Annotated in this window: 104 protein-coding genes, 2 tRNA genes, 1 pseudogene and 1 riboswitch (2 of these 108 cut by a window edge); of the genes and pseudogenes, 40 read left to right on the top strand and 67 right to left on the bottom strand. The window is 64.6% G+C overall.

Annotated elements, in window-relative coordinates; translation table 11 throughout:
- The 7 genes from EWU68_RS04440 to EWU68_RS04410 form a co-directional block, all read right to left on the bottom strand.
- Positions 1-352, bottom strand: partial view of a TlpA family protein disulfide reductase gene (locus EWU68_RS04440; protein ID WP_193554031.1) — the 5' portion only. Its footprint begins 284 nt before the window's first position; only the first 352 of its 636 coding nucleotides appear in the window; it begins with the start codon at positions 350-352; its stop codon lies off the left edge, out of view.
- Positions 353-476: 124 nt separating this feature from the next.
- Positions 477-1154 (bottom strand): histidine phosphatase family protein, encoded by a 678-nt coding sequence (locus EWU68_RS04435; protein ID WP_129314719.1) that lies wholly within the window; start codon positions 1152-1154, stop codon positions 477-479.
- Between the two features lie 67 nt (positions 1155-1221).
- Positions 1222-1515, bottom strand: coding sequence for a glutaredoxin family protein (locus tag EWU68_RS04430; protein WP_129314716.1), 294 nt, complete (start codon positions 1513-1515; stop codon positions 1222-1224).
- Positions 1516-1615: 100 nt separating this feature from the next.
- Positions 1616-1714: a 30S ribosomal protein bS22 gene (locus EWU68_RS04425; RefSeq protein ID WP_003792170.1), complete on the bottom strand. Its 99-nt coding sequence runs from the start codon at positions 1712-1714 to the stop codon at positions 1616-1618.
- 236 nt (positions 1715-1950) lie between these two features.
- Positions 1951-2862, bottom strand: a complete 912-nt coding sequence (locus EWU68_RS04420) for a FadR/GntR family transcriptional regulator (RefSeq protein WP_129314714.1) — start codon at positions 2860-2862, stop codon at positions 1951-1953.
- 62 nt (positions 2863-2924) lie between these two features.
- Complete coding sequence (locus EWU68_RS04415; protein WP_129314712.1) at positions 2925-3719, bottom strand: ArsR/SmtB family transcription factor; 795 nt, start codon at positions 3717-3719, stop codon at positions 2925-2927.
- Between the two features lie 91 nt (positions 3720-3810).
- A complete protein-coding gene (locus EWU68_RS04410; protein ID WP_129314835.1) occupies positions 3811-4962 on the bottom strand; it encodes an acetoin utilization protein AcuC in 1152 nt (383 codons plus the stop codon).
- 181 nt (positions 4963-5143) lie between these two features.
- On the opposite strand from EWU68_RS04410, the gene EWU68_RS04405 reads away from it, so the two are divergent.
- Together EWU68_RS04405 and EWU68_RS04400 are read left to right on the top strand one after the other, a co-directional pair.
- Positions 5144-6553 (top strand): TrkH family potassium uptake protein, encoded by a 1410-nt coding sequence (locus EWU68_RS04405; protein ID WP_420852872.1) that lies wholly within the window; start codon positions 5144-5146, stop codon positions 6551-6553.
- Positions 6546-7214 (top strand): potassium channel family protein, encoded by a 669-nt coding sequence (locus tag EWU68_RS04400; protein WP_129314710.1) that lies wholly within the window; start codon positions 6546-6548, stop codon positions 7212-7214. Before EWU68_RS04405 ends, EWU68_RS04400 begins: the two co-directional genes overlap by 8 nt.
- Before the next feature lie 68 nt (positions 7215-7282).
- On the opposite strand, the gene proC is transcribed toward EWU68_RS04400, so the two are convergent.
- The 5 genes from proC to EWU68_RS04375 form a co-directional block, all read right to left on the bottom strand.
- A complete protein-coding gene (gene proC / locus EWU68_RS04395) occupies positions 7283-8134 on the bottom strand; it encodes a pyrroline-5-carboxylate reductase (protein WP_129314708.1) in 852 nt (283 codons plus the stop codon).
- A gap of 41 nt (positions 8135-8175) precedes the next feature.
- Complete coding sequence (locus tag EWU68_RS04390; RefSeq protein ID WP_129314830.1) at positions 8176-8910, bottom strand: sugar phosphate isomerase/epimerase family protein; 735 nt, start codon at positions 8908-8910, stop codon at positions 8176-8178.
- A gap of 95 nt (positions 8911-9005) precedes the next feature.
- Complete coding sequence (locus EWU68_RS04385; protein WP_129314706.1) at positions 9006-9989, bottom strand: Ppx/GppA family phosphatase; 984 nt, start codon at positions 9987-9989, stop codon at positions 9006-9008.
- 1 nt (position 9990) lies between these two features.
- Positions 9991-12945, bottom strand: a complete 2955-nt coding sequence (gene topA, locus EWU68_RS04380) for a type I DNA topoisomerase (protein ID WP_129314704.1) — start codon at positions 12943-12945, stop codon at positions 9991-9993.
- 181 nt (positions 12946-13126) lie between these two features.
- Positions 13127-14767, bottom strand: coding sequence for a methyltransferase (locus tag EWU68_RS04375; RefSeq protein ID WP_129314702.1), 1641 nt, complete (start codon positions 14765-14767; stop codon positions 13127-13129).
- 63 nt (positions 14768-14830) lie between these two features.
- On the opposite strand from EWU68_RS04375, the gene EWU68_RS04370 reads away from it, so the two are divergent.
- The gene (locus EWU68_RS04370; RefSeq protein ID WP_129314700.1) at positions 14831-15922 is read left to right on the top strand and encodes a glutathione S-transferase C-terminal domain-containing protein; all 1092 of its coding nucleotides are present in this window, start codon (positions 14831-14833) and stop codon (positions 15920-15922) included.
- Here the strand turns inward: EWU68_RS04370 and trhO are convergent.
- On the bottom strand, positions 15919-16842 hold the full coding sequence (gene trhO, locus EWU68_RS04365; protein WP_129314699.1) for an oxygen-dependent tRNA uridine(34) hydroxylase TrhO: 924 nt from the start codon (positions 16840-16842) through the stop codon (positions 15919-15921). The two genes, EWU68_RS04370 and trhO, sit on opposite strands and share 4 nt — an antisense overlap.
- Positions 16843-16969: 127 nt before the next feature.
- Complete coding sequence (locus EWU68_RS04360) at positions 16970-17413, bottom strand: pyridoxamine 5'-phosphate oxidase family protein (RefSeq protein ID WP_238692314.1); 444 nt, start codon at positions 17411-17413, stop codon at positions 16970-16972.
- 98 nt (positions 17414-17511) lie between these two features.
- Between EWU68_RS04360 and EWU68_RS04355 the strand changes: the two genes are divergently transcribed.
- Positions 17512-20031, top strand: coding sequence for a DEAD/DEAH box helicase (locus EWU68_RS04355; RefSeq protein ID WP_238692321.1), 2520 nt, complete (start codon positions 17512-17514; stop codon positions 20029-20031).
- A 3-nt stretch (positions 20032-20034) separates the two neighbouring features.
- On the opposite strand, the gene EWU68_RS04350 is transcribed toward EWU68_RS04355, so the two are convergent.
- The 8 genes from EWU68_RS04350 to EWU68_RS04320 form a co-directional block, all read right to left on the bottom strand.
- Positions 20035-20445 (bottom strand): Rv3654c family TadE-like protein, encoded by a 411-nt coding sequence (locus tag EWU68_RS04350; protein WP_238692313.1) that lies wholly within the window; start codon positions 20443-20445, stop codon positions 20035-20037.
- Complete coding sequence (locus EWU68_RS04345; RefSeq protein ID WP_129314695.1) at positions 20442-20771, bottom strand: TadE family type IV pilus minor pilin; 330 nt, start codon at positions 20769-20771, stop codon at positions 20442-20444. The genes EWU68_RS04350 and EWU68_RS04345 overlap by 4 nt, the downstream gene beginning before the upstream one ends.
- A 245-nt stretch (positions 20772-21016) precedes the next feature.
- The gene (locus tag EWU68_RS04340; protein WP_178979460.1) at positions 21017-21274 is read right to left on the bottom strand and encodes a DUF4244 domain-containing protein; all 258 of its coding nucleotides are present in this window, start codon (positions 21272-21274) and stop codon (positions 21017-21019) included.
- 57 nt (positions 21275-21331) lie between these two features.
- The gene (locus EWU68_RS12990; protein ID WP_162421307.1) at positions 21332-21883 is read right to left on the bottom strand and encodes a type II secretion system F family protein; all 552 of its coding nucleotides are present in this window, start codon (positions 21881-21883) and stop codon (positions 21332-21334) included.
- A complete protein-coding gene (locus EWU68_RS12985) occupies positions 21880-22725 on the bottom strand; it encodes a type II secretion system F family protein (protein ID WP_162421305.1) in 846 nt (281 codons plus the stop codon). The genes EWU68_RS12990 and EWU68_RS12985 overlap by 4 nt, the downstream gene beginning before the upstream one ends.
- Positions 22722-23840, bottom strand: a complete 1119-nt coding sequence (locus EWU68_RS04330; protein ID WP_129314690.1) for a TadA family conjugal transfer-associated ATPase — start codon at positions 23838-23840, stop codon at positions 22722-22724. Before EWU68_RS04330 ends, EWU68_RS12985 begins: the two co-directional genes overlap by 4 nt.
- Positions 23837-25207: a CpaE-like family protein gene (locus EWU68_RS04325; RefSeq protein WP_129314688.1), complete on the bottom strand. Its 1371-nt coding sequence runs from the start codon at positions 25205-25207 to the stop codon at positions 23837-23839. The genes EWU68_RS04330 and EWU68_RS04325 overlap by 4 nt, the downstream gene beginning before the upstream one ends.
- Before the next feature lie 132 nt (positions 25208-25339).
- On the bottom strand, positions 25340-25681 hold the full coding sequence (locus EWU68_RS04320) for a CHY zinc finger protein (protein ID WP_129314686.1): 342 nt from the start codon (positions 25679-25681) through the stop codon (positions 25340-25342).
- Positions 25682-25735: 54 nt separating this feature from the next.
- Between EWU68_RS04320 and EWU68_RS04315 the strand changes: the two genes are divergently transcribed.
- Positions 25736-27505 carry a bifunctional 3'-5' exonuclease/DNA polymerase gene (locus tag EWU68_RS04315; protein ID WP_129314684.1) on the top strand — a complete coding sequence of 590 codons (1770 nt, stop codon included), beginning with the start codon at positions 25736-25738 and terminating at the stop codon, positions 27503-27505.
- 57 nt (positions 27506-27562) lie between these two features.
- Here EWU68_RS04315 and EWU68_RS04310 read toward each other — a convergent pair whose 3' ends face one another.
- Positions 27563-28303 (bottom strand): NUDIX hydrolase, encoded by a 741-nt coding sequence (locus EWU68_RS04310; protein WP_420852871.1) that lies wholly within the window; start codon positions 28301-28303, stop codon positions 27563-27565.
- On the bottom strand, positions 28293-29171 hold the full coding sequence (nth, locus tag EWU68_RS04305) for an endonuclease III (protein WP_129314681.1): 879 nt from the start codon (positions 29169-29171) through the stop codon (positions 28293-28295). Before nth ends, EWU68_RS04310 begins: the two co-directional genes overlap by 11 nt.
- Before the next feature lie 142 nt (positions 29172-29313).
- Between nth and acs the strand changes: the two genes are divergently transcribed.
- Positions 29314-31296 carry an acetate--CoA ligase gene (gene acs / locus EWU68_RS04300; protein WP_129314679.1) on the top strand — a complete coding sequence of 661 codons (1983 nt, stop codon included), beginning with the start codon at positions 29314-29316 and terminating at the stop codon, positions 31294-31296.
- A gap of 89 nt (positions 31297-31385) precedes the next feature.
- On the top strand, positions 31386-31817 hold the full coding sequence (aroQ, locus tag EWU68_RS04295; protein ID WP_129314677.1) for a type II 3-dehydroquinate dehydratase: 432 nt from the start codon (positions 31386-31388) through the stop codon (positions 31815-31817).
- Between the two features lie 24 nt (positions 31818-31841).
- On the opposite strand, the gene EWU68_RS04290 is transcribed toward aroQ, so the two are convergent.
- Positions 31842-33020, bottom strand: a complete 1179-nt coding sequence (locus EWU68_RS04290; protein WP_129314675.1) for a MarP family serine protease — start codon at positions 33018-33020, stop codon at positions 31842-31844.
- 286 nt (positions 33021-33306) lie between these two features.
- On the opposite strand from EWU68_RS04290, the gene EWU68_RS04285 reads away from it, so the two are divergent.
- Complete coding sequence (locus EWU68_RS04285; protein ID WP_129314673.1) at positions 33307-33984, top strand: Crp/Fnr family transcriptional regulator; 678 nt, start codon at positions 33307-33309, stop codon at positions 33982-33984.
- A 97-nt stretch (positions 33985-34081) separates the two neighbouring features.
- On the opposite strand, the gene EWU68_RS04280 is transcribed toward EWU68_RS04285, so the two are convergent.
- From EWU68_RS04280 to EWU68_RS04270, 3 genes are read right to left on the bottom strand one after another with little or no spacing between them, the layout of a single operon-like run.
- A complete protein-coding gene (locus tag EWU68_RS04280) occupies positions 34082-35062 on the bottom strand; it encodes an NUDIX hydrolase (RefSeq protein WP_238692311.1) in 981 nt (326 codons plus the stop codon).
- A complete protein-coding gene (locus tag EWU68_RS04275) occupies positions 35055-35537 on the bottom strand; it encodes a RidA family protein (RefSeq protein WP_129314671.1) in 483 nt (160 codons plus the stop codon). The genes EWU68_RS04280 and EWU68_RS04275 overlap by 8 nt, the downstream gene beginning before the upstream one ends.
- Before the next feature lie 4 nt (positions 35538-35541).
- Positions 35542-35742 (bottom strand): DUF4177 domain-containing protein, encoded by a 201-nt coding sequence (locus EWU68_RS04270; protein ID WP_129314669.1) that lies wholly within the window; start codon positions 35740-35742, stop codon positions 35542-35544.
- 202 nt (positions 35743-35944) lie between these two features.
- On the opposite strand from EWU68_RS04270, the gene EWU68_RS04265 reads away from it, so the two are divergent.
- The 4 genes from EWU68_RS04265 (at position 35945) to EWU68_RS04250 (ending at position 42402) form a co-directional block, all read left to right on the top strand.
- Entirely contained in the window at positions 35945-38098 is a 2154-nt protein-coding gene (locus tag EWU68_RS04265) for a transglycosylase domain-containing protein (protein ID WP_129314668.1), read from the top strand.
- 69 nt (positions 38099-38167) lie between these two features.
- Positions 38168-39103 carry a metallophosphoesterase gene (locus EWU68_RS04260; RefSeq protein WP_129314817.1) on the top strand — a complete coding sequence of 312 codons (936 nt, stop codon included), beginning with the start codon at positions 38168-38170 and terminating at the stop codon, positions 39101-39103.
- 178 nt (positions 39104-39281) lie between these two features.
- Positions 39282-42209, top strand: a complete 2928-nt coding sequence (locus EWU68_RS04255) for an FAD-binding and (Fe-S)-binding domain-containing protein (RefSeq protein ID WP_202976685.1) — start codon at positions 39282-39284, stop codon at positions 42207-42209.
- Between the two features lie 119 nt (positions 42210-42328).
- A tRNA-Pro gene (locus EWU68_RS04250) sits at positions 42329-42402 on the top strand.
- A 226-nt stretch (positions 42403-42628) separates the two neighbouring features.
- Here the strand turns inward: EWU68_RS04250 and EWU68_RS04245 are convergent.
- Entirely contained in the window at positions 42629-44113 is a 1485-nt protein-coding gene (locus tag EWU68_RS04245; RefSeq protein ID WP_129314666.1) for an MFS transporter, read from the bottom strand.
- A 175-nt stretch (positions 44114-44288) separates the two neighbouring features.
- On the opposite strand from EWU68_RS04245, the gene EWU68_RS04240 reads away from it, so the two are divergent.
- Entirely contained in the window at positions 44289-45356 is a 1068-nt protein-coding gene (locus EWU68_RS04240) for an NAD(P)-dependent alcohol dehydrogenase (protein WP_129314664.1), read from the top strand.
- Between the two features lie 140 nt (positions 45357-45496).
- Positions 45497-46117, top strand: a complete 621-nt coding sequence (gene udk, locus EWU68_RS04235; RefSeq protein WP_129314661.1) for a uridine kinase — start codon at positions 45497-45499, stop codon at positions 46115-46117.
- Positions 46118-46201: 84 nt separating this feature from the next.
- Here the strand turns inward: udk and EWU68_RS13395 are convergent.
- The 4 genes and pseudogenes from EWU68_RS13395 to EWU68_RS04215 all read right to left on the bottom strand — a co-directional run.
- Positions 46202-46888: pseudogene (locus EWU68_RS13395) on the bottom strand (HNH endonuclease family protein); the annotation flags it as partial.
- Between the two features lie 200 nt (positions 46889-47088).
- Positions 47089-47736: a LutC/YkgG family protein gene (locus EWU68_RS04225; RefSeq protein WP_129314659.1), complete on the bottom strand. Its 648-nt coding sequence runs from the start codon at positions 47734-47736 to the stop codon at positions 47089-47091.
- A 2-nt stretch (positions 47737-47738) separates the two neighbouring features.
- Entirely contained in the window at positions 47739-49499 is a 1761-nt protein-coding gene (locus tag EWU68_RS04220; protein ID WP_129314657.1) for a lactate utilization protein B, read from the bottom strand.
- Positions 49500-49501: 2 nt separating this feature from the next.
- Complete coding sequence (locus EWU68_RS04215; RefSeq protein ID WP_129314655.1) at positions 49502-50305, bottom strand: (Fe-S)-binding protein; 804 nt, start codon at positions 50303-50305, stop codon at positions 49502-49504.
- 416 nt (positions 50306-50721) lie between these two features.
- On the opposite strand from EWU68_RS04215, the gene EWU68_RS04210 reads away from it, so the two are divergent.
- Entirely contained in the window at positions 50722-52386 is a 1665-nt protein-coding gene (locus EWU68_RS04210) for an L-lactate permease (protein ID WP_129314653.1), read from the top strand.
- 34 nt (positions 52387-52420) lie between these two features.
- The gene (locus EWU68_RS04205; protein ID WP_129314652.1) at positions 52421-53152 is read left to right on the top strand and encodes a FadR/GntR family transcriptional regulator; all 732 of its coding nucleotides are present in this window, start codon (positions 52421-52423) and stop codon (positions 53150-53152) included.
- Here EWU68_RS04205 and EWU68_RS04200 read toward each other — a convergent pair.
- The 4 genes from EWU68_RS04200 to EWU68_RS04185 all read right to left on the bottom strand — a co-directional run bounded on the left by EWU68_RS04200 (position 53116) and on the right by EWU68_RS04185 (position 57908).
- Positions 53116-54039, bottom strand: coding sequence for a phosphoribosylaminoimidazolesuccinocarboxamide synthase (locus EWU68_RS04200; protein WP_129314650.1), 924 nt, complete (start codon positions 54037-54039; stop codon positions 53116-53118). The genes EWU68_RS04205 and EWU68_RS04200 overlap by 37 nt on opposite strands.
- Positions 54040-54108: 69 nt before the next feature.
- Complete coding sequence (gene purD, locus EWU68_RS04195; protein ID WP_129314648.1) at positions 54109-55401, bottom strand: phosphoribosylamine--glycine ligase; 1293 nt, start codon at positions 55399-55401, stop codon at positions 54109-54111.
- An 88-nt stretch (positions 55402-55489) separates the two neighbouring features.
- Positions 55490-56584 (bottom strand): LLM class flavin-dependent oxidoreductase, encoded by a 1095-nt coding sequence (locus EWU68_RS04190; RefSeq protein ID WP_129314646.1) that lies wholly within the window; start codon positions 56582-56584, stop codon positions 55490-55492.
- A gap of 313 nt (positions 56585-56897) precedes the next feature.
- The gene (locus tag EWU68_RS04185) at positions 56898-57908 is read right to left on the bottom strand and encodes a LacI family DNA-binding transcriptional regulator (protein ID WP_162421303.1); all 1011 of its coding nucleotides are present in this window, start codon (positions 57906-57908) and stop codon (positions 56898-56900) included.
- A 115-nt stretch (positions 57909-58023) separates the two neighbouring features.
- Here EWU68_RS04185 and EWU68_RS04180 point away from each other — a divergent pair, with 115 nt between their 5' ends.
- The 8 genes from EWU68_RS04180 (at position 58024) to purM (ending at position 67320) form a co-directional block, all read left to right on the top strand.
- The gene (locus EWU68_RS04180) at positions 58024-59382 is read left to right on the top strand and encodes an MFS transporter (protein WP_238692310.1); all 1359 of its coding nucleotides are present in this window, start codon (positions 58024-58026) and stop codon (positions 59380-59382) included.
- Between the two features lie 6 nt (positions 59383-59388).
- A complete protein-coding gene (locus EWU68_RS04175) occupies positions 59389-60879 on the top strand; it encodes a glycoside hydrolase family 32 protein (protein WP_129314642.1) in 1491 nt (496 codons plus the stop codon).
- Between the two features lie 143 nt (positions 60880-61022).
- Positions 61023-62537 carry an MDR family MFS transporter gene (locus EWU68_RS04170; RefSeq protein ID WP_129314639.1) on the top strand — a complete coding sequence of 505 codons (1515 nt, stop codon included), beginning with the start codon at positions 61023-61025 and terminating at the stop codon, positions 62535-62537.
- Between the two features lie 37 nt (positions 62538-62574).
- On the top strand, positions 62575-63570 hold the full coding sequence (locus EWU68_RS04165; RefSeq protein ID WP_129314638.1) for an asparaginase: 996 nt from the start codon (positions 62575-62577) through the stop codon (positions 63568-63570).
- 1 nt (position 63571) lies between these two features.
- Complete coding sequence (locus EWU68_RS04160) at positions 63572-63970, top strand: sterol carrier family protein (protein WP_129314636.1); 399 nt, start codon at positions 63572-63574, stop codon at positions 63968-63970.
- Positions 63971-63979: 9 nt separating this feature from the next.
- Positions 63980-64381 (top strand): DUF1097 domain-containing protein, encoded by a 402-nt coding sequence (locus EWU68_RS04155; protein ID WP_129314634.1) that lies wholly within the window; start codon positions 63980-63982, stop codon positions 64379-64381.
- Between the two features lie 110 nt (positions 64382-64491).
- Positions 64492-66138, top strand: a complete 1647-nt coding sequence (purF, locus tag EWU68_RS04150; RefSeq protein WP_129314632.1) for an amidophosphoribosyltransferase — start codon at positions 64492-64494, stop codon at positions 66136-66138.
- A 30-nt stretch (positions 66139-66168) separates the two neighbouring features.
- Positions 66169-67320 (top strand): phosphoribosylformylglycinamidine cyclo-ligase, encoded by a 1152-nt coding sequence (gene purM / locus EWU68_RS04145; protein ID WP_129314630.1) that lies wholly within the window; start codon positions 66169-66171, stop codon positions 67318-67320.
- Positions 67321-68028: 708 nt separating this feature from the next.
- Here purM and EWU68_RS04140 read toward each other — a convergent pair.
- From EWU68_RS04140 to EWU68_RS04125, 4 genes are all read right to left on the bottom strand, one after another.
- The gene (locus EWU68_RS04140; protein ID WP_129314628.1) at positions 68029-68232 is read right to left on the bottom strand and encodes a DUF3073 domain-containing protein; all 204 of its coding nucleotides are present in this window, start codon (positions 68230-68232) and stop codon (positions 68029-68031) included.
- Positions 68233-68406: 174 nt separating this feature from the next.
- On the bottom strand, positions 68407-69399 hold the full coding sequence (locus EWU68_RS04135) for a Sir2 family NAD-dependent protein deacetylase (protein ID WP_129314626.1): 993 nt from the start codon (positions 69397-69399) through the stop codon (positions 68407-68409).
- An 8-nt stretch (positions 69400-69407) separates the two neighbouring features.
- Positions 69408-72005: an ATP-dependent chaperone ClpB gene (gene clpB / locus EWU68_RS04130; protein ID WP_129314624.1), complete on the bottom strand. Its 2598-nt coding sequence runs from the start codon at positions 72003-72005 to the stop codon at positions 69408-69410.
- Positions 72006-72168: 163 nt separating this feature from the next.
- Positions 72169-72753: a hypothetical protein gene (locus tag EWU68_RS04125; protein ID WP_129314623.1), complete on the bottom strand. Its 585-nt coding sequence runs from the start codon at positions 72751-72753 to the stop codon at positions 72169-72171.
- 99 nt (positions 72754-72852) lie between these two features.
- On the opposite strand from EWU68_RS04125, the gene EWU68_RS04120 reads away from it, so the two are divergent.
- From EWU68_RS04120 to trmB, 4 genes are all read left to right on the top strand, one after another.
- Entirely contained in the window at positions 72853-73518 is a 666-nt protein-coding gene (locus EWU68_RS04120) for an HAD family hydrolase (RefSeq protein WP_129314621.1), read from the top strand.
- Positions 73519-73651: 133 nt separating this feature from the next.
- Positions 73652-74080: a hypothetical protein gene (locus EWU68_RS04115; protein WP_129314619.1), complete on the top strand. Its 429-nt coding sequence runs from the start codon at positions 73652-73654 to the stop codon at positions 74078-74080.
- Between the two features lie 215 nt (positions 74081-74295).
- Positions 74296-75834 carry an alanine/glycine:cation symporter family protein gene (locus EWU68_RS04110; protein ID WP_129314617.1) on the top strand — a complete coding sequence of 513 codons (1539 nt, stop codon included), beginning with the start codon at positions 74296-74298 and terminating at the stop codon, positions 75832-75834.
- A gap of 124 nt (positions 75835-75958) precedes the next feature.
- On the top strand, positions 75959-76708 hold the full coding sequence (gene trmB, locus EWU68_RS04105; RefSeq protein WP_238692309.1) for a tRNA (guanosine(46)-N7)-methyltransferase TrmB: 750 nt from the start codon (positions 75959-75961) through the stop codon (positions 76706-76708).
- On the opposite strand, the gene EWU68_RS04100 is transcribed toward trmB, so the two are convergent.
- The 5 genes from EWU68_RS04100 to EWU68_RS04080 form a co-directional block, all read right to left on the bottom strand.
- On the bottom strand, positions 76709-77188 hold the full coding sequence (locus tag EWU68_RS04100) for a heat shock protein transcriptional repressor HspR (protein ID WP_129314615.1): 480 nt from the start codon (positions 77186-77188) through the stop codon (positions 76709-76711).
- A gap of 3 nt (positions 77189-77191) precedes the next feature.
- Positions 77192-78205, bottom strand: coding sequence for a DnaJ C-terminal domain-containing protein (locus EWU68_RS04095; RefSeq protein ID WP_129314614.1), 1014 nt, complete (start codon positions 78203-78205; stop codon positions 77192-77194).
- Between the two features lie 183 nt (positions 78206-78388).
- Entirely contained in the window at positions 78389-79012 is a 624-nt protein-coding gene (locus tag EWU68_RS04090) for a nucleotide exchange factor GrpE (protein WP_129314613.1), read from the bottom strand.
- A complete protein-coding gene (gene dnaK, locus EWU68_RS04085) occupies positions 79012-80871 on the bottom strand; it encodes a molecular chaperone DnaK (RefSeq protein WP_129314612.1) in 1860 nt (619 codons plus the stop codon). The genes EWU68_RS04090 and dnaK overlap by 1 nt, the downstream gene beginning before the upstream one ends.
- A 217-nt stretch (positions 80872-81088) precedes the next feature.
- On the bottom strand, positions 81089-81685 hold the full coding sequence (locus EWU68_RS04080; protein ID WP_129314611.1) for a hypothetical protein: 597 nt from the start codon (positions 81683-81685) through the stop codon (positions 81089-81091).
- Between the two features lie 131 nt (positions 81686-81816).
- On the opposite strand from EWU68_RS04080, the gene EWU68_RS04075 reads away from it, so the two are divergent.
- From EWU68_RS04075 to EWU68_RS04040, 8 genes are all read left to right on the top strand, one after another.
- Positions 81817-82323, top strand: a complete 507-nt coding sequence (locus EWU68_RS04075; RefSeq protein WP_129314610.1) for a low molecular weight protein-tyrosine-phosphatase — start codon at positions 81817-81819, stop codon at positions 82321-82323.
- Positions 82324-82370: 47 nt separating this feature from the next.
- Positions 82371-82922, top strand: coding sequence for a nucleoside/nucleotide kinase family protein (locus tag EWU68_RS04070; protein WP_129314609.1), 552 nt, complete (start codon positions 82371-82373; stop codon positions 82920-82922).
- 73 nt (positions 82923-82995) lie between these two features.
- Entirely contained in the window at positions 82996-84234 is a 1239-nt protein-coding gene (locus tag EWU68_RS04065; RefSeq protein ID WP_162421438.1) for a multidrug effflux MFS transporter, read from the top strand.
- A gap of 8 nt (positions 84235-84242) precedes the next feature.
- The gene (locus EWU68_RS04060) at positions 84243-85124 is read left to right on the top strand and encodes an aminotransferase class IV (protein ID WP_129314607.1); all 882 of its coding nucleotides are present in this window, start codon (positions 84243-84245) and stop codon (positions 85122-85124) included.
- Between the two features lie 116 nt (positions 85125-85240).
- Positions 85241-85528 carry an FmdB family zinc ribbon protein gene (locus tag EWU68_RS04055; RefSeq protein ID WP_129314606.1) on the top strand — a complete coding sequence of 96 codons (288 nt, stop codon included), beginning with the start codon at positions 85241-85243 and terminating at the stop codon, positions 85526-85528.
- 75 nt (positions 85529-85603) lie between these two features.
- Positions 85604-86860 (top strand): formamidase, encoded by a 1257-nt coding sequence (fmdA, locus tag EWU68_RS04050; RefSeq protein WP_129314605.1) that lies wholly within the window; start codon positions 85604-85606, stop codon positions 86858-86860.
- 138 nt (positions 86861-86998) lie between these two features.
- On the top strand, positions 86999-87790 hold the full coding sequence (locus EWU68_RS04045; protein WP_129314604.1) for an ABC transporter ATP-binding protein: 792 nt from the start codon (positions 86999-87001) through the stop codon (positions 87788-87790).
- A gap of 1 nt (position 87791) precedes the next feature.
- Positions 87792-89210: an FtsX-like permease family protein gene (locus tag EWU68_RS04040; protein ID WP_129314603.1), complete on the top strand. Its 1419-nt coding sequence runs from the start codon at positions 87792-87794 to the stop codon at positions 89208-89210.
- Positions 89211-89277: 67 nt separating this feature from the next.
- Here the strand turns inward: EWU68_RS04040 and EWU68_RS04035 are convergent, their stop codons facing one another.
- From EWU68_RS04035 to EWU68_RS04025, 3 genes are read right to left on the bottom strand one after another with little or no spacing between them, the layout of a single operon-like run.
- Complete coding sequence (locus EWU68_RS04035) at positions 89278-90069, bottom strand: energy-coupling factor transporter transmembrane component T family protein (RefSeq protein WP_129314602.1); 792 nt, start codon at positions 90067-90069, stop codon at positions 89278-89280.
- On the bottom strand, positions 90057-91739 hold the full coding sequence (locus tag EWU68_RS04030; RefSeq protein WP_129314601.1) for an ABC transporter ATP-binding protein: 1683 nt from the start codon (positions 91737-91739) through the stop codon (positions 90057-90059). The genes EWU68_RS04035 and EWU68_RS04030 overlap by 13 nt, the downstream gene beginning before the upstream one ends.
- Positions 91736-92395: an ECF transporter S component gene (locus EWU68_RS04025; protein WP_129314600.1), complete on the bottom strand. Its 660-nt coding sequence runs from the start codon at positions 92393-92395 to the stop codon at positions 91736-91738. Before EWU68_RS04025 ends, EWU68_RS04030 begins: the two co-directional genes overlap by 4 nt.
- Before the next feature lie 57 nt (positions 92396-92452).
- Positions 92453-92552: riboswitch (TPP riboswitch) on the bottom strand.
- 140 nt (positions 92553-92692) lie between these two features.
- Here EWU68_RS04025 and EWU68_RS04020 point away from each other — a divergent pair.
- Complete coding sequence (locus tag EWU68_RS04020) at positions 92693-92965, top strand: DUF4235 domain-containing protein (protein WP_129314599.1); 273 nt, start codon at positions 92693-92695, stop codon at positions 92963-92965.
- A gap of 163 nt (positions 92966-93128) precedes the next feature.
- Here EWU68_RS04020 and EWU68_RS04015 read toward each other — a convergent pair whose 3' ends face one another.
- Genes EWU68_RS04015 through EWU68_RS03990 form a run of 6 tightly spaced genes read right to left on the bottom strand, consistent with a single transcriptional unit; the run spans position 93129 to position 99933 of the window.
- Positions 93129-93602 carry a cation:proton antiporter gene (locus tag EWU68_RS04015; RefSeq protein ID WP_129314598.1) on the bottom strand — a complete coding sequence of 158 codons (474 nt, stop codon included), beginning with the start codon at positions 93600-93602 and terminating at the stop codon, positions 93129-93131.
- Positions 93603-93995, bottom strand: a complete 393-nt coding sequence (locus EWU68_RS13465; RefSeq protein ID WP_321201184.1) for an MrpF/PhaF family protein — start codon at positions 93993-93995, stop codon at positions 93603-93605.
- Positions 93992-94576 (bottom strand): Na+/H+ antiporter subunit E, encoded by a 585-nt coding sequence (locus EWU68_RS04005; RefSeq protein ID WP_129314597.1) that lies wholly within the window; start codon positions 94574-94576, stop codon positions 93992-93994. Before EWU68_RS04005 ends, EWU68_RS13465 begins: the two co-directional genes overlap by 4 nt.
- A gap of 1 nt (position 94577) precedes the next feature.
- A complete protein-coding gene (locus EWU68_RS04000; protein WP_129314596.1) occupies positions 94578-96203 on the bottom strand; it encodes a Na+/H+ antiporter subunit D in 1626 nt (541 codons plus the stop codon).
- Positions 96200-96775 carry a Na(+)/H(+) antiporter subunit C gene (locus EWU68_RS03995; protein ID WP_129314595.1) on the bottom strand — a complete coding sequence of 192 codons (576 nt, stop codon included), beginning with the start codon at positions 96773-96775 and terminating at the stop codon, positions 96200-96202. The genes EWU68_RS04000 and EWU68_RS03995 overlap by 4 nt, the downstream gene beginning before the upstream one ends.
- Positions 96772-99933, bottom strand: a complete 3162-nt coding sequence (locus EWU68_RS03990; RefSeq protein ID WP_129314594.1) for a Na+/H+ antiporter subunit A — start codon at positions 99931-99933, stop codon at positions 96772-96774. The genes EWU68_RS03995 and EWU68_RS03990 overlap by 4 nt, the downstream gene beginning before the upstream one ends.
- Before the next feature lie 196 nt (positions 99934-100129).
- On the opposite strand from EWU68_RS03990, the gene EWU68_RS03985 reads away from it, so the two are divergent.
- Entirely contained in the window at positions 100130-101446 is a 1317-nt protein-coding gene (locus tag EWU68_RS03985) for an MFS transporter (protein WP_129314593.1), read from the top strand.
- On the opposite strand, the gene EWU68_RS03980 is transcribed toward EWU68_RS03985, so the two are convergent.
- The 3 genes from EWU68_RS03980 to dcd are packed head-to-tail and all read right to left on the bottom strand — an operon-like array spanning position 101388 to position 104362.
- Entirely contained in the window at positions 101388-102488 is a 1101-nt protein-coding gene (locus tag EWU68_RS03980) for a MauE/DoxX family redox-associated membrane protein (RefSeq protein WP_129314592.1), read from the bottom strand. The two genes, EWU68_RS03985 and EWU68_RS03980, sit on opposite strands and share 59 nt — an antisense overlap.
- Entirely contained in the window at positions 102485-103768 is a 1284-nt protein-coding gene (locus EWU68_RS03975) for a hypothetical protein (protein ID WP_129314591.1), read from the bottom strand. The genes EWU68_RS03980 and EWU68_RS03975 overlap by 4 nt, the downstream gene beginning before the upstream one ends.
- Positions 103769-103777: 9 nt before the next feature.
- The gene (dcd, locus tag EWU68_RS03970) at positions 103778-104362 is read right to left on the bottom strand and encodes a dCTP deaminase (protein WP_129314590.1); all 585 of its coding nucleotides are present in this window, start codon (positions 104360-104362) and stop codon (positions 103778-103780) included.
- 95 nt (positions 104363-104457) lie between these two features.
- On the opposite strand from dcd, the gene EWU68_RS03965 reads away from it, so the two are divergent.
- Positions 104458-104528: transfer RNA gene (locus EWU68_RS03965), tRNA-Gly, on the top strand.
- A gap of 203 nt (positions 104529-104731) precedes the next feature.
- Here the strand turns inward: EWU68_RS03965 and EWU68_RS03960 are convergent.
- Positions 104732-105385 (bottom strand): class I SAM-dependent methyltransferase, encoded by a 654-nt coding sequence (locus EWU68_RS03960; RefSeq protein ID WP_129314589.1) that lies wholly within the window; start codon positions 105383-105385, stop codon positions 104732-104734.
- 9 nt (positions 105386-105394) lie between these two features.
- Positions 105395-106102 carry a hypothetical protein gene (locus EWU68_RS03955; RefSeq protein ID WP_129314588.1) on the bottom strand — a complete coding sequence of 236 codons (708 nt, stop codon included), beginning with the start codon at positions 106100-106102 and terminating at the stop codon, positions 105395-105397.
- Between the two features lie 58 nt (positions 106103-106160).
- On the opposite strand from EWU68_RS03955, the gene EWU68_RS03950 reads away from it, so the two are divergent.
- Positions 106161-107153: a hypothetical protein gene (locus EWU68_RS03950; RefSeq protein ID WP_129314587.1), complete on the top strand. Its 993-nt coding sequence runs from the start codon at positions 106161-106163 to the stop codon at positions 107151-107153.
- A gap of 12 nt (positions 107154-107165) precedes the next feature.
- On the opposite strand, the gene EWU68_RS03945 is transcribed toward EWU68_RS03950, so the two are convergent.
- From EWU68_RS03945 to EWU68_RS03915, 7 genes are all read right to left on the bottom strand, one after another.
- Complete coding sequence (locus EWU68_RS03945; RefSeq protein ID WP_129314586.1) at positions 107166-109100, bottom strand: NHL domain-containing thioredoxin family protein; 1935 nt, start codon at positions 109098-109100, stop codon at positions 107166-107168.
- Between the two features lie 167 nt (positions 109101-109267).
- Positions 109268-111538, bottom strand: coding sequence for a bifunctional copper resistance protein CopD/cytochrome c oxidase assembly protein (locus EWU68_RS03940; protein WP_129314585.1), 2271 nt, complete (start codon positions 111536-111538; stop codon positions 109268-109270).
- A 73-nt stretch (positions 111539-111611) separates the two neighbouring features.
- Positions 111612-112928 (bottom strand): Dyp-type peroxidase, encoded by a 1317-nt coding sequence (locus EWU68_RS03935; RefSeq protein WP_129314584.1) that lies wholly within the window; start codon positions 112926-112928, stop codon positions 111612-111614.
- Positions 112929-112940: 12 nt separating this feature from the next.
- Positions 112941-113621: a copper chaperone PCu(A)C gene (locus EWU68_RS03930; RefSeq protein WP_129314583.1), complete on the bottom strand. Its 681-nt coding sequence runs from the start codon at positions 113619-113621 to the stop codon at positions 112941-112943.
- A 5-nt stretch (positions 113622-113626) separates the two neighbouring features.
- Entirely contained in the window at positions 113627-114277 is a 651-nt protein-coding gene (locus EWU68_RS03925; protein ID WP_129314582.1) for a copper resistance CopC family protein, read from the bottom strand.
- Positions 114278-114354: 77 nt separating this feature from the next.
- Positions 114355-114912: a hypothetical protein gene (locus EWU68_RS03920; protein ID WP_165162094.1), complete on the bottom strand. Its 558-nt coding sequence runs from the start codon at positions 114910-114912 to the stop codon at positions 114355-114357.
- A gap of 311 nt (positions 114913-115223) precedes the next feature.
- On the bottom strand, positions 115224-115343 hold the final stretch of the coding sequence (locus EWU68_RS03915; protein ID WP_129314580.1) for an HU family DNA-binding protein. 165 nt of this gene lie beyond the right edge of the window; 120 of the gene's 285 nt are visible here — the last part of the coding sequence; its start codon lies off the right edge, out of view; the stop codon is at positions 115224-115226.

The raw sequence follows: 115343 nt of genomic DNA, 5'->3' as shown, positions 1-115343 counted from the left end.
CGCCGAACTCCCCGAAGAGCTTCTGCAAGTGCGGGGCTTCGGCACGGCACGGGGCACACCCTGCGTACCAGAAATTCAGCAGACTCGGTTTGCCGGGAAGATCCGAGCCCTTCACCGGGGTTCCGTCGAACAGCGTCCCCTCGAAGTCCACGGGTTCGCCGCGGTCCTTCTCCTTGAATTCAGTCACGGATCCGTCCCCCGAGACGTACCCTTTGCCGTCCGCTGAGTTCGCCTGGTCTGCCAGCTCCGAGTTGTCCTTGTCGGAGCAGGCGGTCAAGGCGGCCAGTCCGAGCACCGAGGCCGCCGACAGCAGGCCTCGGCGCGTCATCGGCTTGGAATAAGAACTGGGCATGGGTGACTCTCTGGAAGATTTCACGATGTTGGTTCGGGGTCCGACGGCGCGTTCCTCGGAAAGGTCGCCGGGAAGTCAATGTCCACAGGCGGGGCTGGGATCGACCACGGACCCATGTATCGAATTATGATCCCGGAAGCTGAATGACCCCTGAGTAGAGCTCGGCCGCCGGTTCACAATACTCGATCCGAGGCCGCGTTCCGGCGCTGATGTCGTCGAAGTGCAACGAGGTCAGTGACGCGAGATTGCATTGGCGCGACCGCGGATCATGAGGGAGGGGCCGGCCCTCGATGCTCGACCGGGCCATCCAGATGGGCAACTGGTGTGAGACGATCACGGCCTCGGCGCCGTCTCCTCCCCTGTCCACCGCCTCGGCCGCGGCGGACTTGATCGCCTCGGACATGCGATCGACCTGCTCGCGGTACGGCTCGCCCCAGGACGGCCGCAAAGGATTGACCAGTTTGGGCCAGTGGCGCGGGTTGCGCAGGAGTTCCGACCTGTTCACGTGCAGACCCTCGAAGTGGTTTCCCGCTTCGATGACACGCCCGTCCGAAGCAATGGGAAGACCGAGCTTCTCGGAGATCGGGGCCGCAGTCTCCTGGGTGCGCGTCAGCGGCGAGGCCGCCAGATAGGTGATGTTTGCGCCGTCGGCGGCCCTGCGTTCAAGCTCACGGGCCGCCAGTTCGGCCATCGCCTGGCCGGTCTCGGACAGATGGAAATTGGGGAGGCAACCATAGACGATGCGATCCGGGTTGTGGACCTCACCATGCCTCAGGAGGTGAACAGTTGCACGTGGACTCATGTTTTCAGTCTCCCAGATCGGCCGACCGGCGGCCATTCGAGGAGGGCCCTGCGCAACGAGCGATGTCTCATAGTTCTTCCGGGTCGCGGCCTGCCATCATCCCCTGGAGAATCCGCCGGAGGCGAGGCTTGTCGACCCGCCAGAAGTCACGCGGAACCCCGTTGACCCGGACGACCGGAATGTCTTCGGCATGTTGCTTGAGCAGATCCAGGTGGTCCTCGACATTGATCTCAGTCCATTCCAGGCCCAGGGGACCCGTTACCTCGTCGAGGTCTCTTTTGGCGTCCGCGCAGAGATGGCATCCGGGGCTGGTCAGCAGTTCCACGGAAATGCTCTGCTCGATATCGGTCTCTCGCGTCATGTCGGGCCCTCCGCCCCGGTCAATGGTGGTGCCCGATACGCATTCGGCCGCCCCTCGCTCGATGGAGGTGGCGGCCGAAGATGCTGGGCACAAAAAGTGTCTACTTCTTGTTGCGGCGCTGGTGACGGGTCTTGCGAAGCAGCTTGCGGTGCTTCTTCTTCGCCATGCGCTTGCGGCGCTTCTTAATAACTGAACCCATAGGATCCCTACCTTGATAGTCGGACATCGATGGACGGCGCGCTCTCGCACGGCCGCACCACCGGATGGCGTCCCTGCCGTCCCGTACCGAGGACAGCGGAGGCTTGCGGTCAAAACGTTCGCTCACGAAGTCTCTGGCGGGGAAAGACAAGCCCCACAGTGAGAACGTTCCTCCCATACCCTACAAGGTCGGGTCAACGATCCTCGAATCGAAGGGCAGGGGTTCCACGGCGCCGGTCATTGGGCCCGCGACGAGCCGCCATGTGCGCCGGATTCATCCGCCGGTTCCATCGAGTTCAGAGTCTCCGCAACCTCCGGGGCGGAGTCAGGCATGTCGGCGTCGCGCTCCTTCGTGTCCGCCACGCTGTGCGCGAGGGTCGAGGACGGCTCCAGGGGGTGGACCTCGCCATCGGCATCGGCTTCGGGCTGAACGAAGACCGATCCCGAGGACCGCTGTTTGCGGTCGGGGTCCACGCCCGCTTCGAGGTAATGGCCCTCGATGTGTTCGGCCACCATCCGTGCCGCGAGTTCGTTGTCTCCCGCCTCGAGCGCGGCGTAGATGGCCCGGTGCTCCGCGCACAGTCGCGTCGCGGTCGTCGACCACAACGGGACGTAGCCCACCAGCGAGAGAGTGTACTCGTAGATCGAGTCACGCAACCCGGTCATCAGCCCGGTCACGAGGGAATTCCCCGCCAGTCTGGTCAGGGCCACGTGGAAGGAGACCTCGAGATGGTGGAAGTCCTTCAGGGAAAGATCATCACGGGCCATCTCGTCCATGATCTTCGTGAGCTCGCGCATCGCCGGGTGTTCCCGGTCGGCGCGACGCAACGCCCACGTCTCGAGGAGCACACGGGTGTGCACGATGTCCCTCAGGGGGTACTCGGCCGTTGCCATGTGGAGCTTGAGGGCCGGGCCGGCACTCGCCGCGGGTTCGCGCACGAGCTGCGCAATCATCTGGTGCCTCTTGCCCTCGTACAGCCTGAGGATTCCCATCGACTCAAGGGTCTTCAACGCCTCGTGGGTTGCGCTGCGGGAGGCCCCGACGGCCTCGGAGATTCTGCGTTCGCTCGGAAGCTCTTGTCCGAGGACGAGGTTTCCGTCGAACAGCTCGTTCTCCAGCCATTGGAGGATCTTGCGGTCGGTAGCCATACGGTGGTGTGTCTTTCACTCTCGTCAACGATGAAGGTCCAGGCCGGAGGGGACACCCCCTCCTATCGCCCGCGCTTCCTGGAAAACAGGTTAGCCAAAAATCCCGCTTGTTTGGTCTCTCCCGCCACGTGCTGGGCTCCCGCATACTCCCTGGTGCGGCGCACCTCCGGGTCGAGAGGCTCCCACTCCGTGGACCGCGTCCGTTCTTCGTTTTCGGGCATGGGGGCGACGTCGTCCCGTCCGGATGCCTCGCCCGAGGCCTGCTCGCCGGGCACGACCGCCGGCGCCAGGTCCGAGGTGAGCTCCTCGATCTCTTCGGTTTCCGTCTGCTCACGAGCGCTCAGGGGAGCCAGCGGGGCGAACACCACTCCATGGCGGGTGCGCCGGTGTGAGGGTCCGGACTCCTGCGACGCCGGGGTCCCGGATGCCGGTTCGGGGCCCGAGGACGACGCCGGCACGTCGTCGCTCCGAACGACGTCGGTGCCTTCGTCCTCCGAGGGCTGGGACGCGGCGACCTCGGGGGAACCCGTCTCCAGGTCGCCCGTCTCGGCCGTTTCGGCCTCGGTCTTTGCCGGTTCTGTCTCTTCCGCGTCCGCGGTGTCCGCGACCAATTGGTCGGCCCATTCTCGGACCGATTCCAACGGTACGGGGTTCAGCGAGTAGAGCCGCCTCTGGCCCTGCGCCTTCATGGTCACCAAGCCCGCTTCTCGCAGCACCTTGAGATGCTTGGACACGGTCGGCTGGCTCACTCCCAGCTCGGTCACGACGTCGTTGACCGGACGGGGCCCGTCCTTCACGACGGTCAGGATCCGACGACGGGTGGGGTCTGCCACCACAGCAAACACGTCATTGCTCATGCTTCCACCATAACGGTGTATTCCGTACCGAGTATGCGCACACGCCCGCCCGTTCCCTACATGAATGTTCCGAACTCGCCGGACGGGATCCTCAGTCGAACCAGGGGTCGAGGCCCCACAGGGGGAAAACTTCCTTGCGGGTTGCCATGACCGTCCTGTCCAACACATTTCCTGGGTCGAAGCCGATCTCCCAGGAGCGCCACCAGATGTCCGCCTCGTCCCCCATCAACCGTGGTGCACGGACCCCGTATTTTTCGGTGATGTAGCGGCGCCACGACTCCGGCGTCGGCGTCGTGACCTCGACGGGCCGATTGGCCACGATGCCGATCAGGTGCGTCCACGCACGGGGCACCGCGTCCAGGCAGTTGTACCCGCCGCCACCGGTCGCGATCCACCGGTCCTCACAGAGTTCGTTCGCCAGGTCGGCGATCGACAGGGCCGCTTCACGCTGCGCGTCCACGCTCAAGCGCATGTGGGTCATGTCGTCTTTGAAATGCGAGTCGCACCCGTGCTGCGAGACGATGATCTCCGGTTCGAAGGCCCTAGCCAGCTGCGGCACGATCGCGTGGAAGGCCCTGAGCCAATCGGCATCCGCGACCGTCGTCGGCAGGGCCACGTTCACGGCGGTTCCGGCCGCAGCCCCCTCCGGTCCGGTCTCCGCAGCGAACCCGGTCCCGGGGAAGAGAGACATGCCCGTCTCGTGGAGGGAAATCGTCAGCACCCGAGGGTCGTCCCAGAAGATGCTTTGTGTGCCGTCGCCGTGATGGGCGTCGATGTCGATGTACAGAACCTTCTCGACCCCGTGGTCCAGCAAGTACTGGATTCCGACGGCACAATCGTTGTACACGCAGAATCCGCTCGCGTGATCCCTGTGGGCGTGGTGCATGCCGCCGCCGAAATTGACCGCGCGAGCGACCTCCTGGTCCTTGACCGCGGTTGCCGCGCGCAAAGTCCCGCCGGCGAGTTTGGACGCCGCCTCATGGACCCCTGCGAAACCGGGGGTCTCCTCGCCGTCCAAGCCACTGCCCGGCACCTTCAGGTCAGGGTTCTCACTGACGGCCTTGACGATGTCCACGTACTGTTGCGAATGCGCGGTCAGCAGAGCAGCCTCGTCGGCGGTCTCGGGCTTCTCCACCGTGACGTGGGGAAGACCGAAGAGCCCCAAGTCCTGCGCGAGATGCGCCGTCGCATCGAGTCGCCCTGGGTGCATGGGGTGGTAGTCGCCGAAGAAATATGCGGTCATCGCCGGATCCCACGTCACCAGCGAGGTCGGATCCGCACCCTGCCCACTTCCGCGAAAGTTTGTAAGTGACGTCACAGGCCTATTGTGGCACGCGTTCCGGCCCCATGCGTATTCGGGCCAGTCGGAGAGCGGGTCAGCCGCTACGCTAGGGAAGGTCAGACTGTCGTCGTCAGGAGTGCGCGTGTTGAGCAAGGACACCACCCTGGCCGCGGAGCCCCGCCGCCCCGTGGATCAGGTCAGGGACCTGGTCAATCGGATCTTCGGGACCACTCCCTCACGCATCTCCATCACGTTGTTCTTCCTCGTGATCGTGCTGTGCTCGCTCATGCTCATGCTTCCTGTTGCCAGCCGATCCGGGCATCCACCGGCCCTGGAGCAGGCCACGTTCACGGCGACGTCGGCCGTGACCGTCACCGGCCTCACCACGCTGACGACGTCGACCCAGTGGTCCCTGTTCGGGCAGTTCGTGATTCTTCTGGGCGTCCAGATCGGCGGTCTGGGGACCCTGACCATGACGTCGTTGCTGTCCATGGCGCTGGGACGGAAACTGGGGTTGCGCACCAAGCTCTTCGCGCAGGAAGGCCTCAACATCACGAGCCGACAGGGCAAACTCGGCGAGGTCGGCTCCCTGTTGCGCACCGTCGTGCTGACCTCCGCGAGCATCGAGGGCATCATTGCGGCCATTCTGGCTCTGCGACTCATGACGCTCGGCGAAGATCTCCCCCAGGCCCTGTGGCACGGAGTGTTCTACGGGATCTCTTCCTTCAACAACGCGGGATTCACTCCGCACACGGACGGGCTGGTTCCTTACGGCAACGACTGGTGGATTCTCTTGCCCTTGTGCGCCGGCGTCTGGGTCGGTTCCCTCGGATTTCCCGTGATCCTGGTGGTCAGGATGTTCGGGCTCCGACTCCGGCATTGGAACCTGAATGCCCGCATCACCGTCTTCGGGTCGCTGTTGCTGGTGGTCCTGGGATCTTTCCTCTGGGGTGCGGCCGAATGGAACAACCGGGACACGATCGGCAACGAGGGCATCGTGGAACGATTGCTGCATTCGGTCTTCGCTTCGGTCATGACACGGTCGGGCGGGTTCAATCTCGTCGACATGGATCAGACGAACTCGATCACCAAGCTCCTGACCGACTTGCTGATGTTCGTGGGAGGAGGTTCGGGCTCCACCGCGGGCGGCGTCAAGATCACGACGATGGCCGTCATCTTCATCGCCATCGTGGCCGAGGCCCGGGGCGACCAGTACGTGATCGCTTTCCGCCGCACGATCCCGGACACCGTGTTGCGCATCGCCATCTCGGTGGTCATGATGAGCGCGACTATTGTCGTGCTCGGCACCGCGGCCCTCATGCTCATCACGCATCACCCGTTGGACGAGATCCTGTTCGAGGTCATCTCGGCCTACGCAACGTGTGGTCTGTCCGTAGGGTTGTCCGCCGAGCTTCCCGCGACGGGCCTGTACGTCCTGTCCGTCATGATGTTCATTGGTCGTCTCGGAACCATCACCGTGGCCACTGGTCTGGCCCTGAGGACCCGCAGTCGCTTGTACAAGTACCCGGAAGAGAGGCCCATCATTGGCTGATCGTTCACCCCACAACGCGCCGGTTCTGGTCATCGGCCTGGGCCGTTTCGGCGCAGCGACCGCCCAGCAATTGCGCCGCCAGAACAAGGAAGTCCTGGCCATCGAGCGTGACCCGGACATGGTCCAGAAATGGTCGGGCCTCCTCACGCACGTGATCCAAGCCGACGCTTCCGACATCGACGCATTGCGTCAGGTCGGGGCGGGGGACTTCACCTCCGCGGTGGTCGGGGTCGGGACCTCGATCGAATCGAGCGTTCTGATCACCGCGAACCTGGTGGACCTGGGGATCGAGAGAATTTGGGCCAAGGCAATCACGCCCGCCCACGGCAAGATCCTCTCCCGGATCGGAGCCCATTACGTGATCTTCCCGGAGGCCGACGCCGGACGGCGCACCGCTCACCTGGTCTCCGGACGGCTCCTGGACTACATCGAATTCGACGACGACTTTGCCATCGTCAAGATGTACCCGCCCAAGGAGACCCATGGGTTCACCCTGCAGGAATCGGACGTCCGGAACCGCTACGGGGTCACGATTGTCGGAGTGAAGTCACCCGGTGAGGAATTCACCTACGCCACGGCGCGCACCAAGGTCACGTCCCGCGACGTGCTGATCGTCTCAGGCCAGGTCGATCTCATCGAACGGTTCGCTGCTCGGCCATAAGGCCGTGCGAACCGCCGGCCACACCGTCTCTGCGGGTGTGGCCGGCGGTTTCCGTTCCGGGGAAATGCTCAGCGGCGGAATTCCTCGACCATTTCGGCGCCCCGGCTGGCGGATGCCTTGGCGGCCTTCTCCGTGAGCTCGACCAGCCCGCCCTCGGCGAAGACATTGATCGCGCGTTCCGTGGTTCCGTTCGGGCTCGAGACGGCCTTGCGGAGGGCTTCCGGGTCGGCGTCATCCGCATGGAGCAGTTCGCCGGCCCCTGACACGGTCTCCTTGGCCAGGAGGCGGGCCGTCTCGCTGTCGAGCCCCATCGCCTCCCCTGCCTTCTGCATGGCTTCGGCGAGGAAGAACGCATAGGCCGGGCCGGACCCTGACACGCCGGTGACGGCGTTGATCTGGTCTTCCTCCACGTCCAAAACGGTCCCCGAATTGGCCAGAACCTCGTGGGCAAGCTTCAGCTGCTCCGGCGTGCAGTGCGTCCCCGCCGCGAGGGCGATCACGCCGCGACCGACACGAGACGGAGTGTTGGGCATGGACCGGATGACCGGCTGTCCTGCGCGCAACTCGCCTTCCAGCATCGCCAGATCAATGCCCGCAGCCACTGAAATGACCAGTGCATCGTCAGCGAGGGCGTCCTTGATCTCTGCGGCCAGGTCCAGAATTCCTTTGGGCTTGACCCCGAGGAGGACGACGTCGGCGTCCTTCACGGCGTCGAGGTTGGCCGATTCGTTGTCCTCCCCCGAGTACACGGTCACATCGCGCTGGTCTTCCGGAAGCGACTCCTTCAGCTTGCGGGCGCTGGCCGCCGAACGGGTCGTGGCGCGGACCCGCTCCGGGGCCGTCCCGCCGGCGAGCAAGCCGGACATGATCGAGCCGTTCATGGACCCGGTTCCCAGGAACGTGATGATGGGTTCGGACATGGTTCCTCCTCGTAGAGTTTCTTGCGCGGTCTGCTCCTACGTTATCGAAGGTGGCGTCGGGCGAAATCGAGGGATTCGGCCAACCACTCGTCGATCTGGCCGGTGTCCTTGGCCTTGCGGGTCGAGACCTCGACCGCAACCACGCCTTTCCAGTCGGTCTCGACGAGGTGATGAAGAGTTTCCGCGACGGGTTGGGTCCCCAGCCCAGGGCGGGCGTGTTCGTCCATGACGGATTGTCCGGAACCGTCCGTCAGATGGACGTGGCCCAGCCGGTCGCCGAGCTGACGAACGGCGTCCAAAGAGTTCGTTCCGGAGGCCGCCGCGTGGGAGAAATCCCAGGTCACCCACTCGTAGTCTTGGCCCAGCGGTGACCAGTGAGGCGCGTACATGAGAACTTCCCGTCCGGCGACACGCCACGGGTACATGTTCTCGACCGCGATCTTCACGCCTTCTTCGTCCGAAATGCGCCGCACCCCCTCCGGGAATGTTTTCGCATACTTCCGCTGCCACACGAACGGTGGGTGGGCGACCATGACGTCAGCCCCGACCCGGTGCACCATTTTTGCTGCAAGACGTATCTTGTTCCACGCATCGCCCCACACGTGTTGGGTCAGCAAGAGGGTTGGAGCGTGGATTGCGGCGATCGGCAGCTGGTACTCCTGCACGTAGTCCAGCAACTCGTCCGGGTCGCGGCTGAGCGGGTTGCCCGTGATCATGACCTCCACGGCGTCGTACCCCAGGTCCCGGGCGACGGCGAACGTGTCCTTGACTCCCATCGGGAACACCGAGGACGTCGAGAGAGCAACGGGCCTCGAGGGCGATTCGGCCCCATGGGCGGCTACCGTTTCCGGAACAGATTCCTCCACCGTGACTACTCCTTGGCGATCGATGTCAGTGTTTTGGGATCGACCGTGGCCATCGAATCCTGGGAATTCAGCCGGTCCATACGCCGGAGGATGAGCCCCTCCCTGAGTGCCCAGGGCACGGACCGCATGATCGTGATGCCGTACAGGTCCATCGCGGTCTCGGCGACGATCCCTCCCGCGAGAATCTGGGCCGCTCGCTTGGAGGACACGCCGGGAAGGTCGGCGCGTTCCTTCGTCGTCATCGCCTCCATCCGTCGCGTCCACAGTCGAAGGTCTTCCAGATGGAACTCACGTTTGACGTATGGGCCGGCCGCGTAGGGGGCGGCCCCGCAGATGCGTGCCAAGGAACGGAAGGTCTTGGACGTGCCGACCACCATGTTCGGGGACCCCGCCTTCTTCACGGTGTCGACGGCCGGCTTGAGCGTCTCCTTGACGTGCTTGCGCAGAGCCTTGATCTCCTTGGGCTTCGCCTGGTCGTGGTGGATGAATTGCCGCGTGAGGCGACCTGCGCCCAGCGGAGTCGAGACGGCCACATCGGGCAACGCGTCGTCGCCTATGGCCATTTCGAAGGAACCGCCGCCGATGTCCAGGTCGAGAATCGTTCCTGCGCCCCAGCCCTGCCATCGCCGGACGGCGAAATAGGTGATGGCAGCTTCCTGGTCTCCGGATATCTCGGTGAGGTTGACTCCACTGGTCGACTTGACGAAGTCCAGAACCTCCGCCCCGTTGCCTGCTTCACGGATGGCAGAGGTCGCGAAGGCCAGCAGATCCTCCGCGTCGTGCTCCGCCGCGAAATCTCGCGCTTCGATCACGAATTTCGTCAAGGCGTCCCGGCCGGCGTCCGAGATGTTTCCGTCCTGGTCGAGGTATTGGACCAGTTGCAATGGCATCTTGTGCGACGCATACGGTTCCGGTCGGGAGCCCGGCTGCACGTCCAGCAGGAGCAGATGAACCGTGTTGGAGCCGACGTCCAGGACAGACAGCCTCATCCTAGTGGTCCTTGCTCGCCGTGGATTTCGACGCCGTGGACTTCGACGCCGACTTCGAGGTCACGGACTTGGTCCCGGAGGACTTCGTGGCAGTGGACTTGGCCGCCGACGTCTTCTTGGTCCCGGACGCGGACGATGACTTCGTGGTCGAGGTCTTCTTGGCCGCGGTCTTCTTGGCCGCGGTCTTCTTGGTCGCGGTCTTCTTGGTCGTTCCGGACTTCTTGGCCGTTCCGGACTTCTTCTTGACCGGCCCCTTGGCTCGTTTGTCCGCGAGCAGCTCCACCGCCCGGGTGTGGGTCATGGACTCGACGGTTTCGGACCTGGGAACCGTGACGTTGGTTTCCCCATCCGTCACATACGGTCCGAAGCGCCCATCCTTGATCACAATCGGCTTGTCATTGCTCGGATCCTTTCCGAGTTCGGCAAGGGGCGGCTTGGCGGCCGCCCTCCCCCTCTGCTTGGGCTGAGCGTAGATCGCCAAGGCCTCGTCCACCGTGATCGAGAAGATCTGCTCCTCCGAACTCAGCGAGCGCGAGTCCGTCCCCTTCTTGAGGTAGGGGCCGTACCTGCCGTTCTGGGCCGTGATCTCCGTGCCTTCGTCGTCGGTGCCGACGACGCGCGGCAGTGACAGCAGTTTGAGGGCGTCCTCGAGCGTCACGGTCTGGAGCGACATCGACTTCAGGAGCGAAGCCGTGCGCGGCTTCTCCTTCTTGGGCTTCTTCGGCGGCTTGGGCTTGCCGTTCTTGTAGTACTCGACCGGCTGATTCGCCAGTTCCTCCTCGGTGGGCTCGGGAACCACTTCGGTCACGTAGGGCCCGAAGCGGCCGTCCTTGGCCAGAATTGTGCGCCCGTTCTCCGGGTTGGTCCCCAGCTCCCTGCCGTCCGCCTTGCCCTGCTCGATGAGTTCGGCGGCTTTCTCGGCCGTGAGCTCGTCGGGGGCGAGGTCGCTGGGCACGTTTGCCCGAATCGGATCCTTGATCTCCCCGGTGTCCTCGTCCACCGTTCCGCCGGTCTCGAGGTAGGGGCCGTACCGTCCGACCCTGAGCGTCACGCCATCCGTGATCTCGATGGAGTTCACGGCCCGAGCATCGATCTCGCCCAGGTTCTCCACGATCGGTTTCAGCCCGTTCCTGGATGCGTTCCCGAAGTAGAAACCGGTCAACCAGTCGGTCCGTTGCTCTTCGCCCCGTGCGATCCTGTCGAGGTCCTCTTCCATTTCCGCGGTGAACTCGTAGTCGACGTAGCGGGAGAAGTGTTCTTCCAGGAGCCGGACCACGGAGAAAGCGGTCCAGGAGGGCACCAATGAGCCCGAGCGGTTGTTGACGTACCCGCGGTCCATGATCGTCGAAATGACCGCCGCATAGGTCGACGGGCGTCCGATCCCCAGGTCGTCCATGGCCTTCACGAGCGAGGCCTCCGTGTAGCGAGGAGGCGGCGACGTCTCGTGGGCGTTGGCCTCGATGTCGCGGCCGGTGAGCCGGTCGCCCTCGGCCATGTTCGGGAGTCGTTTGTCGTCGCCGTCCTTGGCGTCTTCAGCATCCCGGGCGGCGTCCTTGCCTTCCTCGTAGGCGGCCATGAATCCCCGGAAGGTGATGACCGTGCCCGATGCCGAGAACTCCGCCGTCCGGGAATCGTTGGTCTGCGCTTCGAGCTTGATGGACGCCGTCTGCCCCTTGGCATCGGCCATCTGCGAGGCCACGGTGCGCTTCCAGATCAATTCGTAGAGCCGGAATTCGTCCGAGGACAGCCTGGACTTGACCGCGGCCGGTGTGCGGAAGGAATCGCCAGCTGGGCGAATTGCCTCGTGTGCCTCCTGGGCATTCTTCGACTTCGAGGCATAGAGCCGCGGCTTGGACGGGACGTGATCGGCGCCGTAGAGCTCGGTCGCCTGCGCACGCGCAGCGTTCACGGCCTGGTCAGAGAGCGCGACCGAGTCTGTACGCATGTAGGTGATGTAACCGTTCTCGTACAGACGCTGTGCGACCTGCATGGTCGACCGGGAGGAGAACCGCAGCTTTCGGGCCGATTCCTGCTGCAGAGTCGACGTCGTGAACGGCGCGGCCGGGCGACGGGTATACGGCTTGGTCTCCACCGAGGAGACCGAGAACTCCGACCCCTCCAGCGCAGAGACCAGGCCGCGGGCCGTCTCTTCGTCGAGGTGCGCAACCTTGGCCCGGGCGCTCTGCTTGAGCTCCCCGGAATCCGCGAAGTCCTTTCCGGACGCCACGCGCATCCCGTCCAACGCCGAGAGCTTGGCCTTGAAGCTCTCCGATGCCTTCGTCTCGAAGATTCCCGCCAGGTCCCAGTACTGCGCCGACCGGAATTTCATGCGTTCCCGCTCGCGCTCGACGACCAGCCGGGTTGCGACCGATTGCACACGGCCCGCGGAAAGGCCCTGGGAGACCTTGCGCCACAGAACCGGCGACAGTTCGTAGCCGTAGATCCTGTCGAGAACGCGCCGAGTTTCCTGCGCGTCGACGAGGGAGTCGTCGATCGATCGCACGTTCTCGAATCCCCGCTCGACAGCTTCCTTGGTGATTTCTGGGAAGGTCACGCGGTGAACGGGCACCTTGGGCTTGAGGACCTCGAGAAGATGCCACGCGATCGCTTCGCCCTCGCGATCGGCATCGGTGGCCAGATACAAGGCGTCACATTCTTTGAGCAGACGCTTGAGTTCGGTGACCTTCTTCTTCTTGTCCGGGTTGACCACGTAGTACGGCTCGAACCCTTGGTCGATGTCCACAGCTAACTTGCCGACGGGAGTCTTCTTGAGCTCAGCGGGCAACTCCGAGGGCTGGGGAAGGTCTCGGATGTGGCCCATGGACGACTCGACGACATACGCGTCCCCCAAGTAACCCCCGATGGTCTTGACCTTCGAAGGAGACTCCACAATGAGGAGGCTCTTGCCGGTCGTCTTGCCCTTGCCCTGTGTTGGCACGTCGCTCCTTGTGTCCATACTGGTCGATACGCCCCCACAATAGCCGAGGATCAGAAGGCTCTCGTCATGTATCCACAGACTCGAACATACGAGCCTGCTTCGACCTGAAGGGGTTCGGGCCCAGGCTACCGCGCGCTCGGAATTCGCAACTGCGGGGGCCCAGCGGTTCGCTCACCGCGTGGAATGGTCCGAAGAGGCCCTACTCGTCGATTTCGAGGAATCCGCCCTCGATCAGGGCACGGACGCGGGCAAACAGCTCGGACCGTTGCTCCTCGTCCTTCCAGTCGAGCAGGGCCGCCAAGGCGTCCGCGATCTGGCCGACACTGAGTTGACCATCACATGCCGAGACAAAACCGGCAACCTCGGTGGTCATCACCTCGGTGCGACGCAGTCCCGCCCCCTGCCGGAGCAGAATCACTCCGGGGTGTTCGGCGCCCGGGCGCTGATGTCTCTCCTCCGTCACGTCCTCGGCCACCGTGAGATGCAAGGTTGCAAGGTCTTCATCGCTGGTGCCCGCCAGGGCATCGTGGGCGTCGACCGCGCTCGAGAGGAAAGGCGCGATGGGCTGCTGGATGGGGTGCTCGATCGTCTCGAACCGGCGCATCGAGGGGGACCCCGACGCGCGCCTGAGCCACACCATTCCAAAGCCGATCGCTGCGACCCCACGGTTCGCGAAGTCGGCCATGTAGTCCAGATAGGCCGTCTCATAGGATTCCCGGTCCCTGTTCTGGCTCGCGTCCCGCAACCACGTTTCCGCATACTGCTCAGGCGATGTCTCTTCGCGCTGGATGAACCAGGCGTCACTGTTCTCGGACAACCACGCGCGCGGGCGGCGCGCCCAGGACTCGCGGCCGTTCTCGGCTTCGCGATCCGAGAGAATTTCCCAGTTCCCCAGCATCTGCGCGCGCCCGCCCGGATTCAGCACTTCGGGAACGCGGCGCACCAGGGTCGAGACGATCTCATCGCCGGGCAGTCCCCCGTCACGGTACGTGTAGAGGTCCGTCTCGCCTGCTCTCCGTGGGGTGATGACGAACGGTGGGTTCGAGACCACCAAGTCGAAGGTCTCACCGTGGACCGGCTCCAGGAGACTCCCCAGCCGCAGGCTCACCCGGTCATCGATCGCGGCCGGGTCCAGGCCCAGAGCGGATGCGTTGAGCACCAGGTTGAAACGGGTCATGGCGAGCGCCCGATCGGAAATATCGGTTGCCGTCACGTGGTCGCAGTGCGCCAGCAAGTGGAATACCTGGATTCCGCAACCGGTCCCCAGGTCCAGAGCCCGCTTCACGGCTCGACGCTCCGTGAGCTGAGCCAGGGTCAGTGAGGCCTGTCCGATTCCCAGCACGTGGTCTCTCGGCAAGGCACCGTCCGTCTGATGCGACCCCAGGTCGGAGACGACCCAGAGATCCGTGCCGTCGTCGGCCGAATGGGGCCGGAGGTCGAAGGCTGCGCGGAATCCTCCCCGACCCGCGTCGTCGTGCGTGTCCGCCGGCAGGAGCAGGTTGAGTCGCTCGAGGACACCGTAGGCGCCTTCGCCCAGGGTCGCGTCCAGCGCTTCGGCGGTCATCAGGCCACCCAGCATGAAGAATTCGACGACGCCGGCGAGTCGTCGTTGACCGGCTCGTGACGTCGCACGCCCGTTGAGGAGCTCGTCGATCCTGTGTTGGGCGGGGACCATCTGCTCCCTGGCCATCGCCTCGAACGGACCGTCCCCGAGCAGCCGAAGCACCCCCTCGTGGGAATAGTCGACGGCGGCCAACGCTTCGGCCAGGCTTTCCACGGCGTCGACGTCGTCGCTGAACGGGGTCGCGGATACACGGGAGAATTCGGGTGCGGAAGTCACTGTCCCAGTCTACGAGGTCCTCAATTGGTTTACGTCGCAACCAACTCGGGGCATAGTGGGGGCATGGACGGGAATCAGGAAAACCACACGACGCGCGGCGCGTACGTGACCCAGGGAAAAGAATTCACACGGGACACCCAATACATCGAGGACCGCGTTGTCTCGGATTCAGGGCTCGAACCAGGGACCGATCAGAGGGACCAGGGGATCTGGCCCGTCGAAGCCGGCAGGTATCGGCTCGTTGCGGCACGAGCGTGCCCGTGGGCCAATCGCACAATCATCGTCCGCAGGCTCCTGGGCCTGGAGGACGCCATCTCGATCGGTATGCCCGGACCGACTCACGACGTCCGTTCCTGGACGTTCGACCTGGACCCCGAGGGGAAAGACCCGGTGCTGGGTATCGAACGACTTCAGGAAGCCTACTTCCGCCGTTTCCCCGAGTACCCCCGCGGCATCACGGTGCCGGCGATCGTGGACATCCCCTCAGGTGAGGTGGTCACGAACAATTTCCCCCAGATCACTGAGGACTTCGCCAAGCAGTGGAGCGCGTTCCACCGCCAGGGAGCCCCGGATCTGTGGCCGGAGGACCAGGAAGAAGAGATGCGGGAGGTCATGCACCGGGTCTTCACTGAGGTCAACAACGGGGTGTACCGATGCGGTTTCGCGGGCTCCCAAGAAGCCTATGAGAAGGCGTACCAGAGGCTCTGGACCGCCCTCGACTGGCTGGAGGAGCGCTTGTCCGACCGCCGCTTCCTCATGGGCGACCACATCACCGAAGCAGACGTTCGACTGTTCACGACCCTGGCGCGGTTCGACGTCGTCTATTTCTCCCATTTCAAGGCAAATCGACAGATGCTCGCGACCCTGCCCCATCTCTGGGGATACGCGCGCGACCTGTTCCAGACCCCCGGTTTCGGGGACACCATCGACTTCCAGCAGATCAAGGAGCATTACTACGGGGTGCAGAAGGACATCAATCCGACGGGGATCGTGCCGGTCGGACCGGATGTCTCCGGCTGGTTGACCGACCCTGGTCGTGACCACCTGGGCGGCAGCCCCTTCGACGCCGCAGCCGGGGCGACGGCACCCGGTCCGGTTCGTCCCGAGGAACGTGTCGAGCCGGGACACAATCCGCTGTACCCGGCAGGCTCTTAGGCCACGGTTTCTTCGTTCGCGGGTACCTCGGTCGCGACGTCGTTCGACGCGCAGCCGTCCGGGCAGGTCGGGCTCCCCTGCCGACAATCCGGGCACAGCAGGATCAGATCTCGACACTGCTGATTGCTGCAGTTCTCGAACCGATTGGCTCCTGCACCGCAGGACTCGCATTCGCCGATGGTCACGGCGTCGGGGGTGAACTCCATGTGCATTCGCGCGTCGAAGACGTAGAGGGAACCTTCCCAGAGCCCGGAATCCCCGTATTCCTCCCCGTAGCGGACGATCCCGCCGTCGATTTGGTAGACGTCCTCGAAGCCGCGGTTCTTCATGAGCGCGGAGAGGATCTCGCACCGGATTCCGCCGGTGCAGTAGGTCACGACCTTCTTGGACTTGAGGTCGTCGTACTTGCCGGACTCGAGTTCGGTCAGGAAATCGTGCGTGGTCCTGGTGCTCGGGACGATCGCGTTCTTGAATCGCCCGATTTGGGCCTCGAAGGCGTTCCGGCCGTCGAAGAAGACGACGTCGTCGCCCTCGCGTTCGACGAGTTCGTTGACTTGCTTCGGGCTCAGGTGGGTTCCGCCGCCGACCACCCCGTTCTCGTCCACCGCAAGTTCGTCCGCTGCACCGAAGGCGACGATCTCGTCCCGCGCCTTGACGGACAGTCGCGGAAAGTCCTCGGCCCCGCCGTCCGACCATTTGAATTCCATGCCGCGGAAACCGGAGTACTGGCGTGTGGTTCGCGCATACTGCTTGACGGCATTGATCTCGCCCCCGACGGTCCCGTTGATGCCGTGCTCGGAGACCAGGATCCGGCCCCGCAAGGCCAGCTTTTCGCAGAGGGCTCGCTGCCACAGCACCACGGCCTCCGGATCCGCGATCGGGACGAACTGGTAGTAGAGAACGATTCGAGAAATTGCCACGACAGCAGTTTAGGCGAGGCGGCGTACTGGACCGAGGCGTTTTCCGGGCACTCGGATGCATCTCACACGGTCCCGTTGGCCAGGTGGTGAGGACACAGGGCCGACCGCGCGGGACCGCAGGTTCGCGTCAGTCGCCCAGCCGGAAACGACGTCCGGTGATCCTCTCGGGCGTGATCTCCACGAAGTCGAGCTTGTCCGTATGGACCCACGGCGACAACGGGAGGGAGGCGACCCTGTCCGTTTCGTCCGGATCCGTCAGCAGCCGGGCACTTCCACGGACGACGACGCTGTGGGCAACAGCCCCCTCGATCTTGTCCGTTTCCAGTGCGACGTTCGGATTCAGCTGGAGCTTCGTGAGTTTGTTGCCGGGAGCCGTTCTGAAGTAAATCCGCCCGTCTGCGGCGAAGATGTTCAGCGGAGTGATATCGATCTCCCCCTCGTCGACGGTGACGAACCGTGCCAAACGGGCCGCGGAGAGAATCTGCCAGCTCTCCTCCTCGGTCAGGTCCCGGACCCGGGGCTCGCGGTCCTCCGGGTGCTTTTCCCCCTTGATGTTCATCGGCATGTTCATGCCTCTATTGTGCCATGACTCACTCGCTGAACGATCGGTCCGGAGCCGTCCTGCTCCCCGGCACTGCAGGGCAGATCGAAGGGTGCCACAATGGTCTGGTGCCGGAACCGAACCATTTGCTGAGGGCGCTCCATCGGGGCGAGGATCCCCCCGAGATCGTGCATGCCCGTGTGCTGCCCGAGCGGGAAGCGGTCGTCTCTCCGTGGCCGGCTTGGGCCCACCCGAGCGTCGTCGAAGCATTCCAGGGCCTCGGGGTACCCGAGCCGTATCGTCACCAGGTTCTGGCCGCGGACGCGGCACATTCTGCCCAGGCGGAATCCCTCGACGACGCCGTGCAATGCCGCTCGGCCGGACGAGCAGTCTCTCCGGCACGGGGACATCACGTCATCATCGCCACCGGCACGGCCTCCGGCAAGTCGCTGGCATACCAATTGCCCACGCTGGACGCCATCGTCCGGGGCTCGACGGACCCGGGGTCGAGTCTGCATTCGCGCGAAGCAACGGTCCTGTATCTGGCCCCGACCAAGGCTCTCGCCGCGGATCAGTTGTCTGCCCTGCGGGCACTCGGGATTCCTCACCTCCGGGCGGACACCTACGACGGCGATACCGAATTCGCAGAGCGTTCGTGGATCCGTGATCACTCGAATTTCGTGCTCTGCAATCCGGATATGCTTCACGCCGGTGTGTTGCCGAATCACGAACGATGGGCACGGTTCCTCCGGCAATTGCGGTACGTGATCGTGGACGAAGCGCACGGGTATCGCGGCGTGTTCGGCGCTCACGTCTCGATGATTCTGAGGCGGTTGCGCCGCATTTGCGCGCTGCACGGCTCCTCGCCCACGTTCATCGGCGCATCCGCGACGTCGGCGGATCCGCAGCATTCGTTCGCCAAATTGCTCGGCGTCGAGGCTCCCCGTGTCTCGGCCTACTCCCAGGACGACTCCCCGCATGGTTCGGTGACGGTGCTTCTGTGGGAGCCGCTGTTGGAGGACTCGTTGCCGCAGGACGACTTGGCCGCGAGTACACGGGGCAAGGGTGAGGCAACCGGACTGCCCGAGCCCTCGTCGCCGACCGCTCCCTTGCCTTCCCGGGGGTTCGGCGGCGCGGGCGAGAATGGGGCCCCGCGACGTCGCTCGGCCCTCTCCGAGGCCGCCGGGATGCTCACGGACCTGGTCGCGGAGCGGATCAGGACCATCGCCTTCATCAAATCCCGTCGCGGTGCCGAGACCATGGCGGGGCAGGCCCAGGACTATCTTCAGGACATCGACCCTTCGGTCGCTCACCGGGTCTGTGCCTATCGGTCGGGTTATCTTCCCGAGGAGAGGCGCGAGCTCGAACGCCAGGTCCGGTCGGGCGAAATGCTGGGGGTTGCATCGACCCCGGCCCTCGAACTCGGTATCGACGTCGCCGGTCTGGACGCCGTGCTCGTGGCCGGCTGGCCGGGGACTCGCGCGTCCTTCTTCCAGCAGATCGGGCGAGCGGGCCGGGCTGGTCAGGAGTCCCTGGCGGTCTTCGTGGCCAGTGACGATCCCCTCGACACCTACTTGGCGCACCATCCCGGGGACATCTTCGACACCGTGGTGGAATCCACCGTGTTCGACCCCGGCAATCCCTATGTACTCGCACCCCATCTCTGCTCCGCTGCTGCCGAGAGGCCGATACGTCCGGAGGAACTCGGCCTCTTCGGCCCGGGCACGGAAGCCGTACTGGAAACACTGGTCCGAGACGGGTATTTGCGCAGGCGCCCGACAGGCTGGTTCTGGACCCACCCCGAATCGGCCGCCGACCTCGTCGACATTCGAAGCGGAGGCGGGCACCGGCTCGACATCATCGAAGCCGAGACCGGCGGAATCATCGGGACGATGGAATCCGGTCAGGTCCATTACCAGGCCCATCCCGGAGCCATCTACGTGCACCAGGGCAAGACATGGCACGTCGAGGAACTGGACGAAGAGGGCCGGGCCGTCGTCGTCAGTCGTGCCCACCCCAACTTCTATACCCAGGCGCGGGATGTGACCGAAGTCAGCGTGCTCGAGATCGAGTCCACCCGTGCCTGGGGGCCAGTCACGTTGCACCGAGGCATGGTTCGCGTGCGCACGCAGGTTGTGTCCTTCCAGCGCAAGGCGGTCATGAGCAATGAGCTGATCGATGAGGAGCCCCTCGATCTGGAGGCCCAGGAACTCGTGACCCGGGCCGTCTGGTGGACCATCCCCCAGGAACTCATGAACTCGGCCGGTGTTGCAGAGCCCCAGGTTCCCGGTGCGCTCCACGCGGCGGAGCATGCCGCGATCGGTCTTCTTCCGCTGATGGCCACGTGCGACCGTTGGGACATCGGCGGCCTGTCCACAGCGCTTCACGTGGACACCGAGTTGCCGACGATTTTCGTGTACGACGGTTACCCGGGTGGCGCCGGCTTCGCCGAACGCGGTTTCGGCGTCGCACGGTCCTGGCTCGAAGCCACGGTGGAAGCCATCCTGTCCTGCGAGTGCGATCACGGATGTCCCTCGTGCGTGCAGTCGCCCAAGTGCGGCAACAAGAACAATCCCCTGAGCAAGCAGGGAGCCATCGATCTGCTCCGGGGAATGCTCAGGGAGGCCACGGCCGATCCCGGCAACTAGGCATCAGGGAGGATCGCTCACCTCCTCAGCGGGCGGACCAGCGCGAGCCATGCCACGTGCCGGCCCGAGGACTGTGACCCAGTGATTGAGGTCGACTTCGACATCGACGTCGATCGCCCCGGCCAGCCCGGGGACCTCGGTACATGAGACGAGTTGCGCCCCATTGCCTCGGGCCACGCGGGTGGCGATGTCGCAGGGGTCGCCCGTCGTCAGGCCCCGGGCCGCATCGGCGGCCGACAGCGCCGCCAGGTCGGCCGCCGTCGCCGCGCGGCAATTCATGACGGCCACGTGCGCAACCGCCGCCACGACGGCCATGGCGGCTACGGCGGCCATCATGAGCATCGCACCGACCACACTCGCCGAGCCACGATCGACCTCGGCCTCGGAACCTGGGCCTGCCCGAGATTCCTTCACGTGCTGGCCCCTGGCTCCGGGCCCGTTTCAGCCTGTCCGGTCAGAACTATGCCTCCCCATTCTCCGATCGGTCCAGGGGCAGGCGATGCAACGGTCACCCGAATGAGACGGTCGCCGTGCAGGATGCCCACGACGGCATGCCGACCAGCGATGTCCCGTGCGATTCTCCTGGCCTCGGCCTCGCTGTCTCCTCGGGCAAGCGACCGCGCGGCCAGGCGTGCCGCCTCCTCCGTGCGCACTGACGTCGTGCCGACAGCCGCGACGCCGATGACCAAGGAGACCACCACGGCAATGACCGGCATGATCACAGCGAACTCTGCCGTCACCGCGCCGAGATCGTCATCATGCCTTCGCGTCGTGCCGTGTCCCGGAACCGCCGAGCGCGACCGCCGCACCGGCCCTCGGCGTGAGGTCGATTCTTTCCGTCGGACGACGCCGTGACCCGCGCTCATGGCCAGTACCCCATAGGTTCCGTGATGTTCACCGTCCTCCGTCCTCGGACCTCCCCGGGCAGTGCCGGAGGCCCCGTCCAAGGCCTCCGGCTCCACCACCGAGCCGTCACGTCGATCCCTCAACCCGTCGAGAGCGCAGTCCGAATGACCCCGAGAAGAAGCTCCTTGACTTCTCCGCTCTTGAGTATTGCCACCAACAGCCCGGCGAATCCCACGGCCGCGAGCATGACGATTCCGTACTCTGCGGTCGTGGCCCCGAGTTCGGGGTGGTCGTCCTCTGGTTCCACTCGCTCAAGCGGTTTGGTGGCGGGCAATGTGTGCGCTCCTGTGCCTGGCGGTTCCGCAGGAACATCGTGGGTGATGTCCGTGGTTTCCATCGATCTTTCCTTTCCCAACCGGCATGTCCGATGCCGGAGCTTTGGTCGCATCGTCGGTCACGACCACATCCGTGGCATGAAGCCGATGAGTATCGGAACCACGCCCAAACAGACGAACGAAGGAAGCGAGCAGAGACCCAGCGGAACGACAAGCTTCACGCCAAGGGCGGCTGCCACTTTCTCTGCCTCCCGATGCTCGGACCGCCGCAGCTGCATGGCTCTCGCTCTCAACATCGACGCCGTTGGCGCGCCGGTCCGGACAGCCAGGGTCAAGACCTCACGAAGAATTCGCATGGTTTGCCGTTCGTCCGAGTTCCCCTCACGGGACGGCGTCTCAGGAGGCCACGCGGCGTCCCAGGGCAGCCCAAGACGGAGCCGATGAGCCACCCCCTGGAGTGCGGAGGATTCGGCCGATTCCGCCACGATGCGCAATGCCTCGGCGAGAGGAACACCCGACTCGAGCACGGTGGCCGTCAGCTCGAGCCACACACGAATACTCAGGTGCGTGTCACCGGTCCGAACGGCGTGGTGGGCCGGCATGCGCCGTCGCATTCCGCGATGACCGGCCCATCCGGTCAACAGGTGGCCGGGCGACGTCGTGGGCGTCATGATTGCCACCGTTCCAGTCGCCCTTGCCAGCCAAGGAGCCGAAGAACGGGCCTCCCCCACGATGGCGAAACATCCATCGTTTCGGTCGTCTGGGTGCCCCGCGCCGAAGCAACCAGATGTCGGGTCCACAACGCTCCCGTCGCGCCCAGCACCATCCCGAGTCCGAGTGCGACGCGTCCCCAAAGGCTCCCCACGAGCACGCCGATGGGGTCGGCGTCGAGGATCAGCCCGATGGCCAACCCCACGAGAGGAAGGGCCGAAAGCAGTCTGGCCGTGGCGCGCGGACCGGACATCGCCGCCTCTCGCGCGGCGTGAGCATCGAGATCGTCCTCGACCGCCTCCGCGATCCTGACCAGCACCTCCGAGATCGGGGAGCCGGTCTGTTTCGAAACCGACCATGTGGCGGTCAAGGCGTCAACGACCGCCTTGGACGAGAACAATTGGGGCCTGGTCGATTCCAACGCCCGGACGGCATCCATGCCCGCCTCGGACACGCGGGCAGCCTGGCCGATCGTGCTCACGACGTCCCGCGTGACGCGGTCGCCCGAGGACGCCAGGTATGCCCCTCGATTCGAGGTCCATGCCTGCTCCAGCTCCGACCACACGCGATTCTGCGGTATCCCCGCCGCTGTCAGCGCAGAGAGCTGCCTGATGACTTCCGGCCAGCATCCGAGGCTCACTGCTTCCCTGCGAGCTCTCAACGACCGGGCCGCCGAAAAGGTCCGGGACAACAGACGATCCGTCGCGGATGAGTCCGAAGAACCCACGCGAGGTGCCCGAAGTGTCCCGACCCCGATCAGGAGGATTCCGCAACCCCCGCACGCCAGCACCAAGAACGTCACGGCCGCACACCGCCCGTCAACGGCCCTGAACCCTGCGGCGAAGATTGCCACGAAGCCGGGCGGCTCCCATGCAGGCCAGCCAGGGCCGCAAGGGTAGACCAGGCTCGAGCGCAGGTCGCATCGCCGTCGACCCCGAATTCCACCGCGAGGACAACCACCAGGTCGTTGCCTTCCAGGCTGAGCAGTCCCAGCTGACTGACCCACCGGTGTACACCCGACCGACGCACGTGGACGACGACGTCGACGGCATTCGCGGCCTGGTGAGCCACCGCGTCATGTCCCAAACCGGCCAGGGCACCGAGAGCCAGAAGTCGCGACGGTACCGACGCGGCGGAGTTGGCGTGCAATGTCACACCACCGCCTTCGTGTCCGGTGTTCATGGCCAGTAAGAAGTCCTTGACCTCCGCTCCCCTGCATTCCCCGAGGATCAGCCGGTCAGGGCCCATCCTCAGCGCCTGGCGTATCAGGGAGGTCAATGTCACCTCCCCAGCCCCTTCCGCATTGGCATATCGGGAACGCAAGGAGACCACGTGCGGGTGGTCGGGTTCGAGCTCTGGCGAATCCTCGATCAGGACCAGACGCTCCGTCGGCGGGCAGAGTCCCAATACCGCATTCAGCAGGGTCGTTTTGCCGGTGCCTGTCCCGCCACTGATCAACAACGACCGTTTCCTGCGCACCAAGGAACGAATCAGCTCTCCTGTTTCCTCGGAAAACATGCCCGCCTTCTGCAGAGCGGAGAAATCCGGCCTCAGGGCGGGCTGGAGCCGGATCGACAGGTGCGTCTGCCGTGCGGCCACCGGTGGGAGTACGGCATGGAACCGGTAGCCGTCCGGAGTCTGCACATCAGCACAGGGGCGACTTGCGTCCAGACGCTGGCCTTCGGAGGCGATGATGCGTGTCGCCAGATCGCGCACGGCGGCGTCGTCGGGAAAACACAGACCGGTCCGTTGCATCCCCTGCGCGCCGTCCGTCCAGATCTCACGAGGACCGTTGACATAAATGTCCGTGACCCCCGGCCTCTCCAGCAACGGCTCGAGTATTCCCAGCCCTTGAAAACGGGCCCGTCGTGCTTCCCAGGCGGCCAATCGTTCGGCTGCCGGGGACACCGGGCTCATTCGGCGCCCCTACCGGCCGAAACGTCGGATGCGCGCCCAACATCCGAGCACGAGGGTCCTGTCGCTGCCTGGTCCTCCGACACGGCGCCGGCCGATCTCCGGTGCTGCGGCGATATCCTCGCGAATTGTTGGCCCGCGGAGTACCCGCGGCCACGTCCGCGTCCGGCACGACTCTCAACCGCCGCGCCCACGGCATCCACGATCTCGCCGAGGGCCCGACGCAACGGTCGCTTGTAGGCAATATCCAGGACCCGACCGGCCTCATAGGAGTCGTGAACCGGCACCACGTGCGGGATGGTGGCTGCCAACGGCATCCCTATGGCCTGGGCGACGTCCTGGTCGGAGACATCGCACCATCTGGGTCCCGTTCCGACGGGGACGACGGGCAGGACCCCGGACCATCGATGGCACGCCGCTCTCGCCTGGCACAAACCGCGGAGGGTGAACGGAACCAACAAGAGCAGGGCCGAGCACCGGGCCACGGACGTCGAATTCATGGTTGACCATGTCAGCGGAATCGCGCCGAGGTCGACGACGGGCATGGCCTCATGGCTCAGGGCATCGATGGTCGCCCAGAGGGTCGTCCCCGAATCCTGGATCTGTCCGGTGGTGTCCGGATCAGAGGAGAGGATGGGCAACCCGTGCGGGGCCGGAACAGCGGAGACGATGTGGGCCGCCTCTGGCCTGTACGGCAATCGGGCAATGTCTTCCCATCTGAGTCCGCTCATCGGTTCGCCGGCGACGCAGCTTTCGAGGGCTGTGCTGCCAGGGACGGCGTCGACGACGATCGGAGGCTTGCCGTCTTCGAGAAGTCTTGAGGCAACCCAGAGCGCCGTCGTCGTCGTTCCCACGCCACCGCACACGCCGAGCACCCCGATCGTTGGGTGCGTGTGTTCGGCTCCCGGGCTTCCGGCGATCCGGTCGGCCAACCAGCCCCTGCCCTGCGGGAGAATCACGACGTCGGGCTGGTGCCAGAAGGCCGCGAGCCTCCGCGCCGCAGCCCACGGATCAGAACCCCCTGCGAACCCGCAGACAATCGCGGGCCCCCTCGGACCCGGCGTCGACCTCAGATAGGCGTCAGGGCAACGAACAGGATCCTCGGCCTGTTCCGCCTCCATCACCAAAGCGTCGCGCGGACCGATGATCGGTCGGCCGTTCTCCGGCACCCGGCGCAGGCCTGTGCCTACCGCCCGCGCCACGTCCTCGGTCACGCGCAAGAAGCTGCGCCTGTCGCCCCAGGCCAGGAGGGCCCCCGAAGCTCCGTTCGAGAGTCCGTCGGAAGGCGCTCGATCGATCAGTTCCCGGACGAAGTCTTCCGCCTCCGAAACCTCGGGGTCAGCGATGTGTCGTCGTGAATCGGTATCCATGCCGACATCGTGACTCCACCAGCATTCAGGTCGACCGGAATTCTCCCTGTGTGGGTCTCCAGTGTGGAGAATTCGCAATTCCCCTCGAGAACAGGTCTCCTGTGGACGGATCGTACTGATCCATGCCGCGCGCTAGTCCACCTCGAAGTACAGGTCGTAGTGAAGAGCACACCGTTCGTTGAACATGATCGCGCACCGAGGGCACCGGGAAGCGGCCATGTACTCCTTGATCGGAAGCTCGCTTCCGCATCCCCCGCACAAGATGGCCGGCGTCTCCCGTTCGTCGACGGACCATTGGTGGGCCTCGTGGTCCTCGGCCTCGGCATGGCACAGATGGCACGGGTAGTACCTGTCGCAGCACTTGAAGCGAATCGCGATGACGTCCTCGGGCTGGTGGTAATGAACGCACCGGGTCATGTCATCGACGGTGTGGCCCCACACCCTCGGAAGACCCGGATTCTGAGAAATTGGCATTGCGTTGTCCACAGAGACAAATCTACGGGCTGCCTGGGGCTGGATAATAGAGACATGGTGATCGTGATCGGCCCCCAGGACCCCGGCTCGTCTGCGCAAGGCAACGACGCCGTCTGGCGAGCCGTCACGGTGGAGAACGGTGTGGCTGGCTCAACCCGCAGTTTCGCGCAGAATCAGTTGTCCGACTTCGTGAGCGCGGTGCACCGGACCTCACACCATCCCGACCGCATCCGATGGGTTTGGTCGTCCACGAACGCGGTCTACCCGTCACTGCTGAGAGCAGGAGTCTCCGTCTCCCGCTGCTGGGACCTCGCGCTGAATCAGACCATCCTTCGGAACGCCGCAACGCTGCCGAGCAATCAAGTCCAGTACAGCCCGGCCGTGGACCTACGGACCTCGGAGCCTGCCCCTGCGGGCCACATTCCCCCTCGCCATGACCCTCAGCAGGTTTCGTTGTTCGACGCGCCGACTCGGCCCGGGTCGCGTGCCGAACCCGGCATCGACCAACTTGTGGAAGAGTTCGCGGCACAGAAGGGCGCGGTGGACGACTCCCCGGGACGTCAACGGCTCACCCTGCTGCTGGCCGCTGAGTCCCAGGGCGCGTTGATAGCTGCCGAGATGTATCACGAAGGGCTTCCCTGGAACGCGGACATCCACCAACGGATTCTTCACGAGCTTCTCGGCCCCCGGCCCGACGAAGGAGAACGACCTGCCCTGATGCAGGAGCTGGCCGAGGAGATCGGAAGAACGCTGGGGACGAGCCGGCTCAATCCCGATTCGCCCCAAGACCTTCTCCGCGCGCTCCACTCCGCAGGAATCGAGGTTTCTTCCACACGAAAATGGGACCTGATGGCGTGGGCGGATCGTGGAGGCTCGAGTTCGGACCAGCGCAGAGCGATGATCGGGCCCGTCCTGCGGTACAAGCAGCTGTATCGGCTCTGGACCGCCAACGGGTGGCACTGGCTGGACGAGTGGGTCCGGGACGGAAGGTTTCACGCGGCGTACGTGGTCGGCGGCGTCGTGACCGGGCGGTGGGCCGCGCACGGAGGAGGGGCGATGCAGATTCCGCAAACGGTACGCGACGCCGTCCGCGCAGACCCAGGCAATGTCCTGACGGTTGCCGACGCTTCACAAGTCGAACCTCGCATCCTCGCAGCGATGTCATCGGACCGGGCTCTGGCCGTGGCCGGGCAGGGCAAGGACCTGTACGTCGGCATCGCGGAGATCGGGCAAAGAACGGGTTCCGCGTTGAAGGACAGGCCGGCGGCCAAAGTCGCTCTTCTCGGGGCAATGTACGGGGCCACGTCCGGTGAGGCCGGATCGTTGGCACCACATCTGAAGAGGCTGTTCCCCGAGGCCATCGGCGTCGTCGAGAATGCTGCGGACCGTGGCGAGCGAGGCGGCCAAGTCACCACGTGGCTCGGCCGGACCTCCCCGCCGCCGGACCAACGATGGTTCGACACGGTGAAGGACGTCAGCACGGCCTCGGCGGAAGCCCGGTCGAACACGATGGCCCGTTCCCAGGGTCGCTTCACCCGAAATTTCGTGGTTCAGGGAACCGCCGCCGAGTGGGCGCTGTGCTGGATGGGAGAAATTCGCCGGCGCCTGCGATCCGGCGGAGAAAACGGCGGACCGATGAGCACATCCTTGGTCTTCTTCGTGCACGATGAGGTCGTGCTCCACGGCCCGGAGTCGGAGGCACAGGTTGTCGCCGATATTGTCAGGGAGTCTGCGGCATCGGCCGGCCGGTTGTTGTTCGGGGATTCTCCCGTGGATTTCCCCCTGACGGTCGAAACGGTGGACTCCTACGCCGAAGCCAAATAGGTTCCTTCGCCGAGGTGACGCCGTGCACTGTGCTGAGCATTCCGCCGAGGACGGAGTTCAGCGAGGGGCCGGCTCCGAGCGGGTGCGGTCCCATTCCTGGTCCCATCCGAGCTCGTGGAGAACACGGTCAAGAACGACACCGGTGAATCCCCAGATCGTCACCCGTTGCGTGGAGTCCACAATGTCGAAGGCGGGCGATGTGTAGGTCAGCCGCCCGCGGGTCACCGCGGCGTAGTGGCGGTTGCCCGGATCGATCAGATCGCGTACCGGCACCCGGAAGACTCTCGACGACTCTGCACTGTCGACCACGGCGACACGTGAGGGGTCCTTCCACCATCCGATCACGGGGGTGACCATGAAGTTGCTGACCGGGAGGGGCACGGGTGCGAGCTTTCCCAATACCTCGACGCCGTCCCGATCGAGGCCGGTCTCTTCGACGGCCTCGCGGAGCGCTGCTTCGACAAAGGGATCCTCGGCCTGGTGGTCCTCCGGGTCCACTTTGCCGCCGGGGAAGGCCGGCTGACCGGCGTGCTGCCGCAGCGTTCCCGCCCGGACCACGATCAGCACGTCCAAGTCAGCGCCCACTCCCGACTCGGCACCGCTCGACGATGCCGCGAGGGCGTCGTCGAGTACACCGAACAGGATGAGGACCGCCGCATCCTTGGTCGACTCCGGATCCATGGCACCGATCCGCCACGGCTCGCGATCGTCCATGACGATCGTGCTCCCCCGCCTGCCAAGGTCCCTGAGGTCCTCGAGGGCGGTCGTCGTCGTATCCCTCCGGCTTTCATCGGCCAAGGCTGTACCCTTCCTCCCGCAGCTCGCGGCGTGTCGCACCTTCCAGATACCGGCGGTGCAGCTCCTCGCGTCCGGGGGCGAACTCGTACTGGAGGAGTTGTGCCGCCGCGCGCTCGTCGGTCTCACCGGATCCGTAGGACGGACAGAGGTCGGCCACGGGACATACTCCGCACGCCGGAACCTTGGCGTGGCAGATTCTGCGCCCGTGGTAGATGAGCCGGTGCGACAACATCGTCCAGTCTCCGGGCGGAAACAGACCCGCGACGTCCTTCTCGACTTTGACGGGGTCCTGCTCCTCGGTGAACCCGAGCCGGCGCGACAAGCGGCCGAAATGAGTGTCAACGGTGAGCCCCGGCAGGCCGAAGGCATTTCCCATCACCACGAACGCGGTCTTCCGGCCGACCCCTGACAGGGCCGTCAACTCCTCGAGCGTCTCGGGCACCCGGCCGTCGTGCTCGTCGACGATCTGCCCGGCCAGCGAAATGATCGACTTGGCCTTCGAACGGTAGAACCCCAGGGGGCGCACGATCTCCTCGACCGCCGAATGATCGGCCGTCGACAGCGCCTGTGCATCCGGAAAGGCCGAGAACAACGTGGGGGTGACCGCGTTGACCTTGGTGTCGGTGGTCTGCGCGGAGAGAACGGTGGCCACCACGAGCTCGAAGGCGTTGTCGAAATCGAGCTCCGCGACCGCGTACGGGTAGGTCTCGCCCAGAATCCGGTTGATCCTTCGCGCGCGCCGCACGGTTCCGAGATGGGTTTCCGCCGTCCCGGAACGACGTCGCCGTGCGGCACCCGCACGTGCCTTCTCCTCAGGAACGTGCCGTATCTCCGGACCGAAGCCCTCTTGCCCTGGTGCACTCGTCATATCGACCCAGCCTACCCAGCAACGTGCGCACCGGCGACGTCGGCCCCACGAGCCGTATGCGGCTGACCTGGAGATTTTCCTGCCTGCGAAACCCTTGCAACCAGTGATCCGAGTCACGAGATGTCTATTACAGTAGAACTGAATGATTTCGCGGTCCGCAGACCGCATCCACCAGAAAGGACGCACAGTGAGCGAGACTTACCACACGTTCGATCCGCCCCAGCAGTTCACCGCCCAGGCGAACGCCGGGAGCGACCTTTACGAACAGGCTTCTTCCCAAGGAACCGAGTTCTGGGCCGAACAGGCCAAACGGTTCCTCCACTGGGACAAGGAATTCACACAGACCCTCGACTGGACCAATCCCCCTTTCGCCAAATGGTTCGAGGACGGCGAGCTCAACGCCGCGTACAACGCCGTCGACCGCCATGTCGAGGCAGGCAACGGCGACCGGGTGGCCATTTACTTCGAGGGCGAGCCGGGCGACAGCCGGACCTACACCTACCGAGACCTCAAGGACGAGGTGTCGAAGGCGGCCAACGCGTTCCAGGAACTCGGAATCGAGAAGGGGGACCGTGTTGCGGTCTACCTCCCCATGATCCCGGAGGCTGTCATCACGATGTTGGCCTGCGCTCGCATCGGTGCGGTCCACTCCGTGATCTTCGGAGGATTCTCGGCGGACGCGATTCGGTCCCGGGTCGAGGACGGCGCGGCCAAGCTCATCGTGACCGCAGACGGCTCCTACCGGCGTGGCCAGCCGACTCAGCTCAAGCCCACGGTGGACAAGGCGCTGTCGAAGGGCGCGGAGAGCATCGAGCACGTCCTCGTGGTCAAGCGCAACGGTGAGGATGTTGCTTGGACCGAGGGGCGAGACGTCTGGTGGCACGAGACGGTCGACGAGGCGTCCGCGGAGCACACCCCCCAGCCCAACAACGCCGAGGATCCGCTGTTCATCCTCTACACGTCCGGCACCACGGGCAAGCCCAAGGGGATCCTCCACACGACGGGCGGTTACCTGACTCATGCCGCATACACCCACTACAACGTCTTCGACATCAAGCCGGATACGGACGTCTACTGGTGCACCGCCGACGTCGGATGGGTCACGGGCCACACGTACATCACCTACGGCCCCCTGCTCAATGGCTCGAGTCAGGTCATCTACGAAGGAACACCGAACTCCCCGCATCGCGGCCGTTTCTGGGAGATCGTGGACAAGTACGGTGTGACGATCATGTACACCTCGCCCACCGCCATCAGGACCATGATGAAGTGGGGCGAGGAGATCCCGGCACAGTACAGATTGGACTCGCTCCGACTGCTCGGCACGGTCGGCGAGGCCATCAACCCCGAGGCCTGGCTGTGGTTCCACCGGGTGATCGGCAAGGAACGCTGCCCCATTGTCGACACGTGGTGGCAGACCGAGACCGGCGGCATCATGATCTCCCAGTTGCCAGGGGTCACGGTGGCCAAGCCCGGCTCCGCCCAGCACGCGCTGCCGGGGATCCACGCTCAGGTCGTGGACGACTCCGGAGAGAAACTTCCCAACGGCGAGTCCGGGTTGCTGGTGCTGACCCAGCCGTGGCCGTCCATGCTGCGCACCATTTGGGGAGACGACCAGCGTTTCGTCGATACCTACTGGTCACGATTCGACGAGAAGACGTACTTCGCGGGCGACGGCGCAAAAAGGGACGAGGACGGCGACATCTGGGTACTCGGCAGGGTCGACGACGTCATGAACGTCTCCGGCCACCGCCTTTCGACCCCGGAAATCGAGTCGGCGCTTGTTTCCCACGATTCGGTGGCCGAGGCCGCGGTGGTTGGCGCAACCGACGAGACCACCGGCCAGGCTGTGATCGCCTTCGTGATCCTGTCCGATGACGCGACCGCGGAAGGACGCGACCAGGAGGATCTGGCCGCAGAGATTCGGGCCCACGTCGGCGAGGAGATTTCTCCGATCGCCAAGCCGAAGAAGGTTCTGATCGTTCCGGAGTTGCCGAAGACCAGGTCCGGCAAGATCATGCGACGCCTGCTGAAGGATGTCGCAGAGGATCGCCCCGTTGGCGACGTCTCGACCTTGGCGGACCAGACCGTCATGGACCAGATCACCGAGTCGCTCGGTCGATAACCGACCACGTCAGCGCCCGGGCGGCCGGGTTCCCTCCGCAGGGAACCCGGCCGCCCGGGCGCTGAGCTGTCCCATGGAAGAATGAAATTATGACCAAACCTATTTTTGTGCTGAACGGCCCCAACCTGAATATGCTCGGGGTTCGCAAACCGGAAGTCTACGGAACGACGACGCTCCGTGACATCGAGCACTCCGTGCGGTCCCACGCCGAAAAGCTTGGCCTGGGTATCGAGTTCATGCAATCGAATCACGAAGGCGACCTGGTCGACGCCATCCAACGCGCCCGCTCCGAGGCGTCGGCGATCGTGATCAACCCGGCAGCCTTCACGCACTACTCGATTGCCATTCATGACGCACTCGAGGCGGCCGAATTGCCCGTCGTCGAAATCCATCTGTCGAACGTCCACCAGAGGGAAGAGTTCCGTCACCGGTCTTTCGTGTCCCTGCAGGCCGAGACGGTCATCGCCGGTGCCGGGGCCTTCGGATACATCATGGCGCTGGACTACCTGGCCCAGCGCTGACGGAGCGGCGGTGAGTCCCCTCGATCAGCCCGAGGTGCACTCACCGCTGGGGACAGGTTGGTTCATGGATTCGATGTCCTGGAGCACGGGTTCGAGCTCGGTCATCGACAGGGCGTAGCCCGTCTCCCCCTGGGTGGCCTTCGCAAAAATCAGGCCGATGAACTGTCCCTGGTCGTTCAGCAAGGGACCGCCGGAGTTCCCCTGCTGGACGTCGGCCGCCAGCTGGTAAATCTCTCGCGGCTGGGTCGTGGTCCCATTTTCGGAGGTCGTCGAGTTGTAGCCGAGGCCCTGGATCGAGGCCGAACGCGAGGTGAAAGGCCCGCCCAGGGGATACCCCATGAAATTGGCCAGGTCGCCGGCCTTTCCGTTTTCCCCGGCCTTCAACGGCGAAGCATCGAGGCCGGGAACGTCGAGGACCGCGATGTCCTTGTCGGCATCGAAATAGACGATATTTCCTTCATAGCTCTTGCCCTGACGGGTCTGGACCAACGGGCTGTCCACGCCCGAGACCACGTGGGCATTGGTGATGACCTTGTGCGAGGCGGCGACGAAGCCGGAACCGGACTGGTTCTGGGCACAGGCCTCCGCGGTGCCATTGATCTTCAGCACGGAGTCTTCGGCCGCTCGCAAAGAATCCGAGTCGGAGGTCTCGGTGGGAGCCGCTTCCTGCGGGAAGAGTCGCTCGTCCAAGCGAGGGATCCCCGACTGTTCGAGGACGGCGGCCCTGGCCTCGGCAATTCCCCTTTGTACGGGTTGCGGAGTCGCCGACTGGAGACCGGTGATCACCGTCGACTTGTTCACGGCGGAGGAAATCGCTGCGACGCCCAGTTGCGAGGCCGAAAAGCTGAGCACGACGATCACGAAAGCGCAGGTCAGGGTGTTCAGCAACGCCCCGCCGATGCGGTCGACGATCCCAAGCCCCGTCCTCTCGGTGATTCTCCTCAGAGGTCGACCAATGGCCACGCCCAGTGCCTGACCGATCAGGATCAGGATGCCGATGCTCACAATGGCCACCACGATCCGCCAGCCGCCCTCGGCCCTTTCGACCAGCCATGGCGTCACGTAGAACGCGGCGACGGCTCCCAGAACGAACCCGACCACCGATCCGAGGGTCAGAAAAAACCCGCGTGCATAGCCGGATACGAAGTAAGCCAGCAGAATCAGGATGAGGATCCAGTCCAGCAGTGAGAAGTCTGTCAGCATGATCACCAATCGTCGCGGTCATCTCCCGACGACGCAGGCGGTCGGGAAGACTCTCCATATTAGGTACGGCACCTGATAAGAACCTTAGTCAATTCGACGTTCAGGAACCTTTATGCAAGGATATGGGCTCGTCTGTGGCGGATTCGACACACAACTTATACAGTGGATTTCAGATAGGTTGAATTTGTCACACGATCAGCCGGCGTCGCGCCCATCCCGAGTCAATGCCTGAGATGGTGTGGACGCGTGCGGCGGGCATCAAAGTCCCGGATCACTGAGGAGAATTATGGATATCGAGGTTCTGCGTAGGGCTCCCCTCTTCGCAACCCTGGACGACGAAGCATTTGGCGCGCTCACCGAGGAATTGACCGAGGTGGACCTCTCGCGCGGTGCAACGTTGTTCTACGAGGGCGACCCGGGGGACCAGCTGTATTTCGTGGTCTCCGGCAAGATCAAACTCGGCCGCACCGCATCGGACGGCCGCGAGAATCTGGTCGCGATCATGGGACCCGGCGAAATCTTCGGTGAAATGGCGCTCTTCGACCCGGGCCCCCGCTCGACGTCGGCGACCGCTGTGTCGGAATCCCGGCTGGCCGGAGTCAAGCACTCCAGCCTCAAGAAGGCCATGGACCGAAGCCCCTCGATTTCCGGACAGGTCCTCCAGGCCCTGGCCCGTCGCCTTCGCCGGACCAACGAGAACCTCGCAGATCTGGTCTTTTCCGACGTTCCCGGACGCGTCTCCAAGGCGCTCCTTGACCTGGCGGACCGCTTCGGCCGCCCGGCCACGGACGGCATCCTGGTTGCCCACGAGCTCACCCAGGAAGAACTCGCGCAACTCGTGGGTGCTTCTCGCGAGACCGTCAACAAGGCCCTTGCCGAGTTCGTCCAGCGCGGCTGGATTCGGCTCGAGGCCCGCGCCGTCGTCATCCTCGATCTGCAGCGGTTGCGACAGAGGAGCCGCTGATCGGTGTTTCGGGCGCTCACGCGTCGTGACTTGAGAAGGAGCCGGGTGCATACGCACCCGGCTCCTTCTTTTCTGCGGGCCCTCGCCCGACCTTGGGCTAAGCTCCCTTGGATCTGGTCCTGACCGCGTCCCTCGGGGGTGTGAAGGCCAGCATGAGCTCCCCGTTCTTCTCCACGAGCTCCGGTTTCTTGACGTGAACCTGACGTTTTTTGGTCAGAAAAGCGATCGTCGTCTGGCACGTGGCCAAAGACTCCAGCACGCACAGCGTTCCCGGCGTCATGAGTTCCTCGAGGGGGCGGCCCACCGTGTCCTCTCGACCGATTTCGTCGCCCAAGGCTGTGGAGGAACGGTCGGCGACGACGTCGCGCGCGGGAACCCACCTTCCCCAGACCCCCTTGGAGGACAGGAGTTTGGGACGTTGGCCCACGGGAACCACCGACGCGAAGAAGTGGGTATCGAAGCGTCGGTGCGAGAAGTCAGGGGTCTGCCACCGGCCAAGAGGTTTGAGCAGATCTGTCCGGAGCTTGAGTCCACCGCGTTTGAGATAAGCGATGAAACCCAGCTCGTGGCCGGCTATCGATTCCCGCGAGGCCATCGTCTCGCTCGCCTCGGTGTATTCGACCGTGTCCTGCTCGTTGGGGCCGGACAACAGCACGCCGACCTCTTCGAAACTCTCCCGCACGGCGGCCACCACGGCACTGCGTGCCACTACGACGTCGTCGTGCCCCAACTTCTGGGCCCACTGTGCGGGGGTCGGGCCGTACCACCCCACCGGCTCGTGATCGTCCTGCTCGACGACGCCGCCCGGGAAGCAGATGCGACCCATCGGCGATTCGGGGGTCGGGCGGTACGTGAGAAAAGTCTCGAGTCCGTGGGCACCCTCACGGATGTACACCACGGCAGCCGCCGTCTTCATCTGGCAGCAAGCTGTCTTGTCTTCCTCGGCCATCCATGCCCGGGCAGCCGTCGCCTCCCGCGGAGTCAGCGGGAAGTACGAAGCACCACAAGCCCGCGGATCGGCGGCCGGGCCACTCTTCGCGGTGACCCGGTGAATCGGCAGCGTCAGAGGATTAGGCAAATTCAACGATGAGTTCCACTTCAACGGGCACGTCGAGAGGAAGGACCGCAACTCCGACGGCCGATCGGGCATGGACGCCGGCGTCTCCGAACGCCTTGCCGTAGAGCTCGGAGGCTCCATTGAGAACCTGGGCCTGACCAGTGAAGTCGGGAACCGAGCTGACGAACCCCGTGACCTTGACGATCCTGGTCACACGATCCAGGTCTCCGATCACGGATTTGACGGCCGCCAAGGTATTCAGCGCGCACACTCGTGCCTGACCCTGGGCATCCTCCAACCCGACGGTTCCTGGCTCACCGCCGTCCGACACCTTGCCCTTGACAGCAAATTCACCGTTCTGCACCGGGATCTGACCAGAGGTGTAAACATAGTTGCCCGAAATCACAGCAGGAACATACGAAGCAACCGGTACGGCAACTTCAGGAACCTGCAGACCTTCGGCGGCCAGCCGTTCCTCAACCTTGGAATCTGCCACGATCTCAGTCCTCCTTGGGACGCTTGAAGTAGGCAATCGGGTTCGACTGCGTGGGCGCGACCATGTTTCCCGAGGGGGCGTCGCCCGCGGGAGCTGCACCGGGAAGGACCGTGACGAGCTCCCATCCGTCCTGTCCCCAATTGTCGAGGATCTGCTTGGTCGCATGGATCATGAGCGGAACTGTTGCGTATTCCCATTGAGTCATGGCCCCAGCCTATCCACCGCCGCAAGACCGCGCTATTCCGGTCGGCGACACCACGGATGCCTGGCCGATTCTCTACTCACACAGTGTGGTTTCCGGGCACGTGTTCAGGGGGCTTTCAGCGCAGTCCGTGACACGCCGAGTTTTGTCCACAGTGGGACCGTTGACGCGCACGTTTTGTCCCATCGACTTGTATGCTGTTGGAATGGCTTCACCCAAGAAATCAGCTCGGCGGCGTGAACGACGAGCCCCGAGCGACTTCATCCAGTTCATTGCCCTCAGTATCGTTGCGGGGTTCGTGGCTGCCGGCATCCTCATCCCGCCGGCGGCTACAGCCGGTCTGACGGCGAGTGCCTCGATCAACTGGTTCAAGGGACTCCCCGACGACCTCTCCGCGGGTCCGCTGTCCAAGCCGTCCACCATTCTGACGAGCGACGGAAAGAAGCTGGCAACGTTCTACTCGGAGAACCGCACGGAAGTATCGTTCGACCAGATCTCCGACAGCATGAAAGATGCGCAGCTGTCCATCGAGGACGACACCTTCTATGACCACGGTGGTGTCGATGCCTTCGGCATCGGACGAGCGTTGCTGAACAACTTGGTGCACCCCGGAGCGCGACAGGGCGCCTCGACGATCACCCAGCAGTACGTCAATAACCTGCTGATCGATCAGGCCACCCAGAACGGTGGGGACGCGACCACCACCATGGGGTCCAACAAGGGCATGCTGGACAAGATCAAAGAAATGAAGCTTGCCATCTCGATGGAGCAGAACAAGTCGAAGGACGACATCCTCAACGGCTATCTGAACCTCGTGAACTACGGCGGCAGCAATTACGGTGTCCAGGCCGCCGCCCACTATTACTGGGGCATCGACGCGAAGGACCTGAACGTCCAGCAGTCGGCGTTGCTGGCCGGCATGGTCCAGTCCCCTTCCTATTACGATCCTCAGGCAAATCCGAAGGCCGCGACGGACCGGCGCAATACGGTGCTCCACACCATGTTGCAGCACGGGAAGATCAATCAGGAACAGTTCGACGAGGCTTCGGACGCTCCGCTGGACCTGGACATCCACACCACGGATTCGGGCTGTGAAGCCGCAACCGACGCCCCGTATTTCTGTGACTACGTGCGTAACGAGTTCCTTCAGGACAAGCGCTTCGGGGACAACAGTGATGAGCGTCGCGCTCTGCTGACTCGCGGTGGACTGACCATCAAGACGACGCTGAAGAGCAAGGACCAGGGAACCGCCCAGGACCAGGTGAACCAGACCCAGCCGACCGACGACAACCCCGACTCGGTCAGCTCCTCGATGGTCTCGGTCGAACCCGGTACCGGCAATATCCTCTCGATGGCCCAGAACTCGAATTACAACAACGGCAAGGGCGTCGGAAACACGGTCTACAACTACAACGTGGACTCCGGAATGGGCGGTACCCCCGGCTTCCAGCCCGGTTCGACGTTCAAGCCGTTCTCTCTGACCCAATGGATCAAGGAAGGCAACGGCGTCGAGGCCACCATCGACGCATCTCCGCTGAGTTATCCTGCCGGAACCAAGTGGCGAGCAAGCTGCAAGCCCGGCGGCACGGTGGAGAATCCCGGCGCGAACGGCGCCTGGTCCTTCCAGAACGCCGAAGAGGGCTACAACCGGCCCATGACGGTCAACGAGGGTATCTACAACTCGATCAACTCCGCGCTGTACGCCATGGACAATTACCTCGACCTCTGCGGTGTCGGAAAGACTGCTCAGGACCTGGGCATCGTGAAGGGAGACGGCACAGGGGATCAGATCAAGACCCAGGATTCCCTTGCATCCCTGATCGGTACGGAGAACGTTGCTCCCATGGCCATGGCCAACGCGTTCGCGACCTACGCCTCGGAAGGAAAGTACTGCTCCCCGCGCTCGATCGAGTCGATCACCGATCGTCGAGGACAGCCCATGGACGTGGCGCCGGTCAACTGCCATCAAGCCATTGACACGGATGTGGCCCGGGGCGTCAACTACGTCCTGAAGAACGTTCTGACCAAGGGTTCGGCCCATGACCGAGGAATCGGGTTGGAGAACGCATCGGCTGCAAAGACCGGTACCACTGACGATTCGACCCAGACCTGGACCGTCGGTTATACCCGGGGCGTCTCCACGGCTTCCTGGGTCGGCAACGTGGACCTGGGTTCCCGTTCCCTGAACGGGTTGCGCATCGGTGGCCAGACCAAGGACTACGTCGATGGTGCAACCTACGCAGGTCGCCAGTGGCAGGACTACATGAAGGCCGTGTCCCGCGACTACAACACGGACCCGTTCACGGATCCTTCCGACAGCGTCAAGGGCGACCAGATCAAGTCGCAAAAGGCGAAGTAGTCCACGGTGAACACCACTGACCGACCGGCGGCCCCCACGGCGTCGATCGTCTCATTGGCTCTGAGGAGCATGGGACTTTCGGCTGCCGCGGGGGCCGCCGTGCTTGCCTATGGACACTTCATCGAGTTGAACCGCTTCCGGGTGCGGAAGGAGACCCTCTCGATCCTGCCTCCCGGAAGTCCTTCCTTGTCCGTGTTGCACATTTCGGATGTGCACATGATTCCGGGGCAGCGACGCAAGACACAGTTCATGCGTTCCCTCGCAGACTTGGACCCGGACTTGGTCGTCTCCACAGGAGACAACTTCAGTCATACCGAAGCCCTCGATCCTTTGCTGGATGCCTTGGATCCGTTGCTGGATCTGCCCGGTGTCTACGTCCCCGGGTCCAATTGCTACTTTGCGCCCAAGCTCAAGAACCCGGCGCGCTACCTGTGGAAACACACCGGTGACGAGAAGAGGGACCGCGACGCCCCGGATGTCCTTCCATTCCGACGAATGCACCAAGCCTTCGACGACCGCGGTTGGATCGGATTGATCAACCGCGCGGACAGCATGGAGATCGGAGGCGTTCGCCTCGACTTCTCCGGAGTGGATGACCCTCACCTCGGATACGATCGCCATCCGGGATTCCCCCAGGCGGATCACGGTCCGGCCGGTGACGGGGCCACGACCGGTTCGCGAGGGACAGAACCGTCATTGCGCGTCGGAGTCATGCACGCGCCCTACAGACGGACCATTGACCGGTTCGTCGCAGACGGCGCCGACATCATGTTCGCCGGTCACACGCACGGCGGACAGATTTGCCTTCCCGGAGGCCATGCGGTGGTTTCCAACTGCGATCTGGACCCCGCCAGAGCTCGGGGCATTTCCTATGACGAAGGCATCCCGCTGGAGGTCAACGCGGGCCTGGGAACCTCTCGATTTGCTGCTGTCCGCCTGTTCTGCCCACCCGAGGCGGTCCTTCTCCGCCTGACCGCGCGGGAACAAGAAAGCGGCGACGCGTAAGGCCCACTGACGCCGGGCACGGGGTGAACCGGGCAATGCCGCGCCTGCCGTCCCGCCCTCTCCCCTTCCCCACCTTCTGCCTTTGCCGTACCTTCCCCTAATCTGCCTTGCCTTGCCCGTTCTTGAGGAATGGTAAACCTCCGTGGCACGCCAATCGTCGTGATCCTAGGATGGAATCATGACCTCCACCACATCATTACCCTCTTCCGCGCCGTCCGCACTCACGGTCTCGGCGGCACCGCCGAGCCCCGCGTTCGACACCATGGCCGCGGGAATGGACTCGAGCCACGTCGGCACGACGTCGTCCAAGGAAATCGACCGTTTGTCGATGGCCCACGACGCGTCCCACTACCTTCTCGTTCCGCAGGGCATCGTGCGCCCTGAATCCGCGGACGGAGTAGCAGCCGTGATGGCCGCGGCCTCGCGGGCCGGACTGCCGGTGACTTTTCGGTCAGGGGGTACAAGCCTTTCCGGCCAGGCCGTATCGGACGGCGTCATGGTGGACACGCGTCGAGCCTTCCGTGGCATCGAGGTCCTGGACAACGGGAACAAGGTGCGGGTCCAGCCCGGTGCGACGGTCGGGGCCGTCAACGGGGCCCTCCGTCGTTTCGGGCGCAAGATCGGTCCCGACCCGGCGTCGTCGTCCGCCTGCACCATCGGCGGAGTCATCGCCAACAACTCTTCGGGAATGTCCTGCGGAACCGAATTCAACACGTATCGCACCTTGGACTCCATGGTCCTGATTCTGCCGTCGGGGACGACCTTGGACACCTCCGAGCCGGACGCGGACTCCCGTCTGCGGGACCAGGAGCCGGAACTCCACGAGGGGCTGCTGCGCCTGCGCCGTCGGGTCGTCGAGAACCCGGAATCCCGACGGACCATCGAGCATCAGTATTCGATGAAGAACACGATGGGATACGGGATCAATGCCTTCCTGGATTTCCGCGATCCCGTCCGCATCCTGGAGCACTTGGTGATCGGGTCCGAAGGAACCTTGGGTTTCGTCGCCTCGGCCACTTTCCGCACGGTGGAGATCCTCCCGGCCACGTCGACCGGACTTCTCGTCTTCCCCGACCTGATCTCCGCGACCTCGACGGTACCGAGCCTCGTCGAAGCCGATATGGCGACCGTCGAGCTTCTGGATTCGACGTCGATCCGTGTCGCCCAACGAACGGGGAAGGTTGCGGACTCGCTCGCTCGAATCGACGTCGACCGGCACGCGGCACTCCTCGTCGAGTTCCAGGCCAAAACCGAGCAAGAGGTGGCCGAGCGTCACGACGCCGCGCGTTCCATGTTGGACGGGCTCAAGCTGTCCTCCCCCGCCGAAATGACGACGGACCCATCCCAGCGCGCCCTCCTGTGGTCAGCGAGGAACAACCTGTACGCGACGGTGGCCGGGAATCGCCCGTCCGGGACCAACGCGTTGCTCGAAGATGTCGTGGTCCCGGTCGACGCGCTGGGCGAGACGTGCCGCGATCTCGGCACCATGTTCGACACCCACGGATACCAGGATTCCGTGATTTTCGGGCACGCCAAGGACGGCAACATCCATTTCATGCTCAACGAGCGTTTTTCCGAGCCCCAAAAACTCGACCGCTATCGTGACTTCACGGAGGACATGGTCTCCCTCGTGCTGGGCAACCGGGGGTCGCTCAAGGCAGAACACGGCACCGGCCGGATCATGGCCCCTTACGTGCGTCGCCAATTCGGGGACGAGCTCTACGAGGTCATGTGCGAGGTCAAGCGGCTCGTGGACCCGGGGGCAATGCTGAATCCCGGGGTCGTGATCAACGATGATCCTGACTCCTACGTCCAGAACCTCAAGGTCGCCGAGACGGTCGAGGAAGAGGTGGATCGCTGCGTGGAGTGCGGCTACTGCGAGCCGGTCTGCCCCTCCAAAGACCTGACGCTGACGCCACGGCAACGAATCGTGATGCGCCGCGAGCTCGAAGCAGCACGCGCCCGCGGAGACCACGATCTGGTCAAGAAAATCGAGGCCGACTGGGACTACCAGGGAGAACAAACCTGCGCGGTGGACGGTATGTGCGTGACCCGGTGCCCCGTCGACATCAACACGGGTGACCTGATTCGTCGATTGCGTTCGGAGCACCAGCGCCCCGCCGAGAGCTCGGGCTGGAAGGTCGCGGCGCAGCACTGGGAGGCCGCGAACAATCTGGCCAACTATGGCCTGAGGACCGCGAAGATGCTTCCCTGGCCCGTGCCGAGGGCCGCGACCGACGTCGGTCGCGCCGTCATGGGCGAGGACACCGTGCCCCGATACAACAAGCATCTGCCCTCGGGCGGAAGACGCCGTGCGGAGCGGACCGATCCCGCCGCGGACTTCGTGTTCTTCCCGGCCTGTGTGAACTCGATGTTCGGCGCGGTTGATTCCTCCGGATCACCGGCTGACCAGAGCGCGGGCTCATCGTTGATGAGCGTGGCGCATCGCGCCGGCTTGCGATGGAACACCCCGGAGGGAATCGGTTCGATGTGCTGCGGTACACCCTGGAAATCCAAGGGATTCACGGAGGGGTACTCCGTCATGTCCGACCGAGTCCTCGATGGTCTGTGGGCCGCCTCGGACGGCGGACGGTTGCCCGTGGTCTGTGACGCCTCCTCATGCACAGAAGGTCTCGAGACCATGAAGGCCAAGGTGCTCGACGCCGCAGCCGCCGGCCCGCAGCACGGGTCCGACGGGGAAATCCGGGATTTCTCCCGGATCCGTTTCGTGGACTCGGTTGAGTTCGTTGCGACGTCGGTCCTCCCGATGCTGACGATCCGGCGCAAGGTCGAGTCTCTGGTTCTGCACCCCACGTGCTCGCTGACCCATTTGGGGCTGGGGCCGCATCTCGAGGAACTCGGGAACGCCGTGGCCGAAACATGCGACGTCCCCCTCGAGTGGGGATGCTGCGCGTATGCCGGGGACCGCGGAATGCTGCATCCTGAGCTCACCCAGTCGGCCACGCGTGCCGAGGCCCGTGAGGTCAACCAACGGCAGTACGCGGCCTACGCGTCGTCGAACCGGACGTGCGAGCAGGGAATGACCGAAGCCACGGGGCACACCTACCAGAACATTCTCCAATTGGTGGAGTGGGCCAGCCGGTGATCCGGGACGCCGACGTGGTCGCCGCCACGAACCGCTGGTTTGCCGCGATATAGCCGATCCGCTATTCTAGAGAAGTTGCTTGACGCGATACCGGGTTTCCCGAGCGGACAAGTCAACATCGGGATGTGGCGCAGCTTGGTAGCGCGCGTCGTTCGGGACGACGAGGTCGCAGGTTCAAATCCTGTCATCCCGACCCAAGGACAGAGTCGCGGAACCGTTCGTACGGTTCCGCGACTCATGTTTTTAAATGGGCATTGACCATGTGCCGGAAGCCGCGGATCCGTCGATGACGGACCCGCGGCTTCCTTGTTGGCCCCGTGAGAGCCCATCCAGAACCTCCGGTGTGCGAGCCGTGCCGTTTCAGGGCCCGGTTCGCACTCTCCGGCACGGCCGAGATGGTGAGGACCAGTCGCCGTTCATCAGGCCGCCTGGGCCTCGCGTCGGCTCGTCACGACGTCGCGAACGCCGATGGCGCCGGCCAGGATCACGACGACGGCGATGACCAGCAGCCCCACAACCATGGCGGTGGGCCAGGTCGAGTGGGCCACGATCGCGAAGACGATGCCCGTGATGGCGGCAATTCCGATCGACGTGCCGACTCGTTGGCCGGTCTGCAGCACGCCTCCCGCCGAACCGGCATAACGCATCGGCACATCGGCGAGGGTCAGGGTCTGGTTGGGGCTCACAACGAGCCCCTGTCCCCCACCGACGAAGGTCAGGCTGAGAAGCATCCACCATTCGCTGAGACCTACCTGCCCGTGGAGGTACACCAGGAGAGCGGTGGTCAGGAGGCCGAACAAGACCGAGCCCATGCCGATCAGTACGAGCGGTCGTCCCATGCGTACGATGTGCCTGCCGGCGATCGGCGCGCTGATGGCGCTGGCGGCCGCCGCGGGCAATCCCATGAGCCCGGAGGCGAGCGCGGTATGCCCCAGACCGGACTGCATGTAGAGCGCCACGAGCACCCAGATGCTGGTCACACCGACGAAGTAGAGTCCGATGAGCATGGTTCCGTTCGCGAAAGAGCGAGTCCTGAACAGCTCCATGTCGATCATGGGTTCGCCGCCGCGTTGACGGTATTTCTTCTCCCAGAACGCCCAGAAAACGAACAGTGCGGCGGCCACCACCATGGAGCCCCAGATCCAGGGGCCGACCGAGGACTCGACGAACGGAAGCATGACGAGCAGGACCGCCAGGCCGAAGGAGACGAGCCCGACCGGGTCGAGGTCTGCCTTGGGGCGCGGGGCCGATCCGTTCTTCGACACGACGGGCATCGACGAGGTCGAGTGCTCAGCGGGTACGGGCTCCCACGCAGAATCCGGCAACCATGCCTTGGCCAGCAGAATCGCGACCACGCAGATCGGGACGTTGACCAGGAAGGCGGCCCGCCAACCGATCTCCGGGCCGAAAAGACTGATGAGCACGCCGCCCAGTACCGGCCCGATGGCCACCGAAACACCGACGACGCCGCCGAAGAGGCCGAATGCCTTTCCTCTCTGGGCTCCTTTGAAGTACTGCTGAATGAGGCCGATGGCCTGGGGGTTCAGAAATCCGGAACCGAGACCCATGGCCACACGGGCAATGTTCAGAACGATCGGCGTCGGGGCCAGCCCGGAGACGAGGGCTCCCAGACCGAACAGGCTGACGCCGAGGATGAACAGCCTTCCGCGGCCGTAGACGTCGCCGGCTCGCCCGGCGGCGACGAGCAGCACACCGAAAGCGAGGGCGTACCCGGAGAGTACCCACTGCAACTCGGAACTGCCGGCATGGATCGATTCCTGAACGGCGGGCAGGACCACGTTGACGATGGAGACGCTGAGCAGGGACATGAAGAGTGGCACCAGTGTCAGGGCCAGTATCCTCTTCTGTTCTGCGTCGAATTTTCCGGGCAAATCTGTAGGCATATCTCCTACTTCTACTCGCACCTCAAGGATGCGTCCATGAGCCCATCCACATGGGAGGTCACAATCCTGAGCAAGATCACAGCCGATAATGCGCATGGCGAACTTTCCGGACATGGCTCAGATATAGCCGTAGATTTATACGTATCCCATCAGCACGACGTCAGGAGGCATTCATATGCCCATTTCAGTCAAAGCACTTCAGAAGACCGGACCGGACGCACCGTTCAAGGTCGCCACGATTGACCGCCGGGATCCGCGGCCCGACGACGTCCTGATCGACATCAAGGCCGCAGGCATTTGCCACAGCGACATCCACACGATTCGCAACGAATGGGGCGAGGCGCACTTCCCGCTGACCGTGGGTCACGAGATCGCCGGCGTCGTCGAAGCCGTGGGCTCCGACGTCACCAAGTACAAGGTCGGCGACCGCGTGGGCGTCGGATGCATGGTCAACTCCTGTGGAGAGTGCGAGGAGTGCCGCGACGGGCAGGAACAGAACTGCACGCGTGGCGGCATGGTCGGCACCTACGACTCCGAAGATGTCGACGGCAGCATCACGCAGGGCGGCTACTCCGAGAAAGTCGTGGTCAACCAGGACTTCGTCCTGCGGATCCCCGACGCGCTGGACTTCGACGTCGCCGCTCCCCTTCTCTGCGCAGGCATCACCACGTATTCGCCTCTGGCCACGTGGGATGCTGCACCGGGCAAGAAGGTCGCGGTGCTCGGTCTGGGCGGTCTCGGACACATGGGCGTCCAGATCGCTGCGGCCAAGGGCGCTGAGGTGACCGTCCTGTCCCGTTCCCTCAAGAAGGAGCAGGAGGCCAAGGAGCTCGGCGCGACCCGTACGCTGGCCACCTCCGAAGAGGACTTCTTCAAGAACCACCGCGGCGAATTCGACCTGATCCTCAACACGATCTCGGCGTCGATCCCGGTGGACAAGTACATGAGCCTGCTGAAGCCCCGTGGCGTCATGGCCGTGGTCGGGTTGCCGCCCGAGAAGCAGGCGTTCAGCTTCGGATCGGTGATCGGTGGCCGCAAGGCTATCGCCGGTTCCAATATCGGTGGCATCCCTGAGACCCAGGAAATGCTGGATTTCTGCGCCGAACATGGGTTCGGGGCGAAGATCGAGAAGGTTTCGGTGCACGAGGTCGACGACGCCTACGAGCGCGTCGTCGCGGGTGACGTGAAATTCCGTTGCGTCATCGACACCTCGACGTTCGCCGACGCCGAGGTCGAAGCCTGATTTCTCCTCGTACTGCGCCCGATGGCCGGAGTTTCCTCCGTCCGTCGGGCGCAGTTGTGTGTGGCCCCGCGTCGGTTGACGACCGTCCGTGCGGCACAATGTATTAGCGGCAGGCATCGAGCATCGGGAGCGGAACACGAATGAAGCCACTGGTCATCGGCATCGCAGGCGGTACCGGATCGGGGAAGACGACCCTGACCCGGGCCCTGGTCGCCAGCTTTGATGAGCACGTCTCGGTGGTCTACCACGACAACTATTACAAACGACGCGACGACCTGAACTACGACGAGCGCGCTCTGCTGAATTACGACGCTCCCGAAGCGTTCGACAACGAGCTGCTGATTCAGCATCTGGATCAGCTCGCACGCGGGGTGAGCATCGAATGTCCGGTCTACGACTACGCGGACCACAATCGTTCTGACGAAACCCTGACGATCGACTCACAGCCGATTGTGATCGTCGAAGGAATCCTTCTCTTTGCCGAGGACGAGATCTGCGCACGGTGCGACATCAAACTCTTCGTGGACACCGACGCCGATGTCCGAATCCTGAGGCGCATCAAGCGGGATGTCCTCGAACGCGGGCGATCCGTCGAATCGGTCGAATCCCAGTATCTTTCGACGGTCAAACCCATGCACGAGCTCTACGTGGAGCCTTCCAAGCGGCGCGCGGACTTGATCGTTCCGGAAGGCGGCGGAAACCTGGTCGCCCTCGACATGCTGGTCCATCGGATCAATCGCCAGCTCGAGACCGCCGGCTGAACCGGGGCCACGCGCCGACCTGCCCGGCGACGGGCTGAGCCCGAAATTCGGGCACCGGCTCAACACATCCAAGATCGTGGTTCTTTCTTCCGGAGTCACGCTGAGCCCGTAGGCGGCTTTGACCTTCACTTGGCGTGCCACATACGGACAACGGAAAGCTCGATCCGGTGGGAGCCATTCCGCGGCGTCGCTGCCCCCTTTGTCCTCATTCGTCGGCCCGTCCACGGCCAGCAGATTCTCCGGGTCGTTGGCGAAGGCACGGCGTCTCTCTGCCGGCCATTCCCATGCCCCCGAGACCCAGGAATCCGACAGTGCGACGACGTGATCGATCTGAACCTTCCGAGATTCCTTGCCTGCGACGAACTCGATGGTTCGACCGGTGTACGGATCGGCGAGAGTTCCCTGCCTGACTCGGCAGGATGACCGGTCGCCGAACGAGACATCGGCCATGTCCCGGGAGAGGATGTCATTGCGGGTGTCGCAACCGTTGTGGTCCTCGTCCGACCAGGGACTGCCGAAGGCCGATCGATCATAGGGCTTCCCCGCACCCTTGGCCCGTACCGTCACCCGGGCCAGGTGACCGGCGGTGTCCTGGGACAACAGGAGACGTCGCGACGACCATTCCGGCAGGACCGACCACCCGCCGGCAGCCCCGTTGCCGGCCTGAACCGTGATCCATCCCAGGATGGCGAGCAGGGCTGCGGTCGCGGCGATCAGGGCGCCGGTCGGGATTCCGGGTCGGAGGCCACCGGGCGAGGCTGAGCGATTCATGTCCTCGAGGGTGCCAGGAGGAAGGCGGCATTGCGCCTCGAGGCGACCGCTCGGACGCCGAATTGTGGACGCCGGCTCCGTCCCGCCCGGGCAGAGACCTGATGTGGAACACGCAGGGCAGGAGTATCCCGCACTTCCGGGAGGCAGGACGATCCCTGCCTCCCGGGACCGCCGTCTCTGCGGTCACCACCCGGACGCGGCTACTGACCGTCCAGGATGATGACGTCCAGGGTGCGTGGCCCATGGACGCCTTCGACGCGCTGCAACTCGATGTCAGAGGTCGCCGACGGTCCGGAGATCATCGTGATCGGACGCTCGGGATTCACACGCCGCACCGATTCGGGGATCAATTCCACGATCGACTCCGCAGGAACGATGCAAATGTGATGATCCGGGACCAGGGTGATCGCACGCCGTCCTTCTTCGTCGGACGCGTTGAGAAAGATCGTTCCGGTCTCTGCGCAGGAGACGGTCGACGAGGTGACGACGGCGTCGACGGCGTCCAGTTCGCGATCGGTCAAGGACCCCGCTCTCTGACCGTTGCCCGAATCCACGAGGTGACGCCGCGCGGCACTGTCTTCGGGCAACCAGTCGAGATTCAGGCCCTTGGGAATCACGTACCGGGCGGACTTGCCGAGTAGTTTCTCGATGCGCTCAGCCACGCTGTCCATGGTCTCCTCGTAGACGTTCGCCTTGTAGTCGAGCAATCGATCGATCAACATGGCGCGCACGTCGTGCGCCGATTTCTCCGATTCCGTCCTGTACGCGCGCGTGACCTCAGGGGCTTCGGGACTGTCGGCCAGGGATGCCCTGACTCGTCTGAGTATCTCTGCCTTTGCTTCTGACATGGTCAGTCGTTCCCCTCCTGGGACGAGGTCCCCTCGCCCGTGGTGCCGTTGGAGGAATCGTCCTGCCCCTTGAGCAGGTCCTCCTCGCGCCGAACCATGTCGGGCTCCCGCCGCTGCTCCTTCTTGAGTTCGGCGGCCTGTTCCTGGGCTTCCTCACGCTCTTCCTGGGCCTCACCCGCATGACGACGATGGAGCTCTTCGGCCAACCCGGAGTTCTTGGCGATCAAGGCGTCGACGTCGACCCGGTCGGAAGCGGCCCTTTGCTTGGGACCGTTCTTCTTGTTCTTCTTCCACCAGTGCCGAAAAGCCTGCTTCGGAGGCTCCGGAATGTCCCGGTACTTGGTCCATCCTCCGATCAGGCCCGGCAACCAGCTGATCTTGTGATCCCGGCCTGCCGCGAGACCCCCTGCGGGCAGACCCCGCTCGGCGATGCTGAGCAATGTCGAATTGGAGAACATCGCCTTGGCGCCACCCATGATTGCGTCCATCTGGTCCGGGGCCTGGCGCTTGTTTCCTTCCTCGCCCTTGCCGTGTTTGGCATCGACGTCCTTGCCGCGCAGGTGAACCAGGACGTCCGGGATGTTGATCTTCACCGGGCACGCCTCGTAGCAGGCACCGCACAACGACGACGCATAGGGCAGAGAGTTGTTCTCTTCGGCTTCCACACCCGTGAGCAACGGAGAGAGAATCGCGCCGATCGGTCCCGGATAGACCGATCCGTAGGCGTGACCGCCGGCCCGCTCGTAGACGGGGCACACGTTCATGCAGGCCGAGCAACGAATGCAGTGCAATGCCTGGCGGCCCACCTGGTCCGCGAGAGCGGCGGTGCGACCGTTGTCCATGAGGATCACGTGCAGGTTCTGGGGCCCGTCCCCCGGCGTCACTCCCGACCACATCGAGGTGTACGGGTTCATCCGCTCTCCGGTCGAGGAACGCGGCAACAACTGCAGGAAGACCTCCAGATCCTGGAAGGTCGGCACCAACTTCTCGATTCCCATGAAGGAGATGAGGGTGTCCGGGAGGGTCAGGCACATCCGGCCGTTGCCCTCGGATTCGACGATGCTGAGCGTGCCCGAATCGGCGACGCCGAAGTTGGCTCCCGAAATTGCGACCTTGTTCCGGAAGAACTTCTCACGCAGGTGGTGTCGCGAGGCCTCGGCAAGCTCGGCGGGGTTGTCCGAAATGTCCTTGTCGATGTGCGGCATCTTCTTGAGGAAGATGTCGCGGATCTCCGAGCGGTTGCGGTGGATTGCGGGCACCAGAATGTGCGAGGGCTTGTCCTCGCCCAACTGCACGATCTCCTCCGCGAGGTCGGTCTCCACGGCTGACACGCCGTTTTCCTCGAGGTACTCGTTGAGGCCGGTTTCCTGGGTCGCCATCGACTTGATCTTGATGACTTCTTCGGCCTGCTGTTCGCGGATGATGTCCAGAGCGATCTGGTTCGCTTCATCGGCGTCGCGCGCCCAGTGGACCTTCCCTCCGCGCTCGGTGAAGTTCTTCTCGAACTGTTCGAGCAATTCGGGCAGGCGTGCCATGACGTCCTGTTTGATCTCGGATCCGGCCGTGCGGAGGAGCTCCCAATCCGGCAATTCCCCGACGACCTTGGCACGCTTGTCGCGGATCGTGTGCGTCGCGAAACCGAGGTTCGCCCGCAATTGTTCGTTCTTGAGCTCTCTGCCGGCGAAGGACGTGAACGACTCTTCGGCGGCGATATTGCCCGTACCGTGAAAAACCTTGGGCATCCCCAACTGTGTGACGGTCATGCTTATTTCCCTCCCGTGGTGGTGGTCAGCGCCACCGGTCCGGAGACTTCGAGCGGATTGTCTTTGGTGCTGGCGAGGATCTCGGCGAAGTGCAGGGTCGTCACGTCCGAGCCCTTGCGCGACAGGGCACCGCCAATGTTCATCAAGCAGGAGACATCGCCCCCGGTGCACATCTCCGCGCCGGTCGATTCGATGTTCTTGACCTTGTCGGCGGTCATGGCACCCGAAGTGTCAGCATTCTTGAACGAGAAGGTGCCGCCGAAACCACAGCACTGATCGAGGTCGGGAAGCTCCTCGAATTCCAGGCCCTCGACGGTTCGCACCAAATCGGACTGGCGGGTGCCCAACTGCATGATCCTCATGCCGTGACAGCTCGAATGGAAGGTGACTTTGTGGGGGAAGTATGAGCCGAGCTGTTCGGCCGCATCGGTAATGCCCAGGACGTCGATCAGAAGTTTCGACAGTTCGAAGGTTCTGCCCGCAACGTCCTCGGCCGCGATTGCGGTTCCCTCGTCGCCCGCGTGCCGCGCGATCATGGGCTGCTGGTGCCCGAGGGAGACGACGCACGAAGCGGAGGGTGCGACGGCGACGTCGTAGTCCCAGTCCGAGAACGCATCCACGTGGTTCTTGACGATCGAATACGCATCATCGAAGTATCCGCTGTTGACGTGCATCTGCGAACAACACGTCTGACCGGGTGGGAAAACAACTTCGTGACCGAGGCGTTCCAGGATGTCCACGGTCGCTCGAGCGACCCGCGGGTACATCGCGTCGACGATGCACGTTGAGAAAAGTGCGATCCGCATGGCGTCTCCATTCCGATTAGTGCGGGCCCGCTCCCGGAGTGGGGCGGGAGGATGCCCACCAGTCGTTCCCACCATAGTGACAATTTATTAACCACCTCCAATAAGGAGCGCCTAACTCACCCTTATCGAGGCTGTTTATAAGTGTCCGGGGCGTAATTTCAGGCAACACGGCGGAATTAGCGCATCTTTTTCTGACCTAAAAACCTCCAGAATGTGTGCCGCACCACGGCCCCATCGCACTGCCCTCGAACCCTGTTTTGATTTCCTCCCGCCCATCGGTATGGTACTGGTCTGACCACACTGTAATGCGGGACACATAGTATCGGAACTAGTCTTGCAGACGTGGTCGCTTCACTCATTGCATCAGCGTTGATGCTCGTTCCAGGACGCGCGTCAACCCATCACAAGGAGACCGCGTGGATACATTCACAGCCACCACCACCGCCGTCGGCGGCTCGGTCGGGCTCTCGGCGCTCGTCGCTATCCTTCCGCTGCTGACGTTCTTCATCATGTTGCTCGGGGTCAAAGCCAAGGCCCACACGTCGGCGCTCAGCGCGCTGCTGGTGTCGATCATCGTGGCCGTGATCGGCTTCAAGATGCCCGTCGGGCTCACCCTGATGTCCGGAACGCAGGGCTTGGCCTATGGGGCCTTCCCCATCGTCTGGATCATCGTCACGGCCCTGTGGTTCTACCAGGTCACCGTCGAGTCGGGCAGATTCGAGGATTTGCGGCTGACCTTCGACCGCATCGGAGGAGGCGACATCCGCATCCAGGCGATCCTGATTGCCTTTTGCTTCGGGGGTCTCCTCGAGGCCCTGGCCGGATTCGGGGCGCCCGTGGCCATCACGGCGACCATGATCCTCGCCCTCGGAGTCAAGCCGTTGCGCGCGGCCGTGACGGTTCTGGTCGCCAACACGGCTCCCGTGGCCTTCGGGGCCCTGGCCATCCCGATCACCACGGCGGGAACACTGACCGGCGAAAACCCGGCCCACATCGGGGCGATTGTGGGCCACCAGGCCCCGTTCGTGGCGGTGCTCGTGCCCTTCATCCTGCTCTACCTCCTCGACGGCTTCCGGGGCGTCCGCGACGCATGGCCAGCGGCTCTCGTCATCGGCCTTTCCTTCGGTCTCGCCCAGTGGTGGTCGGCGACCCATTTCTCCTACGAGCTCACCGATATCGTCGCGTGCCTCGTCTCCCTGGGAGTCGCGGTGCTGTTCCTCAAGGTGTGGAAGCCCCGCGGGACCGAAGCATTTCGTGAGCGCATCGGAATCGAGGCGCCTCGGGCCACGGAGGGTCTGCGTCCGGTCCGGGTCTGGATGGCCCTCCTGCCGTACCTCGTGGTCGTCGGTGTGTTCGCCGTCGGGAAGCTTTGGAAAGCGGGCATCGATGTGCCCGTCGCCCTCAAGAAGACGGACATCAAGATCCCCTGGCCGGTCACGTCCGGGCACATCGTCACGTCGTCGGGCAAGCCCATTTCGGGCACGACCTTCAATTTGCAGTGGCTCTCCAACCCGGGAACCATGCTCCTGATTGCCGGCCTGATCGTGACCGTTCTCTACATGATCTTCCACGAGAACGGCAGATACAGGCTCGGTTTCGGTCAGTCGGTTGCCCAGCTCTGGCACTGCTTCTACAGGATGCGCTGGTCGGCCCTGACCATCGTGTCGGTTCTGGCCCTCGCCTACGTCATGAACTTCTCGGGGCAGACCGTGTCCATCGGAACGTACCTCGCGTCCCTGGGTGGCGTCTTCGCCTTCCTGGCCCCGACCCTCGGCTGGCTCGGTACCGCCGTGACCGGCTCGGACACTTCGGCCAACGCGTTGTTCTCCAACCTGCAGCACACAGCCGCAACCAACGCCGGGCTCGATCCGGATCTGATGCTGGCGGCCAACACGAGCGGAGGCGTCGTCGGCAAGATGATTTCCCCGCAGTCCTTGGCGATCGCCGCGACCGCCGTAGAGATGGAGGGCAAGGAGTCCGAGATCTTCAAGCGCGTGATCCCGTGGTCCCTGGCCATGCTCGTGATCATTTGCACGTTGGTGTTCCTGCAATCGGACCTGATCTCCTGGATGCTCCCCTGACCGACGATGCTTTGCGCAGCTAAGGTTGTGTTCTGTGGAGAAGAAGACCTACACCATCGTCCTGCAGAACATCGAGGATCGACTGCGCAACGGGGAACTCGTCGTGGGAGACAGACTTCCGGCGGAGCGCGCTCTTGCTGAGGAATTCGGGATATCCCGTGCCTCGGTCCGTGAAGCCATTCGAGTCCTTGATGCCATGGGACTCGTGCGTTCGGGAGTCGGTTCAGGCCCCAGCGCGGGGGCGGTCGTGGTCTCGGAACCGTCGGCAGCCCTCGGCTGGGGCCTTCGCATGCACTTGGCGTCGAATTTCCTGCCCGTGGCAGATGTGGTTGCGACCCGTGAACAGCTTGAGTCGCAAGCTGCCGCCGACGCGGCGGCCCGATGGTCGACGACCCAGGACAAAATAGCCCTGACCAGGGCGAAGAGGTATCTGGACGAGATGGACGATCCGATGCTCCCCGATATGCGCTTCCATGAGCTGGATGCGCACTTCCACCTGGTGGTCTCGGGGCTCGGTGGCAACGTCGTCGTCACCACGATCCTGGACTCGTTGCGCCAGGCGACGGTCGGCTATGTCCAGGAGGGCGTGCCCCGCCTCGGGGACTGGCCCTCGGTCCGTCGGACCCTGCAGGAGCAGCACCGCGGAATCCTCGAGTCGGTCCAGCATCGCAGGCCCGACGAGGCGTCGCAGAGGGTTCGGGAGCACATCCGGTGGTTCTACGGAGTGGCCTATGCGGAAAATTCCGTTCCGGTGAGTTTCTCGTAGGCCTCGACGTACCGGGCACGGGTCCTCTCGACGATTTCCGAAGGAAGCTCGGGCGGGGGCGTCGTCCTGTCCCACCCCGCGGCGTCGGACAGCAGCCAGTCGCGCACGAACTGTTTGTCGAAACTCGCCTGTGCGCGCCCCGGGGCCCATTGCGCCCCGTCCCAGAATCTCGACGAATCGGGGGTCAGGACCTCATCGCCCAGCGTGACCTCCCCGCGGTAGGAGTCGAGACCGAATTCGACCTTGGTATCGGCGACGATGATTCCTTGTTCCCGGGCGATTCTTTCCGCAGTCCCGTAGATGTAGAGGGTCAGCTCCCGGATGCGCTCCCCCATCGCGCGGCCGACGGCGTCGGTCATCTCCTCGTACGTAATGGCTTCGTCGTGCTCACCGACCTCGGCCTTGCCCGTCGGCGTGAAGATCGGGGAATCGAGCCTGGAGCCGTCGACCAGGCCTTCCGGCAATTCGATGCCGCACACCGTGCCGGACCGCTGGTACTCCTTGAGGCCGGTACCGGTCAGGTACCCCCGGGCGATGCACTCGACGGGGAACATCGACAAGGATTTGCAGATCATGGCGCGTCCAGAGACTTCCTCCGGGACGTCGGTCGAGAGCACATGATTGGGAACCTGGTCGAGCTGCTCGAACCACCACAGGCTGAGCTGGGTCAGGATCTTGCCCTTGTCCGGAATGGGTGTGGGCAGGACATGGTCGAATGCGCTGATCCGATCGGTGGCCACGACCATGACGGATCCCGCGCGGGCCTCGGCATTATCGGCGAAGGAGCAACCGATGACGTCGTTGCCCTCCGCCGGGACGTAGAGGTCCCTGACTTTTCCCGAATAGATGTGCTTCCAGCCCGGAATGTCGGTGGGCTCTGGGGACATGCGCTGCGCTCCTGTGTGTGAGTGATGTGCGGGCCCCACGCCGCACGCGCGAGGCCGACGATGTGTGGTCTAGGGACAGGGAACCTTGACCTGGCCTGCTGCGGCTTTCTCCGCGATATCTCGGCGATACTGTGCGCCGTCCCAGGAAATCTTGTCGACGCCTCGGTAGACCTTTGTCCTCGCGTCATCCAGATCCTCGCCGAGGGCGACGACGGCGAGTACCCGGCCTCCGGAGGTCACTACCGAGTCCGTGCCGGACAGCGTCCGCTTGTTGCTGGTCCCGGCATGCAGAACGGAGACGTCCTCGAGGGCCTCGGCGTCGGCAATACCGGTGATGACGTCGCCCTTGCGCGGGGCCTCCGGGTAGTTCTCGGCCGCCATGACGACCCCCACGGCGGTCCGGAGATCCCATCGCAGAGATTCTCGGCCGTCGAGCCCGCCCTGGGCGGCCTCCAGGAGAAGTTGGCCGAGCGGCGTCTTCAATCGGGCCAGCACCGCCTGGGTTTCCGGATCGCCGAAGCGAGCGTTGAATTCGATGACTCGGATGCCGCGGCTCGTCAGTGCGAGTCCGCAGTAGAGGACGCCCACGAAGGGGGTTCCGCGATCGGCCATCACGTCGATCGTCGGCTGGGCCACCCGTCGGACGACTTCATCGGTGAAGTTCTCGGGCAACCACGGCAACGGGGTGTACGCCCCCATGCCGCCCGTGTTCGGCCCCTCGTCATTGTCGTAAATCCTCTTGAAGTCCTGGGCCGGGGTGAGGGGCACGGTGCGACGCCCGTCGCTGATCACGAAGAGCGAGACCTCCGGACCGTCCAGGAATTCCTCGATGACCACGGACGAGCCCGCATCGAAACAGGCCTCGGCATGGGCCAGAGCGGCGTCGCGGTCCTCGGTGACGACGACACCTTTGCCGGCGGCCAGGCCGTCGTCCTTGACGACGTACGGTGCCCCGAAGGAATCGAGGCATTCCTCGACGGTCGAGAGGTCATGAGCGACCCGGGCCATCGCTGTCGGGACGTTGGCGGCGGCCATGATCTCCTTGGCAAATGCTTTGGAGCCCTCCAGCTGGGCGGCATCGGCGTTGGGGCCGAACACCGGGAACCCGGCCTCTCGCAGAGCGTCCGCCACGCCGGATACCAGGGGAGCTTCGGGACCGATCACAATCAAGTCCGCATCCAGGCGTTCGGCGAGAGCAGTGGCCTCCTCCGGACTGTTCGCGTCCACGGCATGAGTCCGAACGATCTCGGCAATCCCGGCGTTCCCGGGTGCCGCGTGGACCTCCGTGACGGCCGGATCGCGCAGGAGCGCGCTGATGATCGCGTGTTCGCGCCCGCCCGGGCCAAGCACCAAAATCTTCATGGAGCAACCATAGCTAATCGGCAACGATGAGTACGCATCGTTTCCGACTTCCCGGCCGATGTTGCGCGTTCAACCGTATCCGGCCGGTTTACAGGAGTCCCTCGTTGGCCAGGAGCGGACGTACGCCTTCGCCGAACCAATACGCCTCCTCAAGGCACGGATACCCGGAGAGCACGAACTCTTCGAACCCGACCGCGATGTATTCCTTGATGAGGTCGGCAACTTCCCGGTGGGACCCGACGAGTGCCGTACCGGCTCCCCCGCGCACGAGTCCCACGCCGGCCCAGAGCCCAGGGTGGATTTCGAGATCCGAGACCGACCCGCGGTTCAGATCCAGCATCCGCCGCTGGCCTTCCGACTCGGACCGGCGCAACGCTTCCTGCTGCTTCCTGATCAGCTCCGGGTCGAGCCCGTCCAACATCTTCTCGGCGACCGCCCAAGCCTCCTCCGACGTGTCCCGCGAGATGGTGTGCAACCGGATTCCGAACCTGACGTTGCGCCCCTGCTCATTGGCCAGTCCCCGAATCCAGTCGATCTTTTCCTTCGCTTGCTGCGGGGGCTCGCCCCAGGTGAGGTAGACGTCCGAGTGAGCGGCGGCAATTCGGCCCGCGGCCGGGGAGGATCCGCCGAAATAGATCTCGGGACGCGGCTCGGGGGCATGGGCCAGTCGCGCCTGACCCACTCGGATGTGATCGCCCTCGTAGTCGAACGGTTCGCCGTGGTCCCACAGGCGGCCGACGACGTCGAGGAATTCACCCGTCTTGGCGTACCTCGTGTCTTTGTCGTTGAAGTCGCCGAATGCTCGCTGTTCCGCGGACTCCCCTCCGGTCACGATATTGACGTTCAGGCGCCCACCGGTAATGTCCTGGTAGGTCGCGGCCATCTGTGCCCCGAGAGTCGGCGAAATGGCCGCAGGACGGAACGCGACGAGGAATTTGAGGGTCTCGGTGTGCTGGGCGATTGCGGCCGTGGTCAGCCACGAGTCCTGGCACCACAGACCGGTGGGCGTCAGCACGGATTCGAATCCGTTGTATTCGGCGGCCTGCGCAACTTGAGTCAGGTAACGAAGGTCGGGCCGCCTGATCGCCGCGGTTCCCACGACATTGGCGCCGTGACCTCCTCCGACGATGCCCCGGGAGTCGGAGCTCGTCGGCAGGAACCAGTGAAGTTTGATCGCGTTCATATCAATCCCCCGAGTCGTTGTCTGGACGTTCTCGTCACGGTACTGCCCCGCTCACGGCGGGGCATCGGGGCCGACATTCGGGGCAAAAATACGTCATACATGACCTGCGGCGAGCCTTTCGAACTCCCGGATCCTTGAGTGCAGATCGTCTGGTAATTACAAAATCATGGGGATTCTGGCGGACAGAAGCCGCCCGCCGCGGCGTCCAGGGCTTCGGCGGGTGTGAGACCTGCTTCGGTCAAAAGGCTTAATTCACCGCGAAGCGATGCGCCGCACTCCGACGGCCCGCACCGGGACCTTCCAGCCGTCCTGTTCACCCCCGAGGGGGCGCCACCGATCCCCTCTCCACCAGCGGCATCGGAAGCTCGAGGAGGTCGTTGCCCGGATTCAGGGCCTCCCTGACCCCGGCCATACCCATGTCGCGGTAGGGCAGGCGCATGGTTGTCAGCCCGGGACGCAGGTAGTCCGCCAAAGCCTCGTCGTCGAAAGACATGACCGATACGTCCTGTGCGATCGTGAGTCCCAGGTCTGCCGCCGCTTGGTAGACGCCGAAAGCCACGCGGTCGTTCGCCGCAAGAATCGCGGTAGGGCGTGACGGCGACCCGAGCACAGACATGGCAGCCTCCCGTGCCGGACCTGGTTCCCACTCGGGCAGGTCACACGTCGTGGTGAAGTGCAGTCCCGCATCGGCCATGGCACGGTCGATACCTTGATAGCGCCGTCCGACCGTGGCCGATACCACGGGGTCCAGCATGCGTTCCGACCGGCCGATGAACGCGATGCGACGGTGTCCTGCCCGAATCACATATTCGGCGGCGGCTCGTCCCGCTGCGAATTCGTCCGGAAGAACGCTCGGGAGTCCGCCCGACAGACCGTTGACGATCACCGTCGAGACCCCGGAAGGCATGGGCGGCAATTCGATCGTGCGGGCGACCATGAGACCGACGACGATGGCATCGACCTTGCGGTCCGAGAGGTCGACAATGGCCCTCTCCCAACGGTCCGGATGGTCATCCACCTCGGCCATCATGACGCTCTGCCCCTTCGATTCTGCCGCGTCCAAGACTCCACGGATCATCGCTGAGGCATAGCGGGTCACCGTGACGCCGTCGGAGACGAAGCCGAGAGTCTTGGTCCGTCCCGTGCGCAGGCTCAGGGCGGTCGGATCCGGGGAATAACCGAGCGTCTCCGCGGCGACCCTGACCCGACGTGCGGCGTCGTCGGAGATCCTCGTTCCGGTCCTGCCATTGAGCACGAGACTCACGGTGGTCGCGGACACCCCCGCGCTGCGGGCGACGTCGGCCTGAGTAGGGCGCTTGCTCATGGATCTCCTCGTTAGCCACCGGCTCTCGCCCGTCCGGGCCCGGCCGTAGCCCATCCTACGTGAGACGTGGACCACGCGAGAGATCGGTGATACCGTTCTGCTAAATCGATTTAGCATGACAACCGACATGCCCGACGACGAATCACAAGGAAGTGGCAGCGTGGCCGACTCCTCCAGAATCAAGCAGCAGCTCAAGAATCCCGCCTACCAGCAGAGCTCCGTGACTCTCCTCCTCTTCTTCGCCTCGTGGGGCGTCTGGTGGTCGTTCTTTCAGATTTGGCTGACGGACGAGAGCTCGGGGCTGGGCCTCAGCGGTGGCGCGGTCGGAACCGTTTACTCGATCAATTCCGCCGGAACCCTGGTCATCATGCTCGCTTACGGCGCCGTCCAGGACCGACTGGGCATCCGACGCCACCTGGTGATCGGGGCCTCGATCATCATGTCGTTGATCGGCCCCTTCATGATCTGGGTGTACCGGCCGCTGCTGGAGAACGCGTTCATGGTCGGGACCATCGTGGGTGCGGTCGTGCTCTCGGCAGGCTTCGTCGCCGCGGCGGGACTGATGGAGGCCTTCTCCGAACGCCTGTCGCGCACCTACAACTACGAGTACGGCCAGGCTCGCATGTGGGGCTCTTTCGGATACGCGGTTGTGGCCCTGATTGCCGGGTTCCTCTTCACGGTCAACCCGAATCTGAACTTCTGGCTCGGATCCGTGTTCGGCATTCTGTGCTTCCTCGTCCTGACTCTGTGGAAAGCACCGACCACCCCGCCCCGGGAAGAGATGACCACCACCATGGATCCCACCAGGGCGGATACCACGCCGGGGCTCCGCGAGATGCTCGGCGTACTGCGCCTTCCCTCACTGTGGGCGATGGTCGTGTTCGTTCTGCTCTCCTGGACCTTCTACACGGTCTTCGACCAACAGATGTTCCCCGACTTCTACACCAAACTCTTCGACACTCCGAGCCACGGTCAACAGGTCTACGGAGTGCTCAATTCCGTGCAGGTTTTCCTGGAAGCCATCATGTTGGGCCTGGTACCCATTCTGATGCGGAAAATCGGGGTCAAGAACACTCTGATGCTGGGGATGATGGTCATGTTCCTGCGGATCCTTGGGTGCGCCGTCTTCCACGACCCGGTGATGATCTCTTTCGTCAAGATGTTCCACGCACCCGAAGTCGCCCTCTGCATCCTCCCCGTCTTTCGATACTTCACGGTTCACTTCAACCCTGCTCTGTCCGCAACGATGTACATGGTCGGTTTCCAGCTGGCATCCCAGATCGGGAACATCCTCCTCTCCCCCGTACTGGGAAACCTGCGCGACGCGATCGGTTACCAACCGACGTTCTACGTCATCGCCGGCATCGTTTTGATCGCCGCCGCGTATGGGTTCTTGGTCCTCAAGAGGGACGACCAGGACGTACAGGGCGACCCCTTCCTCCGAGATGCCCCACGAGAATCCCAGAAAGCGTAATCTCCCATGCCCGACTCGACTCTGAAGAACCGTATCGACGCCGCACAGTCCGCGAACCTCGCCCTGAGGGAACGACGCAACGACCGGTGGTATCCGCAATTCCACATCGCGGCCCCCGCAGGATGGATCAACGATCCCAACGGACTGTGCTTCTACCAAGGTCGGTACCACGCCTACTTCCAGCATCACCCCCATTCGTCGCAGTGGGGACCCATGCATTGGGGACACGTTTCCAGCGTGGATCTCGTCACCTGGACCAGAGAACCGATCGCCCTGGCGCCTTCTCTCGAGGAGGACCGTGACGGTGTGTTCTCCGGTTCCGCCGTGGAGGGCGACGACGGCCGCCTCTATGCCTTTTACACGGGCCATCGTTGGCGCAATGGGATCAACGAGGATGAAGGAAACATCCAAGTCCAGTGCATGGCGGTTTCGTCGGACGGGGTGACCTTCGAAAAGCACGGCGTCGTGGTCGAAGGCCCCGCGGATCTGCTTCATTTCCGCGATCCCAAGGTCTGGCGCACGGAGGGAACCTGGTGGATGGTCTTCGGCGCGTGCTCGGCCCGGAACCGGGGAGAGGTCTGGTTGTACCGCTCCGAGAATCTGACCGACTGGGTGTTCGACCGCATCCTCTACCGGGACCCGGACGAGGACTCGTTCATGCTGGAGTGCCCGGATTTCTTCCCACTGGGCGATCACTGGGTGCTTCTCATCTGCCCCATGGGCCGCACACCGCGCGGCTACACCGGGCGCAACGGTCACCATGCGGGGTACGTGGTCGGCGAATGGACGCCCGGGGGCGATTTCTCCCCGTTGACCGAATACCGCCACCTCGATTGGGGCCACAATTTCTATGCCCCGCAGACCTTTGAAGCTCCCGACGGCCGACGAATCCTGTTCGCATGGATGGGCGCGTTCGACCGCGAACTGCCGACTCAGGCCGATGAATGGGCGGGCCAGCTGACCGTTCCACGGGTCCTTTCCTTGGACAGCCGCCTTCGTCTGCGCAACCGCCCGGTAGCCGAGATCGCTCTCCTGGGCAAAGATTCCCGCGCATTCGGGACCTTCACTGCCTCGGAGGGTGTGCGCGATGTTGTGGCCGGTATCGACACGGCCGAGATCGACCTGGTGCTGGACCTGCACGCCACGACGGCCGAACGGGCGGGGCTGTCCATTGGTCGTACGAGCGACGGGGCGGAAGCAGCATTCGTGGCCTACGACGACCAAATGGGACGCGTTGTGCTGGACCGACGTGCGTCAGTGACTGCCGATCGCGGAATACGTTCCGCTCCTGCCAGAGCGACGGAGGACGGCACCCTCGCGCTGCGTGTCCTGGTTGACCGCGGATCGGTCGAGGTGTTCCTGAACGAGGGCGAGGAATCGATCTCTTCCTTCGCTTTCCCCGGCGCTGGCGAGCGCCGGGTGGCCCTCATGGTGGAGTCAGGGGAGGCCGCCGTGAAGGAACTGACGATTCGGCCGATGAGTGGGCACTGGGGTTAGGTCGGGACTCGGCTCGTGGCCTCAGCCCGAACGTTGTTGATCGCCGCGACCATGCCGGACATCACAGGTTCATGGCACTTACGCCGGAGTGGCGCACTGTGACACTATCGGGGCTCCACTTCTCACAGAAACTAGGTACGTGTATGTCCTCAGACGCCTCGCACACGAACTCCCGGACCCCGTCCGTCCAGCAGGACGACGCCGCGGCGCGGTCGGAGTCGGACTCGGATCGCTCTCCCGAAGTACTGACGACACGGCACATCGTGAGTGTCCTGGCCGTCCTGGTCGTTTCGGCGCTCATCATGATCCTCAACGAAACGGTTCTGTCCGTGGCGATCCCGGACATCATGAACGACTTCGGCATCAGCGCGGCCACGGCCCAATGGCTCACGACGGGCTTCCTTCTGACCATGGCCTGCATTATTCCGACCACGGGGTGGATGCTCGAGCGGTTCACGATCAAACGGCTTTTCGTCGTCGCGCTCAGCCTCTTTGTGGTGGGGACTGCTCTTGCGACTTTTGCCCAGAATTTCCCGACGATTCTCGCCGGACGCATCATCCAGGCCGGAGGCACGGGAATCGTTCTTCCCCTGCTCATGACCTCAACCCTCATCATGGTCCCTCCCGCACGCCGCGGAACGGTCATGGGCCTCAACTCCGTGGTCATCGCGGTCGCACCCGCCATCGGCCCCACCCTGTCGGGCATCATCGTGAATGCACTGAGCTGGCATTGGGTCTTCGGGCTCATGCTCCCCATGGGCGTGCTCGTTCTTTTCACCGGCAGCTTGGTCCTCAAGCCCACGGGTCAGACTCGTGCCCTCCCCCTGGACGTCCCCTCCGTCCTGCTGGCGATCGTCGGGTTCGGGGGCATCGTCTACGCGCTCGGCTCCGTGAGCGCAATCGTCGCCGGAAACCCGGTGCCCTTGATCGGGCTCGTCCTCGGCGTCATCGGGCTCAGCCTCTTCGTGTCGCGGCAACGCCGGCTCCAGAGGAACTCCGAATCGGCGTTCCTCGACCTGCGGCCCTTCGGGGTTCGCAATTTCCGCCTGGGGGTGTCCGTTCTCATGATCGCGATGGCCCTGATGCTCGGGTCGGTCATGGTCCTGCCGATCCTCCTGCAATCGGGCATGGGTTTCAGCGTGCTGACCGTCGGCCTGGTCATGCTGCCGGGCGGCCTGATCCAGGGCCTGCTTTCACCGCTGATCGGACGAGCCTACGACAAGTTCGGTCCCCGGCCGGTGGTGATTCCCGGGACGATCCTGCTCACCGCGGGCGAATGGCTGTTTTTCCTGGTCGCCCCGGGCACGGGAATTGCCTACATCGTGGGTGTCCACATCACGTTCAGCCTCGGCATGGCCATGATCATGACGCCGATGATGACGGTTGCTCTCGGTTCCTTGCCGCACAAGCTGTACGGCCACGGTTCGGCCATCATGAACACCCTCCAACAGCTGGGCGGTGCCACGGGCACAGCGTTGCTGACCGCAGCACTGACCCTCGGCGCAGCCGTCGCGGTCGTCGGGGGCGCGTCCGACAACGATGCCCAGATCAGCGGGGCCCATGTCGCCTTCGGCTTCGGGGGTGTGCTCGGCGTCGTCGCGATCCTCATCGCGCCGTTCATCAGCAAGGTCAAGGAGGAGGACGACGCCGCACGGTAGTCCACGAGCCACCCACGACCGTGGAACAATGTCCCGTATGCAGACTTTCAGCTGGGAAAACGCGGTCGAGTTGGCGGTCATCGAACGGAGCGGTTTCGTCGAGTCGCGCCACATCGGGGCCGCGGCGGTCGTTTCGCCCGAGGGTGACGTCGTCGACTCCCTCGGCGACACGACGGCCCCGATCTTCCCTCGTTCGACCCTCAAACCGTTCCAAGCGATCGCATCCCTCAAGGCCGGGGCTCCCCTGCGCGGTGCCGAGGTGGCCATCGCTGCCGGGTCCCACGAGGGCTCCTTCGAACAGATGCAAGTGGTCGCGAACGTCCTGGACGCAGCGGGACTCTCCCCCGCCGATCTCCAGTGCCCGGAGGCCTACCCCAAGGACGAACGGGCGCATTCCTATCTGCTGACGAACGACAAAGGCAAACAGCGGATTGCTTTCAACTGCTCCGGGAAGCACGCAGCCTTCCTCTCCGCGAGCGCGGAGAACGGATGGGACACGGCGACCTATCTGGAGCCTGACCATCCCGTTCAACGACTGGTCATGGAAATCGTCGAAGAGCTCGCGGGCGAGCCCGTGGGTCTGGTCGGCGTCGACGGGTGCGGGGCCCCCGTACCGACCATCAGCCTCAACGGGTTGGCCACGGCCTACGGGACGTTGGGTGCGGGCATTCGCAACATCCACGCCGACGCGAGGGTCGCGACGGTGGCCACCGCGATGGCCGACTACCCCGAGATGGTGCAGAACCACGGCAAGCCGAACACCGTGGTCATGGAGGAGCTCGACGTCGTCGCCAAATTCGGCGCCGAGGGCGTGCTGAGCGTGGGGACCCGCGACGGAGCCGCGGTAGCGGTCAAGTGCTTGGACGGCTCTTTCAGGGCCGCAACCCTGGTGGCCCTGACCCTTCTGGACAGAAACGGATACGTGCCCCACGACGACGTCGTCTCGCTCTTGCCGCGCGTGACCCTTCCGATCACGGGCGGAGGGCGCACGGTGGGCGGCGTACGGCTGGGATCCGCGTTCGAGGAGGCCTGACGTGGCACGACGCAAGATTTCGGACGACGTCGGCCTCGCAGCTCTCCGGTCCTGGGAGGCAGATCCGGACGCCGCAGGCCGCAAGACCACGGCAACCGCGGTCCGCTATGCCCTCGAGGAACTCGCGCATCGTGCCCCCGGAAATTCCGTCGAAGTCCGGGTTCCGCCGTTCGGCGTGACACAGGCGATCGAGGGCCCGCGACACACTCGCGGCACCCCGCCCAACGTGGTCGAGACGACGGCCGCGACCTGGCTCGGACTCGCCACAGGGCGCTTGACGTGGGAGGAAGCGCGAGCGAGCGGGTCGGTGGATGCATCCGGCAATCGAAGCGACCTGTCGGTGCTCCTCCCGCTCTTTGCAACACGGACGTCGATGAAGCGCACCGCCCAGAACAGGTAACCTGGAACCATGACCGAACCCCCTACTTCGCCCGGCGATCCCAACGAGTCCGAGGGCCACGCGACGTCCCCCGATCCAGAGCGTCACGAGCCTGAGCACGGTCCCGCAGAAGGTCGCTCGACCAACCGCGGGCCTGCTGAGCGCGAGGTCGTCGTGCGCCGGGCGCCGTCGGTCATCGCGTTCCTGGTGACAGGCCTCGTCATCGGACTCATCGTCGCTGTCCTCTCGACCGTTCTCGGCCCGGGCGACCAGAAATACACCCCCGGCGCCATCTTCGGGATGATGGCGGTGATCTTCGGAACCGCCGGCGCCGTCCTCGGTGCCCTCGTCGGCCTGGTCGCGGACCGCATTTCTCGCAAACAGGCCACGCGATTTCGCGCGGTCCGCGTGGATGATGACGTCGAAAAATAGTCGGCCTCCGCGGACTGGGCAGTTCCGGATAGACTTGCTTTCGTCCCCGTTGTTCCGCACCGGCGGCAACGGCACGATCCTCCAGACCGCACATTCAGGAAGTAGCTTTCGTGGTTCGACCCGACGGTAAACTCACACACGATATCGACCCCGGAGAGAGAGCACCCCAGGACGAATGCGGCGTCTTCGGGGTATGGGCCCCGGGCGAGGACGTCGCGACCCTCACCTATTTCGGTCTCTATGCCCTGCAGCATCGTGGCCAGGAATCGGCCGGGATCGCGACCAGCAACGGCGAGCGCATCTCGGTGTACAAGGACATGGGCCTGGTGTCCCAGGTCTTCGACGAAACCATTTTGGGGACCTTGGGCGGTCACATGGCGATCGGCCACTGCCGCTATGCGACCACGGGAGCGACCACCTGGTCGAATGCCCAACCGACCTTGGGATCGACGCCGCACGGCACGGTCTCACTCGCCCACAACGGCAACCTGACCAACTCGGCGGATCTTTACGACCGGCTGATCGACAAGTCCGGGTTCCCGTCGGCCGGTGAAGTCGCCCAGGGGAACACCACCGACACGGCTCTGGTCACCGCTCTGTTGGCCGAGCATCCTCATGATTCCCTCGAGGAAGCGGCCATGGACCTGCTTCCGACGCTCCAGGGCGCTTTCTGCCTGACCCTGATCGACGAGAACACGCTCTACGCGGCCCGCGATGCTTACGGTGTCCGCCCGCTGGTCCTCGGAAGGTTGGACAGGGGCTGGGTCGTCGCTTCGGAATCGGCAGCCCTCGATATCGTGGGAGCGACCTACGTCCGCGACGTCGAGCCCGGTGAATTCATCGCGATCGACGAGGACGGCGTACGTTCTCGCTGCTTCGCTGAACCGACTCCGGCCGGGTGCGTTTTCGAACACGTGTATCTCTCCCGTCCTGACGCTGTGATCAACGGCCGAGCCGTCTACGAGTCTCGGGTCGAGATGGGACGGCAACTGGCCCGCGAGCACGCGGTCGACGCCGATCTGGTCATGCCAACTCCCGAGTCCGGGGTCCCTGCGGCCATCGGCTACGCGGAAGAATCCGGTATTCCGTACGGAAACGGGCTTGTCAAGAATTCCTATGTCGGTCGCACGTTCATTCAGCCGACCCAGACCATGCGCCAGATGGGCATCAAACTCAAGCTGAATCCTCTGCGCACCGTGGTTGAGGGCAAGAGACTGGTGGTCGTGGACGATTCGATTGTCCGGGGCAACACCCAGAGGGCACTGGTGCGGATGCTGAGGGAGGCCGGCGCCGCCGAAGTCCATGTGAGGATCTCGTCCCCGCCGGTCAAGTGGCCCTGCTTCTACGGCATCGATTTCGCTTCGCGCGCGGAGCTGATTGCGAACGGGATGTCGATCGAGGAAATCGGACAGTCCCTCGGTGCCGATTCTCTCGGATACATTTCCGAGGACGGCATGATCGAGGCGACCGAGCAGCCCCGGGAACGCCTCTGCACGGCTTGTTTCACCGGAAAGTACCCCATCGATCTTCCGGATGCCGATCGTCTCGGCAAGAACCTCTTCGACGTCCATCGCTCCTCCTCCGCGGCGACCTCCCGCCCGAACCGGGCTTCGAGGGCGTCGTCGGCACCGAAGAGCTCCTCCTCCGATTCCCGGACCGAGGCGACGACGGCGAAGAACTCTTCGTGCGAGCCCGGGCCGGATTCGGATCTGGAATCCCTGGTTCTGCCGCAGGACCGCGGGTCCCGGACCAAGTAACAGCACACCACCGATCCAGAAGGACCAGAGATGGCTCAACCCCACCAGACCACTGCGGGCCTGACGTACGCGAGTGCCGGCGTCGACGTCGAGGCAGGCGATCGCGCCGTCGAGCTCATGAAGGAGGCCGTCCGTGAGACGCACAAGCAGGGTGTCGTGGGCGGTGTGGGCGGGTTCGCCGGACTCTTCGACGTCTCGGCACTGACGGCTTATTCGAAGCCGTACCTCGCGACCTCGACGGACGGCGTGGGAACGAAGGTGGCCATCGCCCAGGCCCTGGACGTGCACGACACCATCGGATACGACCTGGTGGGCATGGTCGTGGACGACATCGTCGTCGTGGGCGCCGAACCCCTCTACATGACCGACTACATCGCATGCGGTCGCGTGGTTCCCGAACGGATCGCGGACATCGTCCGCGGCATCGCCTCGGCCTGCTCCGCAGCCGGGACCGCCCTGGTCGGCGGCGAAACGGCCGAGCACCCGGGATTGCTGGGCGAGCACGAGTACGACGTCGCGGGTGCCGCAACCGGCATCGTGGAGGCCGACCAGTTGCTGGGGCCGGAGCGTGTCCGCGAAGGCGACGTGGTGATCGGCATGGCGTCCTCCGGGATCCACTCGAACGGCTATTCCCTGGTCCGCAAGGTGATCAACATGGCGGGTTGGTCCTTGGACCGTGAGGTCTCGGAATTCGGGCGCACGCTCGGCGAGGAGCTCCTGGAGCCGACCCGCGTCTACGCGGCCGACGTCCTCGACCTCGCCCGGACGTTCCCGGTCCTCGGCGACGACGGCGCCCAAGGTCACGGTGTCCGTGGGTTCTCCCATGTCACCGGCGGAGGCCTGGCCGCGAACCTCGCCCGCGTCCTCCCGCGGGGTCTCGAGGCCCGGATCGACCGTTCGTCCTGGGAGATCCCGGCGATCTTCCGCGTGATCGGTGAACTGGGCAAGGTCCCGGAACCGGATTTGGAACGCACCCTGAACCTGGGGGTCGGCATGGTCGCGATCGTCGATCCTTCCGTTGCCGACGCCGCGGTGCGCCATCTCAACGACCGTGGCTCGAACGCATGGGTTCTGGGCACCGTGGCTCGGGCCGATGCGCCCGCCGACCAGGACCCCGACTACGTCCAGGGCGCCAAGGGTGTCGACGGCGGCGCCGTGCGCATGGTGGGTTCCTACGCCTGAGCGGCCCCTCTCGCAGAGGCGCCCCCGGAGTGGCCCCCTCACCCAGGAGCGCCCCGGACCTATAGGCGAGGGTGCGTCTGCCGTGTGCCCGATTCCGGGGTGGGGTTGTCCGGTTCGGAGACGGTTACCCGGTCCAGTGGCGGTTGCCGGCGCGACTGAGTCGATTCCGCAGATACCCACCGGCCCGTTGGGTGGCGGTTGCCCGATTCAGTGGCGGTTGCCGGCATGACTGAGTCGATTCCGCAGATACCCACCGGCCCGTTGGGTGGCGATTGCCCGATCCAGTGGCGGTTACCCGCAAGAACGGGCCGATCTCGAGGGCGCCTGACACCCCATTGGGTGGCGATTACCCGATCCAGTGGCGGTTACCCGCAAGAACGGGCCGATTCTACGGCCGTCAGACCCCCGGTAGGGAGGCGGTTGCCCGATTCCGGGGCGCTTTCCCCCAATAGGTGGCGTCTACACCGCCACCTAACAACGCCAACCGCCGCTCAATCGGGTAACCGCCACGCAGGTGGCAAGCCCCAGCACAGGGGGCGCAGGAGCAAGCACAGGGGCAGGACCCACGCACAAGGCAGAACCGCTCAAGGGCGCCCACGCACGCGTGATCATCCTCGGTCACCTCGCGCACAGACAGAAGCGCACCGGTTGATCCATCAACCGGTGCGCTTCTGACGTCGAGACGGCAGGTGTGACTGCCGAGCGGCCTTATCGCTCCCCCGTGGGATCGTCGTACTCGTCCGCGTAGTCCGAGTACTCGTCCTCTTCAGGGTGGACGTCGTCTCGTTCGGCTCGCCGACCCTTCGCCGCACTGAGTTCTCGTTCGAGCGCCGAATAATCGGTTTGCGGGCTGAAGTATTTGATCTCCCGCGCCTGCCTCGTTGCCTTAGCCTTCTGACGGCCGCGCCCCATGGCGTGACCCCCTTTAATCGCTCGCTCCGTTGGCGGCACTGTGATGGGCACACAGTACGACCCCGGAATGTCCGTCAATCTTCCGTGAATTAAGGGTACATGGTTTGGAAGTAGTATGCCCACCGAGGAACGTACGTGACACGGGGATACGGTTCAGCCCTCGAAGAAAGCCGCCTACACATCCAGTTCGTCGAGGAGCTGGAGAAATGCCGGTTCCACCTCGCTCCTCCAGAGATACGTGGCACGTGTATCGGCCCGTCCCGGTCCCCCATTGACGACGGCGAGCGGCTTCCCCTGCCGCAACCCGTCGAGGATGATCCTCAGACCGCTCATGACAGCCAACGAGGACCCTGCCACGAGTACCGAGGAGCAGTCCTCGAGCATCGAACGCGCCCGCTCCTTGCGGTCGACGGGCACCGGCTCCCCGAAGTACACGACGTCGGGCTTGAGAAGGGTCGACCCGCACACGAAGCAACCGACCATTCGAAATCGATCGACCCACTCCGAGGAGAGCTCGACGTCCCCGTCCGGATTGACCAGGCTCGGGTCCAGACTGACCGACTCCAGGTAACCAGGATTCGCATCCCGGAGACGTCGGTCGAAAGAGTTCCGGTCTTCGACGTAGCCGCACACGAGGCAGGCCACCGAGCTGAGGTCCCCGTGCAGGGCCACCAGGTTCCGGCTCCCTGCCCGGGCATGGAGACCGTCGACATTCTGCGTCACGACGCCGCCCACCATCCCCTCTTGCTCGAGCTCGGCCAGCGCATAGTGGACCACGTTCGGCGCTGCGCGGTTCATGAGTCGCCAGCCGACGAAGGAGCGTGCCCAGTAACGGTGCGAGGCCTCTCGATCGTTCCGGAACTCCTGATAGGTCATCGGCCGATGACGGCGCAATGAACCTTGCGGCCCCCGATAGTCCGGAATTCCGGATCCCGTGGACACACCCGCACCGGTGACGACCAGCGCGGGTCCCCGGCGCAACAGTCCCGCGATTCCTCGCCGTGCCTCATTAGGTGGTGTCGGCGTCGCGGTTTCGTCCACGACCCTCGCGATGGACCTCAGCGCGGCCTGGTGCGCATCGCCGAGTCCGACGCCGGCCCCGGGGCCGGTTCCCTGCACAGGTTCCGGCCCGAGCGCCGCGCCGGCCCCCGATGAGCTGTCCTCCATGCCGATTCCTAGCGGGTCGCCGTGACGGTCAGCCCGTCGGCCGCCACATCCGGGTTGACGTCCACGTGGACGACGTCGCCGTCGTGGATGTCGCCCGAGAGGATTCCCTTGGCGAGCCGGTCACCGATCTCTCTCTGAACCAGCCGGCGCAACGGCCGCGCACCATAGGCGGGGTCGTATCCGGTCATGCCGAGCCACTCCGTCGCCGCCGGGGTCACGTCCAACGAGAGCCGCTTGTCACCCAGGCGCTTGCCCATCGCCTGAACCTGCAGGTTCACGATCTTGGACAGGTCCTCGGTAGAGAGCGGGTCGAACATGATGATCTCGTCCAACCGGTTCAGGAATTCGGGTTTGAAGGACGCGTTGACCACGTTCATCACGGCCTCGTTCTTCTCCTTGTCGTCCAGCTGCTGGTCGACCAGGAACTGGCTCCCCAGGTTGGACGTCAGGATCAGGATCACGTTGCGGAAGTCCACGGTCCTGCCCTGGCCGTCGGTCAGGCGGCCGTCGTCGAGCACCTGGAGCAGGATGTCGAAGACCTCAGGGTGCGCTTTTTCCACCTCGTCCAGAAGGACCACGGAATAGGGACGACGCCGCACGGCCTCGGTCAGCTGGCCGCCCTCCTCGTATCCCACATATCCGGGAGGGGCACCGACCAGGCGAGACACGGAGTGCTTCTCCGAGTACTCGCTCATGTCGATGCGCAGGAGCGCATGCTCGTCGTCGAACTGGAATTCGGCGAGGGATTTTGCCAGCTCGGTCTTGCCCACACCGGTCGGACCCAGGAACAGGAACGAACCGATCGGGCGGTCCGGGTCGGAGACCCCGGCTCGCGAGCGGCGGACGGCGTCCGCCACGGCGCCAACCGCGGTCTTCTGGCCGATGAGACGCTTGCCGAGTTCGGATTCCATGTTCAGCAGCTTCTCGGACTCGCCCTGAAGCATCCGCCCGGCCGGGATTCCGGTCCAATTGGAGATGACCTCGGCGATGTCGTCTGCGGTGACCTCCTCCGAGACCATCGTTTCCCTGGTCGTTTGTTCGTTCTCCTCCTTCTGTGCGGCATCCAGCTCCTGCTGCTTGGCTGGGATCTCCCCATACAGAAGGCGGGACGCCTCGGCCAGGTTGCCGTCCCGCTGGGCGACTTCGGCCTGCGAGCGCATCTCGTCGATCTGCGACTTGATGTCACCCACTCGGTTGAGCCCGGCCTTCTCGGCCTCCCACCGCGCGTTCAGGGCAGCCAGTTCCTCACGCTTGTCCGCGAGGTCGGAGCGAAGAGCCTCGAGCCTCTCGATCGAGGCCGGGTCCTTCTCATTCGTGAGGGCCAGCTCTTCCATGGTCATGCGGTCCACGACGCGACGGAGCTCATCGATCTCCTCGGGGGCGGAGTCAATTTCCATGCGCAGGCGGGAGGCGGCTTCGTCGACGAGGTCGATGGCTTTGTCGGGCAGCTGGCGACCGGTGATGTACCGGTTGGACAGGGCTGCCGCCGCGACCATCGCGGAGTCGGCGATCTGGACCTTGTGGTGGGCCTCGTACCGCTCCTTGAGTCCACGCAGGATGCCGACGGTGTCCTCGACCGTCGGTTCACCCACGTAGACCTGCTGGAAGCGCCGCTCGAGGGCGGCGTCCTTCTCGATGTTCTCGCGGTACTCGTCCAGGGTGGTGGCGCCGATGAGCCGCAGTTCGCCGCGCGCCAGCATCGGCTTGAGCATGTTGCCCGCGTCCATCGAGCCTTCGCTCGCCCCCGCGCCGACGAGGGTGTGCAGCTCATCGATGAAGGTGACGATCTGGCCTTCGGACTTCTTGATCTCGTCCAACACGGCCTTGAGGCGTTCCTCGAATTCGCCGCGGTACTTCGCGCCGGCGATCATGGATCCGAGGTCGAGGGCGATCAGGGTCTTGCCGCGCAGGGATTCCGGGACGTCGCCCGAAACCATTCTTTGCGCAAGGCCCTCGACGACGGAAGTCTTCCCCACTCCGGGTTCTCCGATGAGAACCGGGTTGTTCTTGGTCCGGCGGGACAAGACCTGGACCACGCGGCGGATTTCGGAATCGCGCCCGATCACGGGGTCGAGCTTCCCGGACCGGGCGACGGCGGTGAGGTCGGTCCCGTACTTCTCGAGGGACTGGAACGTCCCTTCCGGGTCCGGGGAGGACACAGTCTGATCGCCGCGCACGGACGGGAGGGTCTTCTCGACCGCATCCGCGGTGGCCCCGGCGGATGCGAGCGCGCGGGCGGCGTCATTGTCCTCGACCTCGGCCAGGCCGAGGAGCAGAACCTCGGTGGAAATGTAGTCATCCCCCAGCTTGGTTCCGGCTTCCTGGGCGTTCTGGATGACCATGAGCGACTGCCGGGAGAACTGGGCCTGCGAAACCGACGTCCCGGAGGAAGAAGGCAACTTCTTGATGAGGGCGCTGGCTTCGGCGGACAGCGAGTCGATGTCGACGCCGAGAGACTTGAGCACCGCGACGGCGACGCCCTCGCGCTGATCGAGCAGCGCCTTGAGAATATGTGCCGGCTCGATCTGCGGATTGCCTGCGGTCTGGGCGTTCATGTTCGCGGCGTTCAGAGCCTCTTGGCTCTTGGTGGTGAATTTGGTGTCCAAGATGGGCTCCTTTGCTATGTACGTTAGTTTGCGTCGATCTTTTGCAGTTAACTTGAGTCTACTACGCTCAAGTCTTTGTGTATAGGCATGGGGGCAAAGTTTTCCACAGGTTTTTCGGCGGATCGGCGCGGATCGGGAAGGTCACGCATCCGACGTCATCCCCTCAGTACTGGCCGTCGTTGTAGTTCAGCGCATCCAGGATTTCGTCCTCGGTCGCCGGCCGACCCGATGACTTCCGGTCACTGAACCTTTCCTGGCCGATGGCGATGATGAGCGTCGCAAACGCCCCGACGAACGTCAGGATCGCGAAAGTGTTGCCGAAGCCGGCCGAGAGCCCCACGAGGTCCTGCCCGAAGACCTGGGACAGGCCGGAGACCGTCTTTCCGTCCACGCGGTCGGGAATGAGGAAACCGAAGATGCCGGCGAGGATCCACGTGAGCGTCTGCACGACCGAGAGGAGGGGCGACGTCGTTCCCGCCTCGTACCGCTGTGCATCCTTGCGCATGCGCCACGAGGCAATCAGCATGACAACGAGAAACAACGGCCCGACGCTGACCAGGAACGTCGGGACCAGGGAGCCGCCCGCGCCGAAGAGAGACCGCCCGAAACAGATCCACAGGGCCCCCACGCACGCCATGGGAAACCCCAACCACACCGAGACGCGCAACCAAGCGCTCGCTCGCCTGCCTGGCAGATGGCCGGCAGTGAAGGTCCGGTCGTCGGAAGTTCTGGGTTCGGCGGAGTTCACCCTTCCAGTGTAGAAGACCCGGAATGCGACCGCTCGTGGGCTTCCGCCCGCTCGAGCCCCGTGGGCTCATTCAGCCCGACTCCCAGTAGGGTGTACAGCATGACGATTCCCTTCCCCGCAGCAGTATTTTTCGACCACGATGGCACCCTGGTGGACACCGAGCCCCTCTGGGCCCGAGCCAAAACGGAGATTGCCGCGGAATTCGGCGTGACGTGGTCCGAGGAGGACACGCTCGCGTGCCTGGGCCGCCCCATGGTGGAGACCCTCATCCGGCTCCAGGACCTGGGCATTCCGCTGTCGCGGGAGGAGCTGCTGTCTCGCCTGACCACCGACGCGAGGAATATCGTCTCCCGCACGGACGTCCCGTTCCTCCCCGGGATCCAGAACCTGCTCGACGAGCTGGCCCGGGAGCGCATCCCCGCGGCCATCGTCACCAACGCGACCGCAGAAATCGCCACCATGACGGCAGGGCGAGCGCCGGAAGGGCTGGTCCACGCCGTCATCGGCAACGAGGACGTCACCGAGCCCAAGCCCGACCCCCAGCCGTACCTCATGGCCGCTCATCGTCTCGGCGTGGATCCGACCGAGTGCGTCGCCGTCGAGGACTCCCCCTCCGGCGTCACGAGCGCGATGGCGGCCGGAATGAAAACCGTCGTCGTCCCCGGTATGCAAACGGTCGACGCCGACCAGGGAACCGTTCACTTGGACCACGAACAACTGAGCCTGGAGAAGTTCCGAGACCTGTTCGCCCCGCGCCCGTCCTGACGCCTGCCCGTGCCGAGTGTGACGCGCACCTGACGGGCATCCGACGCACGGTATAGGGTTGTGCCCAGGTGGACCGCCTGGGTATCGGCCCAGGCCGGACCGGACCTGCAACCCTTGACGAAAGGAAACGACCATGGCCTTTTCTCTCTCCAACCTGGCCCTCCGCGCCATCCCCGGTGCTTTCATCCTGAATTCGGGCTACGGCAAGCTCAACCTCGACGAGCAGACCGCCGGACAGCTGCAGTCCATGGCCGCGAATGCATTCCCCGCGGTCAAGGATCTCGACGCCGAGACCTTCGGCAAGGCTCTCGCCTACTCCGAGTTCGTCGTCGGCGGCGCCCTGGTCCTCCCCGTGGTCCCCAGCCGCGTTGCGGGTCTCGCGCTCGGCGCATTCGCCGGCGGCCTGCTGACCATGTACTTCAAGACCGACGAGATGACCGAGGAAGACGGCATCCGCCCGTCCCAGGCCGGCACCGCCGTCGCCAAGGACTCCTGGATCGCGGCCATCGCGCTCGCCCTGATCCTCCAGAGCAAGGGCAAGAAGAAGAACAAGAAGAAGTAGTCTTCGCCGCCCGCCGACGACGCCGCTCGCGCACCCTCCGCACCACGTGCGGTGGTTCCGCGGGCGGCGTTTTCGTTGCCGCCAGAACCCTCCGAGCGACGGTTTGTCGGAGCGGACGAGGACGTATTGCTACTCTCAGTAGACTTTCCTCGGACCCGGAAAGTGCCGCTGACCAGCGGCGATACTAAATACGTTGTGGGGAACGAGGAATTCCAGTGGAGCACATCAGTTCCGTCATCAACGCGGCAGACAGTTTCGTCTGGGGCCCGTGGCTGTTGCTGCCGCTCCTTCTCGGAACCGGCCTGTTCCTGACCTTCCGGTTGTCGGGCATCCAATTCCGGTACTTCGGCAAGGCCATGTCCTTGGCCTTCGGCCGCCGCAGCCGCCAATCCGGGGAAAAGGGAGAGATCTCTTCCTACCAGGCGATGTCGACCGCTCTGGGCGCGACCGTCGGGACCGGAAACATCGTCGGCGTCGCCCTGTCGATTCACATGGGCGGTCCCGGGTCCCTGTTCTGGATGTGGGTCACCGCCTTGGTCGGGATGGCGTCGAAGTACAGCGAATGCTTTCTCGGCGTCCGTTTCCGGACCCGTGACAAGAAGGGTGAGTTGACCGGCGGACCGCAGGTCTACCTCATTCGCGGCATTCCGAACAGATTCGGGTGGCTGCTCTCCGTGACCTTCGCCGCCTGCGCCGTCGTCGCCACGTTCGGCGTGGGCAATATGACCCAGTCGAACGCGATTGCGGCGAACCTGGACAACACGTTCTCGGTGGCGCCTTGGGTCACCGCCGTCGTCATTGGTGTGATGACCCTGATCGCGTTGCTCGGCGGCATCAAGTCCATCTCAAAGATCACTGTCTTCTGCGTGCCGCTCATGATCGGGCTGTACGTGTTCGGGGGCCTGTACATCATCGCGGTCAACTACGAATCGCTGCCGCACGCAATCGCCCTGATCTTCGGCAACGCCCTGACCCCGCACGGCGCCGGCGGTGGGCTCGTGGGCTCGCTGCTCATGACCATCCAGATCGGCGTATCCCGGTCCTTGTTCTCCAATGAGTCCGGAATGGGCACGGCATCTATCCCGTCGTCGATCGCCCAGACCTCGCACCCGGTCCGCCAGGGGCTTGTTTCCATGACCCAAACATTCGTGGACACTCTGGTGGTCATCTCGATCACCGGATTCGTGATCATCACGACCGGGGTCTGGGAGAAGGACGACCCCGACGTCATGACCTCCCATGCGTTCGCGACCGGATTGCCGGGGAACTGGGGCGGCATCGTGGTGACGATCTGCCTGGTGCTTCTCGGATATTCCACCGTTCTGGGCTGGGCCTACTACGGCGAACGCTGCATCGAGAGGCTCGGCGGCGGAACCTTCGGCATCACGACGTATCGCGCCGTGTTCGCGGTGGCCTGCGGCATGGGTGCGGTCGCGCCCCTGACCCTCGTGTGGAAGTTCTCGGACGTCATGAACGGCATCATGGCGATCCCCAACCTGATCGGACTGCTCATCCTGTCCGGCTTCGTGGTGAGAGAAACGCGTCGATATTTGCGGCACGACCCGTCCTTCGACGCCACGACCGAGGAGATCGACCGATTCATGGGGTCGGATCCCGGAGCCCTGGACGCCCAGATCGACCACCAGGTCGATCTGTCGAGCGATCACCCGGCGCTCGAGGCCGTCGAGGAACCGGGTGACCCGCAGGGGCCGGAGGGCCCCGACAAGGTGAGGGCCGGCACTCCGGGGCACTGATCCGGCGTGCGATAAGCTGTTCCGGCGACCAGGCCTCCGGCGGAGCGGCCCCACTGACCAGTGGGGGGCGCCTCGGCCCGTCCTGGTCGCGGCCCAGACGCTTTCACAGATCACCGGAGCATCCTTGAGCGACGTACCCCAGAAGTTCCATCGGCAGCCGTATTCGTTCGTCCGTCGCGGTGACCGGCTCACCGCCAGGCGCCAGAAGGCTTGGGACGCGTACGCCCCGACGCACGTGATCGATGTGCCCCGCGAGGTCACGGACACATCGGTCGCCGAGACCGCGGAGTTCGACCCCGAGGCGGTGTACGGCAGACAGGCCCCGCTCGTCGTCGAGATCGGCTCCGGGTTGGGAGAGGCCATCGTCCACGCCGCGGAAGACCATCCGGAGAACAACTACCTTGCCGTGGAGGTCTACAAACCCGGCATCGCGGACCTGCTGCTCAAGATGGGCCAGGCCGAAGTCACCAACGTGCGGTGCGTCCAGGCCAATGCCCCCGAGGTTCTGGACAATCTGCTGACACCCGCGTCCGTGGACGAGCTCTGGGTCTTCTTCCCCGATCCCTGGCACAAGTCGAGGCATCACAAGCGACGGTTGGTCTCCCCAGGATTCGCGGAGAAAGCCGCCCGCGTGCTCAAGCCCGGAGGCATTTGGCGGCTGGCCACCGACTGGGAAGAATACGCCCTGGTCATGCGTGAGGTCATGGAATCGGCGCCCGACTTCGAGAATCTTCACCCCGGAGAAGGGGCCACCGAAGAGGATCCCCAGGGCGGCTGGGCCCCGAGGTGGGAAGGCCGTGTCCTCACGAGCTTCGAGAGAAAAGCCGGCGAGGCCGGGCGCCGCGCGCACGACCTCGCCTTTCGACGCCGATGATCAATTCCACCGGCCGGCTCCCCCGCCGGCCGGTGGATTCGCCCGTGCGGGCAACTGGGGTCTGCTGATGACCAGCGCCTTGCCCTGCGGCTGACGGCTGGGCCTCTGCCCCCGACCCAATTTCACGACGTCGCCGCCGATGGTCGCGGCGAAGACGCGGGAGGACTCCTCGAGCCGGTCCCGGGCTTCCTGCAATTCGTCGGTCAGCTCGCGAACCCGCGCTTGCAGCGCATCGACCTGGTTCTCGAGCTGGAGAACCCGTTTGATGCCTTCGAGGGACACGCCTTCCTGCGAGAGCTGCTGGATCTGCCGCAGGCGTGTGACGTCCTTCTGCGAGTAGCGACGGGCCCGTCCGGGCAATCGCGACGGTGTCACCAGTCCGAGCCGGTCATACTGCCTGAGCGTCTGGGGGTGCATCTCCGCAAGCTCGGCTGCCACCGAAATCACGAAGAGCGGCTGGTTCACGTCGCTGAATTGCATGGATTACACGACCTTTGCCTTCTCTGCCAGACCCTCCCGCGGATCTCCTTGGGCGGCCAGCTCTGTGAATTTCTTCAGGGCGTCCTCCGCCTCGGCGGTCAGGTCCTGGGGCACCTGGATCTCCGGAATCACGTAGAGATCCCCCGTGTGCTTCTTGGTCTTCACGCCTCGGCCTTTGACTCGCATCCTGGTTCCCGGTTCCTGACCCGCCTTGAGACGCAAACGTACCACCGAACCATCGGTCGTGGGCACAGCCAGGACGGTTCCGAGGGCAGCTTCCTCGTAGGTGACGGGGACACGAATCGTGAGATTGTCGCCGTCCCGCTCGTAGACCTCGTGCGGCCTCACGTGGACGGTCACGATCAGGTCCGATTTCCCGCCGGGGCCGATGCTGCCCTTGCCCCGGAGCCGAACCTTCTGACCGTCCCGGACGCCTTCCGGAAGCCGAATCGTGGTGCTTCGTTGGTCGGGCCGATTGACCTTGACCTTGGCCCCCTCCAAGGACTGGCCGAAATCGATCGTCACGCTCGCTTCCACGTCCGGGTTGCGAGGCTGCTGCTGGGCGCCGAACGGGTTCTGGCCCCCGAAGCCGCCTCCGCCGAACAGATCCGCGAAGGGATCGCCTCCGGCTGAGCCGTACTGCATACGGGGCCCGCCACCGTATGTGGTCCTGGCGCGACCGCCGCCGAACATGTCACCGAACATGTCCTCGAAGCCCCCAGCGCCTCCGGCGCCTCCCGGTCCGCCCGGGCCGCCTGCGCCGGCACTGAACCGGGCGCCCGATCCCATGGCACGGATTGCGTCGTACTGCTTCCGCTGCTCCGGGTCGGAGAGAACCGTATTGGCCTCCGAAACCTCTTTGAACTTCTTCTCCGCGGTCTCGTCCCCGGGGTTCTGATCCGGGTGGTACTTCCGTGCCAGCTTTCGGTAGGCCTTCTTGATGTCGGCCTCGCTGGCGTCCTTGGAGACGCCCAGAACCTTGTAGAAGTCTTTCTCCAACCAATTCTCGCTAGCCATTGACGCCTCCTTTCAAAGCGTTGGGTATGTCTTCGTCGTTGCTCCCGATCTCCGCGGGGTCGGCTTCAGGAACGAACGACGCCGGGCCGCTCCCCCGCCGCTGGAGCGGAGAAGCGTGGTCCCGGCGTCGTCGTCGCGCTGGGCAGGGCCAGGTTTCCCGAAGCCGCCCATCGAATTCCCAGATCAGTCCTCGGCAACCGCCACGGCCACCTGGGCCGGACGCAGCACCCGATCCTGGACTCGGTATCCGCTGCGGAACACCATGGAGACCTGGTCCGGCTCGACCTCACTGGTCGGTTGCTGCATCACGGCCTCGTGGACCTTGGGGTCGAACTGGTCGCCGGTATCGCCGTACCGTTCCAGGCCGTGCTTGGTCAGCGCGTCCTCGAACTTGCTGGCGATGGCGGCGAACGGACCGTCGTCGAGGTCACCGGCCTTGCGGGCGGCGTCGATGTCATCGATCACGGGCAACAACGAGCTGACCACGTCGGCGACAACGAACTCCCGAAGCTGGTCCCGTTCCTTCTGGGACCGGTTCTTGAAGTTCATGAACTCTGCCTGCAGGCGGCGCAGGTCCTCGAGTCGCTCGTTGGCGAGCTTCTCGGCCTCCGTGGTGGGGTCCTCGATGGGCTCCTCCTCGGAGGGGTCCGCGGCGGCTTCCGCCGCGGACCCGCCCTGACCGTCGGCCTCAGCACCTACACCCTCGGCGCCTTCCGCCTCGGGAGCTCCTTCCGCGTCGGGAGCGTTGAAGGCGTCCTCCAGCGGGTCGTTCCCTTCAGGGTTATTGGTGTTGTTCGGCTCAGTCATCAGTTCTTCTTCTCATCCTCATCGTCTACGACCTCGGCGTCGACGACGTCTTCCTCGTTGGCATCGGCGTTGGCCTCGGAGGTGTCCTCCGTGTCGGCCCCGGCCTGTGCCTGCGAGTAGATCGCCTCGCCGAGCTTGGTCTGGGAAGCCTGAAGCTTCTCGTACGCGGACTTCACTGCGTCGTCGTCATCGCCCTCGAGAGCCTTCTTGACCTCGTCGACGTCGCCCTGGACCTCGGTCTTGATGTCCTCGGAGACCTTGTCGTCGTTGTCCTTGAGCAGCTTCTCGATCTGGTAGGCGCTGGACTCCGCGTTGTTGCGCAGGTCCGCGGCCTCACGACGAGCCTTGTCCGACTCGGCGTTGGCCTCGGCGTCCTTGACCATGCGGTCGATGTCGTCCTGGGAAAGCGATGTACCGCCGGTAATGGTCATCGACTGCTCCGTGCCGGTGCCCTTGTCCTTCGCGGAAACGTTCACGATGCCGTTGGCGTCGATGTCGAACGTCACCTCGACCTGGGGCACTCCGCGGGGAGCCGGTGCGATACCGGTCAGCTCGAAGGTGCCGAGCGACTTGTTGTCGCGGGTGAATTCGCGCTCGCCCTGGAAGACCTGGATCGACACGGAGGGCTGGTTGTCCTCCGCGGTCGTGAAGGTCTCGGACCGGCGGGTCGGGATCGCGGTGTTGCGCTCGATGAGCTTGGTCATCACGCCGCCCTTGGTCTCGATGCCCAGCGACAGCGGGGTCACGTCGATCAGAAGGACGTCCTTGCGATCGCCCTTGAGGACGCCGGCCTGCAAGGCCGCACCCATGGCGACGACCTCGTCCGGGTTGACGCCCTTGTTGGGCTCCTGACCACCGGCGAGGCTCTTGACCTCTTCGACGACCGCCGGCATGCGAGTCGAACCACCGACGAGCACGATGTGCGCGATGTCGCTGATCTTGATGCCGGCTTCCTTGATGACGTCGTTGAAGGGCTTCTTCACGCGATCCAGAAGATCCTGCGTCAGATCCTGGAACTTCGCGCGGGAGAGCTTCTCGTCCAGGTGGACCGGGCCGTCCTGGGTCACCGACAGGTACTGCAGGGAAATGTTGGTCGAGGTGGCCGAGGAGAGTTCCTTCTTGGCCTGTTCGGCCGCCTCACGCAGACGCTGGAGGGCGATCTTGTCCTTCGAGAGGTCGGCACCGGTCTTGGACTTGACCTGCTCGAGCAGCCAATCCACGATGCGCTGGTCCCAGTCGTCACCGCCGAGGCGGTTGTCGCCCGACGTGGCACGAACCTGAATGGTCGAGAAGCCGTCCTCGTCCTTGCCGACTTCCAGCAGGGAGACGTCGAAGGTACCGCCACCGAGGTCGAAGACCAGAATGTGCTCGTCCTCGTTGCCCTTGTCCAGACCGTAGGCCAGGGCCGCCGCGGTGGGCTCGTTGACGATGCGCAGAACGTTGAGACCGGCGATCTCTCCGGCTTCCTTGGTTGCCTGGCGCTCAGCATCGTTGAAGTACGCGGGGACGGTGATGACGGCGTCGGTCACCGTGTCGTTCAGGAAGGCTTCGGCGTCGCCCTTGAGCTTCTGGAGGGTACGGGCCGAGATCTCCTGCGGCGTGTACTTCTTGCCGTCGATCTCGGTGTTCCAGTCGGTGCCCATGTGGCGCTTGACCGAAGCGATGGTGCGATCGACGTTGGTGACGGCCTGGCGCTTGGCGATGTCGCCGACCAGGGTTTCGCCGTCCTTGCCGAAAGCAACGACGGAGGGAGTGGTGCGAGCGCCTTCGGCGTTCGCGATGACGACGGGCTCGCCGCCTTCGAGAACGGCGACCACGGAGTTGGTGGTGCCGAGGTCAATGCCTACTGCACGTGACATATGGGGTTCTCCTTACTTTGTCCGAAAACCGGGGCGCATTCGGGTCCTCACCACGAGGAACTGCCGCGTGGGCACTCCATCTTGCACACCCGGAGGTCTCACTTCTTGAGTTGTCCTGACTCAAGTCTGCCACAACCAGGAGATATGTCAAGAGAGTTGAGTGAACCAAACTCAACTTTCTATCGGCGGCCCGGCCCAATGTTCCTCGTCAGCGGGATTACCAGGCGTCGCCTCCCAAGGCCTTCTTGGCCTCGCGGGACGTGCCGACGTTTCCGACCACGGCCCAGTGGTCCGATTCCAGGGCCCAGGATTGGCTCCGGCCATCCGCGGAAACCGTCTCCACGGTCTGGCTCATGGGCGATTTCATGTCGGATTCTTCTCGGGAGTACGCGCCCACCAGAAGCTTCGTGTCCTCGTCCGCGGAAGAGACAGCCGCCGGATCGGTCAGGTCGACGTCCGAGCAGAGATAGATCTGGGTGTCCTCGGGAAAGAGCTCGGAGGAGAAAGAGGACGCCAGGACCGTGTCGTCCACATCGCTGCACTGGTCGGCGTCGTGGTCCTCGCCCACCTGCTTGACCTTGGCACGGAAGTCGGCCGCGTCGTCGACCTTGCCACCGCTCAGCAGACCGGTGACGACGAAGGCCCCGCCGATCACCAGCGCAAGGAGCACTGCGCCACCGACCGAGAGGGTCACTATCAGACCGGTGCGAGGCTTGCGCGCCTCCTCGCCATAGACCTGGCGCCCCAGGTGCAGGTCTCCGCGGACGTCTCCCGGACGCGCCCCATTCGGCTCCGGGGCAGGACTGTGACTCATGGGATTCGCCTTCCCTGATTCTGCACTTTCGGGTGCTCAACTCTCGACAACGGGTCCATGGTCCAGGGTACGTTCACCCGGGCTGCTCCCACAGCTCCCCTCGGCGGCGTCGGCCCGGTAACGTGGACGGCATGTATCGCATCGTGACCGTTTGCACCGGAAACATCTGCCGTTCCCCCATGGCCGAATACCTCGTCCGTGAGGCCGCCCGTGACGCCGGCCTGGACGACGTCGTCGTGACCTCCGCCGGAGTCAGCGACGAGGAGCAGGGCAACCCCATCGACCCTCGCGCCCGGAAAGTCATGGAGAGGCTGGGGATCGACACCAGCGGTCACCGCGCCCGGCAGGTCACCCGCGAGGATCTCGAGAACAACGATCTGGTTCTCGCACTCGATGTGCCCCACTACCGCGCGCTGAGAACCATGGCCGCGAACGATGCCCAGGCGGACAAGATCCACCTGATGCGCGAGTACGATCCCTCCGCCGCGGGAGAAGCGCTCGAGGGCATCGGAATCTACGACCCCTGGTACGGAGACGCCTCGGATTTCGATCGGACCTTCGGCATGATTGAGGACTCGGTCCAGGGCGTGATCGACGACGTCGCTCGTCAGCCGGGATCCCGGCGCGAGAAACCATGACGGCAACGGCCAGGAGCTCAGCACTCGCGCACCAACCGATGTGGGTCATGCACTCCCACACCATCGATACCCGGCGCGAGAACGACCTGTGGCGGGCCATCGGACTGGCCCGGTCCCTGGCCACGGGGCCCGAGCCCTTCGTGATAGCCATCGACGGCCGCTCGGGTGCGGGCAAATCGAGCCTTGCCACGCGGCTCTTGGAGCGCATCGCCCTGGAGGAGGGCGAAAACGCGGCGGAGCTGTTCCGCCTCGAGGATCTCTACCCGGGGTGGGAAGGCCTGGAATCCGGCGTGGACGAGTACGCCGCCATCCTCGGACGTGTCCTGCGAAACGAGGACGCCACATGGCACGCCTGGGATTGGACCAGAAACCGGCGGGAACCGAGCAGTCGCACGCTGAGCGCGGGCGCGAAGGTCATCATCGCCGAGGGCGTGGGGGCCACAGCCCCCGGTCATCAGGAAGTTCGGCCCCATTTCGGCATCTGGCTCCACCTGGAATCAAACATCCGCAGGTACCGGGCACTGACACGGGACGGAGATCTCTACCGGCCCTACTGGCAGCTCTGGGCCGAGCAGGAGGAAAGACTCTTCGCGCGGTAACCTGCCCAGGTCCGGGGCTTTTCCCTCCTGCACTCCCCCTGCATCACCCGTCGTCGAGAATCCTGAGGTCAACGTGCACTCCGCCACTTCGCGCATATCGGTGCCCCTTGTCATCCTGTTGGGGACCCTGACCGGCATAGCTCCGTTGGGCACCGACATGTACTTGGCGGCGTTCCCACAAATGACCCACGACCTCGGGACGACGGCGTCGCAGGTCCAACTCACCCTCTCGGCCTTCATGGCGGGCCTCGCGATCGGGCAGATCGTCGTCGGGCCCCTCTCGGACCAGTGGGGACGGCGTCTTCCCCTCGTCGTCTGCTCACTGGTCTGTGTTCTGGCCACGGCGGGGTGCGCCGTCGCCCCGACGGTGCACCTGCTCATCGCCCTGCGATTCCTCATGGGCTTCTCCGGGGCGGCCGGGGTGGTCCTGGCCAGGTCCGCCGTCACGGACCTGACCGAGGGGCAGCAGACGACCCGGTACATGAACTTCATGATGATGGTCAACGGAATTTCGCCCGTCCTGGCACCGACCCTCGGTGGCATCATCCTCGGATTCGCGCCGTGGCGGACGGTTTTCTGGGTTCTCACCGCCATGACCCTTGCCATGGCCTTGGGGGTTCTCTTCCTCTTTCCCGAATCCCTGCCGCGGGAACGTCGACACGGCGGCGGTCTCAGGACCTCCGGCCGCGGCATCGCCCGGATACTCCGGCGGCCGGCATACGTCGCCTACATGCTCGCCTTCGTGTTCTCCTTCGGAACCCTGTTCTCCTACATTTCGGGGTCCACCTACGTCCTGCAGAACAACCTGGGCATGTCCGCGACGGAGTACGCGTTGGTGTTCGCGGTCAACTCCTTCGGGATCCTGGCGTTCTCCTGGGTGTCCAACGTTCTGCTCCGAAAATACCGGCCGCAGGGCATCGGCCTGGCCGGAATTCTGGTGTCGAATGCGGCCACGCTCGTATTCCTGGCCCTCGCCTGCTTCGGGCTGTCCCTGGTGCTCACGCTCCTCTGCCTCTTCGCCACCGCCGCGGCCCAGGGCCTCGTTTTCGGCAACGCGACCTCGCTGGCACTGCAACAAGGCCGCGACTACGCGGGCGCGAGTTCCGCGCTGGTCGGTGGCCTCCAGGCCCTGATGGGCGGCCTCGTGTCACCGCTCGTGAGCTCCGCCGGCGAACACGCCGTGTTGCCCATGGCCGGGATGATGGTCGGGTGCAGCGGCGTCGCCCTCATCCTTTTCCTCCTCGCCTCTCGGGTGTTCGAACCACGAACACGGTCCGTGCCCCCTCGTGCGACCGGTGAGAATGACGTTTAATGAGACGCATGGCACCCACGGTTGTACGCATTGACCACAATTCCCCCACGGGGACCCTCCTCGACGCCTCGGCGCCGCTGATCAGGATCGACGACGAAGGCTATACGCGGGGAGACGGAGTCTTCGAAACCATGCTCGCCGTGGACTCGCAGGTACGGAAATTCGACCTCCACCTGACTCGGCTGGCCAATTCCGCCAGACTCCTGAAAATATCCGATCCCGACGACGCCGCGTGGCGGCAGGCCACCGCCCTCGCCCTGGAATCCGCGGGGCCGGGCACCAGGACGGGTCTCGGCGTCGAACATACGGTGAAACTCCTGATCAGTCGGGGAACGCCGGATGAAGGCCCCTACGGGCTCGTGATCGTCAGCGGTGTACCGGACTCGACGATCGAGCAGCGGGAGAACGGGGTCAGAGCGATGCTGCTTCCGCGAGGCCATGATCCCGCCGAGGACACGTCGTACCCCTGGCTCCTGGCGGGAGCCAAAACCCTCTCCTACGCGGTCAACATGGCCGTCCTGAGACACGTGAAATCACTCGGTGCGCAGGAAGCGATCTTCACGGCATCGGACCGGCGGATCCTCGAGGGGGCGACGAGCTCGGTCGTGGTCGCGAGGAGGGACCAGGGCCGGCTGACACTGTTCACTCCCGAGCCGAATCACGGGATCCTCCCCGGCACCACGCAAGGGGCACTCTTCGAAGGCGCCAGGGACTCGGGGTGGGACGTCGGGTTCGGGCCGCTCTATCCGAAGGACCTCATGGAGTCCGACGGCGTCTGGCTGACGTCCTCGGTCCGGTTGCTGGCCCCGGTCACTCATCTCAACAACCAGGCGCTCGCAACGAGTCCCGACGTCACCGAGACGCTGATGGGTTTCCTGCGCTCCCGCTGATACGGGCGTCCGGCGCCCCCGCTTAACCTCACGAGGCCGCCGTTGACCGGGCATGACGCCGGGCGTAATCTCAAAGCACGAAGTGATTGATACCACTCATGATTCTTGAGGTGCGAATGCCCCTGTACGAATTCCGATGCCCGAGCTGTGGAGTCTTCGAGGCCATGCATCCCATGTCGGAGGTTCCCGGATCGAGGCCGTGCCGCAACTGCTCCGAGACGGCGGCACGGGTCTTCTCGCCCATCGGGCTGTCCGCCCTCGGTTCCGACCGAGCGAAGGCCATCGGGGACGCCGAACGCTCCGCGCACGAACCTGACGTCGTCTCGCACGTCCCCAACAGTCCGGGCGCCTCTTCGCCAAGGGCAACCCAGGACCCCCGGCACCTCAAACTTCCGCGACCCTGACCTCTCGCGGAAGGCGCGGGCCGCCAGCCCCGCCGGCGCGAGCTCCATCGAGTTACCCCCACCGAAAGGAATCTCATGCCGGACGTCATTTTCCCCCTCGACTCGAACAAGCCCTTTTCCGACCAGGAGAAGATCGGCCACAACCGCTGGCACCCCGAGATCCCGCCCATCGAAACGCTGAAGCCAGGAGACTCGTTCAGGGTTGATTGCCGGGAGTGGTTCGACGGTGCCATCAAGAATGACGACTCGGCCGACGACGTCAGGGACGCACCGATCGACGTCGTTCACGCTCTGTCCGGTCCGTTCGCCGTCGAAGGCGCGGAGCCCGGCGACCTGCTCGTCGTGGACATCCTCGATCTCGGGCCGATCCCTCAGGAAACCGGCCCCCTGGCAGGACAGGGGTGGGGCTATACAGGGATTTTCCCCAAGAACAACGGGGGCAGCTTCCTGGTCGACCAGTTCCCGGACGCTTACAAAGCAATCTGGGACTTCTCGGGCGATACGGCGACCTCACGCCACATTCCCGGCGTCAGTTTCACCGGTATCACCCACCCGGGACTGATGGGCACGGCCCCGTCCGCGGACTTGCTGGCTTCCTGGAACAAGCGTGAGGGAGACCTGATTGCCACGGATCCCCACCGTCTGCCGCCGCTGGCCCTGCCGCCGGAGCCCAACAGCGCCATCCTGGGCTCTCTCGACGGCGAGGACTACCGGCGTGTGGCCTCCGAGGCCGCGCGCACCGCTCCCCCGCGGGAGAACGGTGGCAACCAGGACATCAAGAACTTCACCAAGGGTTCCAGGGTCTTCTACCCCGTGTACGTCAAGGGTGGAAACCTCTCCGTCGGCGATCTCCACTTCTCGCAGGGGGACGGGGAAATCACGTTCTGCGGCGCCATCGAGATGGGCGGATACATCGATCTGCGCGTCGACGTCATCAAGGGCGGTATGGAGACCTACGGGGTCAGCGAGAACGCGATCTTCATGCCCGGCAGAACCGCCCCGCAGTATTCGGAGTGGCTCGCCTTCTCCGGGACCTCCGTGACCCTCGACGGCGAACAGCGCTACCTGGATTCGCAGTTGGCCTATCAGCGTGCCATTCTCCACGCGATCGACTACCTGACGACCTTCGGTTGGTCCCGCGAGCAGGCTTTTCTCCTGCTCGGCGCGGCACCCATCGAGGGCAGGTTCTCCGGCGTCGTCGACGTCCCGAACTCCTGTGCCACGGTCTACCTCCCCACGGAAATCTTCGACATCGACATCGCCCCGTCGGCCTCCGGCCCCGGACGCATCGACCCCGGAATGGGTGCACCGCGCTCGGCGAACCCGGCATAGTCTGGCTGTCGTTCCACCTGCCCTGAGGCCGGAAACTACAGCCAGCTCTACCCCGATCTAGCTCCAGCTCCACTGTGCGCGACGACCGCGCACGGAACAGTAGAGGTTGTACCAGGAAGCAAACCTCATGGAGTTGCAATGTCACACCCGAACCTCACCCATCAGGCTCCCGGCGGGGCGCCCCGAGCGGTCATGCCCATCGCCCGCGCCGAGAGCGTCAGCAAGTCCTACGGCGAGGGCGGGAACGCGGTTGCCGCCGTCCGCGACGTCGACCTGGAGGTGGCCCCCGGAGAATTCGTCGCGGTCATGGGCCCCTCCGGGTCCGGCAAGTCCACGCTGATGCACCTGATGGCGGGACTCGAGACCGCCACGGGCGGCAGAATGTGGATCGGCGACCAGGAAATCACGCACCTGGACGACAACGAGCTGACCGAAGTGCGCCGACGCCGCGTGGGATTCGTGTTCCAGGCATTCAACCTGATGCCCACGATGAACGTGCGGGAAAACATCCTTCTCCCCTTCGACCTGGACGGTCGCTCACCGAACAAGCAGGAGCAGGCCTGGATCGATCAGCTCCTCGACCGGTTGGGCCTCGCCGAACGGGTGGAGCACCGGCCGAGCGAGCTCTCGGGCGGACAGCAGCAGCGCGTCGCGATCGCCAGAGCTCTGGCAACCCGTCCCGCCCTGATTCTGGCGGACGAGCCCACCGGAAATCTCGACTCCCGGTCCGCTCTGGAAGTGCTTCAGCTCCTGCGGGTCGCGGCGCAGGAACTGGGACAGTCGATCGTCATGGTCACCCACGATCCCAAAGCAGCGGCCCACGCCCAGCGCGTCGTGTACCTCGCGGACGGCGAAATCGTCCACCAGAGCGAAGGCTCGCCCCGCGCCGAGGACATCGCACACATGATGCTGTCTCTGGAGGTGAACTGAGGTGAAGAACGCTCTTCTCGAACTGGCCCGCCGACCGGGCCAGCACGTCTCGACCCTCCTCGTGGTCACGATCGGTTCTCTCTTCGGTTCCGGTCTCATCGGGGCCGTCGGCCTCCTGTACAACCTTCTCAACCCTGACGGCCAGGCCGACGGAAGTCTCCTGGTCATGCTGGTCCTGACGTCGATGACCTTCTTCGCGGTCGCCCTGTTCGTCGCGGGGACGGTCGTCGTCAACACCTTCTCGATCGTCGTCGCCGGACGGACCCAACAGCTTGCGATGATGCGACTGATCGGAGCCAAGGCATCGGCCCTCCGTCGCGGCGTCGCCGCCGAAGGCCTCATCATCGGAATCCTGGGGTCCGTGGTCGGTCTCGCGCTCGGAGCGCTGACAACATGGATCCTCGCGCTGGTCGCTGAGGCAAAGGACGCAGGCACGAGCCTGCAGTCCACGGCGCTCAATCCGTGGATGCTGGTTGCGGCCGTCCTGGTCGCGCTGACCAGTTGGATCGCAGCCTGGAACGGGGCACGCCCTGTTCTGTCGGTCTCGCCGCTCGAAGGGGTCCGGCGCAGCGGCGAGCCGGCGGCGAAGGCGCTCCGGAACCGGAAGCTCACGCTGGCCAGCTCGATCGTGCTCGTCGTTGTCGGTCTTCTGTTCCTGATCGGTGGCCTGGTCCTGGGGATCGGCAGTCCCGTCGGAATCCTGCCTGCCGTCCTGGGAGGGTTCCTGAGTTTCACCGGTATCGCTCTGGGGTCCGCCTGGGTCATGCCCCCGTTCTTCGCCCTTTCCGGTTCCCTGATCGGGCACGGGACCCCCGGCCGCATGGCGGTGGCGAATTCGAAGCGCTACCCGCTTCGGTCGGCGCGCACATCCATGGGGCTGGTCATCGGCATCACGCTCGTGGTGATGTTCGGTACCCTCGGATCCACCCTCAAGTCGGCGGTGCACGACATGGCCGAGAGCGGTGAGTACGATTTCGGCCAGGTGGCCATGATCAACGTGATGATCGACAATGCCTTGCTGTTCGTCTACGGCATGGTCGCCTTCTCCGTGGTGATCGCCGTGATCGGCGTCGCCAACAACATGAAATCCTCCATCATGCAGCGGCGTCGAGAACTGGGCATGCTGCGGACGGTCGGGCTCTCGACCCGCCAGATGTGGCAGATGATCTTCGGGGAGACCGCCCAACTGACCGTGTCGGCAGCGTGCGTCGGCATTCCGCTGGGCATCTTCTACGGCTGGGCCGGCACCTTCTGCATGTTCGCCTCACTCAAGGGTGCGGGCATCTTCGGTCCGACCCCTCCCTGGGGCGTTCTGCTGATGGTGGTCATCGGATGCCTGGCGATCACGGGCCTGGCCACGGCCTTGCCCGCCCGGCAGACGGCCAAGGAGCCGCCGGTCCGTGCGCTGGCCATGGACTAGGGAAACGGGACGACGCCCGGTGGGAAATCCACCGGGCGTCGCTGTATCTCGGCCCCCGGGGGGGCTCCTAGTGGAAGAACCGGTAGGTTCCCAGAACCACGGACAGGCCGATCGCGACCACCGGTATTCCGAGCCCGATCGCCAGGGCGGCAGCGTCACGCCACGAGTACTCCGGCTGATGGACCCACGTTCTCGGTCCCGCGCCGAACCCCCGGGCCTCCATCGTCACGGCAAGGCGGCTCGCCCTGCGCAATGCCTGGACAATCAGCGAGAAGGCCTGCGTCGCGAAACCCCCGACGTTCCCGAGGATGCCTCGATCCGGCCCCAGGCCACGGGCCCGCCTGGCGGCCGCGAGAGTCTCCCATTCCGTGATCATGATCCCGACCAGACGAAATGCGGCGACGGCGGACAGCACGAACCGCGAGGGAAGCCGAAAGGTCTGGGCCAGGCTGTCCCCGATTTCTCGCGCATCGGTGGTCAGCAGCAACAGCACCGAGATCATCGCGAGCGCACATCCACGCAAGGCAATCGCAATCCCTGCGTCCACCGAATCAGCGGTGAACAGGAACGGCCCGACATCGAGCAGAACGTCCCCCGTCTTGGGCGACAGGAGCGCCGTGCCCCATCCGCTGAAAACCGCGGCGGTGAAGACCGGCCAGAGTCTGACCAGCACGTTCCGCGGGTCGATGCGGGACCCGATCATCACAAGCACCAGAAAGAGCACGCCGGAACCTGAGGTCACCCCATCGGCGCTCACCAGGAACGCGACGGTCAGGGCAACGAGCAGAAGGATCTTGACCGCTGGATTCACGCGGCCCAGGCCTGAATCCGCCGCCGTGGCATTGTTCAGGAGGTCCATGCCTCACCTCCTGCCACCGCGTCGACCGACTCTGCCTCGGTCGCTTGGGCTTCCGGCCCCTGCGGGTAGTTCCCCAGGCGCAACTCTTCCCCACCGAGAGCCTCGACGAATGCGTGATCATGCGTCACGGACACGACCGCCGATCCCGCCGCCATGACCTCTCGGAGCAGATCGACGAGGTTCGCCCACGTGCGAGCGTCCTGCCCGAACGTGGGCTCGTCGAGAACCAGAATCCGCGGCCTGGCGGCGAGAGCCGTTCCGACCGAGAGGCGACGTTTCTCGCCCCCGGAGAGCGTGAAGGGATTGGCGTCCTTCACGTGCTCCAGGCCGAGACGCTCCAGGAGCTCCTGCGCTCGCGCTTCCGGGTCCTCGCCGTCGTGCGTCTGCCCATTGGTGGGATGACGGCGTCCGGCGCCGTCGGCCAACCGCGCTCCCAGCACGAGTTCTTCCCCGACCGTGGACCTCACGAATTGGTGCTCGGGTTCTTGGAAGACCGTGCCGATACGGGCAATCAGCTGTCCGGAGGCCCACGCCCAAGGGTCCCACGGCGGGGTCCGGGCGACCCTGGCGGCGGGATCACGGAGGTGCCTCAGTTCCTCCGACGCGGCAACGTACCCCGCCGCCGGCGGGATCAGACCCGCGAGAGTCAGGGCGAGCGTGGATTTTCCGGCGCCGTTCGGCCCGGTCACCGCCAGGTGCTGACCCCGATGCACCCGAAGACCGACGTTCTCGGTTGCCCGGACGGCGTCCCTCGCGGCCGGAATCGGAGTGGACGGAGACTTCCTGACGGCACGACGTCGAGCCCGTCGCCACGACCGGGAAGGATGTTGTCGGGTCACCGCGAGACCGCACGCTTCGAGAAGCGGCTCCTGCCAATCCACCGGGACGTTGCCGGCCGCGGACGCCACGGGCCGTCGCGGAACGTGGTCGGGGACCCAGACGCCGGCGTCGAGCAACTCCTCGCGCGCCCGTCCGAGAACTTCGGCGGGAGTGCCATCGTGGCTGATCCCGCCCTTCGAGGACAGCACGATGATCCGGTCGACGACGTCGGCCCACACGGCCACGCGGTGCTCCACGACCACCAGGGTCGATCCGTATTCCTCCGCGGCCGCGACCACGGCGTCCCGGACCTCCACGACGCCGTCCGGGTCGAGGTTCGCGGTCGGCTCGTCGAGCAGCAGGAGACCGGGTTCCATTGCGAGGATCCCGGCCAGCCCAAGACGTTGTTTCTGCCCTCCGGACAGCGCCGAGGTCGGATGCTCCCACGGAAGATCGAGTCCGACCGATTGCAGGGCGCGCCGACATCTCCCGACGATCTCGTCCCGTGGCACCCCGAGGTTCTCCGGCCCGAACGCGAGGTCATCGCCGACCCGAGAAAGAACGATCGAGGATTCCGGGTCCTGCTGCATCAGACCGACCGATGCTCTCGCGTCCCGGGGGTCCGTGCCGTTGACGGTCACCCGTCCGAGGGCGGCTTCGCCGTCGTCGTCCTCGAGCACACCGGCCAGGGCGTGGAGAAGGGTAGATTTGCCCGCGCCGGACGGACCGAGCAGCAGAACCTTCTGCCCGGGCGCGATGTCCAGGTCCACGTCGCGGAACGCGGGCTCATCCCGTCCAGCATGGTGCCATCCGAAGCCTCGGGCGCTGACGGACGCGCCCCCGGCGCTCACGCACGCCGCCGCATCTGCCGGGCATCGCGGCCTGCCGCGACCGAGCCGAGAACACCGGTCGAGATCAGGGCACGCATCAGGGCCCACGCGAGGAAACCGGCAATGAGGAGCCCGGAGACCACGGCGCACACCACGTAGACAACCTGGTACCGGGGTTCCCAGAAGGCGTAGTACATGAAGACTTCGCTGATCCCCATGAACAATCCCGATACTGCGCCGGACAGAAGCGCCGTGGGGAGTCCGAAACGACGGTACAACAACGCGGCGAACACGAGTTCGGCGCCGATTCCCTGGATCGCGCCCGAGAGAAGAACCCCGGCGCTGTAATGCGTACCGAGGAGGGCCTCAATCACCGCAGCAACCATTTCGCAGTAGATCGCGGCGCCCGGTTTCCTGATCACGAGTCCGCCGACGACGCCGGCAATGAGCCAGCCACCGCCGATCAGGCCCGACAAGGGCGGAAATCCGACGGTCGCTGTCTGCGTGGCCGGTGAGACGGCATTGGACCAGATCCAGAAGATGACGCCGCAGACCACCGCCAGAACGGATGCGATGACGATGTCGATCACGCGCCACGATGCTCGCCGTCGATGTGGGGCCGCGCCGTTTCGAGCAGGACCCCGGTCCAGGGATTCGGATGAGGGTGTGGTGTTCATCGGTCTTCCTCCTGTACAGATCAGGAGGGGAGGTCGCACGCCGTTCTTCATTCGGGTACGCCCGAGATCTCGACTCCCTACGTCGGTGCTAACCGCATCAGGTCGAGGGTCTGCTTTCGCACTCTCAGCCTCGTTCGAGGCTCCCCTGTCGTTCGTGAACGCCGCCCAGTCTAACCGATCGTTTCACTTCGGGTGAATCTCCAGGCCGTTGCGGACAAAGGCAAACCAGTGCGATTAGGCTGTAAGAAGCTGTACGTGACCGGCCGCACCGCCGGTGCGAATGAAGAGGAGAGATGCATGAGCAACCCCGCAATCAAGATCGGTTCCACGGTGGCTTCCTTGGCGGGAGTCTTTGCCGCCAACAAGGTCATGACTCTCGGGTGGAAGAAGGTCACGGGCAATGAACCGCCGTCGAACAACCCTGATCCCGAGGAGAGCGTGCGAGACATCGTCATCTGGACCGCGATCAGCGGCGTCGTGGCGACCCTGATCAAACTCAGTGTTACTCGCCTGGCCAACAGACTGGAACACAAGGAAGAGATCGAGACGGGCGGCCAGGCCGAGGTCTGACTCGCCCGGAGGTTGCCTGCGTGCGCGGGCGATGAGCCCATACGGTGCCGATCGTCGTTCTGCGGCGGGACGTGGTTCCCGCTGCGAACGACGATCGGCACCGTTGCGTTCGGCCGCTGCTCCCGGCGCCGCACGAAGCGCCGGCCGGCGAGGCTGAGCTACGTCACTGGTCGTGGCCGTCCGGCCCCTTGGCCGGCCGTTCCTGACCGTCCTTCTCGAGACCGGCGGCTTCGGCGTCGATGTCCTTGGGCTCGTCCGTCGCCTGCACAGGCGCTTCTTCCTGTTCCTCCTCGCGGTTCATTTGCTCCACGAGGTCGGCCAGTTCGTTGACGGTCAGGGCCGAGGCGGTGAAGTGCCGGTTGCGGAAACCGGACCGACCGACCATGTGCGAGGAAACGGGCACGGCGAGAATCTGGAGGGTCCAGGCGAGAATGAGCGCCGGGGCCAGTGCCCAGGACCGCGAAGCGATGCCGAGCGCAATCAGGAGCAGGAACAAGCCGAAGACCTGAGGCTTGGCTCCCGGGTGGAGACGCGACAGCACGTCCGGGAACCGTACGATGCCGACGGCCGCACCCAGCGACATCAGGCACCCGCCGATGAGGCAAATACCGGTCACCGTATCGAGTACGAGGTCCATCTACCGATCACCCCGCCGTGCCGTCGGCGTCGAACCGACGGTCTTGCCAGATTTGCGGGATCGTCCGTGCCCGTACGGACGCTCGGGCGAGGTGGTCGCCGCCGAGGACTCGGGCTTTTCGCGCTGGTCCTTGCGTTCGCGCTTGTTGTTGGCAAAGCGCGCGACCGTCACGGAACCCAGGAAGCCGACGAGCGAGATCACGATCAGCATGGTGACGTTCTCGTAGCTGTCCCTGTACACCATGTCCACGACGAGTCCTGCGCCGACGATGGCCAGCAGGACGTCGGAGGCGATCACCCGATCCAACAGAGACGGCCCCTTGGCCAGGCGGACAATGGTTCCGATGGCGGCCAGAACGAGCACCACACCGCAGACGATCATGACGATATTCACGATGTTCCCTCCCCCAGCTGGCCGGCTTTCAGGGCGCGATGGCTTTCCTTGGTCCCCATCACGCGAATCACCAGGTCCTCGATCTTCCGCACTCCGTCCTGGAACTTGCGGACGTCCGCTTCGTCGTTGACGTCGATGACGTGGAAGTAAATGGTCGCGGTTCTCCGATCGACCTCGACCACCAAGGAACCTGGGATCAGGGAGACGATGTGACCGACCACGGTGATGAGCAGGTCGCTGTTGATACGAAGTCGCACCGATACCACGGCCGAACGTGGAGCTCCTTGGGGTCGGACGGTGAACCAGAGGATCTCGAAACTCGCGTGGGCGATCCACCACACGAATTTCGTCATCAGCACGGCCGCCCAGAACACGTTGAACCTACCGGACAACTGCACCGGGGGCAGATAGAAGATGCGTACGATTACCAACGCGATGATCAGTCCGAAGACCAGGTTCCCGACCGAGAAATCCCGCCACAGGGCACCCCACACCAGGACCAACCACACGATCAGCGGCAGTTCGGTGCGCAGAGTGTTCTTGGGCCGGACGCGTGGGGCCCGGTGCGCCGAAGGACTCATGTCAGTGACCCCCTTCCGCAGAGGCTCCGTGGTCGGATCCGAGTACGGCATCGATGTAGACCTGCGGGTTGCTCAGATTGCCGGAGGCCTGATCGGACAGGTCGAACAAGGGCCCGGCGAAGACCGTGATGGCGACGCCGACCACCACGAGGCCGATGGTCGAGGCCATCATCGGTCGGGGCAGGAGAGTGACGTCCTTGCCCTTGTAACGCCTCGATTCGACGTCGAGTTCGCCCGACGTCCGGACGCCGTACTTGCCGTCCTGGTCCTTGGCCAACAGGATCGGATCCGGGAATTCGGCGTCCTCCGGTTTGCGCCAGAAGGCGCGGTTCCAGATTCGCGTGAGGGTCAACAGGGTCAGCAAGGACACGAAGACGCCGACGCCGGCCAGCACGTAGCCCTGCCACGTTCCGGCCTGAACGCTCGCGTCGATCAGGCCGACCTTGCCGAGGAATCCTGAGAACGGCGGAATGCCGCCCAGGTTGATCGCCGGGATGAAGTAGAGGACGCCCAGGATCGGGGCGATCTTCGCGAGCCCCGCGAGTCGGTCCGTATTGGCGGATCCGCCGCGTCGCTCGATGAGACCCACGACCATGAACAGGCTCGTCTGGATCACGATGTGGTGTGCGATGTAGAAGACCACGGCCATCAGGCCTTCGGGCGTGGCCAAGGAGATGCCCCAGATCATGTAGCCGATGTGGCTGATGAGAATGAATGACAGGGTTCTCTTGATATCGCTCTGCGTGAGCGCGCCCAGGATCCCGACGACGAGCGTGGCCGCGGCCACGAGGGCCAGCAAGTTGTCCACTCGGCTCTCGGGAAAGAGAAGGGTTTCGGTACGGATGATGGCGTACACGCCGACCTTGGTCAGCAACCCCGCGAACACGGCGGTGACGGGGGCCGGAGCCGTCGGATAGGAGTCCGGGAGCCACAGCGACAAGGGGAAGACCGCGGCCTTGATCCCGAAGGCGACCAGCAGCATCAGGTGCAGCTGCACCTGAGTTCCCACCGGCAGATGCCCCGCCTTGACCGCAATGTCGGCCATGTTGACCGTTCCGACGGCCCCGTAGATCATGCCGATCGAGATCAGGAACAACATCGACGAGATCACGGAGACCACGGTGTATGTGATTCCCGCGCGGATCCTCGGCGCGGAACCGGACATGGTCATCAGCACGTAACTGGCGGTCAGGAGAATCTCGAAACCGACGTAGAGATTGAACAGGTCACCGGCGAGGAACGCGTTCGAGACGCCGGCGAGCAGAACGAGGTAGGTCGGGTAGAAAACGGAAATGGGCGCGTCCGAGTCGCCGTCCGCGAGGCCCTGTCCGGTCGCGTAAATCATGACCGCAAAGGAAACGAGCGTCGAGACCACGAGCATCAGAGAGGACAGCTGGTCCACGACCATCACGATGCCGAAGGGAGCGGCCCATGCTCCCAGGGTGACCGATTGGGGTTCGCCGCCCCAGGTGGAGACGAGCAGGACGGACTCGAGGCACAGGGTGGCCAGCATGGCCACGACCGAAAGGAGTCGCTGTGCGTTGGGGTGCTTGTACAGCGTGAAGCTCGCGCCCGCCGCCAGGAGGGGCAGGACGACCGCGGCCGGGGCAATGTCAACGATGCTCATGCGTGCCACTCCCCTCTGTCGCGGTCGCCTTGGTCGAGATGGGGGTGATGCTCACCCGAGAAGCCGGGCACTTCGTCCGGTGCCTGCGGTCGTGAGCCCTCCTTCTTCGCTCGCTCGGCCTGTTTCCGCTGACGATAGGCTTCCTCTCGTTGTTCCTCGGATCCCTCGAATTCGGAAGGCTCGATCGGGGCGGCGTCGTCGTCCTCCGGATCGTAATCCGGCTGGGCAGCGACGCGGCGGTCCTCGGCGTCGTCCTGGATATCGTCCCTGCGGGAGAGGACCCAGCTGCGATAGATCATGCCGAGCATCAGCGCCGTCACGGAGAACGAGATCACGATCGCGGTCAGTACGAGCGCCTGAGGCAGTGGATCGAAGTAGTCCTCTGCCGCGACCTCAGAGTCGAAAAACGCCGGAAGTCCCGAAACACCGCCGGTGTGGAGGATCAGGATGTTGGTCGCGTTGGTGATGAGCATCAGGCCCAAGAGCACCTTGGTCAGCGACTTCTCCAAGATCAGGTAGACCCCCACCGCGTAGAGAACTCCCATGACCAACAACAGGGCTGCATCGATCATCGGTTGTCCTCCCCTGCGCTATCGGAAAGCACCGTGTCCTGCCGATCTCTCGTGCGGTCCTGGCTCTCGTGCGTCGGTTCGTCCTCGCTGGTTGCGGTGACCGGACCGGAGGGGATGACCGAGGTCTGTGGTCCGCCGGAACGGCGGACCTTGATGCGACGACGCTTGCGCCCGGTGATCTTGGCCTTCTCGCGCTCTTTCTCTCGCTCCTCCTCGAGGACCGAGTCGATGCGTCCCCCGAGGCTGCGGAGCACGTCGAGAACCAGTCCGACCACGATCAGGTAGACGCCGACGTCGAAAATCGTGGACGTCACGAAGTGCACTTCGCCGAACAGCCACATCTCGAGATCGACGTTGTAGGACGTGAACACCGTTCCGCCCCAGGCCAGCGGGAGGAGAGCGTAGAGCGCGGCGACGATCATTCCGATACCGAGCAGGACCCCCGCGTTCAACGGCGTGGCTTCCTCCAGCTCGTATCGGCCTCCCGCGAGGTATCGGAGCCCGAGAGCCAGACCGGCCAGAAGGCCACCCGCGAACCCGCCGCCCGGCAGGTTGTGCCCCGCAAGCAACAGATATGCGGAGGTCAGCATGATGGTGTGGAAGAGCAACCGCGTGATGACCTCGAGCATGAGTGACCGGTTCTCCGGCGCCAGCGTCCGGCCGGCGACCAGGAACGGGTCCCGCTTGACGTTCATGAAACGACCGGCGACGCGAGCCCCGGCGCTCAGGCCGGTACGCTCCGCATACCGTTTGCTCACCGCACGAATGCGTCCCGTGTCCAAATGCTGGCTGCTGGCTCCTCCGTCCTGCCTGCCCGCGATGAAGATCAGGCTGGCCACGCCCGTGGCCGCGAGGGCCAGAACCGAGATTTCTCCGTAGGTGTCCCAGGCGCGCATGTCGACCAGGGTCACGTTGACGACGTTCTTGCCGTGTCCAATCTCGTATGCCAATCGCGGCATATCCAAGGAGATCGGCGATTCCGTGCGGGAGGAGATGGAAAAGGCCGTCAGCGCCATCATGAACAGCCCGAATCCCGCGGCAATGGCAATGCGCACCGGTTTCCTGGTGGTCTTCCGCTGCCCCATTCCGGACGGGAGCATGCGCAGGGCCAAGACGAACGCGATCAACGAAATCGTCTCGACGAGCAACTGCGTGAGCGCGAGGTCCGGCGCCCCACGGAGCGCGAAAATCAGAGCGAGTCCGTAGCCGGTCACCGAAACCATGAGGATCGCCAAAAACCTCTTGGACGCCCGCACGGCCACCAGGGCCGCGCCGACCATCACGACGGCGATGGCCCACTGCGCCGGGGAATCGGACCAGTTGAACGAATTCAGCGGAGGTGTCTCGACCAGGAACAGCCCGACGGTGGGTACCACCACGGCAGTCACCAGAATGACCGCGAGGTAGAAGCTCAGCGAGCCTCGTTGCGTGAAGCCCGTGACGCGGACTGCGACGTAGTCGATGGCGCCGATGACGGCGCGATACACGGTGTCTGCCGTCGGCAGGCTCGGAAGAGCGGTTTGGAATCTCTCGACCGGAGACCTCAGCGCGAAGAGGACGAAGCCGAGAAGGACGATGACCGCCGACAGGCCCAGTGCGGGCGTCAGCCCGTGCCACAGAGCCAAATGCTGCTCAACGTGTCCGGCGGTGCGCGCGGCGTCGTACGCCATCACGTGGAGCGGCTCGGGGAAGAGACCCAACGCAATCGTGAGCACGGTGATCAGGCCGGGGGCGAGAGCAAAGTTGAACGGGATGACGTGGAAGTCGGTCGAATGGACCGATCCTCCTTGGACCAGGTCCGGGTGGGCGTCCGCGACGCGCTTGGTTGCGAAGGCGCCCCAGATGAATCGAGCGCTGTAGGCGAGGGTCAGGACCGAGCCGAGGGCTATGCCGATGAGGACGACGAGACCTTGCGTCGCGTCCAGATCGCCGACGCCGTGCTGCACGGCGTCGAGGCCGAGCTCGAGAATCCCCTCCTTGGTCACGAACCCCGCGAGCGGAGGGATACCGGCCATCGAGGCGGCCGAGAGAACGGCCATGACGAACAGGCCGGGTGCTTTGCGCCAGATTCCGGAGAGCCGGGTGATCTCACGGGTTCCGGCCTGGTGGTCGATGATTCCGGTCGCCAGGAACAGGACCGATTTGAACAGGGAGTGGGCCACCATCATGGCCAGACCGGCATACATTGCGTCGGGAGTGCCGATACCCACGACGGTCATGATGAAGCCGAGCTGGCTCACGGTGCCGTAGGCGAGAATCAGTTTGAGGTCGAACTGCTTGAGGGCCTGGTAGCCACCGAAGAGCATCGTGAACAGGCCGAAGCAGACCACCAGAGCGGTCCACGGGGGAACGTCGGCGAAGCCGGGGGCGAGACGTGCCACCAGATAGATTCCGGCTTTGACCATGGCCGCCGCGTGGAGGAAGGCCGAGACGGGGGTGGGTGCGGCCATCGCGCCCGGGAGCCAGAAGTGGAGGGGGAACAGCGCGGACTTCGACATGGCCCCGACCAGGATCAGGACGAGCGCGGCCCCGACCGCGACTCCGCCTCCCGGGGTCGCCACCGTCTCCGGTGCCCTGGCCACAACATCCGAGAGCAGGTAGGAATCGCTGGCCACGCCCAACATGATGACGCCGATGAACATGGCCAGTCCCCCGGCCGTGGTGACGATCAGCGCCTGGAGCGCGGCGCGCCGGGCAAAGAACCGGACGTGGGCGTAGCCGATGAGGACGTAGGAAAGAATGCTCGTGATCTCCCAGAACACGAACATCACGATCATGTCATCGGCCGTGACGAGCCCGAACATGACGCCGGCGAAGAGAACCAGTTGAGCGCCGAATGCACCGGAATACTGGTTGGTGTGCTTGAAATATGCGGCGCAGTAGAAGAGGATCGGGGCCCCGATGCCGAGGATCATCGCGGAAAGGATCCAGGCCAGCGGATCCATCCTGAAGGTCAGGCTGATACCCAACTGGTGGATCCACGGATAGCTCTCCACCAGATCGGTTCCGCCGAAAACCGCGGGAGCCTGTGCACACAGCCACACGAAGGAGACCGCGGGAACGACCGCCAGTCCGTAGAAGCACGTACGTCCCCACCGACGAAAACACGCGGGGGCGAGGAGAGCCGCAAAGCAATGGACCAGGATCACGAAGCTCACGCGGTGGGACCTCCTCATTGGGCCTCGGGGTCTGGTCCCTCACAAGAATACCAGCGCCGACATGTGCACCTGTCCATGCATGCTGAGAGCTGACAATGACGTCCGACTATTAACATTCCCCGAATCCCGCAGGATTCCGCCGGCGAAGGGCCGCGCCGTGATCGGGTTCACCCGAAGGCGCTTGTATCCTGAGCCCATGAGCTATGCGCCGCCCTCGCCGTCGTCGCTCCGATCCGAGGAGCACAAGCCGGTGATCCCGTGGGCGCTCTGGGATGCGGGCGCCTCGAGCTTCCACGCTGTGATGACGACGTTCGTATTCAACGTGTACCTCACCAGCGAGCTTTTCGGCAGCAAGAACCACACGTCCCAGGCACTGTCCATCGGACTTGCCGCAGCAGGGCTGGTCATTGCCGTCACTGCTCCCGTCACCGGACAGAGAGCGGACCGCGGTGGATCTCGTCGCAAAGCATTGGCCGTGACCACCGCCGCGGTGGCCGTCTGCGTGGCGCTGTGCTTCTTCGTCCGTCCGGACCCGGCTTTCTTGTGGCTCGGCGTCGGACTCATTGCCGCGGCCAACGTCTTCAACGAGATCGCGACCGTGCACTACAACGCCGTCCTTCCCTCCATCTCGACCCCCGAAACGGTGGGACGGGTCTCCGGCCTGGGGTGGTCCTTCGGCTACTTCGGAGGCATCATCGCCCTGGTCATCGTGCTCTTCGGCTTCGTCTCCCCCGGACTCCTGGGGATCCCCGAGGACGATTCGCTGAACCTTCGCGCCGTGGCGCTGTTCTCCGCGATCTGGCTGGCCGGGCTGTCTCTCCCGATTCTGCTCCGTTTTCCGGGGGCCACGGCACCCGAAAGCGGATACGGTGCGGCCACGGGCCGGATGGTCTCGGCCCACAAGGAATCATGGGTCGATTCGTATCGACGCCTCGGACGCACGATACGACGCCTGTATCGCCACGAACCCGTGGCCCTGAGGTTCCTCATCGCATCGGCGGTCTTCAGAGACGGGCTCGCGGGCGTGTTCACCTACGGAGGTGTACTGGCTGCCGGGACTTTCGGTTTCTCCACGAGCCAGGTCATCGTGTTCGCGATCGCGGGGAACGTGGTCGCCGGTCTCGGCGCGGTCGTCGGGGGCCGCCTCGACGACGCACTGGGACCCAAGCGGGTGATCATCGGTTCGCTGTCGGGGTTGCTGATCGCGGCGGCACCATTGTTGCTGGTGCAGAGCCCAGGGCTCTTCTGGGTCTGCGGTCTCGCGTTGTGCGCGTTCGTCGGACCCGCACAATCCGCCTCCCGCACCTACCTGTCCAGGCTGACCAAGCCGGGTGACGAGGGAGAATACTTCGGCCTCTACTCGACCACGGGACGTGCCATGAGTTTCCTGGCCCCCGCACTGTTTGCCCTGTTCGTGGGCCTTCTCGGGGACCAGGTGTGGGGCATTCTCGGGATCATGATCGTTCTGGCCCTCGGTCTGGCCCTTGCGGTGCGGCTTCCAACTCGACCTTGATGTCCTCGACGAAGGCCGAAATGTCCTCCCGGCCGAGGACCGGGCCCCCGGCGAGCAATCGGTCTGCTCCGAGCAGTACCGCAGATGGTGTCGCCCCCATGCCCATCAGGTCATCCAGGAAGTACTCGCGGTCGTACAGCACCGAGTCCCACAGCTCTTCGCCCACCACGGCTTCCATGGCTTCTTGACGGGCGGAGGTCACCAGGTGGACTTCGACAGCGGGAGACAATTCATCGCGCCACGTCCGGGCCGAACGGATCACCTCCGTGCAGGAACCGCATCCCGGTGAAACGAGGAGAAGGAGCCGCGCCCGGGTCGCCGCCAGACGTGTCAGGGCCACCCAATCCCCCTGGGAGTCCTTGAGCACGATTCCAGGGATGGGGCGACGCACATAGTCGTCGTCGTTGTCCGGATTCCGGGGGTCGGAGTCGCCATGAGGGCTGGAAGCCATCACCGGACCGGAACCCACGCCGTCCTGGCCCGGGTGGCGGGGTTCATGAGCGGCCCTGCGGGCTTCCGCGGCACGGCGCGCTCCGGGCGCGAGGGAGAGGAACAGAGTTCCGCTCGCTGCCGCCATTCCCAGGATCCAGAGAAGGTCCGATGCGGAGACACGCGCCACGAGTCCGGGCGCGGAAACCCGGAACGAGGCGGCGAACCAGAGAACGGCCAGCAACAGGAAAGCGGTATTGCGCCAGAGGGTCCAATGGGTCACCGGCTCCGCATTGGCTTGGCCGAAGCAATTGCACGAGACGGGCTCGTCGAATCCCAGCGCACGGTAGATCAGCGCCCAGTAGGTCACGAACAAGGCGACCGCGACCAGCGCCGCGATCGGCGCGACCCACCCCGGAGAACACAGGAGAACAAGGCCCAGGAGGACCTCGCCCCAAGGGAACGCGCGTTTGATCCAGCCTCGGTCCAACCAAGGCGGAACACCCAACTGCTCGAAGGCCGCGGACACACTGCCTCGGGCACGCAATTTCGAAATCCCCGATATCCCGAGCACGACGGCCAGGATCATCGGCGGAGCAAGAAAAGCCGTCATGGTTGCTCCTCTGGGTCAGTGGGTGGACTTGCGGTACCGGGCGGGTTCGAGACGACGAGACCGCCGTCCTCGAGGATCGTGTCGAGGACGACGTCGAAAGCCCCCGGCGGTGGCGGCCCGTAGATTTCGGACAGCCTTTCCTCGAGGTGATGCCTGGTCCGGCCGTCCCCGGCCTCGATCCACAGATCCGCGCCGAGCTCCGAGTAGATCACCGTACGCTCCGGGTGCATGAGAAGCATCCCGTGGTCGGTGACGATTCCGCAGGTCTCGACGCTCCGCGAATACAATCGCTCCGATCCTTTCGGTTCCGGGACGACCGGGCCGGGCAGGTCGGAGCTCGGGAGATCGTGCCCCGCCGGTTCCCCGAGTGCGGACCCCGCGATGTATTTCCAGGGCTCGACCCCGGCGTCTCGTCGGGTTTCGAGGGAGTCTGCGAGGAGCTCGGGCAGTTGCGAAGAATCCGTGTAGGTCACTGCGTCGACTCCGCCGATCCGATCCGCCAATTCGGCGAGCCTCAGCAGACCGTCTCGCGTCCGCGCCAGCCCGGAGGACTGTTCCGCGAGAACCTGCAGTGATTCCAGCAATGGCAGGCAGCGCAGCCCTCGCGCCGCGTCCTCGTGCGGTCGGGTCCCGGCGTCGAGGCGGTCGAGAACGACGAGGCGCGCGAGCTCCGGACGCACGGATGAGGCCGGATCGTGGTGTCGCAGCCCCAGGGCCGACGCCGCGATTTGGGTCTTGGGCTCTGCCGGTTTCGCGATGATCGACAACGGTTTCGGATACGGCAGAACTGCCAGAGTCTCCGGGTCGATCGCGCACGTTTCGTCGCTGAGGTACACCCATCCCGCCCGGGCGAGGGCCCGCGAGGCGGTTGTCTTGCCCCGCCCGGAAGGGCCGACGAGGGCGACCACCTGACCGGTTCCGGGCTGCATCAGCGCCGCAGCATGAAAGAGGTGCATCCGGCCGATGTGTCGGCGGATCAGCTCGAGCGTGACCAGAGAGGTGAATTCTTGGGCGACCCGGGGCACGTCGGCGTCGACCGTCAGTACGGGCACCTCACGACTCCCGACGGTGGTCGCGGACACGGGATTCTGCCGGGTCGCGAGAACGATGCTCACGTGCTCCGGGTTCCGTGGGGGCGAAGGCTCCGGGGCCGGGCACGCTTCACAATCGGTCCAGGCGGATACCAAGGTCTCGATCAGCCTTGAAGACACCCCCGGACCCGCGAAGACATCGACGACCGCCCCCATAGCCCTCATGGTGAACACGAGAGTCTCGGTCATTGTCCGTATCTATTTCTCGAAAACGTCTGTCGTGTGGAAGTTCTGGTAACTGCGGGATGCCGTCGGACCTCGTTGGCCCTGGTAACGGTTGCCGTAGGTCCCGGAGCCGTAGGGATGATCCGTGGGCGAGCTGAGGCGGAAGAAGCACAGTTGCCCGACCTTCGACCCCGGCCACAGCAGAATCGGCAATGTCGCCATGTTGGACAGTTCCAGAGTCACGTGGCCCGAGAAACCGGGATCGATGAAACCCGCGGTGGAATGGGTCAGCAGGCCGAGACGGCCCAGGGACGACTTGCCCTCCAGACGGGCGGCGACGTCGTCGGGGAGGGTGACCTGCTCGTAGGTCGATCCCAGCACGAACTCCCCCGGGTGCAGGATGAACGGCTCGTCCGGTTTGGTCTCGATCAATCGAGTCAGCTCCGGCTGGTCCTCACGAGGATCGATGTACGGATACTTGTGGTTGTCGAACAGCCGGAAGTACCTGTCCAAGCGCACATCAATACTCGCGGGTTGCATCATCGCCGGATCATAGGGATCCAGCCGGATGCGTCCGCGGTCGATGTCCTGGCGTATATCGTGGTCTGAAATCAGCACGGTTTAAGAATAAGACATGCTCGGAGTGCACCCGCCACCGGTTCGCACCGCTTCCGATGATGCGCTACGATAATTTCTGGTCCTTTGAGGATCATGCGGCTGTAGCTCAATGGTAGAGCGCACGCTTCCCAAGCCTGATACGCGGGTTCGATTCCCGTCAGCCGCTCCGATTCCGCCGAGCCATTCCATGAAGTGAGTTGGTCCGGTGCCACGCAGCCGATGAATGATCGGCAACGACGACGGGCCGCAGAGGTTTCTGCGGCCCGTCGTCGTATTCCATGGATGCCCGGCCCTGATGAACGTGCCGAAGCGTCCGTCGCCCGTGACACGAAGCCCGAGACCCGGGCCCCATCATCCAGGACTCGTCCTTCAGCCGAGCAGGTTGGTCCTGGCCCCTGGTTGCTGGGCAGGGTCTTCCGGCTTGCGGAGCAGGGCCACCAGGAAGGTGGAGTCCGGGCCCCACGGGTCGAGCTCCCAGGTCGACAGCCTGAGATCCACGTCCAACCCGGCATCCTCCGCGTCCTGGAAGAAGTCGTCGAAGAGATACCCCCGGCCTGCGCCGAACCCGACCGCTGCACGTCCGCCCGGCGTGAGGGCACGCTTGAAGCCTTCCAGAACCGCCCGGCGGGTGGATGGAGCCAGAAAAGTCATCACATTGCCCGCGCAGACCACGGTATCGACCGCGCCCATGACCTCGGCTGGCATCGCCGCGTCCAGGTCGGCGAGGTCACCGGTCAGCCATGTCGCCTCCGGGTGGTCGATGCGAGCTTGGTCGATGAGTTCGGGGTCGACGTCGATCCCGATCACCCGGTGTCCGCGGCGTTCGAGTTCGCCGCCGACGCGGCCCGGTCCGCATCCTGCGTCGAGGATGGTCGAGCCTCGCGATGACATGGCATCGATCGTCCGGGCTTCCCCGTCCAAATCGGCTCCCTGCGCGCGCATCGCCTCGAACCGTTCGATGTACCACCGGGAGTGACCGGGGTTGTTCTTCTTCTGGACTTCCCACAGTGAAGGTTCGCGCATGCGTCGAGTCTAGCCTGCCCCGTGGGTCAGTCCTTCCCTGGCCCCGAAGACCTCGGGCCAGACGCCCAGGATCACAATCAGCGCCAGGAACACCAGGCCCATGGCCGCGATCAGGGTCGACCGGAAGGCCGGGTGCAATTCGTGCCACGAGACGAGGCCCTTGTGCTTGGCGGCCAGCTCCGTGACATTGATCGACGAATACACGGTGGTCTGGGGTGTTACCTTGCCGGACAGGGTCCGGAGCGTCTTGGCGTCCCAGACACGTCCGTCAAAACGCATCAAGGATTTTCCTTGGGGACCCGTGAACCAGAGGCCGGGGATCCCCCTGTACCTCAGTCGTGCCCAGGCGCCGTCCCCGGCCGACAGGGCCGCCTTGGGCTTCAGCTTCTCCACGAATATCGTGTGCTCGATGCTGGCTCTGGCGACTGCCTTCCACCCGAAGAGCCGCCCTCTCAGGACGTGGGTTTCGGTGATGACGGCGACGGCGGGCTTCAGGATCGAGTACACGGCGGTGGCGGCAACGACTTCCATGACCAGCACCACGATCACGAAGGCAGCCGCGGGGCGCTTGAAGTACAGGATCGCGAGCAGCGCCACGGCCAGCAGGACGGTGGGCAGCACGGCAAGGATTCTGCGCCCGTAGGAATGGATGCGCGGATAGAACCCTTCCTCGAGCCGACCGTACTTCGCGGGAACGTCCCTTACGTTTTCTGCCATAACTCCAGCCTATTCGATGCCTGCTGCGTGGCTTCCGACACCCTATATGCTGGTACCCATGTTCCCCCGCTCCCCCGTGAACCGAGCACTGGCGACATTCTGCGTCGGACTGCTGGCGACGGCGGGTTTGGCCGTGGCCGCCATGGCCCTGATCTCGCACTACGCGTTCGGACCCACGGCCCCGGTCAGGAGCTACATGCAGGCCATCCAGAACGGGGACGGCGGCAAGGCCATGGACCTGATGAACGCCGATGTTCCCGATTCGAATGCGGCCATGCTGGACGGCCGGTCGCTGTCCGAGGCAACACGCACCCTGGACCATCTCAGGTACAGCGTTCACCAGGAGTCGGAGGATTCCGCGGTCGTCACGGTCGAGTACAGGCTGAACGGGGCGACGTCGAGCACCGAATTCCCCGTTCACCGGACAGGGGTCCACGCGGGGGTCCTGGAGGACTGGTCCATCGATTCGCGCACGTTGCCCACCGTCAAGGTTTCGACGCCCGGGGTGGAAACCGCCACGGTCAACCGACAGAAGGTTGGGGTGCAGGGCGGGGACCAGGACTTCGCGGTCTTCTACCCTGGCGTCTATACGGCGGAATACACATCGTCCCTGGTGACAGCGCCCGAGACGACAACCACCGTGACGGATCCCGAACCCGGCCACGACGACACCAACAGGCCGTCGCTGTCGCTGAAGCCAGCGCCTAGCCGACACGCCAAGGACTCCATCAAGTCCCAGGTCTCCGGAAAGCTCGACGAATGCGCCCGGCAGAACACCTTGTATCCGAAGGGATGCCCCTTCGAATACGAATTCCGCGGGCGCGTCCAGGGCGGCGTGCACTGGAGCATCAGCGAGTACCCGGATTCCTCGGCCACCGTGGACCAGCAGGGTCGCTGGAAACTGACAAACCCCAAGGGCAAGGCCCAGATCGAGTTCCAGTCCCTCGATCTCTACACGGGAACGGTCAGCACCGTGAAAAAGACCGTGCCGTTCCAGCTGAACGCCGCGTTGCAGGTCAAAGGCGACCAGGTCGTCGTCAACACCCACTGAACCGGGACGGGCTCAGTTCACGCCTCGCAGGTCCAGAGTCATGGTGTGTTCGTCCTCTTCGTTGCCCGTGACGCGAACCGGTATCCCCCAGTCCTGCTGGTAGAGGTGGCACGCCGCGTGATCGGGGATTTCACCACCGGGCTCGCCATCGCAGGCGGCCGCGCGCGCGGTCACGTGCAGCACGGCGTCGGTGATGTCCGGGTTCAACGTCAACGTTCGTGTCAGGCCCTGTTGCGCGCCGGATCCCTCGACGATGAACTCGGGAGGAGTCGCCGAGACCTTGAGCTGCGTGGGATCGCCCCAACGATCGTCCAGTTTCTGGCCGGTCGGCGCGGAGAACCGAGAGACGATCTCGAGAGTGTCCCCTGCCAGCAAGGACGGCGGGCGCTGCGTCTGAGACGCTCCTTCGTCGACCCTCTGGGCCTCCTTCGGGATCGGGAGGCGAACGACTTGGTGCGCGTTGGCCTCGACCACGAGCAGCAGCGGATCATTGCCTTCTCCGCGGTCTTCGAGCAGAACATCGGACGGTTCCGCGAGGTCACGGGCCAAGGTCGTCAGTTCTTTCGCTACGGGGTCCCATCGGCGTACCGCGCCGTTGTAGGTGTCAGCAATGGCCACTGACTGGTCGGGCAGGACCGCGACTCCCAAGCAGTGCTGCAACCGAGCTTCCTCGGACGAGCCGTCGCGGAAGCCGAAGTCGAACAGTCCTTGTCCCACGACAGAGGTCACGGTGGGTCCGCCCTCGTCGAAGGCAATCTTCCGCACGGCCGACGTCTCGGAATCGGCGACCCATACGGTTCCGTCCGGTGCCTGCGCCAGGCCGGAGGACTGCGCGAACCACGCGTCGGCGGCGGGACCGTCGAGGAGACCCTCTGCACCGGTTCCGGCCAGGACCTGGACGGTTCCCGCCACGGGGTCGAAAGAGAAGATCTGGTGGGTGCCGGCCATAGCGACCACGAACGCTTCGATGGCATCCGACCAGAGGACATCCCACGGCGAGGACAGCGACACGGTCAGGGGGTCGGCCGCGGGGTCGATGACGTTGGGGTCGCCTGTGCGAGCGCCCTCCGCGTCGAGCAGCCTCTGGACACCATTGCCGGCAACGGTCGAGACCTTGCCGGTGCCGAGCTCGATTCCTCGCAGACGGTGATTGACGGAATCGGCCACCAGGACGTCGTACCCGACGCTGTCCCGAAGCCTTTCCGGAACGATCGCGAGGCCCTGCGGTTCGTTGAACCGGGCCTCGTCCGAGGTTCCGTCCTCATAGCCTTTGTCGTTGCCGCCCCAGGCCCGCAGGACCTTCTCGAGGGAGGAATCGAGCTCGACCACGCGGTGCCGGCCGGTGTCCGTGACCAGGTAGGTCTGGTCATCGGCGTCCGGCGACCTCAGCTCGGCCGGGAGAGCATTGATCTTCCCGGGAAACGACAGCACGCCCTCTTGCTTGGGCCGCGGAACATAGGGGCCGCTCCCCCGGTGCAGAGTGCCCTTGGCCTCGTGCTCCTCCGCCAGCTCGTGAACCAGCGAGACCAGCCCTTGCACGTGTCCCTCGCCGGAGAGGTGCGCGACGACATAGCCCTCCGGGTCCACGACGACGAGCGTCGGCCATGCTCGCGCGGTGTAGGCCTGCCAGGTGCCCAGTTCGGGGTCGTCCAGGACCGGGTGGCGCAGGTCGTAACGGTCCACGGCCGCGGCGAGCGCCTCGGGATCGGCCTCATGTTCGAATTTCGGGGAATGGACTCCCACCGTGACGAGGATGTCCGAGAACTCTTCCTCGAGCGGACGCAGTTCGTCCAGAACGTGGAGGCAGTTGATGCAGCAGAAGGACCAGAAGTCGAGGATGACGATCTTTCCGCGGAGGTCGGACCACGTCAGTTCTTTCCCACCAGTGTTCAGCCAATTGCGGCCGGTCAGCTCCGAGGCGCGTACACGGGGCGCGCGTTCAACCATCGAGTCCTCTTTTCTGTGTGGGCGCGGCCCGCTGGGGCCGACTGCGTGGATGCTTGCGGAAAGAGTAACAACCGGCGGGACGGAGATGTTCCGTGTGTCGCCGTCGCGTCATTCACCTGTGCGCAAACGTCATATTCGAACGCACCGGGGTTCATTGTGGACGGAAACTAGCGACGGTCCCGCGACGAGGAAGTGCCCTCTTCGTTGAGGCGTTCGAACATTTCGTTGTACGCCTCCAGTTCGGCGTCGCCATCCCGGTCGGCCTGCCGGTCGATGCGTTTCGCCAGGCGGCCGTCGGCAATGGACCACTGCACGCCGACGACCACGGCGATCAGCATGGTCGGGATCTCGCCCATGCCCCACATGATCGATCCGCCGAGCTTCTGGTCCCCGAGCGCGGAGAGGCCCCACGGACGCCCGACGTTGCCGAACCACGAAGCCTGCAACAGCGCATTGGAGCTCATCAGCGCGATCCCCACGAAGGCGTGGTATCCCAGGGTCGCAATGAGGACGACGAGGCGAATCGCGTACTGCGGACGACGCGGAATCGGATCGATTCCGATCAGGACCAAGAGGAACATGTACCCGGTGAGCAGGAAGTGGGCCATCATGAATTCGTGACCCACGTGGTATCGCAGGGCGACCCCGAACAACGGGGTGAAGTAGAAGATCACGATCGACCCCGCGAAGTTCACGGCCGCAACGATCGGGTTGGTCACGATCTTCGACCAGGTCGAATGCGTGAACCACAGGATCCATTCGCGCGGCCCGCGAGTACCGTCCTGTCGCGGTTCCAGTGCCCTCAGGAACAAGGTCACCGGGGCTCCCAGGACCAGGAAGATCGGAATGATCATCGTCAGCAGCATGTGCTCGACCATGTGCGCGGAGAACAGCACCCTCGAGTAGACGGGCAGAGAGCCCGACGTCGCGAAGGTCAGGAATGCAAGACCCACGATCCACGAGACCAGTCGCAGCGGGTTCCAGTTGCCGCCACGGGACCTGACTTTGAGGAAGGCCCACACGTAGAACCACACGGCCAGAACGGCGACGGCGACCCACAGCCAGTCCCAACGCCACGTGGTGAACCACGTGGCCGTCGTGGGTTCACCCGGCATTTCGTACCAGGTGATGATGCGCGCGGGGGACGCGTCCGGTTTCAGCTCCTCCGGAACGGGCGGTGCGCTCCTGGAGAGTGTCACGGCGACACCGGACACGGTTCCCATGATCACCAGCTCCGCAAGGATCACCTGCCAGATGCCGCGGAAGGCACTCACCGCGCCCGACTCGACCCTCGGAATCAGGTACAGGCGGTGTGCCGCCCCGGCGATACCCAACAGGAGGGTGAGCGCCGCCTTGGTCACGATGAGGGCCCCGTACGTGGTGCCGAGATCGGAGAGGCCGTAGATGCGGATGTCGGCGTTGATGATTCCCGAGAACAGAACCATCACGAATCCGGCCAGTGCGACGGCCGAGTATCTCCTGAGCACGACCACGGCCATGGGGGCTCGACGGTCACGTGCGCTGAGAGTCCCACGTTTCTTCTGCGGAACGGTCCCCGTCCCGGCGTCGGGCCCCGAGAGCTGACGGGACAGGTAGGCCAGGACGACGAGGCCCCCGAACCACAGGCTCACACCCAAAAGGTGAAGGCCGAGCGAGTTCACGGCGCCCATGTGATCGTCGCCGCCCGAGGAGTGGCCGCTGAGGGCGAGAGCCACGAGCGCGACCATGGACACCCCGAGGGTCAGCAGAAGACCGAGCAATTGCCGCACCGCAAATATCAAGGTGGTCACCACGGCCGCGACAACGATGATCGTCGTCTGTTCCTGGCCGCCCGCGATGCTCTGCATGTAGCTGAGCAACTGACTCGTGAAGGCCTTGTCGCTGCTCACGGCTGTCCCGGCGACGTCGGCGTAAGAAAGAATCAGCACCGCAACTGCTGCAATGGTCCAGGTCATGGACGCGACGGCCCCGAAATTCAGCGCGGCAACGAACGGAGGGTATTCCTCGGTCGCGGCCGCTTCTCTGTCCCGGATGCCCTGCACTTCGTCCGCGGAGGCGTGGGCCAGGTCCTCGCTGGTGGCATACTCCGAATCCGCGATCATGCGGCCGCTGCTCCGCCGCCGACCCGTGCTCTTCGCGTCGGCAGCGTAGCGGGGGATGAAGAACACCGTGAACACCAGTGCCCCCATGGTCGCTGCCATGGAGATGTTGTGGATCGACGTCGCGACGGGCAGAGCCCACCGCACGAATGGCCCGGGGTCGTTCAGGCTCGTTCCCGCCGCGGTGCCTGAGAGAATCAGCGACACGACGAGGAACACGAGGGTCGCGCCCGGCACCACGAGCAGCCACGGGCGATGGAGTCCTCTCGCGAGTCCCTGTGGTACCTCCCGCCTCGGCGCGGTCGTCCGACCGCCGGCCTTCGGCTTGCTGCTCGTCATCAAATCCTCGGTTCGAAAGTGGGTGAAGTCGTTGCCTTGCCCCTTCCGGGGAAGGGGCAAGGCTGTTCGAGCGCTACGTCTCGAAAAGGAAGTCCCCGATGAATCCGTTCTGGTCGCATCCCGGAGGAATCGCGAAGACTGCGGAACCGATGGGGACGGTCCACGTGTTGAGCATGTCCAGTTCGGCCAGTCGTTGCTGGATGGGCACGAATTGCTTGACCGGGTCCGCCTGGTAGGAAGCGAAAATGAGCCCTGTTCGGCTCACCCCGCCTTCGGATGATCCGGACTGGGACAACCCGGACGCATTCGAGACCGGCAGGTCATAATTGTACGGCCGTCTCAGGATGCGTTCGACCGGGCTTTGGGCCGTCGCCCGACGAACGTGCGCATAATCCGCGACCACGGGGAAACCCACCGGGGTCTTGGCCGTCAGGTCCACCGGGTCGGTCTCCTTCGTGCCGGTCAGGGGCGCGCCGTTGGAAAGTTTCCTTCCGACGGCGTCCTCCCGCCCAGGATTGTCCACTTCGTCCCACGTGTCCAGGTTCATGTGTATTCGCCGGATCACCAACGAGGTGCCACCCTCGATCCAAGGCTCCAGTCCGTCCGCCGAACCGTAGACGACGTCGTCCATGCTCGAGTCCTCGGTGCTGGGGTTGATCGTTCCGTCGACCTGACCGAAGAGGTTCCGCATGGTGGTCCCCTTCTTCAGGGATCCCGCCGCGTTGCGAAAACCTTCCTGGACCCAGTGGACTCGGCCGAAGCTGCGGATCTCCTTGAGCAGCATGCGCTGGGCGTGCGCCAACGTCATTCTGTCGTCGCAACAGATCTGCAGAAGAAGGTCGGCCGGACCGTATTCGTCGGTCAACTTGTCGATCTTGTCGAAAGCCGGAAGCGGTTTGAGCCAGGACGGTTTTGCCCCGGGGTTGGCGAGATCGAAGATTTTCTCCCCGAACCCGAAGGTGATCGTGAGATTGGCGGAGATGCTCGCCAACTCGGGTTCCTGGTCGTTGATCGGCCCTTTCCCCGACGTCAGGGACGCGGCGTCGTCGGTGAGGATCCGAAGCATGCGCCGGATGTCCGACGACGTCGTCCCCTCCCTGAGGCGGAGCCCGATGAAGTTGCCGTATGCAGGAGCCGGAGTCGCGACACCGGCCTGACGCTTGCCGTGGAAGGCCACGGTCGAGGCCGCAAGCGAGGTGCCTCCCGAAGCCGCCTGGGGGTTTCCTGAGTCGTCCGAGGCGTCCGAAGAGCCGTGGTGGCCGCCGCGGCGGGCGAGCGAGACGCTCGCCCCCGCGGCGGCACCGACGGATGCAGTCGCCCCGCCGACGAGCAGATTTCTACGGCTCCACAACCCACGCCGTGGAGCCGGATCCTTCGTGCTGTCGATCATGGGCTCGCTCCCCTACGAAGAGCAGCTGGGCAGCTTGCTCGAGCTCTCGCTCATTCCGCCCATGTCGTGACCGGAATGCTCACCCATGTCGTGACCGGAGTGATCGCCCGGAGCCTGGCTCGCGTCCTGTCCCGCCGACGAGCCGGATCCTTCCGCCGGGTCGTAGTTCTCCTTGGCGCCGCTGTAGTCGCGGATCGGGGCATCGATGTCCATGCTCTTTCCGTCCGCGGTCTTCACGGTGACCTTGATGCTGTCGCCGGCCAGCAAGGAGCACTTCAGGTCCATGAGCATGATGTGATTGCCCCCGGGCTTGAGCTCGATGGACTTGCCCTTCCCGATCGTGAACCCGTCCTCCTTCTCCTTCATGGACGAAGCCCCGGTCTTCGGGTCGGTCACGGTTTCGTGCAGCTGGGTCTTGCCGGCCGCCTTCGTCTCCGCGGAGGTTACCGTGACGTCATGGTCGGAGGTGTTCTCCAGCGTGCCGAACACCGCAGTCATGCCGGAATCGGCCGCCTTCGCCCACGGATCCTTGACGGACAGCCCGGCCCCGGAATTCTTCGCTTCCGAGGAGGCCGACGCCGAACTCGTGCTGCCGGCGTCCTGAGAGCCGCCGCATCCGGTGAGGGCCAGGGTCGCGCTGGCGGCGAGGATCGCGGGCGCCAGGAGAATTCGTGTCTTCTTGGTGATGGACACCGTTCCTACCGCCCTTCGTCGTTCTTCTTGGCGCGGACCCGTGCAATCAGGAGCGCGACGACGGCCAGCACACCGAGGGCGATGACCGCGCCGATGAGGGCGCTCACCCACACGGGAAGTCCGGAGTCCTTGGTCTCCGAGTCGCTCGAGGCGGCATCCGAAGAATCGGAGCCACCGCTCGAGTCGGAGGAAGCCTCGTTGCTGGGCTTCGCCTGGTCTCCGGAGCCTCCGTCGCCCACGGTGAAGTTGTAGACACCTTCGATCGGGTGGCCGTCCTGGGAGACGACACGCCAGGCCACCTTGTAGGTCTCGTTCTCGGCGTCCGAGGAGATCTTCTGGGTGACGTCCTTGCCCTCTACGGTTGTCTCTCCATTGCTCACGGTCTTGCCGTGCGAATCCGTGACAACGACCTTGTTGCCGTTGTCGACGTGGGTGATGTCCCCGGAGAAGGTCAGGGTCACGTGGTCCGGGGCCGTGCTGACCGAGGTGTCCTGGGCGGGATCGGACTGCACGAGCTGGTCGTGGGCCTGCGCAGCCGTCGGGCTCATCAGGAGCGCGAAGACCGCCAGAGCGATCATGGTGGGAATGGTCATGGCGCGTCGGAGCGCCACGGCACGAGTTGTTGTCTTTTTCTTGATGGGTTCGGCGATAGCCATGGTCTTCTCTCTTGTGTCGCTGAGTGCTCCGGGCACGGCAGGACTCAGTGCCCCGGCAGGACCCGGAGTGGTTGGTTTCAGACGGAAGCGAGAAGAGAAGGCGGACCGCGCAGAGGCACCGGTCCGGCGTAGGCCTTGCGAACGAGGACACGGACCGTGCGAGTCACCGGCAACGGCCGGGAGACGGAATCGATCGGCTTCGGCTGGGGAATCGAGGAAACGACTCGCTCCAGGCCGAGGCGGATGGCTTGGGACAGCGCCGCGAGTGCGGCGTCGCCCCGACGTATCGCGAGGTAGGTCAGCCACGCCGCAGCGAGGTGTGTCATCACCATCGCGGGGGACATCCCGGTCGCGTGTCCGCTGACGGTCGCGGTCAGCGACCCGGTGCCGTGCATCATGTGGTGACTGTGCGCGGACATCTCTCCGCCGCCGGCAGGCGCCATGACGACGCCGTGGCCCGTCTGCGCGAAGAGCCAGTGGAGGATCCCTTGGGAAGAGACGACACTCAGGATCGTGGAGAAGGCCGAGCGTCTGACCCCGCAGAGGAGTACGCACACCAGGCCGGACAGCGCCCAGCACACGGCGACGAGTGACGCCGGCGGGACGTGCCCCATCGCGAGAACGTGTGAGACCACGCCCGAAAAAGTGGAGATGGTGGCCAGGGACCAGCCCCGGACGAGACGCGGGATACGGTGCGACGCGGCGCGAGAAGCCACAACGTCCACCCCCTGAGCCTTCCGTGTGCGAGGCAATCGACCGGGACGACGCGGTCGCGTCGCCCCGGCCAGTCTACCAACGGTTCTGGTCGTCCCGACCCGCCTGTCAGCGCAATCACTCGGCTCACACGGACGAAGCCCCGCCCCGAGAAAGGCCCGGCCTCACCAATGGAAAGGCCCCGCATCCCTGATGAGGGATGCGGGGCCTTCAAGCGTCTGCAGTCGGATGACTACTTCTTGGCAACAGCTGCCTTCAGCTTGGAACCAGCGCTCAGCTTGACTCCGTGGCCGGCGGGGATCTTGATGGCCTCGCCGGTCTGGGGGTTACGACCGGTGCGTGCTGCACGATC

The sequence above is a fragment of the Rothia koreensis genome (genome assembly GCF_004136575.1).
In the GTDB taxonomy this organism is placed as follows: Bacteria; Actinomycetota; Actinomycetes; order Actinomycetales; family Micrococcaceae; genus Rothia; species Rothia koreensis.
The sequence above is the reverse complement of the archived record's forward strand: the minus strand, read 5'-3'. Positions and strand labels throughout refer to the sequence as shown.

Bases quoted from the DNA above. Each gene is read 5' to 3' on its own strand.
- EWU68_RS04435 (WP_129314719.1), bottom strand. From the start codon at position 1,154: ATGAGTCCACGTGCAACTGTTCACCTCCTGAGGCATGGTGAGGTCCAC.
- EWU68_RS04430 (WP_129314716.1), bottom strand. From the start codon at position 1,515: ATGACGCGAGAGACCGATATCGAGCAGAGCATTTCCGTGGAACTGCTG.
- EWU68_RS04425 (WP_003792170.1), bottom strand. From the start codon at position 1,714: ATGGGTTCAGTTATTAAGAAGCGCCGCAAGCGCATGGCGAAGAAGAAG.
- EWU68_RS04420 (WP_129314714.1), bottom strand. From the start codon at position 2,862: ATGGCTACCGACCGCAAGATCCTCCAATGGCTGGAGAACGAGCTGTTC.
- EWU68_RS04415 (WP_129314712.1), bottom strand. From the start codon at position 3,719: ATGAGCAATGACGTGTTTGCTGTGGTGGCAGACCCCACCCGTCGTCGG.
- EWU68_RS04410 (WP_129314835.1), bottom strand. From the start codon at position 4,962: ATGACCGCATATTTCTTCGGCGACTACCACCCCATGCACCCAGGGCGA.
- proC (WP_129314708.1), bottom strand. From the start codon at position 8,134: ATGTCCGAACCCATCATCACGTTCCTGGGAACCGGGTCCATGAACGGC.
- EWU68_RS04390 (WP_129314830.1), bottom strand. From the start codon at position 8,910: ATGGGAGTCAAGGACACGTTCGCCGTCGCCCGGGACCTGGGGTACGAC.
- EWU68_RS04385 (WP_129314706.1), bottom strand. From the start codon at position 9,989: ATGAGGCTGTCTGTCCTGGACGTCGGCTCCAACACGGTTCATCTGCTC.
- topA (WP_129314704.1), bottom strand. From the start codon at position 12,945: ATGGACACAAGGAGCGACGTGCCAACACAGGGCAAGGGCAAGACGACC.
- EWU68_RS04370 (WP_129314700.1), top strand. From the start codon at position 14,831: ATGGACGGGAATCAGGAAAACCACACGACGCGCGGCGCGTACGTGACC.
- EWU68_RS04360 (WP_238692314.1), bottom strand. From the start codon at position 17,413: ATGAACATGCCGATGAACATCAAGGGGGAAAAGCACCCGGAGGACCGC.
- EWU68_RS04340 (WP_178979460.1), bottom strand. From the start codon at position 21,274: ATGGAAACCACGGACATCACCCACGATGTTCCTGCGGAACCGCCAGGC.
- EWU68_RS12990 (WP_162421307.1), bottom strand. From the start codon at position 21,883: ATGACGCCCACGACGTCGCCCGGCCACCTGTTGACCGGATGGGCCGGT.
- EWU68_RS04330 (WP_129314690.1), bottom strand. From the start codon at position 23,840: ATGAGCCCGGTGTCCCCGGCAGCCGAACGATTGGCCGCCTGGGAAGCA.
- EWU68_RS04325 (WP_129314688.1), bottom strand. From the start codon at position 25,207: ATGGATACCGATTCACGACGACACATCGCTGACCCCGAGGTTTCGGAG.
- EWU68_RS04320 (WP_129314686.1), bottom strand. From the start codon at position 25,681: ATGCCAATTTCTCAGAATCCGGGTCTTCCGAGGGTGTGGGGCCACACC.
- EWU68_RS04315 (WP_129314684.1), top strand. From the start codon at position 25,736: ATGGTGATCGTGATCGGCCCCCAGGACCCCGGCTCGTCTGCGCAAGGC.
- nth (WP_129314681.1), bottom strand. From the start codon at position 29,171: ATGACGAGTGCACCAGGGCAAGAGGGCTTCGGTCCGGAGATACGGCAC.
- acs (WP_129314679.1), top strand. From the start codon at position 29,314: ATGATTTCGCGGTCCGCAGACCGCATCCACCAGAAAGGACGCACAGTG.
- aroQ (WP_129314677.1), top strand. From the start codon at position 31,386: ATGACCAAACCTATTTTTGTGCTGAACGGCCCCAACCTGAATATGCTC.
- EWU68_RS04290 (WP_129314675.1), bottom strand. From the start codon at position 33,020: ATGCTGACAGACTTCTCACTGCTGGACTGGATCCTCATCCTGATTCTG.
- EWU68_RS04285 (WP_129314673.1), top strand. From the start codon at position 33,307: ATGGATATCGAGGTTCTGCGTAGGGCTCCCCTCTTCGCAACCCTGGAC.
- EWU68_RS04270 (WP_129314669.1), bottom strand. From the start codon at position 35,742: ATGACTCAATGGGAATACGCAACAGTTCCGCTCATGATCCATGCGACC.
- EWU68_RS04265 (WP_129314668.1), top strand. From the start codon at position 35,945: ATGGCTTCACCCAAGAAATCAGCTCGGCGGCGTGAACGACGAGCCCCG.
- EWU68_RS04260 (WP_129314817.1), top strand. From the start codon at position 38,168: ATGGGACTTTCGGCTGCCGCGGGGGCCGCCGTGCTTGCCTATGGACAC.
- EWU68_RS04255 (WP_202976685.1), top strand. From the start codon at position 39,282: ATGACCTCCACCACATCATTACCCTCTTCCGCGCCGTCCGCACTCACG.
- EWU68_RS04245 (WP_129314666.1), bottom strand. From the start codon at position 44,113: ATGCCTACAGATTTGCCCGGAAAATTCGACGCAGAACAGAAGAGGATA.
- EWU68_RS04240 (WP_129314664.1), top strand. From the start codon at position 44,289: ATGCCCATTTCAGTCAAAGCACTTCAGAAGACCGGACCGGACGCACCG.
- udk (WP_129314661.1), top strand. From the start codon at position 45,497: ATGAAGCCACTGGTCATCGGCATCGCAGGCGGTACCGGATCGGGGAAG.
- EWU68_RS04225 (WP_129314659.1), bottom strand. From the start codon at position 47,736: ATGTCAGAAGCAAAGGCAGAGATACTCAGACGAGTCAGGGCATCCCTG.
- EWU68_RS04220 (WP_129314657.1), bottom strand. From the start codon at position 49,499: ATGACCGTCACACAGTTGGGGATGCCCAAGGTTTTTCACGGTACGGGC.
- EWU68_RS04215 (WP_129314655.1), bottom strand. From the start codon at position 50,305: ATGCGGATCGCACTTTTCTCAACGTGCATCGTCGACGCGATGTACCCG.
- EWU68_RS04200 (WP_129314650.1), bottom strand. From the start codon at position 54,039: ATGTCCCCAGAGCCCACCGACATTCCGGGCTGGAAGCACATCTATTCG.
- purD (WP_129314648.1), bottom strand. From the start codon at position 55,401: ATGAAGATTTTGGTGCTTGGCCCGGGCGGGCGCGAACACGCGATCATC.
- EWU68_RS04190 (WP_129314646.1), bottom strand. From the start codon at position 56,584: ATGAACGCGATCAAACTTCACTGGTTCCTGCCGACGAGCTCCGACTCC.
- EWU68_RS04185 (WP_162421303.1), bottom strand. From the start codon at position 57,908: ATGAGCAAGCGCCCTACTCAGGCCGACGTCGCCCGCAGCGCGGGGGTG.
- EWU68_RS04180 (WP_238692310.1), top strand. From the start codon at position 58,024: ATGACAACCGACATGCCCGACGACGAATCACAAGGAAGTGGCAGCGTG.
- EWU68_RS04175 (WP_129314642.1), top strand. From the start codon at position 59,389: ATGCCCGACTCGACTCTGAAGAACCGTATCGACGCCGCACAGTCCGCG.
- EWU68_RS04170 (WP_129314639.1), top strand. From the start codon at position 61,023: ATGTCCTCAGACGCCTCGCACACGAACTCCCGGACCCCGTCCGTCCAG.
- EWU68_RS04165 (WP_129314638.1), top strand. From the start codon at position 62,575: ATGCAGACTTTCAGCTGGGAAAACGCGGTCGAGTTGGCGGTCATCGAA.
- EWU68_RS04155 (WP_129314634.1), top strand. From the start codon at position 63,980: ATGACCGAACCCCCTACTTCGCCCGGCGATCCCAACGAGTCCGAGGGC.
- purM (WP_129314630.1), top strand. From the start codon at position 66,169: ATGGCTCAACCCCACCAGACCACTGCGGGCCTGACGTACGCGAGTGCC.
- EWU68_RS04140 (WP_129314628.1), bottom strand. From the start codon at position 68,232: ATGGGGCGCGGCCGTCAGAAGGCTAAGGCAACGAGGCAGGCGCGGGAG.
- EWU68_RS04135 (WP_129314626.1), bottom strand. From the start codon at position 69,399: ATGGAGGACAGCTCATCGGGGGCCGGCGCGGCGCTCGGGCCGGAACCT.
- EWU68_RS04120 (WP_129314621.1), top strand. From the start codon at position 72,853: ATGACGATTCCCTTCCCCGCAGCAGTATTTTTCGACCACGATGGCACC.
- EWU68_RS04115 (WP_129314619.1), top strand. From the start codon at position 73,652: ATGGCCTTTTCTCTCTCCAACCTGGCCCTCCGCGCCATCCCCGGTGCT.
- EWU68_RS04100 (WP_129314615.1), bottom strand. From the start codon at position 77,188: ATGCAATTCAGCGACGTGAACCAGCCGCTCTTCGTGATTTCGGTGGCA.
- EWU68_RS04095 (WP_129314614.1), bottom strand. From the start codon at position 78,205: ATGGCTAGCGAGAATTGGTTGGAGAAAGACTTCTACAAGGTTCTGGGC.
- EWU68_RS04090 (WP_129314613.1), bottom strand. From the start codon at position 79,012: ATGACTGAGCCGAACAACACCAATAACCCTGAAGGGAACGACCCGCTG.
- dnaK (WP_129314612.1), bottom strand. From the start codon at position 80,871: ATGTCACGTGCAGTAGGCATTGACCTCGGCACCACCAACTCCGTGGTC.
- EWU68_RS04080 (WP_129314611.1), bottom strand. From the start codon at position 81,685: ATGAGTCACAGTCCTGCCCCGGAGCCGAATGGGGCGCGTCCGGGAGAC.
- EWU68_RS04075 (WP_129314610.1), top strand. From the start codon at position 81,817: ATGTATCGCATCGTGACCGTTTGCACCGGAAACATCTGCCGTTCCCCC.
- EWU68_RS04070 (WP_129314609.1), top strand. From the start codon at position 82,371: ATGCACTCCCACACCATCGATACCCGGCGCGAGAACGACCTGTGGCGG.
- EWU68_RS04060 (WP_129314607.1), top strand. From the start codon at position 84,243: ATGGCACCCACGGTTGTACGCATTGACCACAATTCCCCCACGGGGACC.
- EWU68_RS04055 (WP_129314606.1), top strand. From the start codon at position 85,241: ATGCCCCTGTACGAATTCCGATGCCCGAGCTGTGGAGTCTTCGAGGCC.
- fmdA (WP_129314605.1), top strand. From the start codon at position 85,604: ATGCCGGACGTCATTTTCCCCCTCGACTCGAACAAGCCCTTTTCCGAC.
- EWU68_RS04045 (WP_129314604.1), top strand. From the start codon at position 86,999: ATGTCACACCCGAACCTCACCCATCAGGCTCCCGGCGGGGCGCCCCGA.
- EWU68_RS04035 (WP_129314602.1), bottom strand. From the start codon at position 90,069: ATGGACCTCCTGAACAATGCCACGGCGGCGGATTCAGGCCTGGGCCGC.
- EWU68_RS04025 (WP_129314600.1), bottom strand. From the start codon at position 92,395: ATGAACACCACACCCTCATCCGAATCCCTGGACCGGGGTCCTGCTCGA.
- EWU68_RS04020 (WP_129314599.1), top strand. From the start codon at position 92,693: ATGAGCAACCCCGCAATCAAGATCGGTTCCACGGTGGCTTCCTTGGCG.
- EWU68_RS04015 (WP_129314598.1), bottom strand. From the start codon at position 93,602: ATGGACCTCGTACTCGATACGGTGACCGGTATTTGCCTCATCGGCGGG.
- EWU68_RS04005 (WP_129314597.1), bottom strand. From the start codon at position 94,576: ATGAGTCCTTCGGCGCACCGGGCCCCACGCGTCCGGCCCAAGAACACT.
- EWU68_RS04000 (WP_129314596.1), bottom strand. From the start codon at position 96,203: ATGAGCATCGTTGACATTGCCCCGGCCGCGGTCGTCCTGCCCCTCCTG.
- EWU68_RS03995 (WP_129314595.1), bottom strand. From the start codon at position 96,775: ATGATCGATGCAGCCCTGTTGTTGGTCATGGGAGTTCTCTACGCGGTG.
- EWU68_RS03985 (WP_129314593.1), top strand. From the start codon at position 100,130: ATGAGCTATGCGCCGCCCTCGCCGTCGTCGCTCCGATCCGAGGAGCAC.
- EWU68_RS03980 (WP_129314592.1), bottom strand. From the start codon at position 102,488: ATGACGGCTTTTCTTGCTCCGCCGATGATCCTGGCCGTCGTGCTCGGG.
- EWU68_RS03975 (WP_129314591.1), bottom strand. From the start codon at position 103,768: ATGACCGAGACTCTCGTGTTCACCATGAGGGCTATGGGGGCGGTCGTC.
- EWU68_RS03960 (WP_129314589.1), bottom strand. From the start codon at position 105,385: ATGCGCGAACCTTCACTGTGGGAAGTCCAGAAGAAGAACAACCCCGGT.
- EWU68_RS03955 (WP_129314588.1), bottom strand. From the start codon at position 106,102: ATGGCAGAAAACGTAAGGGACGTTCCCGCGAAGTACGGTCGGCTCGAG.
- EWU68_RS03950 (WP_129314587.1), top strand. From the start codon at position 106,161: ATGTTCCCCCGCTCCCCCGTGAACCGAGCACTGGCGACATTCTGCGTC.
- EWU68_RS03945 (WP_129314586.1), bottom strand. From the start codon at position 109,100: ATGGTTGAACGCGCGCCCCGTGTACGCGCCTCGGAGCTGACCGGCCGC.
- EWU68_RS03940 (WP_129314585.1), bottom strand. From the start codon at position 111,538: ATGACGAGCAGCAAGCCGAAGGCCGGCGGTCGGACGACCGCGCCGAGG.
- EWU68_RS03935 (WP_129314584.1), bottom strand. From the start codon at position 112,928: ATGATCGACAGCACGAAGGATCCGGCTCCACGGCGTGGGTTGTGGAGC.
- EWU68_RS03925 (WP_129314582.1), bottom strand. From the start codon at position 114,277: ATGGCTATCGCCGAACCCATCAAGAAAAAGACAACAACTCGTGCCGTG.